We start from the raw sequence: 115,343 nt of genomic DNA, 5'->3' as shown, positions 1-115,343 counted from the left end.
ATCTCAACCTCGGTGGCGGTGGCGGCACCAACGGCGCCGTCCGCCGTAAGCCGAAGTCGCGCACCCGCAAGAAGGGCGGCGGAGCCGCGGCTTCGGGCGATGCCGTGACCGCTCCGATGCAGGGCACCGTCGTGAAGGTCGCCGTCGGTGAGGGCGACGAGGTCGCCGAGGGCGACCTGGTCGTGGTCCTCGAGGCGATGAAGATGGAGAACCCGGTCACCGCGCACAAGGCGGGCACCATCACCGGTCTGTCCGCTGAGGCCGGCGCCGCCGTCACCCAGGGCACCGTCCTGCTCGAGATCAAGTAGCTCGCAGCGCACGTAAGCTTGTGCCGTGTTCCGTGACCCGATGGGTCCCGGAACACGGCACAAGTCGTTTCAGGGGAGGAGTGAGGCGGGGAATGGAAGCCGTCGAAGTAAACGCCGGGGCCTGGTATCTGCGTGCGCTGCGGCACGACGACCGGCTCTCAGACGTGCCAGCTCTGGAGTTGCTCGGCGTCACCGACCCGGTCGGCTACATCCGCGCCGCCGACGCCGGCTGGGCCGACGAGTCCGGCCTCACCTGGGCGGTCTGCGTTCCGACCACCGGAGAGCTGGCGGCGGTCATCGGAGTCGACGCATCGGGGACCCTGTCCGGCGTCAGTCGTGATCAGTTCGACGACGCCCTGGTGGCCGCAGTGGACCCCGCGTCCCGCTGCGCCGCCGCGCTGCTGGACGTCGTTCCCTCACCGCTGCGCACAGCACTCCCCGGCCGCTGACTCCGGATCTACGGGCTCAGTCGGTGGACGCCTCGACCGGATCCTCGCGCATGCGGTTCCGCGCGGCGTAGAAGACCGCGGTCAGCAGTACCAGCCAGACCGCGCCGACGACGAACGCCACGCGGGTGTCCGGGTCGAAGGCCACGACGCCGCCGACGAAGGCCAGGAAGGCGATCGCGATCAACTGACCGTACGGCCAGAACGGCACGCCGAACTCGACCCGGCTCTGCTCTTCCGGCGTCATCCGCCGCCGCGAACGGTACTGCGACAGCAGGATCATCATCCAGACGAACATCGTCGCGAAGGTGGCGATGGACGCGATGATCAGGAAGGCCCGCTCCGGGATCGCCCAGTTCAGCACCACCGCCAGCAGCAGCGCCACCACCATGATCACGACCGTCAACCACGGCACGCCGTTCCGCGAGACCCGCTTCATCGCAGCGGGAGCCTGCCCCCGCTGGGCGAGTCCGTACATCATCCGACCGGCGCCGAAGACGTCGCTGTTGATCGCCGACAAGGCCGCGGTGATGACCACGACGTTCAGCACGGTGGCCGCGGGCGCCACGCCCAGCGCTTCGAAGATCTGCACGAACGGACTGCTCTCGCCGGTGATCTCGCTCCACGGGATGATCGACATGATCACCGCGAGCGTGCAGATGTAGAAGAGCAGGATCCGGATCGGAACGGTGTTGACCGCCTTCGGGATCGTGGTGCGCGGATTCTCGGCCTCGCCCGCCGTGATGCCGATGATCTCGCTGCCGCCGAAGGCGAACATGACCACCGCGAAGCTGGACAGGAACCCGCCGATGCCGTTGGGCATGAAGCCGCCGTCGGTCCACAGGTTCGAGACGCCGAGGCTCGTGTCGTGCACGCCGAACCCGAAGATCAGGATCGCGACGCCACCGCCGATCATGGCGATGATCGCGACGATCTTGACCATCGTGAACCAGAACTCCATCTCGCCGAAGACTCGCACGTGCAGCAGGTTCACCGCGCCGATGAAGAACACCACCGCCAGTACCCACGTCCAGCGCGGCACATCCGGGAACCAGAAGCTCATGTACACGCCGAACGCGGTCACGTCCGCCAGACAGACCACGATCATCTCGAAGATGAAGGTCCACCCGGTCATGAAGCCGGCCAGCGGACCGAGGTGCTCGGACGCGAACTCGCCGAACGAGCCCGCCACGGGATTCCGAACGGACAGTTCGCCGAGGGCGCGGAGAACCATGTAGATGATCGCCCCACCGATGAGATAGGCCAGTAGAACCGACGGCCCCGCCTTGTGAATCGCTTCGGCGGACCCGTAGAACAGGCCCGTGCCGATCGCCGAGCCGAGCGCGATGAACCTGATATGGCGTGCGGTGAGCCCGCGGGTCAGGTGCTGAGCGAATTCGGTCACGGGCAACCACTTTATCGCCTGGCGGCGAGAATCTGGCCTTCGCGGCGGACAGGACGTGTGGAGCGTTACAGGAGCGAATCCGCCGGATTGCCGAGATCCGTGCAGTCCACGAGCACGACGTCGTCGCGGTGCTCGATGAGATAGCGGAACGCGGGCAGGCCCGCGCCCATCTCGGCGATCGCCTCGCGAATGCGATGCGCGCCGAGGTAGAAGGGCTGGGCCGGCCGGCCGGCGTACGACGCGCGGCACAGCGAGTCCGGGCACCCGTCTGCGGCTTCGATCACCCGCGACACCGCGATCGAACCGGCGTCGGGACTGTCGAGCGTCTGGAACACCGCTCCGCCCCAGGACGAGTGCTGATCGGCGAAGTCGAGGGCCGCGGCCGCACAAGCGTCGAGGCTGTCATACCAATCCGGCAGATAGAGCATCGTGGACGTGGTGTCCGGCGCGGGCACCACCCGAGCGCCCAGGGCGATGTAGACCTCGTCGCATCCGCCCGCTCCGAGACTCGCCACGCACGCCAGCAATCGCTCCAGCTTCGGGATGTCGCCTTCACGAGCGGGCAGGCGCTCGTCGCCACGGGCGACGACGACGATTCCGCCGACCGGGCGCACCGGTCCGGAGGAGTTAAAATCACCGCCGGATTCCATGATGCTCGATTCTACGCGTTCATCTACCATCGACTCTTGCAACTGGTTCGCCCGGACGAGATCACTATGGAGCCCCTGCTTCTCGTCTCCGGGCGTCGACGCGCGAACACCACCTCGCGGTGGCGTCCGCCCGCGAAGAGGGAATCCGGTGAGACTCCGGAGCTGACCCGCAGCGGTATGTCGGAACGAACGCCGTATCAAGCACTGGGAAGGCCCTGCCGAGGCAGCGGCGCCTGGGAAGCGACGGCCAGTAGACGCGGCTCCCTCATCGAGTCGCACGCCGACGAGCCCGAAGACCTGCCGGATGTATCGGGCACACCCGTGCCCGATGGCTGTCCGCCTCGAGGAATGGGCGACTGACGAACCCTTGGCTCGCAGCGCCCTGCATGGCGACGGCTCGAACTACTCATGCAGGAGAGAAGAATCAGTCATGTCTGACGACACGGCACACACCACACCGACGACGTTCCGCGCCACCGTTCCGGGTGTCGCACGCATCGGTGTCAACCGAGAACTCAAGCGCGCGGTCGAGGCCTACTGGGCCGGGCGGATCGACGCAACCGCGCTGGAACGAGTCGCCGCCGGGATCCGGCGCGACAACCGACAGCGGCTGATTGCCGCGGGATTCGACTCGATTCCGGTCAACACCTTCTCGTTCTATGACCAGATGCTCGACACATCGGTGCTGCTCGGCGCGCTCCCCCCGCGAGTGGCTTCCGTCGCCGACCCGCTGGATCGCTACTTCGCCGCCGCCCGCGGCACCGCGGACATCGCTCCGCTCGAGATGACCAAGTGGTTCGACACCAACTACCACTATCTGGTGCCCGAGATCGGTCCGGACACCGCGTTCGCACTCGACCCGGCCAAGATCCGGGACGAGGTCGCCGAATCCCTGGCGGAGGGTGTTCCCGCCCGACCGGTAGTGATCGGCCCGATCACCTTCCTCGCACTGTCGAAGGCGGTCGGCGGCGCCGCAGAACCGCTCTCGCGGATCGACGACCTGGTTCCGCTCTATGCCGAGTTGCTCGGAGAACTGCACCGGGCGGGCGTCCACTGGGTGCAGATCGACGAGCCGGTTCTGGTCACCGATGAGGGTTCCGGCTCCCATGATCTGGCAGATCTGGCCGAGCGGGTGTACGCCGCGCTCTCCGCGGTCGCCGATCGACCGCGGATCCTGGTGCAGACCTACTTCGGCGACGCCGCCGACCGGCTCGCCGCTCTCGGACGGACGGACGTCGAAGGCGTCGGCGTCGACCTCGTCGCCGGCACCTCGGACGGCGTAGTCTCGGCCGGCTTGACCGACAAGCTCGTCGTCGCCGGTGTGGTGGATGGCCGAAACGTCTGGCGCACCGATCTCGACGAGGCGTTGGCCGCTCTCGACTCGCTCCACGGCCACGTCGGAGCGCTGGCAGTCTCGACATCGTGCTCCACCCTGCACGTGCCCTACACCCTGCGCGGTGAGTACGATCTCGACGCCGCACTGCACGGCTGGCTCGCCTTCGCCGAGGAGAAGTTCGCGGAGGTCGCGGCGCTCTCGCGGGCACTCACCCACGGCATCACCGACCAGGCGGAGCAGTTCCGCGCATCCAGGGCCGCCCTCGCCACGCGCGAATCCGACCCCCGGCTGCGCGTGTCCGCCATCCGCGAGCGTCTGGCCGGACTGGAGCCCACCGATTGGACACGGACCGCGGCCGGCGTCCGCAGAGAAGCCCAGGACGCCGCTGCGAGCCTGCCCGTCCTGCCGACGACGACGATCGGTTCTTACCCGCAGACCGTCGAGATCCGCAGAGCACGACTCGCGCTGCGCAACGGCGCCATCGACGACACCGCGTATCGGACGCGGATGCAGCGCGAGATCGCCGAAGTGATCGCACTGCAGGAGCGTGTGGGGCTCGACGTCCTCGTGCACGGTGAACCCGAGCGCAATGACATGGTGCAGTACTTCGCCGAGCAACTCGACGGGTTCTTCGCGACCGCGAACGGCTGGGTGCAGTCGTACGGGTCGCGGTGCGTGCGTCCGCCGATCCTGTTCGGCGACGTGACGCGGCCGAACCCGATGACGGTCGGCTGGATCACCTATGCGCAGTCACTGACCGACCGACCGGTCAAAGGCATGCTGACCGGACCGGTGACGATCCTCGCATGGTCGTTCGTTCGGGACGATCAGCCGCTCGCGGACACCGCCGGCCAGGTGGCCCTGGCCATCCGGGACGAGACGATCGGCCTGGAACGCGCCGGCGTACCGATCATCCAGGTCGATGAGCCCGCGCTGCGCGAACTCCTTCCCTTGCGCGCGGCCGATCGCGAGGCGTATCTCGACTGGGCCGTTACCGCATTCCGCATCTCGACCGGAGGGGTTGCCGACGCGACGCAGATCCACACTCACCTGTGCTACTCGGAGTTCGGCGACGTGATCGGCGCTATCGCCGCCCTCGATGCAGACGTCACCTCGATCGAGGCCGCACGCTCGCACATGGAGGTCCTCGACGACTTGAACTCCGCGGGATTCGCCGCACAGGTCGGACCGGGCGTCTACGACATCCATTCACCGCGTGTGCCGACCGTCGACGAGATGACCGCGTCCCTGCGCGAAGCATTGGCAGCGGTCCCGGCTGATCGACTGTGGGTGAATCCGGACTGCGGACTCAAGACGCGGAGCAACGACGAGGTCGTCCAGGCACTCACGAACCTGGTCGCCGCGGCGCACCGGGCGCGTGACGAGGTGGCCGCGCCCATCGGCTGACGCCGTCGAGAACCAAGCCGGGGTCCACCGGTATCCGTCTCGGTACCGGTGGATCCGCGCAGTCGGAGCGCAGGTCCGAACTACAGTGAGCGTCAACCCGATTCCCTTGCGACGGAGGTCGACGCAATGCTCCGATGGCTGGCGGTCCTCGCGACCTGGGCACTCACCGCTCTGTCCCTGCTGCTGGTGCTCCTGGTGTCTTCGTGGTGGTTGTTCCTCACCGGTGCGCTGCTGTTCATCGCGGCGGTCGGCACGCACGACCTCGCGCAGCGCAGGCACAGCATCTTGCGGAACTATCCGGTTCTCGGCCACTTCCGATTCCTGCTCGAGGCGATCCGGCCGGAACTGCAGCAGTACTTCATCGAGCGCAACACCGACGGCACGCCGTTCGACCGCGTCACCCGCACGACGATCTACGAGCGCGCCAAGAACGTGAAGGACGTCGACCCGTTCGGCACCCAACGGGATCCGAACGCGATCGGCTACGAATACGTCCAGCATTCGATCGTCGCCCAGCCCGCCGCTGCCGACACTCCCACGGTCCGGATCGGCGGCCCGGACTGCACCCAACCGTACGACATCGCGATGTACAACGTCTCCGCCATGAGCTTCGGCGCGCTCTCCGCGAACGCGATTCTGGCGCTCAACGGTGGCGCCGCCCGAGGCGGATTCGCCCACGACACCGGTGAGGGCGGACTCAGCAAGTACCACCTGGAGCCGGGCGGCGACCTGATCTGGGAGATCGGCACCGGCTACTTCGGGTGTCGCACGCCCGACGGGCACTTCGACGCCGACGCCTTCCGGGAGAAGGCGGCGACGCCGGCGATCAAGTGCATCTCGATCAAGCTGTCGCAGGGCGCCAAGCCCGGACTCGGCGGTGTGATGCCCGGTGCCAAGGTGACCGCGGAGATCGCCGAGATGCGGAACGTTCCCGTCGGCGAGTCGGTGGTGTCGCCGCCGTCGCACAACGCCTTCCACACCCCGATCGGGCTGTGCCGGTTCATCGGCACACTCCGCGAGCTCTCCGGAGGCAAGCCCGTCGGATTCAAACTGTGCGTCGGCTCGCGCAGCGAACTCCTCGGGATCTGCAAAGCCATCCGGGAGACCGGGATCGCACCCGACTTCATCATCGTCGACGGGGCGGAGGGCGGCACCGGTGCGGCGCCTATCGAGTTCGAGGACAACGTGGGCATGCCCCTCACCCAGGGGCTGATGACCGTGCACAACGCGTTGGTCGGGACTGGACTGCGGGACCAGGTCCGGATCGGCGCGTCGGGCAAGATCACCAACGGCATCGACATCGTCAAACGCGTGATCCAGGGTGCGGACTTCACCCTCGCCGCACGCGCGATGATGATGGCCGTCGGCTGCATCCAGGCCCAGAAATGCCACACCAACACCTGCCCCGTCGGTGTCGCGACTCAGGATCCGCGGCGTGCCCGCGCGCTCGACGTGGTCGACAAGACCGAGCGCGTGTACAACCTGCAGCGGCACGTCGTCGACAACGCCAAGCAGTTCGTGGCGTCGATGGGCCTGCGCAGCTTCGACGATCTGCATCCGTCGATGTTGATGCGCACCATCGGCCCCAGCACGTCGAAGTCCTATGCCGAGATCTACGAGTGGCTCTCGCCGGGCGAACTGCTGACACACCCGCCGGAGTCATGGCGAGAGGACTGGCAGTTTTCGAGTGCCGAGGCCTTCGTGCTCACGAGCGCCCACGTACCCGACCCGTCCCGACGACCGCCGACGCACGGGAGCACCAGCCACCATCTGGCGGTGTGAGTCGCCGGGCCCGGCCGGCGACCTCACCACGCCCGTGCCGTCTCAGCACCCACCGACCACACCTTCAGCGCCCGTGCCCTGGAAGCAGTCCGTGTCGCCTTGTGCTGCGACGCGCTATGAAGTTCTCAAACAACCCGAGACGACCTTCACGGCCAGCTCCGATCTTGCACTGACTATGATATGGATCACCTTTGACAGAAGTGGCTGTGCGGGGCACTGGGGCGGCACGCGCAGCCGTCGATCAGGAGATACAGGCCCGGTCGGCGGTCAGCGCCAGGCGAACACCGGCTGTTCCAAGTCGTGCACACGGGTGTCGCGGCCGGCGAGGACCACCTCGGCGAACTGGTAGATGACGGCCGCCGTCGGCGCGTGCACTCGCGCGCCCGCGATGTTCAGCGAGACCAGGGTGCGCGGCGACTCCGGAATCCGGCTGAACTGCGCGGGCCTGCGCAATTCGTCGAAGGTCACGAAGAACAGCTGGTCCACCTCGTCGGGGCTGGGCGTCACCGGCGGGTCGTCGTCGGTCCAGCAGACCACCGGTGTCATCAGATAGCCCGATCGGGTCTCGTAGTCGTCGAGCAGGCCGAGCACGGCGTCGGCGCCGAGATCGATGCCGATCTCCTCGCGGAGCTCGCGCAGCGCGGCCTGGGTCGCGGTCTCCCCCGGATCCAGGCGGCCGCCAGGCAAGGCGAACTGTCGTGCATGGTTACGCAACGTCGCGGGACGTCGAGCGATCCAGATCCCGTACGAGTCGTGCCGCCGTACCACCGTGATGGCGACCGCCGAGCGCTTGAGGGTCCCGTCAGGATCGTCGACCTCTCTCCGCGCCCAGTTCCGGACTCGCTCCTCAGCCGCCGCGCGCGTGATCTCCATGCATCCATCTGTACCCGGTGGCCGCTGCTCGCGCGGCCACCGCGCCGTTCCGACAACGGTCCGGCAGTGCTTCGGCGTGAAGGAACAGAGGGCCCCTCCCGGCGGCATCGTGTGCCTTCACCCGATCTCGATGAGCAGATCGCCGGGCGCTACTTCTGCAATCCCTGCCACCACCAGGCGTTTGACGACGCCGTCGACCGGTGCGGTGATCGCCGCCTCCATCTTCATCGCCTCGATGGTGCCGACCGCTGTCCCCGCCGACACCTGGTCACCCTCCCGGACAGTGACCGTCACGACACCGGCGAACGGTGCTCCGACCTGGCGAGGGTCGGCCCGATCGGCGCGCTCGGCGACGACCGTCACGGGCTCGACAGCCCGGTCGACGGCGACTATCGGCCGCAGCGTGCCGTTCACGGTGAACAACACCGTACGGTGACCGAGTTCATCGGGCTCTCCTACGGCTTCGAGACCGACCAGCATTTCGATTCCCGGACCGAGCCTGACGCGGTGCTCCTCACCGGGCCGCAATCCGTAGAAGAAGGCCGTCGCCGAGAGCCGAGAGGTGTCTCCGTACGCGGTCCGATGAGCGATGAACTCTTCCGTCGGCCCAGGAAACAGAAGTCTGTCGAGGGTTCGCCGGCGACCAGCCCCGGGCTGCGACAGGATTGCACGGTCTGCGTCGGACAGTTCCGCGCGGGAATACGTGTGCACGCGCCCACGCAGGATCCGCGACCGCAGCGGCTCAGGCCATCCCGCGGCGGGTTCCCCGAGTTCACCGGACAGGAAGCCGATCACCGAGTCCGGGACGTCATGCGCCGACGGGTCGTCGGCGAAGTCGGACGCGGTGATCTGCTGCGCCACCAGTGACAACGCCAAGTCTCCGACCACCTTCGATGACGGCGTCACTTTGATCGGCCGCCCCAGCAATGCATCCGCGTCGGCATAAGCCTGCTCCACCTCCTCGAATCGGTGCCCCACGCCCAGCGAGATCGCCTGCTGACGCAGGTTCGAGAGCTGACCGCCCGGGATCTCGTGTTCGTAGACTCGGCCGGTCGCCGCTCCGACTCCGGACTCGAACGGCGCGTACACCCGTCGCACAGCCTCCCAGTACGGCTCCAAAGCGCACACGTCGCGCAGGTTCAGTCCGGTGTCGCGCTCACCGTTCTCCAACGCCGCAACGACGGCGGACAGCGACGGTTGACTCGTCGTCCCCGACAGCGGGGCGCTCGCCGCGTCCACCGCGTCCGCGCCGGCGGCGATCGCTGACAGGTAGGTCGCCACCTGGCCACCCGCGGTGTCATGCGTGTGAACGTGAATCGGCAGGTCGAACTCGCGGTGGAGCGCGCCGACCAGGGCCGTAGCCGCGCGCGGTCGCAGGAGTCCCGCCATGTCCTTGATCGCCAGCACGTGAGCGCCGGCATCCACGACCCGCTCGGCGAGGCGGAGGTAGTAGTCGAGGGTGTACAGGTCTTCCCGAGGATCCGACAGGTCTCCGCTGTAACTCAACGCCACTTCGGCGACCGCCGTCCCTGTTTCGCGCACGGCATCTATCGCCGGCCGCATGGCATCGACGCTGTTCAGCGCGTCGAAGATCCGGAAGACGTCGACGCCCGTGGCGGCCGCCTCGGCGACGAAACCGCGGCAGACTTCATCTGGATAGGGCGTGTAGCCGACCGTGTTTGCCCCGCGCAGCAGCATCTGGAGGCAGATGTTCGGCAGTGTGTCACGAAGCCTGGAAAGCCTCTCCCACGGGTCCTCTTTGAGGAATCGGAGCGCCACGTCGTAGGTGGCACCGCCCCAGCACTCGACCGACCAGAGTTGCGGGGTCAGTGCTGCCACGTGAGGTGCGACCGCTTCGAGTGCACTCGTGCGCAGGCGCGTGGCGAGCAGTGACTGATGCGCGTCACGGAATGTGGTGTCGGTGATCGCGACGGCGGACTGATCGCGCAACTCCTTCGAGAACGCCGTCGGACCGAGTTCCTGCAGCCGCTGCCGTGATCCCGAGGGCGGCCGCGCCAGGCGATGTGAGGCCACCTCGGGAAGCTTGGACACGGGCCGGACTGTGGGCGGCGATTCACCGTACGGCCGGTTCACGGTCACGTCAGCCAGGTAGGACAGCAGCCTGCCGACGTCGTCGCCCGGAGCAGAACCGGTGAGCAGTTCCGGATGCTCGTCGATGAACGACGTGGTGGTGCCACCGACGAGGAAGTCCGGATCCTCGAGCACTGCCCGTAGAAAGCCGATGTTGGTCGTGACGCCTCTGATCGAGAATTCGGCGAGCGCGCGTCGGGCACGCGCGGCCGCTGTCGGGAAGTCCCGACCGCGGCACGTGAGCTTCACCAGCATGGAGTCGAAGTGGCCCGTCACCTCGCTGCCGAGAGCGGCGGCGCCGTCGAGCCGCACGCCCGCGCCGCCAGGAGCGCGGTAGTCGCGGATTCGGCCGGTCTGAGGTCGGAAGCCGTCGGCTGGGTCCTCGCTGGTGATCCGGCACTGAAGCGCGGCACCGCGCGGCTCGATCGCGTCCTGATGCAGCCCCAGGTCCGCGAGTGTCGCGCCTCCCGCGATGCGCAACTGCGCCGACACCAGATCGACGTCGACCACCTCTTCGGTAACCGTATGCTCCACCTGAATCCGCGGATTCATCTCGATGAAGTAGTGCTCGCCTCGCTGATCGAGCAGGAATTCGACGGTGCCCGCACACGTGTAGCCGATGTGGCGAGCGAACGCCACCGCGTCCCGACAGATCCGATCCCGAACCGAAGAGTCCAGGCCGACGGCGGGCGCGATCTCGACCACCTTCTGATGGCGCCGCTGGAGACTGCAATCACGCTCGTAGAGATGCACGACGTCGCCGCTCGCGTCCGCGAGGATCTGCACTTCGATGTGCCGAGGTTCGACGACCGCCTGTTCGAGGAACACCGTCGGGTCTCCGAAGGCCGAGTCGGCTTCGCGGCTCGCCGCGCTCACCGCGGCAGCGAGTTCGTCGATCCGCTCGACTCGCCGCATGCCGCGGCCGCCGCCGCCCGCGATCGCCTTGACGAAGACGGGGAAGGTCATCTCCTCCGCCGCGCGCACGAGCTCGCTCGGGTCCGCGGACGGAGCCGAACCCGTGAGCACCGGCAACCCGGCCTCCCTCGCAGCCTGGACCGACCGCCTCTTATCTCCGGCCAAGTCCAGGACCGCCGCCGACGGACCGATGAAGACGAGCCCGTTGTCCTCGCATGCCCGCGCCAACTCAGGGTTCTCCGACAGGAATCCGTAGCCGGGGTAGATCGCATCCGCCCCGGAGCGCAGCGCCGCCCCGATGACCTCATCGACCGACAGATAGGCCTTGACCGGGTGACCCCGAAGTCCGATCTGGTACGACTCATCTGCCTTGAATCGGTGAATGCTGCCACGGTCCTCGAAGGGGAATACGGCCACGGTTCCGACGTCGAGATCTCGCGCCGCGCGGAATGCCCGGACCGCGATCTCGCCGCGATTGGCCACCAGAATCTTCGCCATGTTCACGCCGGCACGGACCTCTGCTGCGCGCCCGAGTACGCGGAGAGCGGACGGATCAGGGCATTCGACTCGGTCTGCTCGATGATGTGCGCAGTCCACCCAGTGATCCGGCTCATCACGAACAGTGGCGTGAACATCGGGATGTCGAAACCCATCAGGAAATAGGCGGGTCCGGTCGGGAAGTCGAGGTTCGGGCGGATCCCGGTCCGCAACAGCATCTCCTCCTCGAGTTCTGCGTAGATCGTCAACCACTTGGTCCGCCCGAGGTGCGCAGACATCTCGCGCAGAGCGCGATACATCGTCGGCACCCGCGAATCCCCTCGCTTGTAGACACGACGACCGAAACCCATCACCTTCTGCTCGGCAGCGAGCTTGGCGTCGAGCCAGGCGCGTGCCCGTTCGGGTCGGTCGATCTCGATCATGTCGTGCATGACCGCCTCGTTGGCACCGCCGTGAAGCGGACCCTTGAGTGCGCCTATCGCGGCCGTGACCGCGCTGTACACGTCCGATCCCGTGGACGTCACGACCCGCGCCGCGAACGTCGACGCGTTGAAGCTGTGCTCGGCGTAAAGAATCATCGACTGCTCGAACGCCTTGACCACCACTGGATCCGGGACTTCACCGAAGCACATGTTCAGGAAGTTCTCCGCGTACCCCAAGCCGTGGTGTGGAGGGACCGGCTCGAGTCCTCGGCGCCTCCGCAAGTCCGCCGCCACGATGGTCGGCAGCACCGCGAACATGCGCTGCGCCTTGTCCAGCAGTGACGCGGGCGTGGCGAGATCCTCGTCCGGATCCTCGGTCCCGAGATAGCTGATCATGGTTCTGACGACGTCCATCGGGTGACAGTTCTCCGGTGTGCGGGCCAGGACCGCACGCGCGGAACGGTCGAGGCGCCGCGCCGCGCGCTCCCGCTGCGTGAACTGCTGCAGTTGTGCGTCAGAGGGCAGCTCGCCGTACCAGAGCAGGTAGGCGACCTGCTCCATCGAACACTTCTCGGCGAGTTCCTGGACCGGGTAACCGCGGTACGTCGGGGAATTGGTCTCCGGCACCACCTTGGAGACGGCGGTGGTGTCGACGATGACTCCGGCCAGTCCCTTGTGGACGGCACCCGCGTTGTTCTGCACGGCAGTGCGGCGCGCATTGCCAGTCGTTCCGGTCATTTCGGCTCCCCAGGTCGGATGTACGTGAAGATGGTGTCGTCGAATGCGTTGTAGGCGGCGTAGCGCAGGACCTCGTAGAGCCTGGAGCGGTGCTGCATGCCGTCGAGGAGCCCCCGTTGGGTTCCCGTCTCGGCGATCTCGCTGAGACCGGCCTCAACGGCGCCCATTGCGAGGCGAAGGGTGGTGACCGGATAGATCACCGCGTTGTACCCGAGATCGCTGAGCTGCGCAGCGGTGAGGAGCTCAGACTTGCCGAACTCGGTCATATTCGCCAACAACGGGACGTCCACCGCGGCGCGGAAGCGCTCGAACTCGGATTCCGTCGCGAGGGCCTCGGTGAAGATGAGATCGGCACCCGCATCGGCGTAGGCCTTCGCCCGGTCGATCGCCGCGTCGAGGCCCTCCACAGTTCTCGCATCGGTACGTGCGCAGATCACGAAGTTCTCGTCTCGTCGAGCCCGAACGGCCGCGCCGAGACGACGCAGCATGTCGTCGACAGGCACCACGTCCTTGCCATCGAGATGACCGCAACGCTTCGGGTTCACCTGGTCCTCCAGATGGCAGCCGGCCAGGCCCGCACCCTCCAGCGCCGCAACGGTCCGGGCGGCGCTCATCGGTTCACCGAAGCCGGTGTCCGCGTCGACGAGAGTTGGCAGGTCGGTCGCCCGCGCGATGGCGCCGCCGCGCTGGACGACCTCGGTCTGTGTGGTGAGACCGATGTCCGGCAGTCCGAGATCGGCTGCCAACGCGGCACCCGACACGTAGACACCTTCGAAGCCCGCATCCGAGATCATCTTGGCGACCAATGGGGAGAAGGCGCCCGGCCAACGCTGCAGTTCCCCGGAGTTCAGCGCGTCGCGCAAGCCGCTGCGTTTGTCAGCATCGCTGACGGCTGAGGTGAAGACACTTCCAGTGGTGTCGTCCATGTCAGAGCAGGCCCTTTCCGGTCTCCGGTACCCCAGCGAGCACGTCGGCGAGCACACGGACGTTGAGCGACGTGAGTGTGCCTGACGGCAGTTCGGCGAGCCCGGTCGCTGCCTCGATGAATCGGCTTCGCTCGGCCGGGGCGACCACGCCGTCGGCCATCCGCGTGAACTTCGCCAGATACTGCTCGCGGGCGAAGGGCCGCGCACCCAGCGGATGCGCATCGGCGACGGCGAGCTCGTCCTCGATGACTTCGCCGCTGGTCAGTGTCACGACAGCGCGCGCGCCGAAGGCCTTCTCGTTCGGGTCGATCGCGTGGTACCGGCTAGTCCACTCGGGGTCCTCGACGGTCGAGATCTTGTTCCAGAGCTCAATCGTGTCGGGACGCGAGGCGCGCTCGGGAGCATACGACCGCTCGTGGTCCCATTCGCCGTCTTGCAGAGCCACCGCGAAGATGTACATGACGGAATGGTCCAGGGTCTCGCGACTGGCCTTCGGGTCGAACTTCTGCGGATCGTTCGAGCCGGTGCCGATCACGTAGTGCGTGTGGTGGCTGGTGTGCAACACGATCGACGCGATCTGGCTCAGATCGACGATTCGCCCACGCATGCGCCGAGCCAGGTCAATGGGGGCCTGACTCTGATACTCGGCCGAATGCTCCTTGGTGTAGCTGTCCAGAATGGCCCTTTTCGGTTCTCCGCGCGCGGGCAGCGGCACCGTGTAGCGCGCATCTGGACCACCGAGCATCCAAGCGATGACACCGTCTTCGCCCTCCCAGATCGGCGACGGCGCGCCCTCGCCTCGCATGGCGCGGTCGACGGCCTCCACCGCGATCTTTCCCGCGTGTGCCGGGGCATACGCCTTCCAACTCGAGATCTGTCCCTTGCGCGATTGACGAGTCGCGGTCGTCAGGTGCAAGGCCTGACCGACTGCCTGGTAGATCGTTGAGACATCGAGACCGAGCATGGTGCCGAGTCCGGCCGCGACCGACGGACCGAGGTGCGCCACGTGATCGATCTTGTGCTCGTGCAGACACATTCCTCGGACCAGATCGATCTGGATCTCGTACGCGGTCGCCAGACCACGGAGCAGGTCCGCGCCAGTGGCCCCGACGCGCTGGCCGACCGCGATCAGGGCGGGGATGTTGTCGCCCGGATGCGAATACTCGGCGGCCAGGAACGTGTCGTGAAAGTCCAGTTCCCTCACGGCGACACCATTCGCCCACGTCGCCCATTCCGGAGCGTACGAGCCATCGACGCCGAACACCGTGGATCCACCTGGCAAGGGACGGGACTGCGCCTGGAGGCGGGCGTTGGTGACTGAGCGTCGCGTCACCGACGCGGCGCTCACGGCTGCATTGTCGATGATTCGATTCACGATCATCTCCGCGGTGTCATCCGGCACCGCGACCGGGTCGGCCGCGACCTGCGCGATCTTGTAGGCCAGGTGTTCTTCGATGGGAAATACTTCGGCGCTGCGCCGGGAACCGACTTCGTGGTTGATCATGTTTGCACCGTACGCACGCCAATAGACTCTGTAACAGTCCAGGCAGATGCGTATTTTTGCGAATAGTGTCAGTCGCTACTGCGAATGTTGCGGATGGTGATTCCGATACAGTCGAACGCGTGGCGAAAACGTACATCGGACCTCGTCTACGCCGATTGCGCGAAGAGCTCGGCCTGTCACAGGCTGAGCTCGCGCGACGTCTGGATTTGTCTACGACCTATGTGAACCAGTTGGAGAACGATCGTCGGCCGATCACCGTCCCGGTACTGCTCACCATCACCGCCACATTCGACCTGGCACCCGACTTCTTCTCCGTGTCCGGCGATGCGAGGCTCACTGCGGATCTGGCCGACGTGATCCTCGAGCAAGGCGAGAAGGTCACCCGCGCAGAGGTGTCGGAACTCGTGGCGCGAATGCCCGCCGTCGGTAACGCGCTGGTCGGGCTACATCGCAGACTCGCCGCGGCGACCGACGAGCTCGAAACACTGCGGCACCTATCCGGCGGGGATGCGTCCGACCCACACGTGACGCCGTTCGAGCAGGTGCGCGACTACTTCTACGACCGTCGCAATCACATCGCGGAACTCGATCTGGCAGCCGAACGTCTGTTCGTCGATGCCGGCCTCTCAGTCGGCGGACTCGATCTGCAGTTGGCCGATGTCTTGGCCGAGAACTTCGGGATCCGAGTACGGATCGCGCCTGCGGCGCACCACAGCGGGCCCAAACGCGTCTATGACGAGGGCTCAGCGACGGTGACGCTGGCCCGTCACCTGTCCGCGGGCCAACGCGCGTTCCAACTCGCGACACAGCTCGCGCTAGCGTCGCAACGTCTCGAGATCGATCGGCTCGTCGCGGCCGCAGACGGTCTGAACGCGGCTTCGATCCCAGTGGCCCGCGTCGGCCTCGCGAACTACTTCGCGGGTGCGTTGGTCCTGCCCTACACCCAGTTCGCTTCTGCAGCGCGCGAGATGCGGTACGACATCGACCTGTTGAGCCGACGGTTCGAGGTCGGCTTCGAGACAGTGTGTCACCGGCTGTCGACGTTGCAGCGGCCGGGCGATCGCGGAGTCCCCTTCATCTTCGTGCGCGTCGACAAAGCGGGAAACATCTCGAAGCGACAGTCCGCCACGGCATTTCATTTCTCCCGCGTCGGTGGTAGCTGTCCGCTGTGGGTAGTCCACGATGCGTTCAGTACCCCCGGACGCATCCGCACACAGGTCTCCGAGATGCCTGACGGACGCAGCTACTTCTGGCTGGCGCGCACCATCGACTCCAGAACCAGTGGACACCTCGCACCCCCGTCTGACTTCGCGATCGGTCTCGGATGCGATCTCGCGCACGCCGACGAACTGGTCTACGCCACCGGAATCGATCTCGCGGAGCAGCGCACCGTCGTGCCGATCGGTGCTGGATGCAAAGTCTGCCCTCGTCCGACATGCGCCCAACGCGCGTTCCCAATGCTCGGCAAAGGAATTCACATCGACGAGAGAGTGAGCGACTCCGTCCCGTACCGTCCGTCGTGAACGATACGGGACGGAGTCGACGCCTCACTCGTGAGCGAAGCTCACCTTCGGCAGCGCCTTCCGCAGCCAGGCGGGTGAGGCCCACGCCGCCTGTCCGGTCAGCCGAAGCAGAACCGGGAGCAGGACGAGGCGGATCAGGAAGGCGTCCAGCAGAACCGCGACGCCGAGGATCACACCCATCTCCTTCGGGGGCAGCGGACCCGACAACGCGAAGGTGAAGAACACCGCGACCATGACACCGCCGGCCGCGAAGATGACCCGGCCCGAGTGCGCCACCGCGCCGACCATCGCCGACTTCGGGTCGCCGTCGCGCTCCCAGTGCTCCTTCGCCGAGGCGAGCAGGAAGACCGTGTAGTCCATCGCGATCGCGAAGATCATCGCGAAGAAGAACACCGGAGCCCACGCGTCGAGGAACCCCTGAGGCTCGAAGCCGAACAGACCGGCCCCGATGCCCTCCTGGAAGACGAGACGCGCCACGCCGAAGGCCGCCGCCGTCGACAGCAGACTGACCAATGTCCCGAGGAACGAGATGAGCGGTGCCTGCAGCGCGAACAACAACAGGAGGAACCCGAGTGCCAGGACGACGGCGATCACGATCGGCGTGCTGCGATCGAGTTGCGCCTTCAGGTCGAGGTTCTCGACCGCCGCGCCGCCCACCAGGACGCCGTCGGGCAGATCCGCCCGCAGACGATCGACGGTCGCCCCGAGCGCCGGATCCGATGGATCGACTGTCGGCATCGCCTGGATCATCCGGTAGTCGGCGCCGTCCGTCGGCATCGCGGGAGGCATGGCCGCGGCGATGCCCGGGTCGTGCGCGAGCACCTCCCGCGTGGTGCCCGCCGAAGCCGTCGGCGCCACGATCGTCAACATTCCGGGCGCGCCCGGACCGAAGGCCTCCTGGACACGGTCGTAACCGACCCGTGCACTGGCGTCCTCGGGCAGAACCTTGATCGACGGCATCGCCGTGGTCAATCCGAACAGCGGAATCGAGAGGGCGATCAGGATCGTCAGCGCGGCAGCACCCCAGCGCAGCGGGTGCTTCCAGAGTCTCTGAGCCCACGCCTCGAAGCGCGGCGATCGATGCTCACCGACATTGACCCACGGCAACGGGAGCTTGTCGATCCGATGGTCGAGCTTCGACAGCACCAGCGGCAACAGAGTCAGGGTGGCCGCCAGAATGAACACGACCGAGATCATGATGCCGCCGGCCATCGAACGGAACGACGGCGACGGAACGAGCATGACCGCCGAGAGCGAGACAAGGACCGTGCCGCCCGAGAGCAGGACCGCCTTGCCCGCGGTGTCCATGGTCTGCGCGATCGCCGCGTTCATCGACGACCGCTGCCCCATCCGGGCCGCGCGGAATCGGACGACCAGGAACAGCGCGTAGTCGATACCCAGCGCCAGGGAGAACATCATCGCGAAGTTCATCGCCCAGATCGAGACCGGCACGACCATGTTGACCAGGACCAGAACGCCTGCCGACGCGACCAGCCCGGCGATGGTCAGCAGAAGCGGAAGCCCCGCTGCGACCAGCGCGCCGAACGCGAGCACCAGGATGAACAGCGTGACCGGGAAGGAGATCATCTCCGAGGTCATCATCGCCTCGAGGTTGGCCTTGTTGAAGTCCGACCACATGACCGACGCCCCGGTCGGCGCGACGTCGACACCGTCGACCGACAGGGCCTTCAGCTTCGGTGACAGGTCGGTCGCGACGCGCACCATCTCGTTGGTGTCCGCGCCCGCGCCGCCGATGACGATCGCCGTGGATCCGTCCGGCGACAGGGTGGCACCGGGCGTCGGATCGAGCACCTGACTGATCCGTGGATCGGATGCCAGGACGTCGTGGACCTGCGAGAGCACCTTCGCCCCGGGCTCGCCGGTGAGCCGCTGGTCGCCCTTCACGACCACTTGAATCGCCGACGAGGCGTTGCCGCCGAAGTGTTCGACGGCGAGTTCCCGGGCCGCGACCGAGTCTGAGCCCTGAGCCTGCCATCCGGCGCCGGACAGGCTCTTCTCCACCGAGGGCGCGAAGACGCCCAGGCCGATGATGATCAGGATCCAGGCGCCTGCGACCACACGACCGTGCGCGGTCACCCAGATGCCGAGTCGGCCCAGCGGGCCGGGTCGGGGCGAACTCGCCCCGTCGCGGTGCGTCTTCGCACCGGTTGTCGTCTCAGTTGTCACCAGTCCTCCTGTCGTCATCCCCCCGGGGGGTTACCGCACAGACCGTACATCCCCCCAGGGGGTTGTGCAATACTGGGTGAGACGAAAGGACTTGAGATGCAACTCCCCGAAGACAAGCTGAAGCCGGTCCTCACCCGACTCCGCCGGGCACACGGCCACCTGGCAACCGTGATCCGAATGCTCGACGAGGGCGCGGAGTGCGAAGATGCGCTCACGCAGTTGGCCGCCGTAGAGAAGGCCCTCGCGCGCAGCGGCTACGCCCTGGTCTCGACCGGACTGATCCACTGCATCAGCACCGAGGGTCCCGACAACGTGGATCAGGCGAAGATGGAGAAGCTCTTCCTCTCCCTTGCCTGACCCGGTCCCTCGCCCGGCCCGGACGCGGCCGCGACTCAGCCCACGTGGTCGCGCATCGCCAGCTGAACGGCGGTGAGGAGACGATCGTCGGGGTCGTCGAAGCGCAGACCCGACAGTTGCTGTGCGCGGTCGATCCGATAGCGCAACGTGTTGGCGTGGATGCCGACGCGCGCGGCGGCGTCGCGGACGTTGCCGTGCGCCTCCAGATACGCGGAGACCGTCGCGACGAGTCCGGCGTCGTGCTTATCGTCGTACGCGACCAGCACCGTCACCCGCGGATCGACGAGGTCGTCGCGTCCGGAGATCGCGTCGAGGATCTCGCCGAGCAGCACCGCGGTGCGCGACTCCGCGAGGCTGGTGACGCGCGCGCCGCCGACCGTCGCGGTCGCCGACAGCACCCGGTCGACCTCGGTGCGGCCGGCGGGGACCTGAGCGAGGCCCGCGAGCGGTGTCACGACCGCCGCGCGCAGCACCGCCCCCGCCAGGGCCGGGTCGCCGTCGAACCGCGCGACCAGACCACCGGCCCAGCGCATCACCGCGCCGCTGCCGGCCGCGGGCAGAAGGATGTAGGCCCGACCGTCGAGAACGGTGGTGACGGCGACCGAGGCGAAGGCGCTGGCGTGCAGCCGGATCGCACCGCCGACCGCGATCATCGAGTCGGCGTGTGCGGCCCGGTCCCCGCCGACCGGTGCCACGCCGATCACCGTGACCGCCTCGTCGACCGGCCACCGCAGGTATGCACCGGCCGAGGAGGCGTCGATTCCGCCGTGCGCGCCGAACAGCCGCTGAACCAGTTGCCCCTCGGTCGAGGGCGCCTGCATCTCCCTGGTCAGCACTCGCGCGGCGATCGCCGCCGCGCCCCGCAGCACCTCGGCCGAATCGTCGGCCAGCGGCTTCGTGCCCTCCTGCACCCAGATCGATCCGAGATGCCTGCCCGACCGCGAATGCACGCCGATCACCAGCCTGCGCCGCATCGCCTGCTCAGGATGCTCCGGCACGTCCACCACCTCGCCGCCACGGCGAATCGCGTCGAAGACGCCCCACTTCCGCAGCAAGTCGAGGTATGCGGGTGGTCCCGCTCGACCGAGGATCGTCTGCACCCGTAGGTCGTCCGCCTCGCCCTTCGACGGCGAGTACGCCAGGACGCGGGCACTCGTGGCGTCCTCGATCGACACCAGTCCCCCGGTCCCGCCCGCGATGAGGCCGACGAGTCCGTACAGATCGACGTCGACCGCCGGGGCCAGCACCCCGGCCTCACCGTCATCGCGCACTCGGTCCAGACACGCCTGCACGGTGACCAGAACGCGGTCCCACCGCGCACGTGGGTCCAGCACGACCACCGCCACACCCGTCTCCCGTGCCGCCGAGCCGAGTTCGGGTGCGTCGACCTTCGTCAGCACGGCGACCGGCCGACGGCCGACGGCCCCGGGATCGGCCGACCTCCGCAGCCAGCGCACCAGGTCCGTCGCACTCGCACCCACCACCAGCACGGCATTCGTCGCCGGCTCGGATCCACCCATCAGATCGTCGGATTCGACCATCGAGACCGAGCCGATCCGCATCGCCGGATCAGGCGGAACCGGGACGTTCGAGACGGCCGTGTCGAGCGCCGCGACGACGTCGACCACCGGGACCGACGGTTGCATGGGCATGTCCCGAAGTCTGCCATGCCCGGCTGGAGGAACGCACAAGATCACGCCGTTCACTTCGTACGACCTGACGAGGACCTTCGCGCCCGTCGAGACGTCTACTGACTCCATGACCACCGCACACGCCGCCGACTCCCATCCGGCGCCCGCCACCGTGACCGCCGAGCTGACGGGGATCGCCGCCGACGCCGAAAGCCTGGTGACCCGCTGGCTGAACGCCGCGGCGACCACCGAGACCGAGCCGCACCCGGCCGCCCGCCGGCTCGCCGCCGTCCTCTCCGATCCGCGCGGACTCGACTTCACCGTCGGCTTCGTCGATCGCGTGATCGGCACCGAGGACACCAAGGCCGCGGCCGAGGCCCTCAGTGAGATCGCCGCCGACACCCCGGCGACGCTCGGCGCCCTCGACCGCCTCCAGATCAAGGCGGGCGGAGCCGTCGCCGAGAAGCTGCCCGACGTGGTGATTCCGGTGGCCCGCGCCCGCATGCGGTCGATGGTGGGTCACATGATCGTCGACGCCCGCGACCGCCCGTTCGGCAAAGCGGTGGCGCGTCTGCGGCGAGGCGGTCATCGACTCAATCTCAATCCCCTCGGCGAAGCCGTGCTCGGCGACTCCGAGGCCGACAAGCATCTCGCCGACGCCCGCGCACTCCTGCGTCGCGACGACGTCGACTACGTGTCGATCAAGGTCTCGTCGGTCGCGTCGCAGATCTCGATGTGGGCGTTCGACGAGACGGTCGACTACGTTCTGGATCGGCTGACCCCCATGTATCTCGAGGCTGCGGCTGCGCCGGCCGGTACCAAGTTCATCAATCTGGACATGGAGGAGTACCGCGATCTGGAGCTCACGATCGAGGTCTTCACCCGTCTGCTCAGCCGTCCCGAGTTGAAGGACTTCGAGGCCGGAATCGTCCTGCAGGCCTACCTGCCCGACGCGCTCGGTGCGATGAAGCGGCTCTCGGAGTTCGCGGCGCAGCGGGTGGCCGACGGCGGAGCCGGAATCAAAGTCCGGCTGGTCAAGGGCGCCAACCTCGCGATGGAGACGGTCCACGCCGACGTCGCGGGCTGGCCGAAGGTCACCTGCTCGTCGAAGACCGCCACGGACGCGAACTACAAACTGGTGCTGCACTGGCTGCTGACGGCCGAGCGCATGCGGGGTCTTCGCGTAGGGGTCGCCGGCCACAATCTGTTCGACATCGCCTTCGCTCATCTCCTCGCCGATCGGCGCGGCGTCTCCGACCGGGTCGAGTTCGAGATGCTGCAGGGTATGGCGACCGAGCAGGCCGAGGTGCTCAGCGCCGACGTCGGGCAGCTCCTCCTCTACGTCCCGACCGTGAAGCCGAAGGAGTTCGACGTCGCAATCTCCTACCTGGTACGACGCCTGGAGGAGAACGCGTCACCCGAGAACTTCATGTCCGGGGTCTTCGATCTCGCCCCGGGCAGCGAAACCTTCGTGAGGGAAGCGGGACGGTTCCACGCCGCAGTCGACGCGCTGGGCCGCATCCTCACCGCTGACGGCTATCGAGCGCCGCACCCGAATCACCGGCAGGACCGTGGTGCCGAGCAGACCGAGGGCTCCCGGTTCGACGAATCGCTTCCTCTTCCCGGTTTCGCGAACGAGCCCGACACCAACCCCGCCCTGCCCGCGAACCAGGCCTGGGCGCGCGCCGCTCTGGCCACGGCGACTCCGGAATGGCTTGCCGCTCAGCCTGTTCCGCCGACCGTGGCGGAGGACCAGATCGACGCGCTGGTCGGTCGGGCCCGGGACGCCGCAACCCAGTGGGCCGCGCGCCCGGCCACCGAGCGCGCGACGATCCTCTACCGCACGGCCGAAATCCTGTCGGCCCGCCGCGGTCACCTGGTGTCGCTGGCCGCGGCCGAGGCGGGCAAGGCCGTCGCCCAGTCCGATCCGGAGATCTCCGAAGCGATCGACTTCGCCAGGTACTACGCGCACCGCGCGCTCGAACTGGACCAGGTCAGCGGCGCCGAGTTCACGCCGGACCGCGTGGTGGTCGTGACACCGCCGTGGAACTTCCCGATCGCCATCCCCGCGGGCGGCACGTTCGCCGCGCTCGCCGCCGGCGCGGCGGTCATCCACAAGCCGTCGAAGCCGACTCCGCACTGCTCCATGGCGATCCTCGAAGCACTCTGGGAGGCCGGCGTCCCCCGCGACGTGTGTCAGGGCGTCTTCCCCGACGAGGGACCCGCGGGACGCCGGCTCATCAGCCATCCGGACGTCGACCGAGTGGTGCTCACCGGCGCCTCCGACACCGCCGCCCTGTTCGCATCGTGGCGGCCCGAACTCCGCATCAACGCCGAGACCTCGGGCAAGAACGGCCTGATCGTCACCCCCTCCGCGGATCGGGACCTCGCGATCGCCGACCTCGTCCACAGCGCCTTCGGCCACGCGGGCCAGAAGTGCTCGGCCGCCTCACTCGGCATCCTCGTCGGAAGCGTCTACAGCTCGGAGCGCTTCCGCCGCCAACTGGTCGACGCGGCGTCGTCGCTGGTCGTCGACTGGCCGTCGAACCCGTCCGCGACCGTCGGTCCACTCACCGAGGACCCGTCGGAGAAGCTGAGGCGAGCGCTCACCACGCTGGAGCCGGGCGAGAGCTGGCTCCTGAAGCCCCGGCAGTTGGACTCGTCGGGCAGGCTGTGGTCGCCGGGCATCAAGGACGGTGTCGCCCCCGGCTCGTTCTTCCATCGCACCGAGTGCTTCGGACCGGTGCTCGGCCTGATGCGGGCGGACACCGTCGACGAGGCGATCGAACTGCAGAACGCCACCGACTTCGGCCTGACCGCGGGCCTGCACTCGCTGGAGGTCCGCGAGGTCCGCACCTGGCTCGATCGCGTCCAGGCCGGGAATGTCTACGTCAACCGCGGGATCACCGGCGCGATCGTCCGCAGGCAGCCGTTCGGCGGATGGAAGCGCTCGTCGGTGGGGCTGGGCTCCAAGGCCGGCGGCCCCAACTACCTGATGCTGCTGGGCACCTGGGCCGATCGCAAGCGGCCGTCGGTCCGCACGGCACCGGAGACTCCCGAGGTCGCCGACTTCTACGACACCGTGGCGCACAAGCTCACCTCCGACGACGCCGCGTGGCTGCACGCGGCGCTCGCCGACGACGACGCGGCGTGGGCTGCCGAGTTCGGGACGCCGCGCGACGAGACCGGCCTCGCGAGCGAGGCGAACATCTTCCGGTACCGGCCCGCCGACGTCGCGGTGCGTGTCACCGCGGACGCCGCACCCGTGCGTGTCGCCCGGCTGCTGGCCGCCGCCCGTCGCAGCGGTGCCCGGGTCGTCGTCGTCCCGGCACCGGGCATCGACGGCGGACTCCGCTCCGTCCTCGACACCACGGCGACGAGCCTCGGGCTGACCGTCGACGCCGTCCGCGACGACGAGGACTTCGTCGCGCGGCTCACCGAGCGAGGGATCACCCGGATCCGCACCGCGGCTCCCGCCGGGCCGGAGCTCCGTCGACTCGTGGTGACCCGCCCGGACCTCGCCCTACTCGACGACGCGGTCACCGCGTCGGGTCGAGTCGAACTGCGCTACTGGCTGTCCGAGCAGGCGGTCTCGATGACCCTGCACCGGTTCGGGAATCCCGACCGTGCGTTCATCGAGTTGGCGGCCGACCTCAAGTCTTCGTGAAGAATGACAAGGTGGAGGCATGCATCCTGTACGCCCCCACATGAGCCAGCGGGGTTCGAGCAGGAAGAATCTTCCTGAACCAGAGACTTGTGTCACATTTGACGCGCAGGCTCCGGCCGAACACACCCCCGAGGAGATGAATAGATGACCGTCGCGCCCGACGAGAAGTCCATCCAATTGGTCGCGGTCGCGCTGTACTTCGCCGCCATGCTCGGCATCGGCTGGTACGCGTACCGACGCACACGCAACGACTTGGACGGCTACATGCTCGCCGGGCGCGGACTCAAACCCTGGGTCGCCGCACTGAGCGCGGGTGCCTCGGACATGTCCGGCTGGCTGCTGATGGGCCTGCCCGGAGCGATGTACCTGTCCGGACTGTCGGCGTCGTGGATCATGATCGGTCTGCTGATCGGCGCCTGGACGAACTGGAAGACGGTGGCACCGCGTCTGCGCGCCTACACCGAGGTGGCCGGTGACTCGATCACCATTCCGAGCTTCTTCGAGTCACGCCTGCGCGACACCTCTCGCATCCTGCGGATCACCTGCGGCGTGATCATCCTGGTGTTCTTCACCTTCTACGTCTCCAGCGGCATGGTGGCCTCGGGCAAGTTCTTCGACAGCTCCTTCGGCGTCGACTACACCGCGGGCATGCTGATCGTCGCGGGCATCACCATGCTGTACACCCTGTTCGGCGGCTTCCTCGGCGCCTCCCTGACCGACGTCGCGCAGGGCCTGCTCGTCGTCGTCGCGCTGCTCGCCGTGCCGATCATCGGCATCATCGAGCTCGGCGGCATCGGGGCCACCATCGACGGCGTCACCGCGGCCAAGGACAACGGCTTGAGCTTCTTCGCGGGCAGCACCGTGATCGGCATCATCTCGTCCGCCGCGTGGGGACTCGGATACTTCGGCCAACCGCACATCATCGTGCGGTTCATGGCTCTGCGCACGCCGTCCGAGGCGGGTGTGGCGCGACGGATCGGCATCGGCTGGATGTTCCTGTGCGCGCTCGGCGCCGTCGGCACCGCGCTGGTCGGCATCGCGTACTTCGCCCAGCACAACGAACAGGCGCCGAAGGACGCGGAGACCGTCTTCCTGTCGCTGTCGCAGCTGCTGTTCCACCCGTTCATCGCCGGACTGGTGCTGGCCGCGGTCCTGGCGGCGATCATGTCGACGATCTCGTCGCAGTTGGTCGTCTGCTCGTCCGCACTGGTGGAAGACCTGTACAAGCTGGTCGCCGAGAAGACCGGCCGCGGCCGGGACCTCAGTGACAAGACGTACGTGCAACTGGGCCGGCTCGGCGTGCTCGCGATCGCGGTCATCGCGGCGCTGCTCGCGCTCTCGCCCTCGAACAGCATCCTCGACCTCGTCGCCTTCGCGTGGGCCGGTTTCGGCTCCGCGTTCGGACCCGCGATCATCCTGTGCCTGTACTGGCGCCGCGTGAGCACCGCCGGCGTGCTGTCCGGCATCGTCGCAGGCGCGTTGGTCGCATATGTCTGGGGTCAGACCGGACTCAGCGACGACCTCTACGAGATCATCCCCGGCTTCGCCGCCAGCATGATCGTCACGGTCGTCGTCAGCCTGTTCACCTTCCGGGAGAACCCGGTGATCGACGAGGAGTTCACCCGCGCGGTCGAGCTCAGCCGCTCCAAGGCGCCCTACGTGGAGCCGACGCCGGACGAGTTCGCGAACGCCTGACTCACTGACGCCACCGTAATGCCTCGAGAGCCGCCGCGACCGCGACGGCGTTCGCGTCCAGCGGTCGGGGCAGTAGTTCCTGCGCCCTGGCCACGTGCCGGACGACGGTGTTGCGGTGGGTGTACAGGTGCGCGGCGGCCGCACTCGCGTTGCACTGGGCAGCGAACCAGGCCCGCATCGAGTCGTGCAGTCCCCGATCGGCGAGGGCGAGGTCGCCGAGCGTGTGCGCGATGAAGTCGTCGAGCCGGGTCAGATCACTCGTCATCGCCGCCAGCAGCGCGAGGTCGTCGTAGGCGGCGAACCGGGTCGCTGAACCGAGACGATTCAGCAGCTGTTTTCCCTCGAGCGCTTCGAAATGACTGCGCCGGAAGCCTTCCCGCCCGTGCCCCGCAGACCCCGCGGCGATCCGGACATGGGGATGGTCGGCGAGCGCCGATTCGACTGTCAGCCGCTCCGTCGGCAACCAGACCCACAGCTCCGACGCACCGGCCAGCACAGTGAGACGACGAGTGACACCCGAGGCGACCATGATCGCCTCGCACGCGGCTTCGAGGTCGTCGGGGGCGACGCCGGCGTCGCCCGAGATCACCATGGCCGACTGCGGACCCTCGACCGAGTACCGAAGCTGCAATTCGGCTCGTGCCGGCGCGACCGGGGCACCTTCCAGGATCAGCGCTACCACCGCTCGCCGCTGGGCGTGCGTGTCGCCCGCGAGTTCGGCGCGCGCCACGTCGATCTGCCGGGCGAGTTCGCCCACCGTGTCGTCGATGAACGTCGCGATCGACACCGACGTCACCTCGAGCAGTTCACGCAACGCTTCGGGATCGTGCGTGAGTCCGAAACAGATCTGCATCCACAGCCGCCACGCTGTGTTCTGCGCCGTCCGGAACGAGTCGAGCGCGCCGGCGTCGAACCCTCGTCGAACCAGGTCCCGGATGAAGCCGACGGTCTCCTCGGTGAGGTTGACCGTGACCCGCGCGCCGGGACGCTCCAGGTTGCTCTGCGCCCAGTGATTGAGGTTGCCCTGGTTGATGCGGAGCGCCACTTCGCGGAGATCGAGGTCGACCACCACGCGCTCCATGCCCGCCGGATGCATCGCGGCGTCGTTCATGTCCGCGATCCATGCCTCCGGCGCGTTCAGAACGACCTCGACACCGGCGCGGATCAGAGCGGCGACGGCAGCGCTCGGCTCACGAAGTTGCTCCAGGTCAGACCCCATATGGTCGATTATGCACTCGGTCTCCCCACATTCTGGTGCGATTCAACCTTGCAATTCACGGACTCTTACAACGATCATTGGTATCGAAGTCATCAGCCCTCTGGACGAGTAGGAACACGAATGACCACGGACGTCAACGCCACCGAGCAGATCCTGAGCGATCAACCGCTCGACGTCGTCATCCTCGGTGCGGGCATCTCCGGCATCGGTGCCGCCCACTACCTGACCACCGAGCACCCCGGCAAGCGCTTCGCCATCCTCGAGTCCCGCGAGTCGATCGGCGGCACATGGGACCTCTTCCGCTACCCCGGTATCCGCTCGGACTCCGACCTGAACACCTTCGGATACGAGTTCAAGCCGTGGCGCGACCCGCAGGCCATCGCCGATGCCCCGCGCATCCTCGACTACCTGCGCGAAGCCGTCGACGAGGATCACCTCGAATCGAAGATCGTCCTCAACCGTCGCGCGGTTTCCGCGGACTGGTCGGACGCCGAGCAGCTCTGGACGCTGACCGTCCGGCACAACGACAGCGACCAGACCTCGCTGGTGAAGACCCGCTGGGTGTTCGCCGGAACCGGCTACTACAACTACGCCGAGGGCTTCACCCCGGACTTCGCAGGCAGGGACGACTTCCAGGGCCAGATCGTGCACCCGCAGCACTGGCCCGAGGACCTCGACTACCGGGGCAAGAAGGTCGTCGTCATCGGCTCGGGCGCGACCGCCGTGACCCTGGTTCCGTCGATGGCCGGCGAGGCCGGTCACGTGACCATGCTTCAGCGCACGCCGACGTACGTGATCCCGCTGCCCCGTGAGGACGCGATCTCCAACGCCATGAAGAAGACACTCGGCGCCGACCGCGGCTACAAGCTGAGCCGGCACAAGAACATCTGGCAGCAGAAGTTCTTCTACCAGTTCTGCCAGCGTTTCCCGCGCACGGCCCGCAAGGTGATCCGCGCGACGAACGCCGCACTCCTGCCGCGTGACTTCGACCTCGACACCCACTTCAATCCGCCGTACAACCCCTGGGATCAGCGTCTGTGCGTCGTTCCCGACGGTGACCTGTTCAAGGCCGTCAAGAAGGGCACCGCGTCGATCGAGACCGGCCGGATCAAGCGGTTCGTCGCGGGCGGCATCGAACTGGAGACCGGCCAGGTCATCGAGGCCGACGTCATCGTCACGGCCACCGGTCTGAATCTGCAGCTCTTCGGCGGGATGGAACTGAGCCGCAACGGCGAGTCGGTCGATCTCGCGAACACCGTCGCCTACCGCGGTGCGATGCTCTCGGGCGTGCCCAACTGGATGCTGGCGATCGGTTACACCAACTCGTCGTGGACCCTCAAGATCGGCCTGCTGTGCGAGTACTTCTGCCGCGTCCTGACCCACATGGATCTCGCCGGCTACACCTCGGTGGAGGCCGTCGCCGACCCGACGATGGACACGCGACCCCTGCTCGACTTCGGGGCCGGCTACGTCAAGCGCTCCCTCGACCGCCTGCCCAAGCAGGGCACGCAGGCACCGTGGACGATGACCATGGCCGTCTCCGCCGACGTGAAGCAGCTCCGCAAGGGCGAAGTCGACGACCAGTACCTGACCTACCGCCGCGTGGTCGAGAAGGTCGACGCGTAGTTCTGCTCACGCCACTCGGGTAGCCGCTGACGACGAGCCCCGGACCGATCAACGGTCCGGGGCTCGTTCGGTTCGGGAGACGGCCGGATCAGCTGCCGAACACGTCGGTCAGACCACCGAACAGTCCGCCGAGGCTGCCGCTGCTGCCGTTGTCACCAGGCGTTTCGGGATCGGGATTCCCCGGATTCCCCGGATCGCCCGGCTCTTCACCGCCGGCCTCCTCGGCTACGACGTTCCTGATCGACGATTTGCCGGCGACCACTGCCTTCAGTTCGACAGCCCCCGCGGACGATGGAGTCCACTGGCACGTCGCCTTTCCACCTGCACCGATCGCCAGTCCGGAACAGATGGCGGCCCCGTTCGCCGTGAGCGCGACCGCGCTGCCTTGCTCAGCGTCGGATGTCACCGTGATCGTCGTCGCGACGCCGACCTTGGGAGATCCGGTCACGGTGAGCACCGGAGCACCCGGCTCCGGCAACGGGTCAGCGGCGGCCACAGTGCCGGAGATCGTTCCGGTTGAGCCGTTGGTCGTCGGAGTCCCCGAGTACACCGCCTTCAGCGAGTACGCACCGCCTGCACTGGGCTTCCAGGTCACGGTCGCAACGCCGGTGGCGACCGTGGCAGTGCCGAGTGACGTCCCGTTATTGAAGAACTCGACGGTACCGCCCGTCGCCCCGCTGCCGTCAACGTTGACGACAGCCTTGACGGTCGAAGTCTCGCCAGCCTTCGGCGCCGGTGTCACCGACACCGCAGTCGATGACGTCGCCTTTGGTGCGGGTGCCACCACGGTGATAGACGGACCGACGTTCGCCCTGTTGTTGTTCTTCTCGAACGCATTAGTCGTCGACCACTGCAGACCGCCGGTGTTCAACGCCCCCGGCGCGCACGTGACGGTGTAGTCCTGCCTCCAGATCAGCGGCGTCGCCTGCCACGACCCGCCGCCGCTCGCGGCGATCTTCACCCAGCCGTCGCCGGACGTGACCTCATTGGGCTTCTTAGTCCCCGTGCCATCCGGGTCATTCGTGTACGTGCCACCCGACACAGTCCACACCGAGGTGTTCGGCACTGCTTCGAGGCAGGTCGGATGGTTGTCGCGCACGCTGTACACCAGCCATGCCATTTTCCGATCGATCCGATTGGTCACCGTGATCCGATCGCCGACTGTGACCGTGCCGTTGTTCACAGCGGCACCGCCCACTGTTCGAGAGAAGCTAACGGTGTCGTTACTGCCGGTCACCGGGGTCATCGTGTCGGCTGCCGCTGTGCCGATGCCCGATGCTCCGGCGACGATCGCGGCTCCCGTGGTGAGCAGCGCGAGCGCTGCCGGCCTATTGAATCTGCTCATCTGTCTCCTCCTGAGTCAGCCGAAAAGGTTTGCGAGGCTGCCGGATCCCAAGCTGCCACTGCTGCCGCTGCCGGAATCGTCCTGACCATCGCCGCCGGTACCCGGATCGCCCGAGCCGGAACCGCCACCGGTGCCTGGCGACGGAGCCCGCTCCACGGTGATGATCGGCCCGACGTTCGCCTTGTTGTTGTTCTTCTCGAATGCGTTCGTGGTCGACCACTGCACACCGCCCGTGTTCAGTTCACCCGGCGAGCAGTTCACGACGTAGTCCTGCGTCCATACCAAGGGGGTGGCCTGCCAGGAACCGCCGCCACTCGCGGCGATCTTGACCCAGCCTTCGCCCGACGTCACCTCGTTCGGCTTCTTCGTCCCGCTGCCGTCCGGATTGTTGGTGTAGGTTTTGCCACTCACGGTCCACACCGAGGTGTTCGGCACCGCTTCCAGGCACGACGGATGGTTGTCTCGCACGCTGTACACCAACCAGGCCAGCTTGCGATCGATCCGATTGGTGACGGTGATCGTCTCTCCGACTCGGATCTTCCCGTCGGCGAGGGCCGCGGACTCGACCGAACGCTGGAAGCTGACTGTGTCATTGCCGCCGGTCGCGGGCCCGACGCTGTCGGCGTGGGCGGTGCCGGCACCGACTCCCGCCATAGCGACGGCTGCACAGCCTCCCAGAATGGCCACTGTTCGTTTCGCTGCAAACATACTCAACTGCTTTCTCGAAGTCGTCGTGCGGACCGGTCAGCCGACCAGGTCGCCGAGACTGCCGGTGTAGATGCTTCCGGTGTCCATGCCGACACTTCCGCTGGCTGGGTTCTCCGCGATGTGGACCGTGTCGGTCACCGTGACCGGCTCCTCGCTCGAAATCACTGCTTTGAGCGGGTACTTCCCTGCCTTCTTCGGCACCCACGTGCAGGTGACGCGACGGTTACCGTCGAGTTCGAGGTTTCCGCAGCCGTCGAGAGTCTTACCGTCGGAGGTCAGGACCACCTTGTCGCCCGGTCGCCCATCCGGATTCTTGATCGTGATCTGGACGTCGTTGTTGACGATCGCGTCCTTCGGGTTCACCGAGATTCCGGGAACGCCCGGCGTGACGTCGACAGTAGGTCCGACGTTCGGATGGCTGCCCTGATCGCCGACCCAGGTGGTGGAGTACTGGAGGCCGCCGGTGTTCAGCGCTCCGACGTCACACATCAGGAGATAGTCCTGGGTCCAGGTCACGCTCTCCCACGAGTTCGCGCCCGGAGGCTTGATCTGAGTCCACCCGAGCCCGGACGTCACCTCGCTCGGGCGCTGGGTGCCGGCGTGGTTCGGATCGTTGGTGTACGTCTTACCGCTGACGGTCCACACCGAGGTGTTGGGGACGGCCTGCATGCACGACGGGTGCGTGTCCTTGACGTAATAGATGAGCCAGGCCAGCTTGCGGTTCACCCGGTTCGTGATCGTGATGGTCTCCCCGTTGGGCACCTTGCCGTTGACCAGCTTGAAACCGCTGACCTCTCGCGAGAAGTCGACGGCGCTACTGCTTCCCTTCGCCGGGCCGACGGTGTCGGCGGCCGCCGCGCCGACACCGGCCATCACACCGACCGCACCCAGTGCGGCGATCGCCCCTGCTGCTGCGAGCCTGCGCAGCACGACCTTCGTATTCAAGACATCCTCCTCGTTGTCGCGACGCAGGATGAGGTGGGAGGGCGTCGCGATAGCGTTCGCTCAATGTATGGATCCAACGGATCAGAACGCTTCATCGGCTTGGCGAGACGTCCCGATTTCCGTGTTCACAGCACAAAAGTCGCCACAGATCAGCCGATCAGGCTACAGGTCATGTCAGAAATCCGCGCACGCTGGAGGGAGACGAGAAGGGCCCGCGGGAGCATGTCCCGCGGGCCCTCGAATCGACGGGGGGACTACTCGGCGAGCAGTCCCTTCGCCACATGCGTCACCTGGATCTCATTGGATCCGGCATAGATCATGAGCGACTTCGCATCGCGCGCGAGCTGCTCGACCCGGTACTCGGCCATGTACCCGTTGCCGCCGAACAACTGCACGGCTTCCATCGCGACCTCGGTGGCGGCGCGCGAAGAGTACAGCTTCATCGCCGACGCCTGAGCGAGGGTCGGCGGCTTGCCCGCCTTGGACGCCTCCATCGCGACGAACAACATGTTCTGGACGTTGAGTCGCGCGATCTCCATCTCGGCGAGCTTCAACTGGATGAGCTGGAACTTCGCGATCTCCTGCCCCCAGAGCGTGCGGGTCTTCGCGTAGTCGATCGACAGGCGCTGGCACTCATTGATGATGCCGAGCGACAGGGCCGCGATGCCGATGCGTTCGGCGGTGAACCCGGCCTTCGCGCTGTCGCCGCCCCGCTTGTCGGAGCCGGTGTCCTCGGACTCGCCGAGCAGACGGTCCTTGCTCACCCGGACGTTGTCGAAGAAGAGCTCGCCGGTCGGCGAACTCATCATGCCCATCTTCTTGAACGCCTTGCCCTGGCTCAGGCCCTCCATCCCCTTGTCAAGGACGAAGGTGAGCACCTTGCGGTCACGCATCGGGGTGCCGTCGCCCTCATCGAGCTTGGCGAACACCACCATCGTGTCGGCGTACGGGCCATTGGTGATGAAGGTCTTGTTGCCCTTCAGGATGTAGTCGTCGCCGTCGCGGCGGACGGTGGTCTTCATGCCGCCGAGGGCATCGGAACCACTGTCGGGTTCGGTGATCGCCCACGCGCCCACCTTCTCCATCGTGACGAGCTCCGGCAACCACCGCTTCTTCTGCGCCAGCGTGCCGCGGCTGCGGATCGTGGAAACGGTCAACCCCATCGACACGCCCATCGAAGCGATGAGCCCGAGACTGACGCCCGCCATCTCCATGTTGAGGATGAGGAACATCGAGTTCGCGAGGTTGTTCGAACCGCCGCCCGACGCGCGCTCCTCGCCCGCCTCCTCCGCGGCGAGTTCCTTCTCCAGGTTCTCGGTGTTCATCGCGTCCATGCCGAACGTCGCCAGCATCTTGCGCAGGATGTCGTACGGCGGCAGCGCACCCGACTCCAGACCCTCGAGGTTGGGACGAACCTCCTTGTCGATGAAGCCGCGCACCGCGTCACGGACCATCACATCTTCGTCAGACCACTCGAACATCAAGCCTCCAAAACTGAAACACGTTCCACTTAATGTCTGACGGTAGCGCATGGTGAGACGAAATCGGCGGGCGGTCGCCGGCCTGGGCTCGGATCGAGGCCTAAATCGCGGAGCCGTCGCGGCCGAGCGTCATCGCACCCAACCGTCGGTGCCACTGTCTGTTGAGCCACATCTCCACCAACTCCGGCGCGACAGCCGCCTGCGACGCCCATCGATGGATCAGCGAGTTGTACCTGACGTACCGCCGTACCGAGTACTGGGATACGGACGCCGCGACCATCCACCCGTTCCAGGTGAGGCTGCCCGCCGTCGCACCGTCGAGCAGCTGTGGCCGATCGGGCGCACCGTCGTGAATCGCCCAGCAGTACAACGACATCAGTGCATGGCCGACACCCGGCGCCGTCGGCCATCCGGACCAGTCACGGTAGGCGGCCGCGTCGATGAGCGCCGGCGCGCTGCGGCAGGCGATCAGCGCCCGATCGATCGCCTCGAATCTGCGCCGCGGATCGCCGGTCGACCTGATGTCGACGAATCGACGCATCCCGCCACCGCGGAACGGATGCTCGGCCAGCCACGCCGCGCACATGTACAGCCGGTCGTACTCCGGCTCGTCCCCGAACTCGAGTCCGGCAACGCCCGGTTCGAGATCGCCTCGGCGCAGATGTCCGACGCCCTTCCACACCTGACGGCCGTCCGGGTCTCGCGCCGTCAGCTGAGCGGGTATCGCCGCGTCCGCGAACCGTTCGTTCCACCAGTCGAGATCGACCTCGACTACATCCTCGAGCACCGTCTCGGCATACGGCTGACGGTGGCACCACTCGACGCACTCCGCCGGAATCACCAGCCGGGCATCCGCCCCCTCCGCGCACCACCTGTCGTCCATGCCGTGATGGTGGCACAGGCCTCGGACATTTCCGGTGGAGTCACCGTCACGCAGTCAGATCGTCACGATGTGGGTGCTCGCCGGCCGGACCGCAACGGTGAAGAACGCGGCCGAGCCGTCGCACAGCAGAGCTTGAGCGACGGGGCCTGCGACGACGATCATCGGACTCGCGCAGGCACGTCGGCGCACCGCGGTACGGATTCGCGCGACGAAGGCATCGACGGACTCGCCGCCGTGCCCCGTCCATGCCGGGTCCGTGAACCATCGACCCAGATCGTCCGGATCGATCTGCTCGGGCGACCGACCGCACCACTGACCGACGTCGAGCGACGCGAGCCCGGAATCGACGGTGTAGGAGACGCGCGCCGAGCGCGCGGTCTCGATCACCGACGTCTCCGGCCCCACGACTGCCCTCCGGTGGCCGGCACCGATCGCCGACGCCAGTTCGGCGGCGTCACGTCGTCCCCGATCGTCGAGGCCGTCGTGCTCGCCGCCGAACCGCACCGACCTGTTCGGCGCGGTCCGCGCGGCGACCACGACCGTCAGAGCCGTCAGGCTCCGACCACTTCCAGGGCCGGCTCAGCAGGCTTCGACCGCCGCATCATGACCCCGAGCAGTGCGACGAAGACAACCGTCAGAACAGTCCAGAGCAAGACCTGATCGGCGATCGCGTACACGCGGAAGTCCGCGACCACCTGTCCCGGGAATCCGGCTCCGACGATCGTGTCGCCGTTCATGACCGGACCCGGGATCTCCTTGAACTCCGGCAGCAGAGACGCCGTGATCGTGACCCCGACCAGGTAGGCCGCGGCCGCGACGACGCCGGACCACAGCCCGCCGATTCGACCGGCCAGCCGGAAACCGAGCACCACCGCGGCGATCATGAGTCCGAGCGAGACGAGGGTCAGGGTCAAGTACGCACCTGAGCGCGCACCGATCGTGTCCTCCTCGCCCACTGCGGGTGGGTTGGGCGGGTAGACGAAGAACGGCACTCCGACCACCGCGACGAACGACACGGCCCCGAGCGCGACGGCCACGATCCGCGGGTCGGCCGAGGGCCACCGTCGGCCGATATACGCCCAGAGGACGGTGAAGGCGACGGCGAAGAGCGCACCCATCGCGACCGCGAAGACCACGGTCCCGACACCTGCGCCGATGTTCTCCTGAACGGTTCGGGTGTAGATCTCGTGCTCGTGCGCGTGTTGTCCGGTGACGAGGGATTCGGCGTGCGAGCGCTCGTCCTCATATTCGATGGCCGCGGCGACCTGCGGTTCGATGAAGATCCGGGCGTAGACGAAGGCGACGAGGCCGGCGATCAGGCCCGCGAGGACGCCTGCGCCGGTGAACTTGCGTTCCATTGTGCTGTTGTCTCCTGCGCCGAGCCTCGACTCACGGACCTCACGGCCTCCCACGCTTGCCGTCGGCGCGCACGCAGCGTCGTGGACGAACTCGTGCACGTGGGTGTCGCTGCCGAAGACCGACACGGCGCCCTGGTCGTAGCCGAGGAAGTAGTAGGCCAGAGCGGCGACGAGCACCGTGGCTGTGAGCCACAGGGCGGCACTGGCGGCGGAGACGTCCGGCACGGCGAGGGCGCGGGTGCGCGGTGCGGTGACGGTTGATGCGGTCATGTCGTAGACATCCTGTTCTCCCAGATCTCGCGTCCGGGTAGGGGTTGTTTCACCACCGGTGCGATTGTCTGGCTCACGTCGTCGAGAAAATCGGCTCGAAGACGCTGACAGTGGCGCGACCGCCCCGGACTCTCACCGGGTTAATCGCATCGGTTGTTCCAGCAGCCTAGCCGGTGACACTCGGGGCCCGGTCCGGCACCGTGATCTCCCGCTGAGTGAGACGGGTGTCTCAACCGCCCGAGCGCCTCGCGTACTTGTGAACGTGGTCACTCGGCTCCCCGCCGGTGACCGAACCCTCCCCGTTACTTTCGAAAGGCGTCACGTGCGACTTCTGAAAACCCGCCTCATGGCGACCATCGCAGCGATCGTCGCCGCGATCTCGATGATCGTGGTCGGAGGCGGCACCGCCGTCGCCGCGCCGCAGACCGGCGAGATGTTCCTGACCTTCGTCCGCCACGGCGAGTCGGCGGGCAACGCCTCCGGACTCGTCGACAGCTCGGTCCCCGGACCGCATCTGACCGCGAAGGGCCAAGCTCAGGCCGCCGCCGTCGCGCAGCTTCTCGCCGACCGCAAGTTCGACGGCGTCTACGCCTCGACGATGATCCGCACCCAGGAGACCGCGGCCCCGACCTCGGCGCTGCGCCATCTTCCGGTCGTGGTCGAGCCCGGCGTCCGCGAGATCGAGGCCGGCGACTACGAGGGCACGCCGGAGAAGGACGCGCTGGCGACCTACTTCCAGGCACCGCTGCAGTGGATGCAGCGCAACTTCGCGCCCCGCATCCCCGGCTCCATCGACGGCTACGAGTTCATGAACCGGATGAACGCGGCCATCAAGGACATCCAGAACCGCGGCAGCAAGCGCCCGGTGGTCTTCTCGCACGGCGGCGCCATCATGGTGTGGGTCATGGCTGCGGTGTCGAACCCGAACCTCGGTCTGATGAAGTCGGATCCGCTGAACAACACCGGCCACGTCGTGGTCAAGGGCAGCCCCGAGAAGGGCTGGAAGCTGATCGAGTGGGACGGCAAGTCCGCCGCCTGATCGCTCTCCCGGCGAACCCCCGGACGATCCGCCTCCCCCTCCGCGGATCGTCCGGGGGTTCACGCGTGCCCGGGCACACCGGTCCCAGTCCGGCCGGGATTGTCGGTGGCATGCGCTTGAATGGACCTGTGGCACAGGGGTCGACGATTCTGCGGAGCATGCACCCGGCCACGCAGCGGTGGTTCACGGATGCCTTCGGCGCACCGACTCGAGCCCAGTCCGGTGCGTGGGCGGCCGTCGCCCGCGGCGAGAACACCCTCGTCGTCGCGCCGACGGGCTCGGGGAAGACGCTCGCCGCCTTTCTCTGGGCCATCGACTCACTTCATCGCGAGCGTCTCGAGACACCGGCGGACACACCGGTCGGCGTCCGCATCCTCTACGTCTCGCCCCTCAAAGCGCTGGCGGTCGACGTCCAGCGGAATCTCTCGGCTCCGCTGGTGGGAATTGCGCACGCGGCAGCGACGTTGGGCGTCGACGCGCCGTCGATCACCGTCGGCATCCGCTCCGGTGACACCCCGGCCGCGGATCGCCGACGGCTGCAGACCCATCCGCCCGACATCCTGATCACCACGCCCGAATCCCTGTATCTGATGCTCACCTCATCGGTCCGCGAGACGCTCGCGACCGTGACGACAGTGATCGTCGACGAGGTGCATGCCGTCGCGGGCACCAAACGCGGGACGCACCTGGCGCTGTCGCTCGAACGTCTCGATGCGCTGCTGGAGTCCCCCGCCCAGCGCATCGGGCTGTCGGCGACCGTCCGGCCGGAGACGGTGGTCGGCGAATTCCTCGCCGGATCCGCGCCGTGCACCGTGGTCAAACCACAGGCGATCAAAACGTTCGACCTGTCAGTCGACGTCCCGGTCGAGGACATGGTGAACATCCCGCCGCCCGAGACCGGCATCGAGGATCTCGACGATGCCTTCTCCCCGACCGCCGGTTCACTGTGGCCGCACGTCGAGGCCGCGATCGTCGACCGGATCGAGGTGAATCGGTCCACGATCGTCTTCGCGAACTCCCGGCGACTCGCCGAGCGACTGACCGCCCGCCTCAACGAGATCGCCGCACAGCGCGCGGGCATCGACCTCGACGCCGATCGGCCGAACCCGAACGTTCCCGGCGGCATGCCGTCCTATGTATCGGCCAGCGGCGACACCGGTGGCGCACCACCGGTCCTCGCCCGCGCGCACCACGGTTCGGTGAGCAAGGAGCAACGCGCCGAGATCGAGGACGACCTCAAGTCGGGCAGGCTGCGGTGCGTAGTGGCGACCAGCTCGCTGGAACTGGGCATCGACATGGGCGCGGTGGACCTGGTGATCCAGGTCGAGGCACCGCCGTCGGTCGCGGCCGGTCTCCAGCGGATCGGCCGAGCCGGGCATCAGGTCGGCGAGGTGAGCCAGGGTGTGCTGTTTCCCAAGCACCGCACCGATCTGATCCACTGCACGGTCGTGACCCAGCGGATGCTGGCCGGACAGATCGAGGCACTGTCCGTGCCCGCCAATCCGCTCGACATCCTCGCGCAGCAGACCATCGCGGCCGCCGCCGTCGACGACCTGGACGTCGACGAGTGGTACGCGACCGTCCGCCGCTCGATGCCGTATCGAACGCTCACCAGGGACGTCTACGACGCCGTTCTCGATCTGATCTCCGGTCGATATCCGTCGGACGAGTTCGCCGAACTCCGACCGCGCGTCGACTACGACCGCAGCACCGGCACGATCACCGCTCGGCGCGGCACCCTGCGACTGGCCGTCACCTCCGGCGGCACCATCCCCGACCGGGGACTGTTCGGCGTCTTCCTCGTCGGTTCGGGCGACGACTCGGGGCAGCCCCGCCGCGTCGGCGAGCTCGACGAGGAGATGGTGTACGAGTCGCGGGTCGGCGATGTCTTCGCCCTCGGCGCGTCGAGCTGGCGGATCGAGGAGATCACCCACGACCGCGTGCTCGTCTCCCCGGCGTTCGGCATGCCGGGCCGACTGCCGTTCTGGATCGGCGACGCCGTCGGCCGCCCCGCGGAACTCGGGGCGGCGATCGGCAAGTTCGTCGGGGTGGCGGGCGACGACGAACGCCTCGCCACCTTGGCCGCCGACCTCGGTCTGAGTCCGAACGCGCACCGCAACCTCGGCGCACTGATCGCCGAGCAGCGCGACGCCACCGGCACCCTGCCGACTGATCGCGCCCTCGTCCTGGAACGCTTCCGCGACGAGCTCGGCGACTGGCGGCTGGTGCTGCATTCGCCGTACGGACTTCGGGTCCATGCGCCGTGGGCGAGCGCGATCGCCCTCCAGTTGTCGGCGCGGCTCGGCCTCGACGGTGCGACCACCGCGACCGACGACGGCATCATCGTGCGACTGCCGGACACCGACGACGATCCGCCGGGAGCGGACGTGTTCGTTCTCGACCCGGACCACATCGAAGCCGACGTCACGCGGGCGCTGGCCGACTCCTCGCTGTTCGCATCGCGGTTCCGCGAATGCGCCGGACGCGCGCTGCTGCTCCCCCGGCGAGACCCCGGCAAGCGGGCACCGCTGTGGCAGCAGCGGCAGCGCAGCGCGCAACTGCTGGCGGTCGCTTCGCGGTTCCCGGATTTCCCGATCATCCTCGAAACCGTCCGCGAATGTCTCGCCGACGTCTACGACCTGCCCGCCTTGACCGACGTGCTGACCCGGATCGCGCAGCGCAAGATCCGCGTCGCCGAGGTCGAGACGTCGACGCCGTCGCCGTTCGCGGCGTCGATGCTGCTCGGGTACGTCGGCTCGTTCATCTACGACGACGACGCGCCGCTGGCCGAGCGTCGCGCCACCGCGCTCTCGCTCGACACCGCCCTGCTCGCCCAGCTTCTCGGCCGCGTCGACCTTCGGGAACTGCTCGACCCGGTGGTGATCGCGGACGTGATCGCCCGCCTGCAGCGGACGGCGCCCGACCGCCGTGCACGGGACGAAGAGGACGTCGTGGATCTGCTGCGCTGGCTCGGTCCGTGCACCCCCGCGGAGATCGCCGAGCGCTATCGCGGCGACGAGGACCTGACCGCCATGCTCGACCGACTGGTTCGCGGCGGGCAGGTCATCGACATCAGCATGCGCGGCGCGGCGGCGCTGGCCTCGGTCGACGACGCCGCCCGCCTGCGCGACGGGCTCGGCGTCCCGATGCCGCTCGGGGTCCCGGCCGCGTACTTGACTCCGGTCGCCGACCCGGTCACCGACCTGGTCCACCGATACGCCCGAACGCACGGCCCGTTCACCGCCGACGACGTCGCGACCGCTCTCGGCATGGCTCCCGCGGTGGTTACACGGACCCTCGATGAGCTCGCCGGCCGGCGCATCGTCATCGAGGGCGAGTTCCTGCCGGTCGAATCCGGCGACTCCGACCGACGCCAGTGGTGTCACTCCGACGTCCTCACGCAGTTGCGTCGCGGTTCGCTCGCCGCCGGGCGAGCCGAAGTGGAGCCGGTGGCACCGGACGCCTACACCAGGTTCCTGCTCGACTGGCAGCACGTGACCGGCAAGTCCCGACTCCGCGGCCCCGCCGGAGTCGCGGCGGCCGTCGAGCAACTGGCCGGGCAGCCGATTCCGGCGTCGGCGTGGGAGACGCTGGTCCTGCCGTCTCGCGTCCAGGACTACCGTCCCCCGATGCTCGACGAGCTGATGGCGTCGGGCGAGGTGATCTGGTCCGGGCACGGCGGCATCGGTGGTGCGGACGGCTGGGTGGCACTCCATCTCGCCGACGCGGCGGCGCTGACGCTCCGCGCGCCGGAGTCGTCCGAGCTGAGCGAAGCCCATCTGGCGATCCTCGAGGCACTCGGCGTTTCGGGTGCGCTGCGCTTCCGCGAGGTGTCTGCGGCCCTCGCCGAAACGGGACATCCGATCGCCGACGGCGACCTCCCAGACCTGCTGTGGGATCTGGTGTGGGCGGGCCGGATCACCAATGACTCGTTCTCCGTGGTGCGGGCCGCGCTCGATCCGCCGCGCGCCGCACGCACGTCGACCACCGCGCATCGGACCCGTGGCCGCGCGCCCCGTCTGCGCGCGGCGCGGCTGTCGTCGCACTACCTCGCGGGTGCGGGCGGACCGATCGCCACACCGCCGAACGTCGGCGGCCGATGGTCCGCCGTTCATCGCGTCGAGGTCGATGCGACCACGTCGACGGCCGCGACCTGCGAGGTCCTGCTCGACCGCTACGGCGTCGTCACCAAGGGATCGGTCGCCGCGGAGGCGATCGAGGGCGGATTCGCACGGATCTACAAGGCACTCGGCGTCTTCGAGGACAACGGGCAGGTTCGGCGCGGCTACTACATCGACGGGCTCGGCGGCGCGCAGTTCGCCTCAGGCCACACCGTGGACCTGCTGCGCGAGTTCGCCGTCGCCTCCCGCGAGCAGCGGACCGACGCCGCGGTGCTCGCCGCGACCGACCCCGCCAACCCGTACGGGGCCGCACTCGACTGGCCGGAGCGGACCGTCGAATCCGGTCATCGTCCGGGACGGAAGCCCGGCGCGGTCGTCGTGCTGGTGGGCGGACGTGCCGCGGTGTTCATCGAACGCGGCGGAAAGACGGTGCTGACCTTCACCGACGACCGAGAGGTGCTCGCCTCCGCGGCCGGTGCGGTGTATCGGGCGGTCGTGGACGGATCGGTCCCGCGGATCCACATCGACCAGGTCGACGGGGAGCCGGTCCGCCGGACTCCGTTCGGCGAAGCGCTGGTCTCGGCGGGCTTCGCGACCACCCCGCGCGGACTCCGAATGAACTACGACCCGCGGGGACGGTGATCGAGGGTGCCGGAGGGCGACACCGTCTATCGGACCGCGCATCGGCTGCGGCGCGCGTTGGCCGGAAGAACGTTGGACCGCACCGACTTCCGCGTGCCCCGCTACGCAACCGCCGATCTGTCCGGCTCCCGAGCGGCCGCGGTGCGATCTGTCGGCAAGCACCTGTTCATCGACTTCGAACGACCCGGCGGCGACGAGATCTCGCTCCACACGCATCTGATGATGGAGGGTGTCTGGGAGGTGTACCGGACGGGAAGTCGCTGGCGCCGGCCGGCTCACACCGCGCGCATCGTTTTGCGAAGCGGAGAGGTGGAGGCCGTCGGGTTCGATCTCGCGGTCGTCGAACTGCTCACCGACCCCGCGGCCGCCGTCGCGCACCTCGGGCCGGATCTGCTCGGCGACGATTGGGATCCGGCTCGGGCGGTCGCTCGGCTGTCCGCCGAGCCCGAGGTGCCGATCGGCGTCGCGGTCCTCGACCAGCGCAACCTCGCGGGCATCGGCAACGTGTACCGGAGCGAGCTCTGCTTCCTCCGCCGGATCCATCCGGCCACGCCGGTCGGCGACGTCGACCTGCCGAAGACGGTCGACCTCGCGCACCGACTGCTCGTCGACAACCGCCTGCGCGCCGTCCGCTCGACCACCGGCGTCACCGCCCGCGGCCGGGAACTCTGGGTCTACGGCCGGGATCGTCGTCCGTGCCGCCGATGCGGCACGGCGGTGATGCGCGAGATGCTCGGCGCTCCGCCCACCGCGCGGAGCGTCTATCTGTGCCCGCGGTGTCAGCCGCGCTGACTCGCCATGTAGATCCCGTAGGTCGGCGCCACCTCGGTGAAGCTCGACGGCGCGCCCAGCCACCCGCGGTACGACGCGGGGCTGGTCCCGTCGACGTCGACCACGCCGTACTCCAGACCGAGCTCGGATCCGTAGCAGATCTGCCCGGTCCGTGCGATGACCTCGTCGTCCGCCGCGAGCGCCGCGATCACGCGTCCGGTGAATTCCGGCGTCTCCAGGGACGGGAAGACCTTGCCGACCAGATCCGGGTCGGCCTCGACGTTCGCCAGCACCCGCTCGGTGGCGAGAATGCCCGGCCACAGTGACATCACCGTCACCCCGTGGGGCCGCAACTCCTGCGCCATGTCGTAGGTCATCTTGTCGCCGCCCGCCTTGCCCGCGCCGTACGTCGGCCCGTGCACGCCGGGCAGATAGGTGCGCGCGCCGGGCGACGAGATCTGGACCAGCAGGCCGCGGTTCTTGATCAGCAACGGCGCCGCGAAGTGTGCGGCCACGTAATGCGACCGCAGCCCGACGTCCAGAAGTGCGAGTTCGCTGTCGAGCGATCGCTCCCAGAAGCCCTGCGTCGGGCTGTCCGGCATGGCCGGCAGGGCGATCGCGTTGTTGACGAGGATGTCGAGGCCGCCGTGTTCGCGCTCGACGGTGGCGAACAGGTCCGCGACCTGCCGGTCGTCGCGGTGGTCGACCGGGACCGCGACCGCGCGTCCGCCGCGTTCAGCGATCTCGTCCACGGTCGCGTGGATGCTGCCGGACAGGCCGTCCTCGCTGGAACCTCCGCGCGGGGTCCGGCCGGTCACGTACACCATGGCCCCCGCGTCGGCGAGCGCGAGTGCGATGCCCTTGCCCGCTCCGCGCGACGCGCCGGTGACGACCGCGACCTTCCCGTTGATGTCGCTCATCGGGCAAACCTCCGTGCTTCGGTGTTCCGTGCGTCGAGGGTCGCGCAGTCGTCTCCGATGTCACCAGACTCCGGGGCCGGTCGACCAGCCCTGCTTCCGGTCACCGGAACAGCGAAGGCCCACGACAGCAGTCAGGAATGGAGTGCTGGATCGAGACGTCGTGCGCTGTCCGCGATGTCGGCGGCCGCCTCCTGCACCGCGAGAATCAGTCGCCGGTCGGACAGCACACGACTCGCCGGTCCGCAGACCGACACCGCAGCCGGAGCGGGGACGTCGTAGTCGACGGCGGTCGCGACACAGCCGAGTCCGGAGATCGACTCGGACCGATCGAAGGCCACCCGATCGGCGAACGCCGTCGCCAGCTCGTGGCGCAGCCCGTCGTCGATCCGCATTCCGGGTGCGAGCCCCGGCACCCCGAACGGCGCCGTGTCGAGCACATCCGACGGCAGCACGCTGAGCATGGCCTTCCCGACGGCGGAGCGATGAGCTGGGAACCGACCGCCGACCGTCGTCGGCACGCGAGCGCCCACCGCGCCGGCGATGCGCTCCCAGTAGACGGTGTCGGCGCCGTCGAGGAACCCCAGGTGCACCACCAGGCCGGTGCGCCGGTGCAGTTCGCGAAGGATCGGGAGCGCGGCCCGGTGGAACCAGTGTCCGCGGACGGTCTGCGACCCGAGCTCGAACAGCCGCACGCCGAGTTCGTAGCCCCGATCGTTGCGTGCCAGCCATCGCATGCGGACCAGCCGCTCCAGCAGCCGATGCGCCGTCGAGATGGGCAGTCCGGTGCGCGCCGCGACCTCGGTCAGGTTCATCGGGCCGATGGTCTCGAGGGCCTCGAGAATCAGTTCGGTGCGCTCCAGCGCCCCCGACGGGATCGGCGGGCCGGCATCAGCCATGATCTCTCCTCCGCTCACCGGGCGGCGACGGGCCGCGTCCGAGGAGTCAGTATGGTCGTCGTCCCGCCTTGTCGAAGTGGTCTTTCCCGGCCAGCGGAAGCGATTGTGTCCCAGGTCTCACTCGACGTCATATCGTCGGGCCAACCGGTTCTCCGCAACCGCGACACGAGGAGGCAGCATGGACATCGAGCAGCGGGTGACGGCACTCGAACACATCGAAGCGATCAAGGAGCTCAAGTACCGGTACTGGCGGGCCTGCGACGCCAAGGACCCGCAGGGCTTCCGCGACGCGTTCATCGCCAAGGGCGCCGAGATCGACTACGGACGTCTCGGCGCCTTCGACGACATCGAACCGATGGCGCAGATCTTCACCCAGGTGGCTCTGCACAAGGTCGACGGCGCCCACGTCATCTTCGACATGCACCACGGCATGCACCCCGAGATCCGGCTGACCGGCGAGGGCACCGCCACCGGACGCTGGACGCTGCGGTTCCGGCAGATCAACATGCTCGACCGGACCGAGTTGAACTCGACCGGCGAGTACAACGACGAGTACGTGATCGAGAACGGCGAGTGGAAGACGTCCAAGTGCGTCTTCACCGAGACCTGGTCGGTGACCCGGCCGCTCGACCCCGGCGCCGTGATCTCCGAAGGCGCTTTCGCGGACGTGGAGGCGGCCCGATGAAGTTCGGCGTCTCCCTGTTCACCTGCGACCGCGGCATCACGCCCGCCGACGCGGCGCGCGCGGCCGAGGACAACGGCTTCGACACCATCTACGTCCCCGAGCACACCCACATCCCGGTGGTCCGCAGCTCCAATCACCCGGCGACCGGCGACGAGACCCTCCCGGACGACCGCTATCTGCGGACTCTCGACCCATGGGTGGCGCTCGGAACCGCGGCGTCGGTCACCGAGCGGATCGGCCTCGGCACCTCGGTCGCGCTGCCGCTGGAGCACGATCCGATCACCCTCGCCAAGACCGTCGCGACGTTGGATCACCTCTCCGGAGGTCGGGTCACGTTCGGTGTCGGCCTCGGGTGGAACATGGAGGAGCTCGCCGACCACGGCGTGCCGACCAACAAGCGCCGCACCGTCCTGCGCGACTACCTCACCGCGATGCAGGCGCTCTGGACGCAGGAGGAGGCCGAGCACGACGGCCCGTTCGTGAAGTTCGGACCGAGCTGGGCGTGGCCGAAGCCGATTCAGCAGCCCCGCCCCGACATCCTGCTGGGCGCCGGCGGGACCGAGACCAACTTCAAGTGGATCGCCGCCTCAGGTGACGGCTGGATCACCACACCCATCGAGGAGGCGATCGACGAGGGCATCGTCCGACTCACGGAACTGTGGAACGAGGCCGGACGCTCCGGTGCTCCGCGCGTGATCGTGCTGGCCGACACCCCGGATCCCGATCGCCTCGCACATTGGAAGTCGATCGGCGTCTCCGAGGTCGTGTTCGGCCTCCCCGACGCCCCCACCGACGAGGTCCGGGTCTTTCTCAAGGAGCTCGCGGCGGCGGTGGCGTCCTCGCGATAGGGCCGCTCAGCGGATCTCGTGATCGGGCTCGGGCCCGAAGACGAACCGCCGGCCGGTGATCTCATCGACCGCGATCTCGACGTACGTGGTGCGTACGGCGGGGATCCACGGGTTGAGCGGGGTCCGGTCGGCGGCTTCGATCTCCGCCGAGTCGACCAGCGTCCGCGCTCGGCCCTTGGCGACCACGCTCCAGCCGATACGGCTGGTGAACGCGTCCACCTCGATCACTGCGCGGTCGTTGACCGCCAGTTCGGCGAGCTTGGTCCCCTCCGCGGTGCGGAACAGGATCTTCTCGTTCGCGACGTAGATGTTGATCGGGAAGACGTCGGGCTGCCCGTCGACGCAGACCGCCAGTCGTCCGAGAACGCTGCCTCCCAGCAACTCCCACGACTGCTCTTCACTGAGGTTCTCCACCGGCTGTGCACTCATGGCCCCAGTGTCGCCGACATCGGCCCACCCGCACAGAGGAATTGGTCTGTGAGCCGGACGACGGCCTAGTCCGGGATCGGCACCGGCTCCAGGATCTCGCGGCGAGCCTCCGGTGCGGCGGCGCGCAGGGCATCCGCCGACTCGTCGTCTGGTTGGCGCTGCGAAGCGATCTCGGCCTCCACGCGGGCGGTGTAGTTGTCGACCTCCCAGGCCGACTTCTCCGCGTCCCACCCGAGGATCGGTGCGATCAGGTCGGCGACCTCCTGCGCGCATTCGACGCCGCGGTGGCTGTACTCGATCGCGATCCGGGTGCGCCGCGCCAGCACGTCCTCGAGGTGCAGGGCGCCCTCGACCAGCACGGCGTAAACGATCTCCGCGCGCAGGTACTGTGGCGCCGCGGCGAGCGGTTCCAGCAGCGACTCGTCGTCGTCCGCGTAGTACAGCACGTCGTCGATCAGCGATCCGTAGCGGTTGAGCAGGCGTCGGATTCGGTACGGGTGCAAGCCGAATCGCTCGCCCAGGTGCTCACACTGGTTGATCAGCGCGAAGTAGCCGTCCGCGCCGACCAGCGGAACCCGCTCGGTGATCGACGGCGCGACCCGGGTCGGGATGTAGTCGTTGCAGGCCTCGACTGCGTCGGCGCCCATCACCCGGTACGTGGTGTACTTGCCGCCGGCGATCGACACCAGCCCCGGCGCGACCACCGCGACCGCGTGTTCCCGTGACAGCGACGACGTCTGGTCGTCCTCGCCGGCCAGCAGCGGTCGCAGACCGGCGTACACGCCTTCGATGTCGTCGTGGGTCAGCTTGGTGACGAGCTCCTGGTTGACGCGGTCGAGGATGTAGTCGATGTCCTTGCGCGTCGCCGCCGGATGGGCGAGGTCGAGATTCCAGTCGGTGTCGGTGGTGCCGATGATCCAGTGCGTCTCCCACGGGATCACGAACAGCACCGAATTGGCCGTGCGCAGGATGATCGCGGTCTCCGAGACGATCCGGTCGCGCGGGACGACGATGTGCACGCCCTTGGAGGCGCGCACCTTGAAGTGCCCGCGCTGCTTGGAGAGCGCCTGGACCTCGTCGGTCCACACACCGGCCGCATTGATGACGCAGTGCCCGCGAATCTGAGTGGTCTCGCCGGTCTCCGAGTCGCGGACCTTGACGCCCATCACCCGGTCGGCCTCGGTGAGGAAGCCGATCGCCTGGGTCGACGTGCGGATCACCGCGCCGTACTGCGAGGCGGTCCGTGCCAGAGTGAGGCTGTGGCGTGCGTCGTCGACGACGGTGTCGTAGTACCGGATTCCGCCGATCAGCGACTCCCGCTTGAGGCTGGGAGCCACCCGCAGCGCGCCGGCCCGGGAGACGTGTCGCTGCCCCGGCACCGATTTGGCGCCGCCCATCCGGTCGTAGAGGAACAGCCCGGCGGCCATGTACGGACGCTCCCAGACGCGCTTCGTCAGCGGCGCGAGGAAGGGCAGCGGCTTCACCAGGTGCGGCGCGAGCAGTCGCAGCGAGAGTTCGCGTTCACGCAGCGCCTCACGCACCAGCCCGAATTCGAACTGCTCAAGGTAGCGGAGTCCGCCGTGGAACATCTTCGACGACCGGCTCGACGTTCCGGACGCGATGTCGCGCGCCTCGACGAGAGCCACTCGAAGGCCGCGCGTCGCGGCGTCGAGCGCCGCGCCTACGCCGACCACACCGCCGCCGACGACGACGATGTCGAACTGTTCGCTGCCGAGTCGGCGCCACGCCTCGTTGCGGTAGGCGGGACTGAGATCAGCGGGTCGATCCGGATTGAACACGCTCTCCATATTTCGCAAGACTACCCGAGAGTAACCGGCCATCATGCCAGACTTGACGGCGTGAATCCGGATGCTCAGTACGTCGCCGCCATCGATCAGGGAACCACGTCCACCAGGGCGATGATCTTCGACCGCGACGGCTCGGTCGTCAACAGCGAACAGCTTGAGCACCAGCAGATCTTCCCTCGCGCCGGTTGGGTGGAGCACGACCCGATGGAGATCTGGCGCAACACCCGCAGGGTGGCGGCCGCCGCGCTGGCCGGGGCCCAGGTCGGCCCCGACGGCATCGCCGCATGCGGCATCACCAATCAGCGCGAGACCACGGTCGTGTGGGACCGGCACACCGGCGAACCGGTGTACAACGCGATCGTCTGGCAGGACACCAGGACTGACGAGCTGTGCCGGGAGTTGGCGGGCGACGCCGGCGTCGACCGATACCGCGAGCGCACCGGGCTCCCCCTCTCGACGTATTTCGCCGGTCCCAAGATCCGCTGGATCCTCGACAACGTCCAGGGCGTGCGGGCCCGCGCCGAGGCGGGCGATCTGCTGTTCGGCACCATGGACAGCTGGCTGGCCTGGCACATGACCGGCGGGGTCGACGGCGGTCTGCACGTCACCGACGTGACCAACGCGTCGCGCACCATGCTGATGAACCTCCATACGCTGCAATGGGATTCGGAGATCTGCGCGGAGTTCGGCATCCCCGAGTCGATGCTGCCGACGATTCACTCCAGTTCCGAGGTGATCGGTCAGCTGCGGACGGTCGGATCGCTGCCGGACGTGCCGCTCGGCGGCATTCTCGGCGATCAGCAGGCCGCGATGTTCGGGCAGGCGTGCCTCGAACCCGGCGAAGCGAAGAACACCTACGGGACCGGCAACTTCCTGCTCCTCAACACCGGAACCGAGCCGGTTCTGAGCAAGCACGGACTGCTCACGACCGTCTGTTACCGCCTGGGCGACGAACCCGCCCGATACGCCCTCGAGGGCTCGATCGCGGTCACCGGGTCGCTGGTGCAATGGCTGCGCGACAACCTCGGGATCATCGACTCCGCACCGCAGGTCGAGGAACTGGCACGCCAGGCAGACGACAACGGCGGCGTGTACTTCGTGCCCGCCTTCTCCGGGCTGTTCGCGCCGCGGTGGCGTCCGGACGCTCGGGGCGTGATCGTCGGACTGACCCGCTTCGCCGACCGGACGCACATCTCGCGGGCCGTCCTGGAGGCGAGCGCCTATCAGACCCGCGAGGTCATCGAGGCGATGCAGGCCGATTCCGGGGTCTCGCTGCAGACCTTGAAGGTCGACGGCGGAATGGTCGTCAACGACCTGCTCATGCAGTTCCAATCCGACATCCTCGACGTCCCGGTGGTCCGACCCGTCGTCAACGAGACGACCGCGCTCGGCGCGGCGTACGCGGCCGGCCTGGCGGTCGGATACTGGTCCGGCACCGACGAGATCCGCGCGAACTGGGCGCATGGCGGCCAGTGGGAACCGCAGATGCCGGAGGCCGAACGCTCCCGACTGTTCGACGGCTGGAATCGCGCCGTCACCCACAGTTTCGACCTCGCCTGACGCCCGTACCCCAGATCCGACTGGCCGCTCCCGACACGGGAGCGGCCAGATTTCTCTCCGAGACCATTGACATACAACCAAGTGGTTGTATGTTTGAAATGTGACCGACATCGACGAGGACCGGGCAGACGCACTGTTCCACGCCCTCTCCGATCGCACCCGTCGCGACATCCTGCGTCGAGTGCTCGCCGGCGAGCACTCGGTCACCGCGCTGGCAGAGAACTACGACATGAGCTTCGCCGCTGTGCAGAAGCATGTGGCAGTGCTCGAGCGCGCCGGCCTGCTCGTCAAACGACGGTCGGGCCGACAACAACTGGCGTCCGGCGACGTGACGGCAGTCCGATCGGTGACCGCAATGCTCGCGGACATCGAGCAGATCTGGCGCGGGCGGATCGCCCGGGTCGACGACCTGCTCGCCGATCCCGATACCGAATGACCGACCACCACCCCGACCCTGTGCCGCGCCGCGGCTCAGCCCCCGAAAGGAACCGACATGCCTGTCATCGACGTCACCACTGACACCGACGCCCTCACCCTGACCATCACCGCCGAGTTCAGCGCCCCGGTGGAGCGCGTCTGGGAGGTCTACGCGAACCCGCGCCAGCTCGAGAAGGTGTGGGGCCCGCCGCAGTTCCCGGCGACCTTCGTCCAGCACGACTTCGTCGTCGGCGGCCATTCGAAGTACTACATGACCAGCCCCGAAGGGGAGAAGTTCGGCGGCTGGTGGCGCTTCGAGGCGATCGATCCGACCACGTCGTTCACCTTCCAGGACGGCTTCGCCGATGCCGATCTCAACCCGGTCGACGACATGCCGGTGTCGAAGAACAACTACCGCTTCGAGCCGATCGACGGCGGCACCCGCGCGGTCTACACCGGCGTCTTCGAGAGCGCCGAGGGCCTGCAGAAGGTGCTCGAGATGGGTGTGGTCGAGGGCTCGACCGCCGCAATCAACCAGATCGACGAGCTGCTCGCCGCGTGATCCGCGGATAGGGTTCCCCGCTCAGCACAGGCACCGCTCCACCGGAGCAGGCCGCCGCTGAGCGGGGACTCTCATCCGTGCTCTGCCGCCGCGGCACGCCACCGTCGTGCGACGGTGAACTCCCGCAGCGCCACGGCGATGCCGCAGAAGGCGAGCGCCGCGAATCCGAAGCTGAGCGTGCGTGCGGATCCGACGATGTCCGGGCCGCCGAGCGAGACCAACAGACCCGCGAGCGCCGACCCGCTCGCGTTCGCGATCAGCTGGCTGGTGTTCAGTCCGGCCGACGCCTGCGCGGCCTGGACCTCGTCATCGGTGACTCGCAGTCCTGCGGTGAACCAGTGCGCCATCGCCATACCGATGCCGCAACCGCCGAAGAACAGCACGCCATACCAGGCGACGATCACACCGACGGACGGATCGCGCATCTGCAGGACGCCGTAGAGGATCAGTCCGATCCCGAGCACCAGCGGTCCGGCGAGCCTGACCGCGCGACGTCCGCGCTCGCCGTCGATGCCGCTCGCGGAGATGGATGCGACCGTCCACCCCCACGAGATGGCCGCGCCCAGGAACCCTGCGGCGAGCGGTCCGAGTCCGCCGATCCGCTGACCGAACAGCGGCAGGAAGGTCTCGATCGTCGAGACCGCCGCGAGCACCACGATGGCGAGATAGATCCACCGCAGCGGCGACCGGCCGCGGTACGTCATCTCCGGGAGCACCCGGGACGACGCGCGGCGCTCCCAGACGATGAACGCCGCACCGCCGATGGCCGCGACCGACATCAGGATCCACGTGACGCCACCGTGCACCAGCGATGCGACGCTGACCGCCCCGACGGCGACCGTCAACAGAGTCAACGACACCCACGGCACCGGGCCTGCCGGCTCCGTCGAGGTGCCGCGCGCGGGGAGGGCGCGGAGCGTCAGTGCGATGAGACCGGCGGCGAACAGCGCGAGCAGCCCGAACGCACCGCGCCAGAAGTGGATCTGGGCGAAGAATCCACCGACCACCGGACCGACGAAGTTCCCGACGCCCCACATCGCCGACATCAACGCGATCGACCGCTGCCACAGACTCGGCGGCAGCACCAGGCGGATCACCGAGAACCCGAGGCCGCCGAGAAGTCCCGCACCGAACCCTTGAAGCGCCCTGCCGACCAGCATCACGGTCATCGTCGGCGACGCGCCCGCGACTACCGTTCCCGCGGCGAACAGGGCGAACGCGAACACATACGACCGCCGTGCCCCGAAACGCGACAGCCACCGGCTGACCAGCATCGACGAGATCACCGACACCACGAGGAAGACCGTCATCGTCCACGCGTACAGGTCTTCGCCGCCGATGTCGGCGACGGCGCTCGGCAGCAGCGACGTGGTGAGGTAGACGTTGATGGCGAACAACGCGACACCGCCGGCCATCACGATCATCGGTGCCCGGTGCTCGCGGCCCAGAAGCTCGCGCCAGGTGCTCATCGGTCGAACCTCACGTCGTCGTAGCTGCCGCTCGCCTCAGGCCGGCGGCCCGCCGAACGCTCAATCCAGATCGTCGTGCCGGACCAGCTGCCGTGCGGCCTCGGTGATCGAGCCCGACAGCGACGGGTACACCGAGAAGGTGTGCGCGATCTCGGAGACCTGAAGCTTGTTCTCCACCGCGATCGCAATCGGCAGGATCAGCTCCGACGCGTTCGGTGCGACCACCACGCCACCGATCACGACGCCGGTCGCCGGACGGCAGAAGATCTTCACGAAACCGCGGCGGAGCCCGCTCATCTTGGCGCGCGGGTTGGTCGACAGCGGCAGCATCACGGTGCGCGCCGGATACTCGCCCGCGTCGATCGCTTTCTGGGATACGCCGACGTTCGCGATCTCCGGCCGCGTGAAGATGGCCGACGCGACCGTCTTGAGCCGGATGGGACTCACTCCCTCACCGAGCGCGTGATACATCGCGATCCGACCCTGCATCGCGGCGACGGAGGCCAGCGGCAGCACACCTGTGCAGTCTCCGGCCGCGTAGACGCCGGGAACCGAGGTCCGGGAGACGCGATCGACGGTGATGTACCCGCCGCGATCGGTCGCGACGCCCGCGGCGTCGAGGCCGAGCGAGTCCGTGTTCGGGACCGAGCCGACGGTCATCAGCACGTGAGACCCGGTCACCTCCTTGCCGTCGGCCAGATGGACCGTCGCGGACGTCTCGTCGCGGGTCACGCGGTCGGCGCGCGCGTACTTGATCAGCGTGACGCCTCGCTCGGAGAACGCCTCCTCCAGCACGCGGGCGGCGTCCTCGTCCTCATGCGGCAGCACGCGGTCGCGACTCGACACCAGCGTCACCTTCACCCCGAGCTCGGTGTAGGCGTGAGCGAACTCGGCGCCGGTGACGCCCGAACCCACGATCACCAGGTGCTCGGGGAGCTCCGTGAGGTCGTACAGCTGGCGCCAGTTGAGGATGCGCTCACCGTCGGGCTGTGCCGTCGGCAGGATGCGCGGCGAAGCGCCGGTCGCGATCAGCACGACGTCGCTCTCAAACATCTCGGTGCTGCCGTCGGCGAGCGTCGCGATCACCTCATGCGCCCCGATGCCCGGCTGCGTCTCCCCCAACTGCGCAGTTCCACTGATGATTCGGACGCCCTCGCTGATCAGTCGCGACCGGATGTCCGCCGACTGCGCGAAGGCGAGGTCCTTCACCCGCTGGTGAATCTGCGGCAGCGTCACCATCGCCTGGTCGGTGGAGATGTTCACACCGAGGTCGACGGCACGCCGGACCTCGGTGCGAATCCCGGTGGATGCGATGAAGGTCTTCGACGGAACGCAGTCCCAGAGCACACAGGCACCGCCGATTCCGTCGGAATCGATCACCGTGATGTCCGCGCCGTAGGCCGCGCCGGTCAGCGCCGCCTCGTAGCCCGCCGGGCCACCACCGATGATCACGATCTTCGCCACTGTGCACACTCCTTCACCCGCATGAATCCACTCCCTGAACAAACCTATCCCGTGTCCGGCGCTCATGCCCTGCCGACGGACCGGTGTTCCTCATCGGGTGCCGAGCGAATAGGCTGGCGACGTGCCGATCTATGCCGCCTACGCGTCGAACATGGACCCCGCCCAGATGCTGGAGCGGGCGCCGCACTCCCCGATGTCGTCGACCGGCTGGCTGACAGGCTGGCGCCTCACCTTCGCCGGGGACGACATCGGCTGGGAGGGATCCCTGGCCACCGTCACCGAGGATCGACGCGACCCGGACGCCCGGGTGTTCGTCGTGCTGTACGATGTCACGCCCGAGGACGAGAAGAATCTGGACCGCTGGGAGGGCACCGAACTCGGCGTCCACCGCAAGGTCCGTGCACGCGTCGACACCGCTGACGGGCCGGTGCTGGCCTGGCTGTACGTGATCGACGGGTTCGAGGGCGGACTGCCGTCGGCGCGCTACCTCGGCGTGATGGCCGACGCGGCGGAGGTCGCGGGCGCGCCGTCGGAGTACGTTGAGCGGCTGCGTCTCCACGAGGCGCGCAATGTGGGTCCCGGCCCCGAGGAACCGATGGACAACGAGGGCTGAGCTCCCCCGCGCCCGGGCTCAGTCCAACTCGCCGCCGAGCACCACGCCCGCGAGCGTCGCGATGCCGATCCCGAGCGCACGTTCGTCGATGTCGAAGTTCGGCTGGTGGAGGTCGCACTGCTGCCCCGCGCCGGTCCAGACGCCGAGTCGCGCCATCGCGCCGGGAACGGACTCGAGGTACCACGCGAAATCCTCGCCGCCGGGCGACTGCGGAGTGTCGACGGCCGCGGCCGGACCGATCGCCTCCACCGATCGACGCAGCATCGAGACGCTGTCGGCGTCGTTGACGACCGGCGGGACACCGCGGACATACGTGAGGTCGTAGGTCACGCCGAGCGGCGCCACCAGTTCCCCGATGATGCTCCGGACCAGCGGCTCCAGGTCCTGCCAGACGTCGCGATCACCGGTTCGGACCGTCCCGCGCAGACGCCCCTCCTGCGGAATCGCATTCGGCGCGTCACCCGAATGCGCCGCGCCCCATGCCATCACGGTGCCCGACCGCGGGTCGACCCGACGGGACAGAAACCCCGGAAGCCCGGTGATCACGGTGCCCATCGCATACACGAGGTCCGCGGTCAGATGCGGCCGCGAGGTGTGACCGCCGGGGCCGCGCAGATGGACCTCGACCCGGTCTGCGGCCGAAGTCAGGGCTCCCGCCCGCAGACCGACGGTGCCCGCGGCGAGATGCGGATCGCAGTGCAGCGCGAACATCCGGGTCAGACCGTCGGTGACACCGGCGTCGATCGCATCCAGCGCGCCGCCGGGCATCACCTCCTCGGCCGCCTGGAACAGCAGTCGCACCCCGAACGGGAGGTCGTGGCCCGCGTTCTCGTACTCCGACAGCAGCAGACCGGTGCCGAGCAGGATCGCCGCGTGGGCGTCGTGGCCGCACGAGTGCGACACGCCCTCGACTCGCGAGGTGAACGGCAGCCCGGTCTGCTCCGGGATCGGCAGACCGTCGAGGTCGGCACGCAGCCCGATCCGCGGTTTGTCGGCGGGGCCGAGGTCGCAGACCACGCCGGTCCCCTTCGGCAGCACCTTCGGAGCGAGTCCCGCGTCACTCAGGATCTGCACCACCTTGGCGGTGGTGGCGAACTCGGCCATCGAGAGCTCCGGCTCCGCGTGGATCTCGCGCCGCCAGGCGACCACGCGTCCCAGATTGGCGGCCAGCCAGGCGTCGATCACGGGCGAACTCACAGCAACGTCGCGGGCGTCGGTGCGTTCAGATCCTCGAGCAGCGGCAACCGCAGGGCCCGCTTGATGGCCCCGAGGTTGTCACCGGCGAAGCCGGCACGTTCGCGGGCGACTTCGCGCGCGCGGTCGAGCAGACGATCGGCCTCGACCGCTTCCTCGATGATTCCGCCGGAGACGGCGTCGGCGGCACCGTAGCGGCGTGAGGTCAGCATCGCCTCGGTGAGGGTGGCGTCGGGAATCCGGGTGCGGAGCAGCCCGGCCATGCCACGTGGGAACGGCATGTTCAGGGCCGCTTCGGGAAGCGACCAGAACCCACGATCCGAGCGCATGATCCGATGGTCCGCACACAGGGCGAGCATCGCGCCCGCGCCGAACGCGTGTCCGTTGATCGCCGCGATGGTCGGCGTCGCCGCGGACACCACCGTGGCGTACAGCGCGTGCACGGCGTCGAGGTAACTGGGGAGCGGCTCCGCCCCCGAGAACAGGTAGTCGGTGTCCAGACCGTTGCTGAAGAACTTGCCGGTGGCACTGATGATCAGCGGCTTCTTCGCCGCCACCGCCTCCTCGGTCAGCTCGGCGACCCGGGCGATCCACTCGCGCCCGAAACGATTCTCCGGGTTCGCTTCGTCGAGCTCCATGCCCTCGGTGCCCAGGTAGAGCTCGGCGGCGTCTTCGGTAACAGTCAAGTACGGCATGGCAGAAACCTTATCGCCGCGCACCACCCGAGGAGCAGGCAAGGGTGATCCGATTTAGGGTTGGTTCATGGATCCCACTGTCGATCACCACGCCGCGGCCGCTGCCGCCGCTGCCACCATCGCCGCCGAGACCGACTGTGCCCGGCACGATGTCGCGGTGATCCTGGGTTCGGGTTGGGCACCGGCCGCTGCCGCACTCGGCGACCCGCTGGCCGAGCTGTCGATGGCCGACGTCCCGGGATTCGGCACGCCGTCCGCGCAGGGGCACGCCGGGACCGTGCAGTCGATCCGGCTCGGAGACACCCGGGTCCTCGTGCTGCTCGGTCGGATCCACGCGTACGAGGGCCACCCGCTCGCCCGCGTGGTGCACCCCGTCCGGACCGCCGCGGCGGCCGGCGCCCGCACGATCGTGCTGACCAACGCCGCGGGCGGGATCCGGCCCGGTTTCGAGGTGGGGCAGCCCGTCCTGATCGCCGATCAGCTCAATCTCACGGGCCGCTCCCCTCTCGACGGCGCGCACTTCGTCAACATGGTCGACGCGTACAGTCCCGCACTCCGTGCGGCCGCTCGCCGGGTGGATCCCGATCTCGCCGAAGGGGTGTACGCGGGTCTACCGGGTCCGCAGTACGAGACACCGGCCGAGATCCGCATGCTCGCGACGATGGGTGCCGATCTCGTCGGCATGTCGACGGTGCACGAGACCATCGCCGCCCGAGCTGCCGGCGTCGACGTGCTCGGGCTCTCGCTCGTCACGAATCTGGCCGCGGGCATCACCGGGGCGCCACTCGATCACGCCGAGGTCCTGGCGGTCGGACGCGAATCCGCCGCACGGATGGGTGGGCTGCTCGCCTCGCTCATCGCGGCCGTCCCCACCCGGTGATCCGGTGCTGACGTTCGGGACGGCCGGTCTCCGCGGACCCGTCCAGCCCGGTCCGGACGGGATGAACGTGGAGACGGTCACCCGCGCAACAGCGGGTCTCGCCGACTGGCTGATCACCGAGGGCGCCACGGGGGCGCCGATCGTCGTCGGGCGGGACGCCCGGCACGGATCCGAGGACTTCGCCGCCGCGACGCGAGAAGTGTTGGCGGCGAAGGGATTCGATGTGATCGCACTCCCGGATCCGGGTCCGACCCCGCTCGTCGCCTTCGCGACGCGGCATCTGCGGGCCGCGGCCGGCGTGATGATCACCGCATCGCACAACCCGGCGCGCGACAACGGATACAAGGTGTACCTGGGCGGCGCCCGAGACGGTCGGGACGCCGCGGCGGGTGCACAGCTCGTGAGCCCCGCCGACCGCGAGATCGAGGCCGCCATCACTGCAGTTGGTCCGGCCGCGACCGTCCCACGGCTGGAGGTGGAGCCCGATCCGCGCGCCGCCGCAGTCGCCGACGGATACCTGTCGCGGTTGACCGAGCGGTTCGCGGGCGACGCGGCCCACCCGTTGCGGATCGCCCTCACCCCGATGCACGGTGTCGGCGGCGACCTCGCGCTCCGGGCGTTCTCCCGGTGCGGATTCGACGACGTCCGGGTGGTCGACGAGCAGTTCCGTCCAGATCCCGACTTCCCCACGGTCGCGTTCCCGAACCCGGAGGAGCCGGGCGCGACGGACCGGCTGCTCGCACTCGCCGACCGGACCGACGCCGATCTAGCCGTGGCACTCGACCCCGACGCCGACCGGTGCGCCGTCGGCGTCCGCGACGTCGACGGCTGGCGGATGCTGACCGGCGATGAGACCGGCGCACTGCTGGGTGTCGGGGTGCTCGACCGAGTCGGCCCGGGAGGCCCGCCCACGGTGATCGCGAGCTCCATCGTGTCCGGGACATTGCTGCACGCGGCCGCACTGCGCCGCGGTGCGGACGCCCGCCGCACCCTGACCGGATTCAAGTGGCTCGTCCGCGCGGGCGAACCACTCGTCTACGCCTACGAGGAGGCGCTCGGACACTGCGTCGACCCGCACGCCGTCCGCGACAAGGACGGGGTCAGTGCGGCGATCGCGTGCGCATTCCTCGCCTCGCGGTGGTCGGACCGGGGCGGTCTCGTCGCAGCTCTCGACGCCCTGCATCGAGAATGCGGGGTGCACCTCACCGCACCCCGATCGCTCCGCCTCGACGATCCCGCGGACATCGCGGCGATCATGGCGGATCTGCGGTCATCGCCGCCGCGCACGCTCGGCGGGATTCCGGTGACCGCGGTCGACTACGCCGCCCGGACCGACGGGCTGCGGACCGACGGCGTCGAGTTGACCGGGTCCGGCGCCGACGGTGTCGCCGTCCGGGTGTTCGTGCGGCCGAGCGGCACCGAGCCCAAGCTGAAGTTCTACGGACAGGTGAGCGCACCACCGGCGGCGGGTAGCGTCAGCACCGTGCGGCATCGGTTGTCGCAGTTGCTGGCCGAGGTCCTGGCGGAATTGCCGTCAGGACCGCGCGGGGAGGAGTGCGGTCGATGAGCTACCAGCAGTACCCCGATCCGGGGTATCAGCCGTCGGGGCCGCAGCCGCCCAAGCGTCCGTCGCCGTGGTCGTCGCCCGCCGTGCTCATCGCCCTCATCGCCGGTGTGATCGTGCTGATCGCCGGGGTCACGGTGGCGATCGTGTACTCGCAGAACCGGAAGAACGACACCGCGTCCACGACCGCCGCGCCCAGCCCGCCTCCGGCGACCGTCACCCAGACGCAGACGGGCGCGCCGCCGGCGACCGTCACGGTGCAGCCCACCACTGCGGCCCCGACGACGACCACCGGCTCCGGATCGGGTCCGGTCACCGTGCCGGGGGCCGATCGTCAGGGCTTCCTGAACGGGCCGCGCTGCAACGCCGCCGAGGACGATGCGGTGTTCGTCGGTTACACGGATCGCTCACAGGTGGTGATCTGCCAGGTCGGTTCGCAGACCGGCCGCTACTACTACAAGGGCGAGGCGGACGGGAACACCGTCGAGGTCGGCTACCCGACGCGCAGCGGCGACACCTTCGTCGCGACCAACGCCGACGTCGACTACGTCGTCACACCGAGTTCGCTGACCATCCGGCAGGGCGGCGCCACGGTGACCGTCGAGCCGATGATCGCGAGCTGGGTGGGCTGACCCGCGTCATGCGACGACGTCCGGCGCCCCTGCGGGCGCAGGTCCGGCGAACTGAGTCCGGTAGAGCTCGGCGTATCGACCGCCCGACGCCAAGAGAGTCTGATGGTCGCCTCGCTCCACCACTCGTCCGGCTTCCAGCACGACGATCTCGTCGGCGGCCCGCACCGTGGACAGGCGATGTGCGATGACCAGCGACGTCCGCCCGGCGAGCGCCTCGGCCAGGGCCTCGGACACCGCGGCCTCCGACGTCGAGTCGAGGTGAGCGGTCGCCTCGTCGAGAATCACCACGGACGGGCGCGCCAGCAGCAGCCGGGCGATCGTCAGCCGCTGACGCTCGCCGCCCGACAGCCGGTATCCCCGCTCGCCCACGACGGTGTCGAGACCGTTGGGCAGTGAGCGGATCAGGTCCTCCAGACGCGCCCGTCGCAACGCCGCCCACAGATCCTCGTCGGCGGCGTCCGGTCGCGCGAGGCGCAGATTGGCGGCGACGGTGTCGTGGAAGAGGTGCCCGTCCTGCGTCACGAGTCCGACCGTCCGATGCATCGATTCGGCCGTCAGGTCACGGACATCGACGCCGTTGAGCGAGACGCTGCCCTCGTCGACGTCGTACAGGCGGGTCGCCAAGGACGCGATCGTCGACTTGCCCGCGCCGGAACTGCCGACGAGCGCGACCATCGACCCGGCCGGGACGTCGAGGTCCACGCCGTGCAGGACGGCGCCGCTCTCGCGCGAGTCGAGCTGCGCCACCTCCTCCAGCGAGGCCAACGACACCTTGTCGGCCGCCGGATACGCGAAGGACACGTCGTCGAAGCGGACGGCGACGCCCGTGCCGATATTCGGGACCTCCCGTGCGTCGGGCCGGTCGACGATCAGCGGCGGCAGATCGAGCACCTCGAAGACTCGCTCGAAGCTGACCAGCGCGCTCATCACCTCGACCCGGGCGTTGGCGAGGGCGGTCAGCGGGGCGTACATCCGAGTCAGCAGCAACGCCAGCGAGACCACGGCACCGGCCGACAGGTGCTGGTGCACCGCCAGCCAGCCGCCGAGCCCGTACACCAGCGCCAGCGCGAGCGCGGAGACGAGCATGAGCGCGGTGTAGAAGTAGCTCTGCAGCATCGCCTGACGAACGCCGATGTCCCGAACCGCATCCGCGCGGTCGCCGAACTCCTTCGATTCGATGGCGGGACGACCGAAGAGCTTCACCAAGGTGGCGCCCGGGGCGGAGAACCGCTCCGTCATCTGGGTCGACATCCGGGCGTTGTGGTCGGCGCTCTCCCGTGCCAGCCCGGCCATCCGCCGGCCCATGCGCCGTGCGGGAATCACGAACACGGGCAGCAGGATCAGCGCCAGGATCGTGATCTGCCAACTGATGGCGAACATGACGCCGAGGGTCAGCACCAGCGTCACGACATTGGAGACCACGCCCGACAGCGTGTCGCTGAACGCGCGTTGCGCGCCGATCACATCGTTGTTCAGTCGACTCACCAGAGCGCCCGTCCGGGTCCTGGTGAAGAACGCGACCGGCATCCGCTGCACGTGATCGAAGACCGCGCGGCGCAGGTCGAAGATCAGCCCCTCACCGATGTTCGACGACAGCCAGCGCGTGCCGATCGACGCGGCCGCCTCGGCGACCGCGATCAACGCGATCAGCAGCGCGAGGACCACGATCTCCCGTCCGGCCGACGGGCTCTCCGAGTTGATCAGGTTCACCACCCGCCCCGCGAGCAGCGGGGTGACGACGGTCAGGACCGCGGTGATGATGGACAGGACCAGGAAGATGATGATTCGCCGACGGTGCGGGCGCGCGAATCCTCCGATGCGGCGGAGGGTCGCGCGACGATCGGCGCGCATCGCCTGCGCATCCGATGCGTGCATCGACTTGTACATGACATCCCACGCCACCGATTCCATGCTCACTGGCGATCACCCCCGTCGGTGGCTTCGGCTGCAACAGTTCTCATGTCGTCGAGTTGACTTCATCAAGTGCACTTCATGTCAAGCCGATCGCCCCGACGACGGGCGGTCAGCGCGGCCCGAACTGCCGATCGCCCGCGTCGCCGAGTCCGGGGACGATGAACTTCGCGTCGTTCAGGTGGTCGTCGACGGCGCCGATCACCAGGCGCAGCGGGCGCCCCCACGCACGGAGTGCCTCGAGACCCTCCGGCGCGCCGACCACGCAGATCGCAGTGATGTCGGTGGCGCCGCGAGCGGTCAGCAGGTCCAGGGTGTGCACCAGTGACCCGCCGGTCGCCAGCATCGGATCGAGGACGCAGACGGGCCGACCGGTCAGATCGTCCGGCAACGACGCGAGGTACTCGCTCGGCCGCGCGGTCCGCTCGTCTCGCGCCACTCCGACGAATCCGATGGCGGCGTCGGGCACGCTCGCGATGGCGGCGTCGAGCATCCCCAGTCCGGCGCGGAGCACCGGCACGAACAACGGGGGCTGAGCCAGGGTCGCGCACGGTGCCAGACCGACGGGTGTTCGCACCTCGATCGCCCGCTCGGGGGCCGCAGCGAACGCCTCGTAGACCAGCATCTGGGCCAGCCGCGCGAGCGCATCGCGGAACGCCGAATTCGGCGTGGACTCGTCCCGGAGCACCGCGAGCCAGGCACGCGTGAGCGGATGGTCGACGACGCGGATCTGCAGGCCGGACGTGGCGGTGTCGGTCATGGAATCATCGTACGGTCGACCTCGGACAGTGCTCGCCCGATTCGCTGCTCATCGCCGGACGACCGCCCCGACACGCCGGGCCGACGTCGACGGAACCGATCAGCGATCCCCTGCGTCCAAACTGGTATGAACGCGCAATCCGGCAGACCGGTCACCATCGATTCCGGTGCGACGCACGCCGTCGCCGCAACTCAGGCCGCCGCGGCCCGATCGGTCGCCGCCCGGTCGACCGCCGAACGGATCGACACGTCGGCGCTGGCGCCGACGTTCGGCCTCATCGGCGCCGAGTTCCTCGGCGCGCTGAATCGGTTGGAGTCGGCCCGAGCGAATCGACTGGACACCTTGGCCGAACAGCACGCGGGCACCGCCGACCGCACCCGCAGCGCGAGCAACTCGTACGACTGCTGCGACGCGACCGGTGCATGCGAGCTCACCGGAGTGCCCGCATGAGCGCGGCCATGCTGGTCGCTCCGCTCAAGGCGCTGGTGGCCACCCTCGGGACCGGCGTGCTCCCGCCGGGCACGACCACCGTCTACACCGACACCCAGGCGTCACTCGATCACGCGTCAACTCTGTCCCGACAGAGCGTGCAGGCAGCGACGGCGGGGTGGCACGGCGCCGGCGGCGATCAAGCGTCGGAGACCGCGCGGCAGCTGTCGGCGGCCGACGACTCGGTCGCCACGTCGGGGACCGAGATCGCGGCGATCGTGGAGACCGCGGCCGGCCGGGTCAAAGCCGCCAACGGCGAACTCAACGGACTCATCGAGTCCTTCGCCGCCGCCGCGGCCACGATCCCGGCGGTGGCCTCCCCGGCGGGCCTGGCGGTCCTGGTCCCCCTCGCGCTGGACCACCTGGCTCGCGGAGTGCAGGTGGTCCAGCGTGCGCAGACCGCACTGTCCGGCGACGCCGAGGAGCTCGGCCGACACGAGGCCGACGCCGAGGCCGCGTTGCCCGCGGGCGGCCCGTCGTCGGGTCCGACGGGCCCGACGGGCGGGCGCATCCCGGTGACTCTGCCGGACGGATCGGTGAGCTATGCACCCAACGAGCGTGCGGCGAAGGCTGTCCGTGCCGCACTCAGCGTGCAGGGCACGCCGTATGTGTGGGGCGGCACCACCACCGACGGCTTCGATTGCAGCGGGTTCACTCAATGGGCCTACCGCCAGGCCGGGTTGGAGCTGCCCCGTCTGGCGCAGGAGCAGGACACGGCCGGATTCGAGGTGGCGCAGGCCGACCTTCAGCCCGGAGACCTCGCGGTCTGGTCCGGTCACGTCGCGATGTACATCGGAAACGGCCAACTGGTGGAGACCGGAGGAGATCCGGTCGGCGTCACCCCGCTGCGCACGACCAACGCCGACCAGACGTTCGAAGGTTTCTACCGGCCGCGCTGACGGTGCGATCACGGCCGTCGAGGCGCGCGGATCACCCGAATGTGAAGGTGTACGCGTCGACGCCCGCGCTGAGCTCGAGCGTCACCACGCGATGCCGGTAGTCGCCCGCGGCGAGGTTGTGAAGCCGCGGCGGTCCGGACACGTCGACGACTCGGTCGGGCAGGCCGTCGACGTGCACCACCGCGCGTCCGTTCCCGCCGAGCACGGCATTCACCGACGACGCCGTGCTGTCGAGCCGAATCCGCGCACCGTCCTCGGCCCGTACCGACTCGTCGGTGACGTCGAACCGGCCGGCGAGGGCATACGTGTCGGCCTGTTGATCGGGGGCGAACGAGTAGTCATGCGTACCCGCTGTCAACGTGCCGCCGCTGTACGCGCCTGCCGAGCGCGATGCCGACAGGTACATCTCCGGCGAGATGGGTCCGGCGGCGGTCGGGGCGTCTGCGGCGCCGCTGGTCGGTGCGGGCAATGCCGCGTCGGGCGCGGATTCGTGCAGGAGCGTCCGGATCCGCTGCTCCATCTCGGCGTATCCGCCTTCCCCGTACGACACGGCCCGGATCACACCGTGCGCGTCGATCAGATACTTCGCCGGCCAATAGCGATTTCCGAAGGCGTTCCAGACGGCGTAGTCGTTGTCCTGGACCACGGGGTACGAGATGCGTTCGTCACCGATGGCGGCGGCGACGTTGCCCGCGTCCTTCTCGAACGCGAACTCCGGGGTGTGGACGCCGACCACCTCCAGCCCGGAACCCCGATAGGTGTTCCACCACGCGCGGACGTGCGGCCCGTCGCGCAGGCAGTTGATGCACGAGTACGTCCAGAAGTCGACCAGGACGACATGGCCGCGGAGGCCCGTGACGGTGAGCGGGGCGTCACCGGGCGTGTTGAACCAGCGCCCGCCCCCGGTGAGGTCCGGCGCGGGCCCGCAGTCGGCGAGACCCCCGCCTCCCGTGCACGCCGCTGCCCCTCCGACGGACCGGCCGAGCGCGCGATTGACCGTGTCCGATTGCGCGAGAGCCCGGTCCACCGACGCCGTGTACGACGGAATGGCGGCCTGCAGTCGCGCCGGCGCGTCGAACACGAGGGCCACCGCGAGACCGATCAGGATCACCCCGCCGACCGCGCGAATGGTGCGCTGCCGGTCGCGGTAGGCGGCCAGCCTCCTGGTGAGCGAGGCTCCGGCAACGGCGAATACCAGCAGCGGAATCGCCGCGCCGATCGCGAACGACACGGTGAGGACCACGGTGCGCCAGCCGATGTCACCGGTCGCACCCGCCACCGAGATCGCCGCGAGCACCGGACCGGCACACGGAACATAGAGCGTGCCGAGGCCCAGCCCCAGCAGAAACGGTCCGAATCGCCCGCCCTTGCCGTTCGGCGTCCATCCCGGCAGCCGCGCGAACGGCCGTTCCAGCGCATGAGCCACCGACGGGATCAGCATCCCGAGTCCGATGAGGACCAGCAGCACGATGCCGGTCCACCGCAACAGGCCGCTGGGCAGGCCCAGCGCCGCGAGCACCAGCGTGCCGAGCAGAGTGATGAGGCTGAAGCTGACCACGATGCCGACGATGATCGCGAGCGCCCGGCCATAGCCCGGCCGCACCCGTCCCTCGTCGGCCGACGAGCCGCCGGTGATGAAGATGACCGGGATCATCGGCAGCACGCACGGGGACACCCCGGTCACCAGACCACCGGCCAGTCCCACCAGAATCATCGTCAGCATCGCCGGGCTCCCTGTCGTCCGTGGACCGTCTTCCCGGCCCTCATCCGTGATTCGGCGCCGGCTGCGCTCCGGATTGCCGGGGCCGTCGACGAATCGCAGATCCTGACCGGACCGTGCTCCGACCTACGGCATGGGCACCTGAACGACCATCGGCGACGTCGGTTCCGGCGATCCACTCATCGGCTCCACCGAGAGCGACACGCCCGCGGGCCGACCCATGTCGGTCATCACCACGCTCGACCGATCATCGGCGGGGACCACCCCCGCGGACTTCATCCGGCCGTCGACGGAGATCCACACCTGATATCCCATCGCCTGCTCCGTCGGCGGCAGATCCTCGACGGTGACGACGGTCGCCCGCTGCGAGGGCGAATACATCGCGGCGACATTCCCCGCGCCCAACGTGCCCGTCGACTTCTGCATGTCCGGTGCCGCCAGGACGTCGCGCATCGCCCCGTCGGCGCTCTGTTCGACGGTCTGTGCGTGACCGGTCACCACATGCCACGCCACGGCTCCCCCCGCCCCCGCCGCCATCACGATGCACGCCGCAGCCGCCCATCGCGTCCACCGCCGCGGGCCTCGCTGATCCCCGGACTCCCGGTCGACGGCGTCCATCAGCCGCGCGCGAACGCTGTCGGGTACCGGCTCGGCGGATGTGTTCAGATCAGCGGCGCGCTCCGCCCAGACCGCATATTCCCCGGCGCAGCCGATGCAGACGAGCAGGTGCTCGCGGACCCGCCGTGATTGGATCTCGTCCAAGGCATCGAGGGCATAGAGCGGCAGCAGATCGTCGACGTGCTCGTCGGAACGGTGACGTGTCTCTGTCATCTCACTTGCCTCCCATGCACGCGCGGAGCCGCTGCAGTCCGTCGCGGATCCGGGTCTTCACCGTCGCCGGATTCACGGCGAGCACCGACGCGACCTCCGCATAGGTCAGCCCCCCGAAATAGGCGCGGTCGATCGCCTCTCGCTGTTTGTCGGTCAGCGTGTTCAGACAGCCGCGCACCCGCAAGTGCTCGTCGCGGGCGACGACGTCATCGCTGACCGAGTCGAAATCCGGCTCCCGGGCAGACTCGAATCGCTGGTCGCGGCGGTGTTCGGCGACATCGTGACGGACTGTGTCGACCGCCCGGCGGTGCACGAGCGTGGTGATCCAGGCGCGCGCGCTGCCGCGATCACGGTCATAGGCGGCCGCGGTGCGCCACACCTGCAGCCACGCCTCCTGCAGGACCTCCTCGCCGCGGGCCCTGCTGCCGACCACCCGATGCGCCAGTGCCAGGGTCCGCGGGCCGAGTTCGTCGAAGAGCGCGCCGAACGCGTCACGATCACCGCCGCCGACCGCCACGAGCAGATCGTCGAGCGACACCGCCGAGTCGACCGCCACCCGCTGATTCGTCATGTCCACACCAACCATTCGACACCGCGCGCGTCACGGATTGGTCTCCGCCGAGCGTGCCAGTGAGGTTCGGCCGGGAACGGATCGAACCCATCCACACGGGCCGCTGCTCCGAACCGTTCAGTGAGGGCCACCGAAGGCGTGGTCACATCTGACGAAGGGGATCCCATGATTTCGCTGACCACCCGGCGCACCGCTGCCGCCGCCATCGTCGCAGCCGGAGCGCTGACCGTGCTCCTGTCCGCATGCGGCGACCCGAAGCCGGAAGCGCCGCACTCGTCTGTCATGCAGAGCTCGGACATGATGGCGCCTCACTCATCCGACATGAAGAACCCGGACATGATGACGCCTCACTCATCCGACATGAAGAACCCGGACATGACTCCGCCGAACAGCGGAATGACGGGCTCTCCGACCAGTGACGCGATGACCGGGCCGACCGATGCGATGACCGGCCGCTGACGGTTCGTCGGGCCGGCTGCGCGGACCGGGCGACACTCGATCCCCGGCCCCGTGCAGCAGGCTCGGACGAACTTGATTAGGCTCTGTGACCATGGCCGGTGACATCGTTCCCATCGAACTCGGACTGACCGAAGGCAACCTCTTCACACTGTGGGCTCCGCGGTGGCGCGAGGGCGATGACGAGTGGGAAGCGTTCCTCGGTCTCGACGACGACCTCTACGCCCTTCCCGGCGTCGCCGAACTGACGGCGTTCGTCCGCACCGACGACGACAACGACCTCGTCGACCACCCCGCGTGGGAGACGATCAAGAAGCTGCAGGCGTCCGAGCTGGTGCCCGACGACAAGCACAGCTACGACCTCATCGGTGTGCCCGAACTGGCCGCGGAGGATCCTCGTCCCGAGGTCCTCGCCGAGCTGGAGGACGCCCTCGAGATCGTCCGCATCATCGGTGAGGTGTGCGAGCTCGCCGCCGTCACCAAGTTCTTCAACGGCAATCCGATCCTCGGCGCCGTCACCGTCGGAACCAACAACTTCACCGGTCGCGACGGCGTCGACCTGTGGGTGCGCATCGGTCGCCTGATCGCCAAGCACTGGGACGACGTCATCGACGCCCTGGACGACGTCATCACGGTGCCGAAGGTCGACGCCGACGCGGTCACCGTCGCCGAGGACGAGTTGGCAGCCGCCGCCTCGGCCGAGGACGAGGACGAGCCGGAGTTCGATTCGGTCGATCCTCTGGAGGACGAGGACGACGATGCGGAGGAGGACGACGACGTCGAGGACGAGATCGACGAGGACGACTTCTGGGCCGGCGTCGGCATCGACCCGATCCGCATCTACACCGACGGCGGCGAGTTCCTGACGCTGCGGTGCTACCTCGGGGACGATCCAGTGTTCCTCGGTAAGAAGGGCACCGTGTACGGCTTCGGTTCCGAGCGTGCGCTGACCCGATTCCTCGCGGACAACGACGACCACGATCTGGCGAAGCTGTCGACGTTCAGCGAGGTCCAGTCCGCCGCCGACACGAACGAGATCGAGTTCGACGTCCTCTCGGAGAACGTCTACGCCCTCCAGGGCATCGGCGAGGACATCCTCGACGGACCCCGCCGTGTCGACAGCCACCAGCTCGATCTCGCCGTGGAGCTCCTGACCGACGCCGCCGACTATGCGGGCATCGACACCGTCAACGAGGCGTTGGCGACCACCACCCCGCTCGGCTGGTTCGTCGACTACGCCGTCAACCCCGACCCCAAGCGCCTCGCACCCTCCGGCCCCTTCGACAACGAAGCCGAGGTCTGGCGCGCGCTGGTCCACGACTTCGAGGACCGCCTGGTCAAGCGCGGGTAGCCACCCGTCGGGCCCCGGGTGGTCGAGTAGCCTCGGCGGCGTAACGAGATCCACACACTGACGGACTAAAGCTGTCGTTTGGTGCCACCAGGAGACACCAAACGACAGCCTTGATCTCGTCAGTCGCTTCGTTCTCGCCTGACCTGCGGAAATACGGGACCTGCTTGACAGACCGCCGATCACCCCATGAGCACGGCGAAGCCCGGTTTGATCACCTCGTCGATCAGCCGGAGGCGCTCATCGAACGGGAGGAACGCCGATTTCATCGCGTTGACGGTGAATCGCTCGAAGTCGGCCCAGCCGTATCCGAACTGCTGGTGCAGAACCATGAACTCGCGGCTCATGGTCGTGTTGCTCATCAGCCGGTTGTCGGTGTTCACGGTGACGCGGAACCGCAGTTTCGCGAGGATGTTGAACGGGTGGTCGGCCAGTGAGGCGACCGCTCCGGTCTGCACGTTGCTGCTCGGGCACAGTTCCAGCGGAATCCGCTTGTCACGCACGTAGTCGGCCACCCGGCCCAGCTTCGCGCCGCCGAACGACGGATCGGTCGGCGCGGCGCCCGCCGGAAGCACGATGTCGTCGATCACGCGCACGCCATGCCCGAGGCGATCGGTGCCGCAGAAGGCGACGGCTTCATGGATCGACGGCAGGCCGAACGCCTCACCCGCGTGAATGGTGAAATGCGAGCACTCGCCACGGAGGTATTCGAACGCATCGAGGTGCCTGCTCGGCGGGTTTCCGGCCTCTGCGCCCGCGATGTCGAAGCCGACGACACCGCGGCCGCGGAATCGGACGGCCAGTTCCGCGATCTCCCGCGATCGTGCCGCATGCCGCATCGCCGTCACGAGGCAGCGGACGATGATCGGCCGGCCGGACGCCGCCGCGGCTTCCTCACCGGAGGCGAATCCCCGGAGCACCGCGACGACCACCTCGTCCAGCGAGAGGCCCGCCTCCAGATGCAGCTCGGGCGCGAAGCGGACCTCGGCGTAGACCACGCCGTCGGCGTGCAGGTCCTCGACGCATTCCCGGGCGACACGCTCCAGCGCGCCCGCGCTCTGCATCACGGCGACGGTGTGCGCGAAGGTCTCGAGATAGCGTTCCAGCGACCCGCTGTCCGCCGCGGTCGCAAACCACTCGGCCAGGTCGTCGGCCGTGTCGGCGGGCAGGGCGTCGTACCCCTGCCGCCGGGCCAGGTCGAGGACGGTGGACGGTCGCAGGCCACCGTCGAGATGGTCGTGCAACAGCACTTTCGGTGCCAATCGGCACTCGTCGGCGGTGATCGTGACGGGGCTGGCCATGCCCCGACGGTAGCGCCGATCCGACGCGAACGCGCGACAAGCGGGTCCACGTCGTCGGCGTCGCCGCGTCAGTTCAGCAGCGCCCTCAGCATGGTCCCGGCCTCCGTGACCTGGCCGGGCACATGACCGTTCGCGACCATGTTGACGACGATGCCGTCGATTCCGGGATCCAGCACTCGCCGCTGCAGTTGCTCCGCGACATCGTCGGGGGTGCCGATGAACATCCGGTCGGTGGCCCTGGCGTACGTCTCGTCGTCGAGCGTGTCGGGATCAACTCCCGATTTGCGCAGGTAGTCATGTGCGAGCGACCGCGCCCGGTCGCCGTCGGTGTCCATCATCACGAACGACAGGAAGCTCGTCTCCAGCGTGTCGCGGTCGCGACCGGTCTCTTCGCACCGCGCGGCGAGCGCATCGAGTTTGCGCGGCAGCTCCGACGCATTGCAGATCACGTTGAGATGGTCGGCGTACCGCGCGGCCAGACCGAACGTCTTCTTCTCTCCACCGCCGCCGAGCATGATCGGCAGATCGTCGCGCAGTCGTGGCCGATTCAGGGTGCCGTGCGCCCGATACCATTTGCCGTCGAGTTCGGGCCGCCCGCCGCGCAGCATCGGTGAGATGATCTCGAGCGCCTCCGACAGCCGCTCGAAGCGGTCGGTGAAAGTGCCGAACTCGAATCCCATCTGATCATGCTCGAGTTGGAACCACCCGGCACCGATCGCAAGCACCGCCCGGCCGCCGCTGACGACGTCGAGGGTGGTCACCGTCTTCGCGAGCATCGCGGGGTTGCGGTAGGTGTTGCCGGTGACCAGAGCAGCCGCTGGTCCTCCCGGCACGAACTCGCACGAGCTCGGTAGGCGTCGCGTGGCGGCGAGGAGCGTCGTGTACGACTCCAGCATCGGCTCACTCGGTGCACCGATCCCGGGCAGTTGATAGAAGTGGTCCATCACGAACACGGTGTCGAAACCGGCCGCCTCAGCCTCCCGCACCTGCGCCGCGACTGTCGGAAAGATGTTCGAGTCCGGCCCGGTGATCGCCGGGTCCAGTGGATCGGGGTAGCTGAAGTTGGGAATCTGGTATCCGATGCGAATCCGCTTGTCGACCATGCGATCCAAGGTAGCGGTCGGCGCCCGACACCACCGGGCGTTCGCACTCCCCGGGCACTAGGCTCAAGGGCGGAGCGGCCCAGCGCCCCGGATCCCGAGGAGACCCGATGACTTCGCCACATGTACCGACACCGTCCCTCTCGGCTGTCTTCGGGACATCCCTGAAACAGCTGACCGGCAACCTCGGAGCGACCGTCGGGGCGACATTCGTCTGGGGAGTCGTCTCGATGATCGTCGGGTTCGTCATCGGCGGCGTGACCAACGGGTCCGGCTCCTGGAGGGACGATCCCTCTCCCACCGGCGCCGCGATCTCCGCGATCCTCGACGGACTGTTCCTGGCCCTGGTGCTGTCGTGCGTGCTGACCGGCTTCTTCCGGATCGCACGCACCGGCCATGCCGAGTTCGCCGACTTCTTCCGGCCCACCGCTTTGGTGCCGGTCCTGATAGCGAACCTCGTCATCAGCCTCGTCACGGCCGTGGTGACGTTGCTGATCGGCACCGGGTCGTTCGTTCAGTGGGTGCTGAGCCTCGTGGTCTCGCTTCTCCTCAGTCTGATGTTCGTGTGGACGCAGGTGTTCGCGGTCGGCGGCGGCCGCGGCCCCCTCGACGCCATCGGAGACTCGGTCCGCCTCACGCTCGCGCGGCCGGGTACGACGATCATGGTGGTCGTGCTGATGCTGATCCTGATGATCCTGGGGTTGATCGCATTCCTGATCGGCCTGATCTTCACCCTGCCGCTCGCCGCGCTGATCCTGGTCAACTACTACCGCGGATTCACCGGCGAGATGGACCTGTCGTTGACCTGACCCGCTCGAGGATCCGCGACCGTCCGGCCGACCCCGGGTCCGCGCCGAGTTCGACGGCGCCGACGGCCGCGGCCGCCGCCCGCTCGATCGTCGACTCGTCGTCGGTGTGCAGGGTCAACAATGGCCGGCCGCGTCGGACCCGATCGCCGACGACCGCGTGCCACACGACACCGGCGGTCGCCGATACCCGGTCGCCCGGGCGCGACCGTCCGGCGCCGAGCAGCCATGCCGCCTGTCCGACCGCCAGCGCGTCCAGCCCGGTGAGGTACCCGTCCGCGTCCGCACGGATCTCGTGCGTGTGAAGAGGAGTCGGCAGTGGCGCATCCGGGTCACCGCCCTGCGCCGCGATCATCGCCCGCCACGAGTCCATCGCACGTCCGTTACGGAGGTTGTCCGCCGGATCGACGTCGGGCCTGCCCGCCGCGTCGAGCATCTCCCGCGCCAGCGCGAGAGTCAGTTCGACGACGTCGCCCGGTCCACCGCCGCCGAGGACCTCGAGCGACTCTGCCACCTCCACGGCGTTGCCGGCGCTCCGCCCGAGCGGAGTCGACATGTCGGTCAGGAGCGCGGTGGTGTCGACTCCGGCGTCCCCGCCCAGTGCGACCATGGTCTCGGCGAGTTCCCTCGCCTCGCTGATCTCCTTCATGAACGCGCCCGATCCGACCTTCACGTCGAGGACGAGCGACGCGGTTCCCTCGGCGATCTTCTTGCTCATGATGCTGCTCGCGATCAGCGGTATCGAGGCGACCGTCCCGGTCACGTCACGCAGGGCGTAAAGCTTGCGGTCTGCCGGTGCCAGATCGGCGGTGGCTGCGCAGACCACGGCACCGACCTCCGTCAACGACCGCCGCATTTCGGCGGCCGTCAGATCGGCACGCCAACCCGGGATGGACTCCAATTTGTCGAGGGTTCCGCCGGTGTGGCCGAGTCCGCGTCCCGACAGTTGCGGAACCGCCACACCGTACGACGCCACCAGCGGGGTGAGCGGCAGGGTGATCTTGTCGCCGACGCCGCCCGTCGAATGCTTGTCCGCCGTCCGCAACGGGCGGCCGTCCCGGACGAGGTCGGAGAAGTCCATCCGCACGCCGGAGTCGATCATCGCCGTCGTCCAGTCTGCGGTCTCCCGCCGCGACATGCCGCGGAACACGATCGCCATCAGCAATGCCGACATCTGCTCGGGTGCCACCCGGCCGTCGGTGAAGCCTGCGACGACCTCGCGGATCTGCTCGCGCGAGAGGTCGCGACCTTCTTTCTTCGCGAGAATCACCCCGACGGGGTCGAACCCCGCGCTCACCGAACCGACTCGAGATGGCCGGGCCCGAAGGCGTCGGGCAGCAACGAGCCGAGGGTGCGCGGGCCCGCCGCCGAGTCGACGAGAAGGTCCGGCCCACCGACCTCGAGCAGGATCTGCCTGCACCGCCCGCACGGAGTCAGGACCGTGCCTTCGGCGTCACAGACGCTGACGGCCACCAACCGCTCTCCGGAAGCCCGTTCTCCGTCGCCGAATAGACCCTGAGAGAACCCTGTCGCCACCATCGAAACCTCGGCACAGATACCGAGACCGTATGAGACATTTTCCACATTGCATCCGACGACGACCGCGCCGGACTGTGTGATTCCCGCCGCACCGACCGGGAAGTTCGAGTAGGGTGCATATGCCCTGGTCATCACCAGTTTTGCAGCGTCACGGATGGCATCGAAGTCGATTTCGTCGGCCAATTCGTCCTCTATTCCCAGATATCCGAGTAGGTAAGGCACACCTAATTTAATCGGTGGAGCTTGATCACATTGCTCCGGCAATTTACGACAAGACTCAGCTTAGGTTTAAAGTCAGGTGCATTGGGTCTGCGGCGACCTTCGCGTCGCTTGCGGCCCCTGTACCAAGTCGACGACAACGGAGGCGTAGTTTCGCGATGAGCACCCCCACAGAGGTTGCACCGGCACCGGTGCGCAAGCGCTCTCTCTATAGAGGTGACCCAGGAATGTGGTCGTGGGTGTTGCACCGCATCACCGGCGTCTCCATCTTCTTCTTCCTCTTCGTGCACGTGCTCGACACCGCGGTGATCCGGGTGAACGAGAACTCGTACACCGAGATCATCGAGACCTACAAGACGCCGCTGATCGGCCTGATGGAGATCGGCCTCGTCTTCTGCGTGCTCTACCACGCACTGAACGGCCTCCGCGTCATCCTCGTCGACTTCTGGGGCAAGGGTGCCAAGTACCAGCGCCAGATGCTGTGGACCATCCTCACCGTCTTCGCGATCGTGTTCATCGCAGCCGCCGTGCGCATGCTGCAGATCCTGATCACGCACGCGTTCTAAGGGAGCTGAGAGACAATGACTGAAGCAAAGACCCTCGGCACCGCCTACGACCGCCCGGCCAGCCTGGACGCGCCGAACGCGCCGCGCATCCGCAGCCGCGGCAACTTCGAGAAGAACGCATGGATGTTCATGCGCTTCTCCGGCCTGGCCCTCATCGTCCTGACGTTCGGCCACATGTTCATCATGCTCATGTGGGACAGCGGCGTGCACCGCATCGACGCCTCGTTCGTCGCCGACCGCTGGAAGTCGCCCTTCTGGCAGGTCTGGGACCTCACCATGCTCTGGCTCGCGCAGCTGCACGGCGGCAACGGCGTCCGCACGGTCATCGCCGACTACTCGCGCAAGGACTCCACCCGCTTCTGGCTGAACACCTTGCTCGCCCTGTCGATGATCCTCATCCTCGTGCTGGGCACCTACGCGATCCTCACCTTCGGCAGCGCCAGCTAAGGAGTACTAGAAACCCATGCAGGAACACCGCTATGACGTGGTCATCATCGGCGCCGGCGGCGCCGGTATGCGCGCTGCCATCGAAGCCGCGCCCAAGGCCCGCACCGCAGTCCTGACCAAGCTCTACCCCACCCGCTCCCACACCGGCGCAGCCCAGGGCGGCATGTGCGCCGCCCTCGCGAACGTCGAAGAGGACAACTGGGAGTGGCACACCTTCGACACGGTCAAGGGCGGCGACTACATCGTCGACCAGGACGCCGCGGAGATCATGGCCAAGGAGGCCATCGACGCGGTGCTGGACCTGGAGAAGATGGGTCTGCCGTTCAACCGCACCCCGGAAGGCCGCATCGACCAGCGTCGCTTCGGCGGTCACACCCGTGACCACGGCAAGGCCCCGGTCCGCCGCGCCTGCTACGCCGCCGACCGCACCGGTCACATGATCCTTCAGACGCTCTACCAGAACTGTGTCAAGCACAACGTCGAGTTCTTCAACGAGTTCTACGCACTCGACGTCAACATGACGACCGACGAGAACGGCGAGCCCGTCGCCAACGGTGTCGTCGCCTACGAGCTGGCCACCGGCGAGATCCACGTCTTCCACGCGAAGTCGATCGTGTTCGCCACCGGCGGGTCGGGCCGCATGTACAAGACGACGTCCAACGCGCACACCCTCACCGGTGACGGCATGGGCATCATCTTCCGCAAGGGTCTGCCGCTGGAGGACATGGAGTTCCACCAGTTCCATCCGACAGGCCTCGCGGGCCTGGGCATCCTGATCTCCGAGGCGGTCCGAGGCGAGGGCGGCATCCTCCGCAACGCCGACGGCGAGCGCTTCATGGAGCGCTACGCCCCCACCATCAAGGACCTCGCTCCGCGTGACATCGTCGCCCGGTCGATGGTGCTCGAGGTGCTCGAGGGCCGCGGCGCCGGACCGAACAAGGACTACGTCTACATCGACGTGCGCCACCTCGGCGAGGACGTCCTCAACGAGAAGCTCCCGGACATCACCGAGTTCGCGCGCACCTACCTGGGCGTCGACCCGGTCACCGAGCTGGTCCCGGTGTACCCGACCTGCCACTACGTGATGGGCGGCATCCCGACCAACGTCCGCGGCCAGGTGCTCGCCAACAACGAGCAGATCGTCCACGGCCTGTTCGCGGCCGGCGAGTGCGCCTGCGTGTCGGTCCACGGCGCCAACCGCCTCGGCACCAACTCGCTGCTCGACATCAACGTCTTCGGACGTCGTGCGGGCATCGCGGCGGCCGAGTACGCCAACGAGACGCAGTTCACCGAGCCTGTCGAGAACCCGACCGAGATGGTCGACGGCTGGCTGGCCGGCCTGCTGTCGGAGCACGGCAACGAGCGCGTGGCCGACATCCGCACCGAACTGCAGCAGACCATGGACAACAACGCCTCGGTGTTCCGTACCGACGAGACCCTGAACCGGGCACTCTCCGACGTCCGTGCGCTGAAGGAGCGGTACAACCACATCCGCGTGCACGACAAGGGCAAGCGCTTCAACAGCGACCTGCTCGAGGCCGTCGAGCTGGGCTTCCTGCTCGAGCTGGCCGAGGTCACCGTCGCCGGTGCGCTCAACCGCAAGGAGTCGCGCGGCGGCCACGCGCGCGAGGACTTCCCGAAGCGGAACGACGCCGACTACCTGGTGCACACCATGGCGTACAAGAAGGGCGAAGGCCTGCTCGCCGACATCGAGCTCGACTACAAGCCCGTCGTCCAGACCCGCTACGAGCCGATGGAGCGTAAGTACTGATGACTGCCACACTCGAATCCACCCCGGCGACCAACGAGCCCCCGCTGCCTCCGGTTCCGGCCGAGGCGACGATGGTCACGCTCAAGATCTACCGGTTCAACCCGGAGGATCCCGACGCACAGGGCTTCGAGAGCTTCCGCGTGCCGGCGCTGCCGACCGACCGTCTGCTCAACCTGCTCCTGTACGTGAAGGGCTACCTGGACGGCTCGCTGACCTTCCGTCGCAGCTGCGCCCACGGTGTGTGCGGCTCGGACGCGATGCGGATCAACGGCACCAACCGGCTGGCGTGCAAGCTCCTGATGAAGGACCTGCTGCCGAAGGACTCGTCCAAGGAGATCACCATCACCATCGAGCCCATCAAGGGTCTCCCGGTGGAGAAGGATCTCGTGGTCGACATGGAGCCGTTCTTCGACGCGTACCGCGCGATCAAGCCGTTCCTGATCACCTCTGGCAACGAGCCGACGTACGAGCGCATCCAGAGCCAGGCCGACCGCGCTCGCTTCGACGACACCACCAAGTGCATCCTGTGCGCATGCTGCACCACCAGCTGCCCGGTGTTCTGGAACGAGGGCTCGTACTTCGGCCCGGCCGCGATCGTGAACGCGCACCGCTTCATCTTCGACAGCCGTGACGAGGGTGCCGCCGAGCGTCTCGACATCCTCAACGACGTCGACGGCGTGTGGCGCTGCCGCACCACGTTCAACTGCACCGACGCATGCCCCCGCGGCATCCAGGTGACCCAGGCGATTCAGGAAGTCAAGCGCGCCCTGATGTTCGCCCGCTAGATCAGCAGACCTTTCTCTGCAGCCCCGACGAGGCCCCCGGATTCTTCCGGGGGCCTCGTCGTCTGTCCCGCCTCGCTGCCCGGTCGCCTCGGTTTCGACTCGCTCCGCTCGCTCAACCAGCGGGTAAGGGTGCGATCTCCGCTGGTAGAGCGAGCGCTCTCCGCGGGTTGAGCGAGCGGAGCGAGTCGAAACCACCAGCCACCCGGACGGGCACGCAACCCCCGACGGTGGCACCGGTAGGGTGACCCTCGTCATGAGCATGTCCGTCTTCAAGCGCACCGCGGCGGTGTTCGCCGCACTCGGCGTGATCGTCGCGTTGTCCGCAGCACCCGCATCCGCCGACCCGGCGGTCGCCGTCACTCCGCCCGTCGCACCGCTGACGACGCCGAACACCGATGCCTGTCCGCACCGGACGGGTACACCGCCTGCGGTCGACGAGTCCGAGGCCGTCGCGCCGGGCGCCACCGCCCCCGCTCCCCTGCCCGTGCCCGACCGCCCCGTGGGCGGTGACCGGCTCGGCGGATGCGGCGTCGTCGCCGATCCGGGGGCCGGCCCGCTCCCCGAGCGTCTCAACTCTGCGGGCTGGCTGATCGCCGACCTCGACTCGGGCCGCGTGATCGCCGCGAAGGACCCGCACGGCCGCTACCGGCCGGCGTCCACCATCAAAGTGCTCCTCGCACTCGTCGCCCTCGACGAACTCCCCCTCGACAAGCAGGTGGAGGCGACACCCGAGGACTGGTCGATGGAGGGCGACTCGTGCGGCATGGGGCCGGGCGGGCACTACACCGTCCGCGATCTGCTGTCCGGTCTCGTGGTGGTCTCCGGCAACGACTGCGCCAATGCTCTCGCCGGACAGCTCGGCGGGCACGACGCGGCGCTGGCCAAGATGAACGCGAAAGCCGCCGAGCTCGGCGCCCGGGACACACGTGCGACCAGTCCGTCCGGCCTCGACGCACCGGGCATGTCGACCTCGCCCTACGACCTCGCCCTTCTGTTCCGGGAGGCGATGGGCAACGCGACGTTCCGGCAGTTGATCTCGATGAAGAACTACACCTTCCCCGGCTACCCGAAGCGACCGGACGTGCCCGACGACGTCGACCACCCCGCCTGGACCATGGGCACGTCGAATCCGCTGCTCCGCGACGACTGGCCCGGCATGCTCGGCGGCAAGACCGGGTACACCGACGACGCGCTGAAGACGTTCGTCGGCGCGGCCGAACGGAACGGCCGGCGGATCGTGATCACCCAAATGTACGGCCTGAACGAGGCGGACAACATGTACGCGCAGCAGGCCGAGCGCATGTTCGACTACGGATTCGCCGCCCCCGAGTCGGTCGATGCGGGCACGCTGGCGGTGTCAGCGCATGAGGAACACGACTCCGATGTCGAGGCGGTCCTGGAGCACGACGACGCCTCGCCGCTGTCCGTGTGGGCGATCGGCCTGATCGCCTTCGCCGCCGTCTGTCTGACATCCGCCGCGGTGCTCTGGCGAAGGCGGTCGCCGCGCTGAGTCAGCGATCCCCGCGGCGCCGTCGACCGAGGATGCCGGCGACCGCGGCTCCGATGCCCGCTGCGGCCATCAAGCGGCGCGCCTGCTTCGCCGGCTCGGCTTCATAGACCGGCGCCAGCACGACCGTCTGCGGTTCTGGCTCGGCGGGCGGCTCCACCTCGTCGACGATCAGATACTGCTCGTTGCGCGGATCCGCGGCGCTCCACGCGGCCGCGTAGAGAACGATCCGCGAGGCTAGGTAGGCGAACACCATCACGCCGATGATCGGACCGAACGCGGTGCCCGCCGGGCTTCCCAGGACACTCTGCAGATACAGGCTGCTCACCGATTTGAGGATCTCGAAGATCACCGCTGTGCCGAGCGCTGGCCACACGATCGCCCGGACCGACACCGCGCACCTCGGCATCCACGCGAGGACCACGATGAACAGCACCCAGGTCGCCGAGACCGCGATGATCACCGACGACGCCTTCAACAGGAACGACGTGACGCCGCTATCCGGGATCCCGACGAACTCCAGGATCTGCCGGCCGAGCGGTCCGGTGGAGACGATGTTCATCGCGATCGTCGTGAGGAAGAGCAGTCCGAGCACCGCGAACGTGCCGAGGTCGTACACCTTCGCCAGGACCGCGTTACGCTTCACCCGCCCGCCCCACATCTCGGTGAGACCGTTTCGCATCAACGTCATCCATCCGATTCCGGCCAGGGCCGCGGAAATCAAACCGATGACTCCGACCGTCCTACGCGAAGCAATCGCGGAATCGATCACCGAATTCAGCTGCTCCCCGAGTGCCCCCGGGACGTGCTCGACGATCGCGTCGGTGATGTCGGTCAGGAGCGTCGGATTCCACACCAGAACGAACGCGGCGATCGCGAACGACACCATCATCACCGGCACCAGCGAGAGGATTCCGATGAAACTGATCGCCGCGGCGTAGGCGTTCCCGCGGCGATGGTTGTATCTGTCGAGCGTCGCGATCACGTGCGCCAGCAGCCCCCAGCGGGCGACCAGATCCTCGTACCATGCCTTCAGTCGGGCGACGATCGCCTTGATGCGGTCCATGCTCCCCTTCGTCCCAGCTGCCCTGTCCCCCGGACAGCGCCGATGGCTCGGACCCTACCCCGTCATCGCCGCCGGTTCACCGCTGTGGGAGCAGGAAGCCGACTTTCTCGTAGACGTCGGCGACGGTCGTCGCCGCGATCTCCCGGGCCCGTGCGGCGCCGTCGGCGAGGATCGCGTCGAGGTGGGCGGTGTCCGCGAGCAGCTCGTCGACGCGTCCGCGCAGCGGCGTGACGAACTCGGTCAGGATGTCGGCGGTCTCGACCTTCAGGTCGCCGTAGCCCTTGCCCTGGTAGGACGCGACGATCTCGTCCATCGCACGCCCGGTCAGCGCTGCCTGAATGGTCAGCAGGTTCGAGACGCCCGGCTTGGCCGTGCGGTCGAAGACGATCTCCCGGTCGTTGTCGGTGACGGCGGACCTGATCTTCTTCGCCGAGCGCTTCGGCTCGTCGAGCAGGTTGATGAGACCGGCATCCGAGTCCGCCGACTTGCTCATCTTGGCGGTCGGATTCTGCAGGTCGTAGATCTTGGCGAACTCCTCGACGATGTACGGCTTCGGCACGGTCAGCGCCTTGCCGTAGCGCTTGTTGAAGCGCTGCGCGAGGTCGCGGGTGAGCTCGAGATGCTGGCGCTGGTCCTCGCCCACCGGCACGCTGTCGACCTGGAAGGCGAGGATGTCGGCGGCCATCAGAATCGGGTAGGTGAACAGGCCGACGCCGGCCGCATCGGTTCCCGACTTGGCGGACTTGTCCTTGAACTGCGTCATGCGGCTCGCTTCACCGAATCCCGTCAGGCAGGTCAGGACCCACGTCAGCTGCGCGATCTCCGGAACGTGCGACTGCACGTAGATCGTCGCCCGCTCCGGGTCCACGCCGACCGCGAGCAGCTGCGCCACACTGCGACGAGTGCGCTCACGCAGCACCTTGGGATCCTGCGGCACCGTGATCGCATGCATGTCCGGGATGAAGTAGAAGGCGTCGAACTCGTCCTGGAGCTGCACCCACTGACGGACCGCGCCGAGGTAGTTCCCGAGGTGGAACGAGTCGCTGGTCGGCTGGATTCCGGACAGGACGCGGCGGCGCGGTTCAGGCGATGTCATGCGTGCAATTGTTTCAGACCGAGCCAACCGGGTTTTCGACAGCCGTCGCGCACCGCCGCGGGCGGTGACGATGACCGTCGATCGGACGACGATTCGGCGTTTTCGTGCCGGTATTTGTGACATGAACGATTATCAGATGGCCGATCGCCCGCGTTGGTTGTTAGTTTCAGGCTTCGTCCGGCTCCGGCCGGCTCCCTCCTTCCCTCCCGAACGGAGCCTCGACACCATGCGCCTCAATCTCCTTCGACGCAGCATCGTCGCTGCCGCGGCCGTCGCCGTCGCCGGCGCCGGCCTGGTCGCCATCCCGTCGGCACTCGCCGGCGATGCCGCTGCGGCCACCTGCACGTCGTCATCGACTGTCAAGAAGACCCTGATCGTCGACTACGGCTTCCAGAAGGCGGTCGCACCTCAGACCGCTCAGAGCGGAACAGCCACCTACTCGCTCTCCGTGAGCACCAGCAGCATCGGCAATCCGTACGTCCAAGGAATTTGGGACATTCCGCCGACCGAACTCAAGGACGTGAAGCCGACCGTCAAGGTCAAGGCCTTCACTCTGATCGGCGGAATCCTCGGCGGCGGCGGAGCGTTCGACAAGCTCATCAACGAGCAGGTCATCGACCCGGCGAACGTTAAGCAGGACGGCCGCAGCTGGAAGATCAACCACACCGGCTGGGCGGTCTACTCGGGCCAGGCCCTCACGGCGGAGTTCTCCTACAAGCTCCCGGCCAGCATTATGGCCGGGAAGCAGCTTCAGAGCGGAGGCGCCGCCTTCCAGGCGACCCCTAAGCCGCCTCTGGGCTACTTGGAGTTCCCGAATCTGACCGCGTGCACCACGGTCCGCGCGCCGAACGCAGGCGAGGCCATCACCGGCAGCCTCGACTCGGCCGGCCTGGGCTCGTCCGAAGGACAGCTGTCCAGCACCGGATCGCTCGCTGACCTGGTGCCCGCCATCATCGGCGGCGCCATCGGCGGCTGATACCCCGACCAGCTCACTCCACGACCCGCTGTCCCGATTCCGGGGCGGCGGGTCGTCGTGCGCGACCAGAAACCCACACCGCGAACAGAAACAGAGATCCCATGTCCCGTTCCGCCGCCACCCGCCTCGTCCTCGCCGCGACCGTATCCGCGCTCATCGCGTCCGGCGCGGCCGCCGTCGCTCCGCAGACGATCGGCGCAGCGAACGCCGCGAGCTGCGACCCCGCCTCCCGTGCCACCAAGAGCGCGCCCGCAGGCGTCACCCACAGCTACTCGAAGGCGGTCAAGGAGACAGCAGGCGCGCTCGCCAAAGTGACGTACCAGATCGATATCGGGACTTCGGGGATCGGGAATCCGTATGTTCACTCGATCACCGACACGCCGCCGAGTGGCTTCGGCAAGCCGACGGCGAAGGTGACCGCGTTCCACCTCGCCGGCGGACTCAAAGAGGAGACCGTTCCCGTGGTGGCCGACGGCACCGGATGGAAAGTCGCGAACTCCGGGTGGTTCGTGAACTCGAGCAACCCGGTGAAGGCCTCGTTCACCTACGACATGCCGCTCTCCAGCATTCCCGGACTCCCCGTGACCAGCGGCGGAATCACCGTCACCGGAACAGTCGGCGTCGGCGCAAGTCTTCCCGACCTGAAAGCGTGCTTCCTCACGCGAGTGATGACGCCGGGTGAGGCGATCGGCAGCATCGGCGACGACCTGTCGAGCTCCGGTTCCACCCATAGCATCATCAGCGACGTGGTCAGCGGCGTCGTGAGCGGGATCCTGTCCGGCGCCGGAAGCTAGGGATCGGCCCGTGGCGCCGGTGCGGCCTCAGCCGAACACCGCCGTCACGGGCGCATGGTCCGACCACCGCAGGTGGTAGGCGTCGGCGCGGTCGACCCATGTCCGCTGCGCACGCTCGGCGAGCGCCGGCGTCGCCAGGTGGTAGTCGATGCGCCAGCCCGCGTCGTTGTCGAACGCCTTCCCGCGCCACGACCACCACGCGTACGGACCGGCGACGTCGCCGTGGTGCGCCCGGGCCAGGTCGACCCAGCCGGCCTCGAGAAGCCCGGCGACCCACTCCCGCTCATGTGGGAGGAAGCCGGCGTTCTTGACGTTGCCCTTCCAGTTCTTGATGTCCCGCTCGTCGGGCGCGATGTTCCAGTCGCCTGCGACCACCGCCAGCCCACCCGACCCGAGCAGTTTGTCGAGATGGGGTCCGAAAGCGGTCAGGAAACGCAGCTTCTCCTCATACTTCTCGACGTCCTTCTCGTTCTCGGTCAGGGCGGCCCCGGTCGGTAGATACAGGCTGGCCGCCGTCACGGTGTCGCCGTCGATATCGAAATCCGCCTCGATGTATCGGCCGGCGACGTCGAACTCCTCACTGCCGAACCCGATGCGGACCGCTGACGGCTGCTGCCGCGACAGAATGCCGACGCCTGCGCGGCCCTTCGCCTCCGACTCGGTGTGCACGAAGTGCCACCCCGCGTCGAGCGCGGGCTGCAATGCCTTGCGCGCCAGTGCGTCGCTCGCCCTGACCTCCTGCATCAGCACGACGTCCGGTGCGGCGGTCTCGAGCCACGGCAGCATGCCGAGGTTCTCTTCCGAACGGTGCTTCACTGCGGCACGGATGCCGTTGACGTTGATCGTGGTGACGGAGAAGGCGGAGGTACTCACAGACCACACCCTATCGGCCGCCTCCGACAGCCCGGCCGCTCGACGACCACGGCGGTCGTCGGCTCGATCAGCACGGGAGGTCGACCAGGTCCTCGCGCTGCGGTGGAGTCGCACCCGACCTGCGCGCGGCCAGCACCGCGATGCCCAGCACCACGACGCCGCACAGCGCGAGGCCCGCTCCAACCAACGACGGAGCGCGGTACCCGAGCCCCTGCGCGATCACCAGGCCGCCCAGCCACGCACCGAGGGCGTTCGCCACGTTCAGCGCGGAGTGATTGAGCGCCGCGGCGATCGTCTGAGCATCGTGCGCGACGTCCATCAAGCGGGTCTGCAGGCCGGGGATCGCGGTCGACCCCGCACAGCCGACGAAGAAGGTCACGATCACCGCGGGCCATCCCGTGGAGACGAGCAGCGCGAAGAGCACCAGCGTCACCGCGGCGCCCGCCATGCCGATGCCGATGGCGCGGTCGCCCATCCGATCGGCGAGCCGCCCGCCGAGGAAGTTGCCCGCGACCATGCCGGCGCCGAACAGCATGAGCGCGATCGGGACCGCGCTCTCCGACAATCCGCCGAGCGAGGTCAGCGCCGTGTTCAAGTAGGTGTAGAAAGCGAAGAACCCGCCGAAGCCGATCGTGCCGACCAGCAACGTCAGCCAGATCTGGCTGTGCCGGAGCCCGCCGAGCTCGGTCCGCGGATCCGTGGTGCGCATCGACCGGAGGTCGGGCACCACGCGCCACAGCGCTACCACGGTGACCGCCCCGATCACCACCACCAGACCGAGCGCGACCCGCCAGCCGAGCGACTGGCCGAGCCACGTGGCGACGGGGACGCCGAGGACGTTCGCCACCGAGAGGCCCATCATCACCTGTCCGACGGCCTGCGCGCGCTTGCCGGGACCGGCCAGATGAGCAGCGACCAGCGAGGCGACGCCGAAGTACGCGCCGTGCGGCAGACCGGCGATGAACCGAGTCGCCATGAGCATCGGGTACGACTGCGCCACCAGGCTGAGCGCATTGCCCACGGTGAACGCGATCATCAATCCGATCAGTAGCGTGCGGCGTGACACGCGCGCGGCCAGCACCGCGATGAGGGGTGCGCCGACCACCACACCGAGCGCATACGCGGAGATCAGGTGTCCTGCGGTCGGCTCGGTGATGCCCAGGTCGGAGGCGATGTTCGGCAACAGGCCCATCGCGACGAACTCGGTGGTCCCGATTCCGAAGCCACCGAGCGCGAGGGCGAGGATCACCCACCCGACGCGCCGCGAACGGGTCTCGGCGGCGGGCTGGTCGACGGCGTCGTTCAGATCAGAGCTCACCCGTGGCGCAACACCGACGGGCCGTCGACCATTCCGCCCGGTGCCGGTGACATCCACCACGCCGCCCCGGCGGGCGATCCCACGGCGGATTCGGCGAATTGGCTTCATCGCCGACAAATGAGGTAGAACACGTTGTCATCTGATTTCCCGGAAAAGGAGTCCCGCGTTGAATTCCGCCAGTCGGTCTGGCCTGCCTCTGATCACCGCCGTCGAAGCACTCTTCGCCCCGGCCGTTCTGGAGCCACCCGACAAGTAGGAGATCGTCTCGCTACCTCGAAAATCGGATGCCGGCAACGGTATTCGGCGACTGAGAAAGTGAATTCGCCTCCAAATGGATATTCAACAATTGTCCGGGCCGATCGTCGTCGGCCTGTTCATCGCGTTCTTCGGAACCAGCCTGGTCATCGCCATGCGAATCAGCAAGAAGAGCGAGAACGCCGACAGCTACATGACCGCGGGCGGCAACATCGGCTTCGGCATCTCGTCGGCGTCGATGACCGCGACCTGGATCTGGGCCGCGTCGATGTACGCGTCCGCGACCTCCGGTTTCACCTACGGGATCTCCGGCCCGATCCACTACGGATTGTGGGGTGCCCTCATGATCCTCCTCATCTACCCGTTCGGCCGCCGGATCCGGCAGGTCGCACCCCGCGCGCACACCATCGCCGAGGTGATGTTCGCCCGGCACGGACGGTCGAGCCAGTTGCTGCTCGCCGGCTCGAACATCCTCGGCAGCATCATCAGCCTCACCGCGAATCTGATCGCGGGCGGCGCGCTGATCGACATGCTGTCCCCGTTCAGCTTCACCCAGGGCATCGTCGCCATCGCAGGCGGAATCTTGCTGTACACCCTGTGGTCGGGGTTCCGAGCGTCGGTCCTGACCGATTTCGTGCAGGTCGTCTTCATGCTCGGCGCGGTCGTCATCATCATTCCCGTCGTATTCTTCAGTGCGGGCGGCCCGGAGATGTTCACCACCGGGGCGGCGAATCTGACGAACGAGCAGTCGAATTTCTTCTCGTCGGAGGCCTTCTTCAATCAGGGCGCCCCGTACATCGCCGCAGTTCTCGCGTATGCGATCGGTAATCAGACGATTGCGCAGCGCCTTTTCGCGGTCCGCGAGGACCTGATCAAGAAGACCTTCGTCACCGCGACATTCGGCTACGGGTCCACCATCATCGGCATCGGAATGCTCGGAGTCATCGCGCTGTACGCGGGCGTGACCCCGCTGGACGACGACGTCAACAATCTGATTCCGCAGATGGCCGCGACGTACCTGAGTCCGGCTCTGCTGTGTCTGTTCTTCATCATGATCATCGGCTCGCTGTCCTCGACGGCCGACGCCGATCTGACCGCACTCGCATCGATCGTGATGGCCGACGTCTACGGCCAGCAGGTCGGCCGGACCAAGGCGGACCCGGCCAAGATGGTCCTCATCGGCCGCATCACCATGATCGTCGCGATCAGCGCGGCGCTGTACTTCGCGGGGTCGGACCTCAACATCCTCGATCTACTGGTGTTCGTCGGCGCACTGTGGGGCGCCCTGGTGTTCCCCGTGATCGCCAGTTTCTACTGGGACCGGGTCACGAACGTCGCCTTCAGCGTCGCGGTGGTCGCCGCGCTCGCCCTGTTCCTACCGGTCCGCTTCTCGTGGATCGACATGAGCGGCGCGGTCGGCGTCACCTTCGACGTGCTCGCGACCGTCGGCATCGGCGTCGTCTTCGCGCTGATGGCCTTCGGCTTCTTCGGCCTGCGAGTCGCCGTCGTCGTGGGTGTGGTCTCGACCCTGGCCGCCGCCCCGTGGAGCATCGGGCTGCTGCACGACTACGCGGTCCTGTCCGGATCGCTGGTCTCCTACTCGGTGAGCACCATCGTCTGCGTCGCCCTGACGATGCTGAACCGCAGGCGACGGTTCGATTTCGCCGAGATCGCCCACACCACCGGCGATTTCGACGACAGGGGCGACGCAGCGCTGCCCGAGGCCGCCGAACCGTCGCCGGCCGACTCCCGCGGCGACGAACCGCTTTCCGCCGCCGCAGTCTCTGGAAAGGACGACTGATGACCACGTTCTGGATGACCGTCTACGTACTGATCTGGCCGGTGCTGACCGCGGGCACCCTCGGGGTGATCATCCGCGCCTTCTACAAGGAGTGGCGCGCCGCGCGGAAGGACGGGCGCGACATGATCTGACGGGAGACGCGCCGCTACCGCAGCGCCGCCTGCAGGTTCTCGTCGAGCGCGCCGAGGAACTCCTCGGTGGTCAGATACGCCTGATCGCCGCCGACCAGGAGCGCGAGATCCTTCGTCATCTTCCCCGCCTCCACGGTCTTGATGACCACGTCCTCGAGCCGCTCGGCGAACTCCCGGACCTCCGGGGTGTTGTCGAGTTTCCCCCGGTGGTCGAGGCCGCGCGTCCAGGCGAAGATCGAGGCGATCGGATTCGTCGACGTGGGCTTGCCCTGCTGATGCTGTCGGTAGTGGCGCGTCACCGTGCCGTGCGCGGCCTCGGCCTCGCATGTGCGGCCGTCCGGGGTCATCAGGACCGACGTCATCAGCCCGAGCGAACCGTAGCCCTGGGCGACGGTGTCGGACTGAACGTCGCCGTCGTAGTTCTTGCAGGCCCAGACGTAACCGCCTTCCCACTTCAGGGAGGAGGCGACCATGTCGTCGATCAGACGATGCTCGTAGTGCAGGCCGGCCGCGTCGAACTCGGTCTTGAACTCGCGCTCGAAGACGTCGGCGAAGATGTCCTTGAACGCGCCGTCGTACGCCTTGAGGATCGTGTTCTTGGTCGACAGGTACACCGGATAGTTCCGCTGGAGTCCGTAGTTGAACGACGCCCGCGCGAAGTCCTCGATGGACTTGTTGAAGTTGTACATGCCCATCACGACGCCGCCGGCGTCGTCCATCTGCACCACTTCGTGCTCGATCGGCGCACTGCCGTCGGCGGGGGTGTACGTGATGGTCACCGTTCCCGCACCGGGGACCTTGAAGTCCGTGGCGCGGTACTGGTCACCGAAGGCATGACGACCGACGACCACCGGTTTCGTCCAGCCCGGGACCAGTCGCGGCACGTTGGAGATCAGGATCGGTGCCCGGAAAATGGTCCCGCCGAGGATGTTCCGAATCGTGCCGTTGGGCGATCGCCACATCTTCTTCAGGCCGAACTCTTCGACGCGGGCCTCGTCCGGGGTGATCGTCGCGCACTTGACGCCCACGCCGTGGCGCTGGATCGCGTGCGCCGCGTCGACGGTCACCTGGTCGTCGGTGGCGTCTCGGTGCTCGATGCCGAGGTCGTAGTACTCGAGGTCGATGTCGAGATAGGGATGGATCAGCTTCTCTTTGATGAACTGCCAGATGATGCGGGTCATCTCGTCGCCGTCCAGTTCCACGACGGTGCCTTCGACTTTGATCTTCCCCATGCGGTTCAGCGCCCTCCTCGGCTGTCCGATCGCAGCGAACGGCGTGCTCAGCACCCGTTCGAGTCAAACGTAGTACGGTCGCCCACCCGACACCGACAGGCCTCAAACAGAACGCCCGTACTGTTTAACCGAGCATATCCCATCGCCGCGGCCGAACCGGGCGAGCGCGCCGCGCGAGGGCCCGTTTCGGCCGCGGCGCCTACACCGTCCGCACCGGGCCGCCTGCCTCCGCGGCCCGGCGGACCTCGACGGTCGGCTGCTCGGTCGGTGTCTGCTGACGCAGCACCGCATTGTCCGGCGCGCCCCGGCCCATCAGGTTCGACGGATTCAGCACCACGTCTCCCGCGCGCCGGGCGTCGATCGTCGGGCCACCGACCGACACTCCCACCGGGCCCGCACCGAGGCCGGCCTCGATGCGGTTCTCCGATCCCACCCGCTGGGACAGCTCCGCGTGCAGCAGATCGGGACGGCCCACGCGGACCTCTACCCCCAGATCCCCGCTCGACGAATCCGGGCCGGCGCCCACCAGCGGCCGCAACGTCGACAGCCGCACATGCTCCGGCAGATCCGCGACCACCCGTCGGTCCACCACCCGAGTCACCACCGGCCCGACCGCCGCACCCACCTGGGGAATCCGGCCCGTCAAAGTTCCCAGCGACGAGCGCTGCTCGACGACGCAGTCACGCGTCGTCCCCTGCTGCACGCAACGCGTCTGACCCCACGTCGACGGCGCGCGACCCATCCGCGCCGGGTAGTAACCGTGCTTGACCCAGTATCCAGCCAGTCCGTCGACCGCGCCGATCGGATCGGCGAGGGGATCGGGAACGTCGCAGACGCCGTCGCCGCGGACGCACACCTGGGTCACCGGCACCGAACCGAATCCGCCGTCCCGCGGTCCCGACATCAGGATCCCGGGGATCAACCCGATCAGCGTGTTCTCCACACCCGCCGAACGACCACGACCGTCCCGCCGCGGATCCGAGTACAACTCCCCCGACAGTCCCGCCGTCCGCACCGTCCGCATCCGGCCGTTCACCCGCATCGGCTTCGACCGCCCGTTGGCCGCGTCCGACAGCACATCGCCGGCCACCCGCGCGCCCTGCGAGTACCCGGCCACCACCACGGGACGGCCCGGGCACCGCGACTGATAGTCGATGATCGCCCGCTCGGTCGCGGCCTTCCCGACCGCGACATCGTCGTTGTAACTGATCGGCCCCAACGGCCACAGGTTCGTCGGATACTCCACATAGGTCACCCGATACCCCTGCGCGGCGTAGCGGTTGCCCACACCCGCCACGCCACCGCTGCGAGCTCCGTCAGAATCGCGTGGCGCCTGGGTACCCGCGACGACCACCGCGCCACCCCGACCGCAGCCGTCTGCGGACGCACCGCCGGCCGACGCGGCCATGCCGGTCAAAGCGGCACCGAGAACCACAGCTGAGGCGAGAACTGTTGGAAGCAAGGAGAGTTGGGCAGCACCACCGACCGCCGACGCCCTGAGGGCCGAATACTTGATCACGGAAGGAAATTGTTGGGACGCCCGTTCGCCGGACCAGCGACCCAGATCACATATCCCTCAGTGTTCGCCGAATGTGAACCGGCAGTTGGTAACGGAGGTCTTTCCGATGGAAACGCTTAATCGAACGGCCATCACCGATAGTCTTGGCGGATCGATATCGGCGGTGTAGTCCGTCGATGACGCGTGCCGCGACCCCGGCGAAACGGCGGTTACCACACCGTCCAACGACGCAACAGAGTTAAATGCACCGGCGGTCGAGCCGTTTCAGCCGCCGACGCGGGTTGATATATCCTCAGCAACAGGTCATGAGCATCAGCGCACAGCCCCGGCTTGCTGATCGGCAACCCTCCATCCGCGGTGGGGTGCTCCGGGTGATGACCTGGCTGCGACGGAAGTCGCCGCAGCAAGCGCGGGTCCGATGGTCGGACCCAACAACAGGGCCCGTTACGGGTCACCGACCGAAGAAAGTGATTGACGTCCATGTCTGACGCCGCGAATTGGAGCTTCGAGACCACCCAGGTGCACGCCGGGCAGGTGGTCGACGAGACGACGAAAGCACGCGCACTGCCGATCTACCAGACCACGTCGTACGTTTTCGACAACACCGATCACGCCGCGAACCTGTTCGCTCTGGCCGAACCGGGCAACATCTACACGCGCATCATGAACCCGACTCAGGACACCGTCGAGCAGCGCCTGGCAGCGCTCGGCGGCGGCGTCGCCGCCCTGCTCGTCGCGTCCGGACAGGCCGCGACCACGTACGCGATCCAGAACATCGTCGAGGCCGGCGGTCACGTCGTCTCGAGCCCGCGCATCTACGGCGGCACGTACAACCTGTTCCGTTACACGCTCCCGAAGTTCGGCATCGAGGTGTCCTTCGTCGAGGACCCCGACGACCTCGAGTCGTGGAAGTCCGCGATCAAGCCGAACACCCGCGCGGTGTTCGCCGAGACCATCTCGAATCCGCACAACCAGATCCTCGACATCGCGGGTCTGGCGGAGATCGCCCACGGCAACGGTCTTCCGCTGATCGTCGACAACACCGTCGCGACACCGTATCTGCTGAATCCGATCGAGCACGGCGCCGATGTCGTCGTCCATTCCGCGACCAAGTACATCGGCGGTCACGGCACGGCGATCGGCGGCGTGATCATCGACGGCGGCACCTTCGACTGGCGCGTCCAGCGTGACGGCCAGGACCTGTTCCCCGGCTTCACCACGCCCGACCCGAGCTACAACGGCGTCGTGTTCGCCGACCTCGGCGCGCCGGCGTACGCGCTCAAGGCCCGAACCCAGCTGCTCCGCGACACCGGCTCGGCCATCTCGCCGTTCAACGCCTTCCTGCTGGCCCAGGGCATCGAGACCTTGAGCCTCCGCGTGGAGCGCCACGTGGCGAACGCGCAGAAGGTCGCCGAGTTCCTCGAAGCGAACGACCAGGTCACCTCGGTCTCGTACGCCGGCCTGAAGTCGTCGCCGTACTACGAGCGGGCCCAGCAGCTGTTGCCGAAGGGCGCGGGCGCCATCATCGGCTTCGAGATCGAGGGCGGCGTCGAGGCGGGCAAGGCGTTCGTGAACGCGCTGACTCTGCACAGTCACGTCGCGAACATCGGCGACGTCCGCTCGCTGGTCATCCACCCGGCTTCGACGACGCACAGCCAGCTGTCGCCGGAAGAGCAGCTCGCCGCGGGTGTCACTCCCGGACTGGTGCGCCTCGCCGTCGGCATCGAGGGCATCGACGACATCCTCGCCGACCTGACCTCGGGCTTCGCCGCAGCCGCGGGAGTCAAGTAGACAGTGCTTCGTCCACGGAAGGGAGAGGTCGGGTGTCGGTGAGCATCGACCCGGCCACGACGGTGAGCGATCCGGAATGGGCCCAGCGCCCCGACGGTTCGCAGATCAGCGTCTCGATCGGCGACTTGGCACTCGATTCGGGTGCCGAGCTCGCCGACGTCACCGTCACCTTCCAGAAGTGGGGAACGCCGAACGCCGCGAAGGACAACATCGTCCTCGCGCTGCATGCGCTGACCGGCAATTCACACGTCACCGGCCCGGCCGACGACCGGTTCTCGATGACAGGATGGTGGGACGGGCTGATCGGCCCCGGCTGCGCCGTCGACACCGATGAATGGTGCGTGCTCGCTCCCAATTCGATCGGCGGATGCTACGGCTCCACCGGCCCAGGGTCGGTCGCGCCGGACGGTGAACCGTGGGGGTCGCGATTCCCCCGGCTGACCGTGCGGGACCTGACGCGGTCGGAGGAGATCGCGTTCCGATCGCTGGGCATCACACGATTCGCCGCGGTGGCCGGCGGCTCGATGGGCGGTGCCCGCGCACTCGAATGGGCCGTCACCTACCCCGACAGTGTCGGCGCCGCGCTGGTGCTGGCCGTCGGTGCACGGGCGAGCGCCGATCAGATCGGCACCCAGACCACGCAGATCGAAGCCATCAAGGCCGATCCGGCGTGGCGGGGCGGCGACTACTACGGCAGCGGATCGTCGCCGAGCACCGGGATGGGGATCGCTCGCCGGATCGCCCATCTGAGCTATCGCAACGACCGAGAACTCGACGAGCGATTCGAGAACTCGGCCCAGGGCGAGGAGGATCCGCTCGTCGACGGGCGCTATTCGGTGGCCAGTTACCTGGAGCATCAGGCCGAGAAGCTCAAACGGCGCTTCGATCCGGGCAGCTACGTCGTGCTGTCGGACGTGTTGAACAACCACGACGTCGGCCGCGGTCGCGGCGGCGTGACTGCGGCATTGAACGCGTGCCCCGTCCCGACGATCGTCGGCGGCATCGACTCAGACCGCCTCTATCCGCTCTACCAGCAGGAAGAGCTCGCTCGCGAGTTGGGCAACTGTGTCGGCGGCCTGCACGTGATCCATTCGGACGCCGGGCACGACGGCTTCCTCACGGAGTTCGAGCCGATCCGACGGCTGCTCGTCGAAACCATGGAGCTGGCGCGGAAGCAGCGCTGACGCCGACCTCTCACATCTCCGACGACGCCACCCAGTACTCGGTGAAGACGCCGTCGCGGACGGTCAGGATGTCGTTGCCGGACAGATACGCGATCTGACCGTCGGGCATCGTCCCCTGGCCCGCCCACCGGCCGGCGACGTAGCCGTCCGCGGCGAACGGTCCGACCTCCACCTCGAAGACGAGGTCGCGGTACGTCGACTTGGTCGCATCGATCAGTGCGGCGAGCTTGCCCGGCCCGGACACTTCCGCACTCGGCCAGTGACCGAGGAAGTCGTCGCTGACCAGTTCCTGAGCGACGGCTTTCAGCGTCTCCCGATCCGCCGGACCGTTCCACAGCTCGTCGATCCAGCGGCGATAGAGCTCGCGGGCATCGTCGGTCGAATCACTCATGCTCCCACCGTGGCACATCGGCTCGGCGAGGTCGTGGAGGTTCGCGTCCTACGCGGTGCCGAGGGAGTCGATCGAGGTGGCCAGCCAGAGCACACTGCCGCCGAGCACCGCCATCGCCGAGATGTCGAATGCCCGGCTGCGCACCTGGAGCAGTCCGGTCCGATTCGCCGGCAGGAACGCCCGGAACACCGCACCGAGCAGCATCGCGGCACCGAACACGAACGCACCGCGCCGCCACCGGTCGATCAGCACGAGCAGCGCGGCGACGGCGATCACGGCCAGGACGATGTAGTACGGAAGGTCGACGATGAACCCGTAGACCTTTCGAGCACGACGGATCGACTCGACTCGGTCCGCGTCGGCGTGCGCCGCGCCCCCCGAAGTGTCCTCGACGCCGTCCGCCATCATTCGCCCTCGGCGGCCGCCAGCTGCGCCTCGGCCCGCTCGACGACATTCGCCAGCAGGAAGGCGCGCGTCAGCGGACCGACGCCGCCGGGGTTCGGCGACACCGCGCCCGCGACCTCCCAGACGTCCGGATGCACGTCACCGGTGAGGCCCGCCTCGGTGCGACTGACGCCGACGTCGATGACGGCCGCGCCCGGCTTCACCATGTCGGGCGTGATCAGATGCGGCACGCCCGCGGCCGCGACGACGATGTCAGCACGACTGACCTCGGCGGCGAGATCCCGAGTTCCGGTGTGGCACAGGGTGACCGTCGCGTTCTCGCTGCGACGAGTCAGCAGTAGGCCGATCGGGCGGCCGATGGTCACGCCGCGGCCGACCACGGTGACCCGGGCTCCGTCGAGCGGGATGTCGTAGCGGCGGAGCAGGTGGATCACGCCGCGCGGGGTGCACGGCAGCGTCGACTCCTTGCCGAGCACCAGCCGTCCGAGGTTGATCGGGTGCAGGCCGTCGGCGTCCTTCTCCGGCGCGATGCGCTCGAGCGCCGCGTTCTCGTCGAGGTGCTTCGGCAGCGGCAGCTGCACGATGTAGCCGGTGCAGGCGGGGTCCGCGTTGAGCTCGTCGATCGCCGCATTCAGCTGCTCGGTCGTCGCATCCGCCGGAAGGTCCTTGCGGATCGAGGCGATCCCGACCTTGGCGCAGTCGGAGTGCTTGCCCTTGACGTACGAGTGCGAGCCCGGGTCGTCGCCGACCAGCACGGTTCCGAGGCCGGGAGTGATCCCGGCCGCGTTGAGCCGCGCCACGCGGGCGCTCAGATCGGTGAAGATCTCGTCGCGGGTGAGTTTGCCGTCCAGTCGAATCGCCGTCACGGCTCCCTATTGTTCCACTTCCGGTGCCGGTCGCGTGTATCCGCCGATGGAGATCACGTCGATCTCCCGGCAGCGGTCAGCGCCAGACACGCCGCGACCGCCGACTCCTCGAGGGTTCGCAGCGGACGACCGTCCTCCAGGGTCGACGCGGCGAGCTCCCGAATGCCGCCCCAGATGATCACCGCCGTCTCGCGCGCGATCGGCTCGATGCGCGCCGCGCGGAACTGCTCGGTGCTCGTCAATCGCGCCATCAATTCGGTGAACGACTCAAGCGACGCGAGCTGGACCGCTCGCGCCACGTCGCCGAGCGCGGGCAGTTCCCGGATCCAGCTGCGGGTGATCGACGGGTGCGACTCGCACACCGCGATGTACGCATGGACCGCCTGACGGACCTGCTCTCGCCACGGCGCACCCTGATCGACGGCCGCCTCGATCGCAGCCAGGAGTTCGTGGTTCACCGAACCCAGCAGTTCCAGGTAGCACTCCTGCTTGTCGGTGAACTGTTCATAGAACGACCGCTTCGACGTCCTCGCGGCCCGCACGATGTCGGCGATGGTCGTCGCTCGGTAGCCGCGCTCGTCCAGGCAGACGAGCATCGCCTCGAGAAGCCGTCCGCGCACCGTGGTGCCGTCCAGCGCGGTCGTCGACGCCATTGCATGCACCTCACAGTTCTGGGGGCTTTTCGTCGCCGGCCCTTGGCAAGTCTGGTACTTCATCGTACCGTTGGTACCAAGCGGTACCAGAGTGGCTGAGCGAACGGCATGGGCCGTCACCCGGCCGAGAAAGGACCTACTCATGAACGTCGATCTCTCAAGCCCGGCCCTCGCGGACCATCTGCCTCCCGGCCCTCACCGACCGCGTGCCGTCCAGGGCGCGGAGTTCTTGGTAGGCCGACGCCGTGCGCTGCAACGACTGGCGCGTCGCTACGGCGACGCCGTCACGCTCGCCCTGCCCGCATTCGGCGACGCCGTCCTGATCAGCGATCCCGCGATGGCCAAGCAACTGTGCATGGCGAAGTCCGACGTGGTCGCGAACGTCCGGCCCAATCTCGGTCGGATCTTGGGTGGGGGTTCGATGTTCGCGCTCGACGCCGACGACCATCGTCGACGCCGCAAGCTGCTGACCCCTCCGCTGCACGGCAAGCGGATCAAAGCCTACGAGGAGATCGTCGCCGAGGAGTTCGCCGCCGAGTCCGCGACCTGGCCGATCGGCCGGCCGTTCCCGACGCTGGAACCGATGATGCGCATCACGCTCAACGTGATTCTGCGCGCCGTGTTCGGCGCCGACGGCATGCGGTTGGACGCGCTCCGCGAGCTGATGCCGCCGCTGGTGACGCACGGATCGAGATTGACGACGCTGCCCGATCTCCCCGGCATCGGTGGATCGTTCAACCCCCGCAATCGATTCGCCGCCGAGCGCGCCGCATACGACGCGGTGGTCGTGCCGCTGATCCGGGAGGCCCGCGCCGACCCACAGCTCGCGGATCGGGCGGACATCCTCGCCCTCATGGTGCAGAGCTCATACGACGACGGCAGCTCGATGACGGACGCCGAGATCAGCGACGAGCTGCTGACACTGCTGGCCGCAGGTCATGAGACCACCGCCACCACCCTCGCGTGGGCGATGGAGCGGCTCAGCAGGCACCCGGCGATCCTCGCCGACCTCGCGGCCGAGGCCGATTCCGACGAGAACACCCTTCGGATCGCGACGATCCACGAGGTGCAGCGGAGCCGTCCGGTGATCGACCTGTTCGGCCGCCACGTGATCGCCGACTCGCTCGAGCTCGGACCGTACCGAATCCCCAAGGGCTACAACGTGATCGTCGGCATCTCCCTGCTGCACGACGACAGCCGCGAGTTCGCCGACCCCGAACGGTTCGACCCGGAGCGGTTCGTCGGCGCCAGACCCGGACAGGCCTGGCTGCCGTTCGGCGGCGGCACCCGCCGCTGCATCGGCTCCGCCTTCGCCCACATGGAGATGGATGTCGTTCTGCGCGAACTGTTCCGGTCGTTCACCGTGCAGCCCACGACGGCGAAAGACGAACGCTGGCACTCGCGCGGCGTCGCCTACGCGCCCGCTCGCGGCGGCCGCGTGACGCTGTCGCGCACAAGACCGTCGTTCGGTGCCACCAGGTGACACCGAACGACGGTCTTGTCGCAGCGTGACGTTGACCGGACAATCAGATCAAGCGGCCACCATCTGCGAGCGGGCGACGGCGAGGAACTCCTCGACCGTCACATAGAAGCCGGTGGCGTCGTCGATCTGGAACCAGACCGTCTGCTTCGGGTCGAGTCGGTCGGTGTGGGTATCGATATGGGTGTTCATGGTTATGCCTCCTAGGCATGCGTAGGTGGCAGCGGCTCGCGCCGCTGCGGAGTATGTGCGGGTCTCGGGCTCCGATGTCGGCCCAGTGACGGACTGCGTGAGGTTCTCGTGGCTCGCCTGCGCCGTTCGGCGCGCGATCCCAGACCCAGAGGTCCTCAGGAGATTCGCAAGAGGTTCGCGGCGGACCGTGAGATGATCGACGCCAATGTCTTGCGGGCACAACATAGTCGCACGATTGGTCGACTGGCGTCAAGTACGTTCGCGGGAGGTGCCGGATGAGCCCGCCTCACCACAAGCATACAATCGCCGTGTGTTCCGGATCGTCTACTTTCAGCCCTGCATCCCACCCAACACCGGCAACGCGATCCGGATCGCGGCCAACACCGGCTGCGAACTGCACCTGATCGAGCCGCTGGGCTTCACCATGACCGATGCACAGGTGCGCCGCGCGGGCCTCGACTACCACGAGATGGCCAACGTCACGGTTCATCCCGATCTGGCGACGGCGTGGGAGAAGCTCGCGCCGACCAGGGTGTTCGCATTCACCGCTCACGCGACGCGGTTCTACACCGACGTCTCGTACGAACCCGGCGACGTCCTGCTCTTCGGCCCCGAGCCGACCGGCCTGCCCGACGAGGTGCTCGCCGATCCGCACGTCACCGACCAGTTGCGGATTCCGATGCTCGAGGGCCGACGGTCGATGAATCTCGCGAACGCGACCAGCGTCGCCCTGTACGAGGCCTGGCGGCAGAACGGATTCGACGGCGCCGTGTGACGACTGCCCGGAAAAGTGTCGAGTTGTCGTTCGTGGCGAGCAACGACTCGACACTTCTCGGCACACCTGGCGTCACCGGTGCCAGTCGACCTGCGCGGCCATCGTGCGTAGTTTCTCTCCGCGTCGTGCCGATCCGGTGGACACCCAACCGATCCGGCCGTACACGTAAGAACGGAAGTCCGGTCGGTCATCCCGGTTCTGCGATTCTGCGCCGTCGCGGATCGCATTGTGCAGCAACGCTTTCAGTGCGTCATAGTCAGAGCGACAGGACCGTGGCCCGCGGTTGACGACGAGGCCGCCGAGCTGCTGCCGCTGGTGGTCGCGCATCACGCGCACCTTGTCGCGATGGACGGCGAATCCCTCGGCTTTCACGACCCGCTCGATGAACCAGAGCAGCCCGCCGACGTCGACGTCGTCGCCGGAGAAGGCGAGGTCGTCGCCGTATCGGGTGTAGGTGACACCGTGCCGGGCGGCGTAACCCGCGACCCGGTAGTCGAGGCGCCGCAGTACCAAGTTCAGCAACGCGGGCGAGGTCGGCGCTCCCTGCGGGAGATGCCGCTCGCGAAGCAGCACGGCATGGTCGAAGTCCACGCGGTGCCGGTCTTCGATCGCCCGACTCGTGGTGCACAGGCAGGCGAGGTACGAGGCGACGGCGGGCGCGTACCCGATCGCGGAGAACACCGCCTTCACACGCGGATAGGTCACATGCTCGAAGCAACGCCGCAGGTCGACCCGCACCACGACGTCGTGGAGCGCATGCCGGGAACCGAACGACTCGACCGACCGCCCACGCATGAAACCGTGCGCCGACGGGTGTGGCGGAACATGGACCAGAATCTCGTCCAGGACCTTGCGCTGCACCGTCGCGAGGCGTTCCTTGGGCGCCTCGATGATCCGGAACCCACCGTCGCGCTTCACGATTCGTTTCACCCGATAGTGACGGAGCGGCTCCGCGGTCCGGCGCGACCATCGGCCGCGCGCGGCGAACCACTCCAGTTCTCCCAGGTCCAAGTTCAGCCAGTGCGCCAGCGCTTCGACATCGGCGACTTGCCGGACGTCGAATCTCGGCGCGGACGTTCTCGGCTCCGGCCAACGGACACGCGGCGCCGCCGGAATCGCGGCGATGAATGCGGTGAGGCGTTCTGACGACGGCGGAGAGGCGAACTCCCTGATCAGCGCTTGTGCGAGGTCATCGGCGTCCACCGGGTCGATGACCGCGACGAGCGCGCCGTCGAGCTCTGGTGCAGTCCGCAGGCTCCCGGCATCGTCACCGGCATCGTCACCGGCGGCCGCGCCGAGCAATCCCACGACGGCGCCGACCGCCCGATGCACTCGGTGCTGGTCGAAGCGGAACGGCGACCGCATCCCCGGCTCGATCACATCCTCCCGTTCTGCCGCGGGGAGGACGGTGCGACCAGACTTGTCGTCATCGGCGCGCACCCAGCACACGGAGTGTGCCGCCTGCGCGCGGCTGCGAGGCCCAACAGTGAATGCACCCGACGCGCCACCAATCAAGTGTCGAGTTGTCGTTCGTGGCGATCGACGACTCGACAGAGTTCGGACCGCTGCCGCCGAACAGCTCAGCCCGTCCGACTGCCGCGCCAGCGCAGCGGGGCCTCGCCGTACTCCTCCGCCGCAGAGAGAGGACGCTGCCGGCGGGGGCTCCCGGAACGCTCGACGAGAGCCCACGAAGAGCACCTCTCCGGACCTGGCCGGTAGGCCCAGTTCGTGGGTCACGACCGCGCCTGCGAAGTCGATGTTCATCGGCCGCCCCACGCGCTGCTCGACGGCCTCGGCGGCAGCGAGGGCAGACGACCTCGGTCGCTCTGCGCGAACCCGGTCGAGGACGATCTGCGCTCGCGGGTCCGGCCCCGAGTAGATGACGTGGCCGAAACCCGGAACCAGCCCGCCGACCACCGCGTCCGCGAGCGCGCGGTCGACCGCGGCACCACCGACCACCGCGTCGAGCAGCGCTCGCGCCGTCGCCGGCGCGCCGCCGTGCAGCGGTCCCGCCAGCGCCGCGTAGCCGGCGAGCAGGGCGTCGAAGATCCCGGCCCGCGCGGACGCCGCGACCCGAGCCGCGGTCGTCGATGCGGCGAGGCCGTTGTCGATGAGGACGGTCGCGAGCAGGTCGACCCACCGGTGGGCGAAATCGATCTCGGGGACTGCGGCGGCGAGATGCGGGAGCAGGCCGAGAACGCGTGCGCCGACGTCGGACAGGTCCGCGCGCAGCGGGTCGGCGGCCGCGACCAGCGCCACCGTCAACGGGATGCGTCGCTCGATCGACACGCCGTGGACGACCGTTGTGTCAACGTCCGGCACCGGCCTGGCCTCGGAGGAGTCGAGCACCAGCTGCGCCACGTCGGCGAAATCCATGTCGGCGCAAAGCTCTTCGATGTCCCTGCCGCGCAGATAGAGGCGGTCGTCCCGAATCGCCGACACGCCGCTGGCGACGGCACGGAACCGGAGCAGCCGATCGCCGGACCGCCGGCCGTCGTGCTTCGCCGCGGCGAGCGAGTCGATCTGCGTGCGGTCGAACAGCGACTCGTTCTGGCCGGGCATCCGCCGCGAGGTCAGCACTCCTCGGCTGACGTACGAATAGAGCGTCCCCCGTTTGACGCCGAGCCGCGCGGCCGCCTCCGACGTGGTGATCCACTGCTCCACTCATTGATTCAATCAACATTGCAGATGTTGATCAACGGGCGCAGACTCGGCCGTATGAGTCCAGCAAGCGAACCCATCACCGTTCCTCGTGGATTGAAGAACGTCGTCGTCACCGACACCACGATCGGCGACGTCCGCGGCGAGGAGGGCTTCTACCACTACCGCCAGTACGACGCGACGGAGCTCGCGCGAACCTCGCGCTTCGAAGACGTGTGGCACCTGATGATTCACGGCACCCTGCCCGACGACGCCGAGTCGGCGGCGTTCGCACGGCGCATCGGCGAGCTGCGCCTGCTCTCCCCGGCCACCGTCGACCTGCTTCGCAAAGTCGTCACCCCGGAGGTCGAGCCCCTGGCAGCGCTTCGTCTGGCCCTGGCGTCCGAGGGGATTCTGGAGCGACCGCTGTTCGATCTCACGGAGGGCGAGCGGACCGACGCCGCTCTCCGGTACGCGGCGATCGCGCCGACTGTGGTGGCGGCCGCGCATCGCCTGTCGCAGGGTCTGGACGTCATCGACGCCGACCCGACGGCCGGGCACGTGTCCGACTACCTGCGGATGTCCACCGTGAGCGCGGACGACGACGCGGTCAGCGCGCTACAGACGTACCTGATCACCACGATCGATCACGGCTTCAACGCCTCCACCTTCGCCGGCCGGGTGGTGGCGTCGTCCGGGTCGGACATGACCTCGTCGATCCTCGGTGCGCTCGGCGCCTTCCTGGGTCCGCTGCACGGCGGCGCACCGGGTCGGGCGCTGGCCGCCCTCGACGAGATCGGCGATCCCGCGAACACTCGTGACTGGGTGCGCGGACGGATCGCCGCGGGCGAGATCATCATGGGCTTCGGCCACGCCGTCTACCGCACCCACGACCCGCGGGCCGAGTTGCTGAAGGAGGTCGTCACCGCCCGGTACGACTCGTCGCTGGTCCGACGGGCCACCGCGGTAGAGGCGGAGATCGAGGCCGCGATCAACGAACTCAAGCCGGGCCGTCGGTTGTACGCGAACGTCGAGTTCTATGCGGGGGTGCTGATGAGCGAGGTCGGCTTGCCGCCGTCGATGTTCACGCCGACCTTCGGCGTCGCCAGGATCGTCGGCTGGACCGCGAACGTCCTGGAGCAGGCGGCCGAGCGGAAGATCATCCGGCCGGTCGCGCGGTATGTGGGGCCGGAGCCGCGGCGAGGAGCATTCGACCGCTGAATCTCATCCGCGGAGAATGACGCGGCCGACCCGCGGGTGAACGAGAATGGCCCCACGCCTCCCTGAGGCACCGGCATACACAATCAAGGAGACCGTCACGTGTGGGACTCATTCTGGGACTTCATCTGGTACACGATCGTCATCTTCGCCTTCGTCGCGTATCTGATCGCCCTCTGGTACATCATCGGCGATCTCTTCCGCAATAAGGCCGCGTCCGGCTGGTCGAAGGCCGTCTGGATGATCCTGCTGATCCTGCTGCCCTATCTGACCGCGATCGTCTACCTCATCGCGCACGGCAAGGGCATGGCCGAACGGGAGAAGCAGGCCGTCAGCGAAGCGAAGACACAGACGGACGAGTACATCCGGTCCGTCGCCGGCGGAGCGCACCCGACCCCGACGCAGCAGATCAACGAAGCCAAACAGCTCCTCGACTCCGGAGCCATCACGGCTGAGGAGTTCGATCGAATCAAGGCCAAGGCGCTGAGCTGATCCCAACGCCGAATACAGAAGCAGCCCGGTCGATTCGACCGGGCTGCTTCCATACGACCGCTAAGGCTTGTGCGCGTACACGTACTTGTAGTACTCGGCGTCGGCCAGCTTGCTCGCCGCGGCGGGGTCGATCACGACGGTCGCGTGGCGGTGCCACTGCAGGATCGACGCCGGGCACGACGCCGCCAGCGGTCCCTCGACCGCGGCGGCGATCGCGTCCGCCTTGCCCTCCCCCGTCGCGACGAGCGCGAGCCGTTTGGCGTCGCAGATGGTGCCGAGGCCCTGGGTGATGACGTGCATGGGCACCTCGTCGAACGAGTCGAAGAAGCGGGCGTTGTCCTGCCTGGTCTTCTCGGTCAGGGTCTTGATCCGGGTGCGCGAGGTCAGCGACGACGACGGCTCGTTGAACCCGATGTGGCCGTTGCTGCCGATGCCGAGGATCTGCACGTCGACCGGACCCACCTGTGCGATGAGAGCGTCGTAGGCCTCGGCGGCGACCTTGCTGTCAGGCGCCATCCCGTCCGGTGAGTGGACCTCGCCGATGTCGATGTGGTCGGTGAAGTTGTCGCGGATGAACCGCGCGTACGACTCCGGGTGTGTCGGCGGCAGGCCGACGTACTCGTCGAGCAGCACCGCGTTCACCCCGGCGAAGGAGAGTCCCTCCTCGCGGTGCCTGCGGATCAGTTCGGTGTAGGTGGCCAGCGGCGACGACCCCGTCGCCAGGCCCAGCGTCGACGCGCCGCCGGACACGGCCTCGGCGATGATGTCGGCCATCACCTGCTCGGGGCGATCAACGATCACGACCTCCATGCGTTCCCTGCCTTCTCGTCCGCGATGAGGAGTGCTGCCGACGACACCCGTCCGAGGCGGTCGTCACCGCGAGATTATCCCGGATACCGCGCGTCGGCAGGCGACTCGTCAGCACCAGTCACGTGACCGCGTCCCGACCTTCAGATCCAGCTTCTGCAATCGGTCGGCGACGACGGTCACCGCGCCCTCCGCGTTCTGCACGCGGCCACGGATGAGCAGCGCCGACGCCGTCTGCGCGAGCGTCCGGTAGCGCGCCCACAGCCCCACCGAGCACACGACGTTCACCATCCCGGTCTCGTCCTCGAGATTGACGAAGGTGACGCCGGACGCGGTGGCCGGTCGTTGCCGGTGCGTGACCGCTCCCCCGACCAGCACGCGGCTGCCGTCGGCCACCGACAGCAGCCGGTCGGCCGGGACCACGCCCATCGCGTCGAGCCGGGGGCGCAGGTACTCGGTCGGGTACGCGCGCGGCGAGACGCCGGTCGACAGCGCGTCGACGGTGGTGAGCTCCACCTCGGACATGCCGGGCAGTGTCGGCGCTCCGCGCGGTGAGGTCACGTCCAGCTGATCGTTGCGGAGTCCGGCCGCCGCCCCCGCCTCCCAGAGGGCCGCACGACGATCCCGGCCGAGGCTCTCGAACGCGCCGGCGGTCGCGATCGCCTCGAGCTGGGCGGTGGTCGCCTCCACCCGCCGGGACAGATCCGCTACCGAGACGAAAGGGCCTCCGGCGCTGCGTTCTTCGACGATTCGGGTGGCGACCTCGTCGGACAGCCCGCGGATCGCGCCCAGACCGATCCGCACGTCGAGTCCACCGTTCTCCAGACCGGCATACGAGAGCGACAGGTTCACGTCCGGGCGATGCACCTGCACACCGTGCCTGCGGGCGTCCGCGACCAGCGACTGCGGCGAGTAGAAGCCCATCGGCTGCGCCCGCAGCAGCGCGGCGCAGAACGCCGCCGGATGATGCAGCTTGAACCACGCGGAGTAGAAGACCAGCGACGCGAAGCTCTGCGAATGGCTCTCCGGGAAACCGAAATTGGCGAAGGCCGCCATCTTCTCGTAGATGCGGTCGGCGAGGTCGCCGGTGATGCCGTTGGTCTCGCGCATGCCGTCGTAGAACCGCTGTCGGAGTCGCTGCATCTTCTCCGGCGACCGCTTGGACCCCATCGCACGGCGCAGCTGGTCCGCCTCCGCCGCACCGAATCCCGCGACGTCACGCGCCACCTGCATCAGCTGTTCCTGGAACAGCGGAATGCCGAGAGTGCGGCCGAGCGCGTCCTCCATCGACGGATGGTCGCAGTTCGGAGCCTCCAGACCGTTGCGCCGCCGGATGTACGGGTGCACCGAGCCGCCCTGGATGGGACCCGGGCGGATCAGCGCCACCTCGACGACGAGGTCGTAGAAGGTGCGCGGTTTGAGGCGCGGGAGCGTCGCCATCTGCGCCCGCGACTCCACCTGGAAGACGCCGACCGAGTCGGCGCGGCACAGCATGTCGTAGACGGCCTCCTCGGTCAGATCGAGCCGAGCCAGATCGACCGTCACGCCCTTGTGCTCGTCGACGAGATCGATCATGTAGTGCAGCGCCGACAGCATGCCGAGTCCGAGAAGATCGAACTTCACCAGACCGATCGCCGCGCAATCGTCCTTGTCCCACTGCAGGACGCTGCGGCCGGCCATCCGGGCCCACTCCGTCGGGCAGACGTCGGCGATCGGCCTGTCGCAGATCACCATGCCACCCGAATGGATCCCGAGATGCCTTGGCAACGACGAGATCTGCGCGGCCATCTCGCGCACGTCGTCGGGCGCCGAGTCGGGGATCTTGCTCCACGCGTCCTGCTGCCCCGGTGCGTAGCCGAGCGCCCGCGCCGTGTCGCGGACCGCCGAGCGCCCCCGATAGGTGATCACGTTCGCCACCTGAGCGCTGTGGCTCCGGCCGTGCTTGGCGTAGACGTGCTGGATCGCCTCCTCGCGGCGGTCGGACTCGATGTCGACGTCGATGTCCGGCGGACCGTCCCGCTCGGGCGAGAGGAAGCGTTCGAAGAGCAGGTGATTGGCGACCGGATCGACGTTCGTGATCCCGAGGGCGTAACAGACCGCCGAGTTCGCGGCGCTGCCCCGTCCCTGGCACAGGATGTCGTTCTCCTTGCAGAACGAGACGATGTCGTGGACCACCAGGAAGTAGCCGGGAAAGGTGAGCGCCTCGATGATCGCGAGTTCGTGGTCGATCTGCCGGTAGGCGTCCGGCCGCTGTTCCCGGGTGCCGTAACGACCGCGCGCGCCCCGTTCGGTGAGCTCGCGCAGCCAGGTGCTCTCACTGTGACCGTCGGGCACGTCGAACGGCGGCAGACTCGGCGCGATCAGCTTCAGGGAGAACGCACACTCGTCCGCGAACGCGACGGCGTTGTCGATGGCTTCCCGATGCGCGGGCATCAGCCGGAGCATCTCGTCGCCGTTACGCAGATGAGCGCCGCCGACCCCGGGCATCCACCCGTCGATGGTCGTGATGTCGGTCCGCGCCCGGATCGCCGCCATCGCCGTCGCGAGGCGCCCGTTCTCGGGCGCCGCGAAGTGCGCTCCGGTGGTCGCGACGGTCGGCACCCGGTGCTGTGCGGCCAGCGACGCCAGGATCGCGTTGCGCTCGTCGTCGTCCGAGCCCGGGCCGGGACTCAGCTCGACGGCGACGTTCCCGATCCCGAAGCGGTCGATCATCTCACCGAGTGCCGCCCCCGCGGCCCGCTTGCCGCCGCGGTCGAGCGCGCGGCGCACCGCGCCCTTGCGGCATCCGGTGAGGATCAGCCAGTCGCCCGCGGCGGCGTGCTCGGTGATCGCGGCGGCGTCGTACCGCAGCAGCCCCTTCTCGCCGCCGGTCATGTGAGCGTCGGCGATCACCCGCGAGAGCCGCCGGTATCCCTCGGCTCGACGCGCCAAGACCTGTAGATGCTCACCCGGCGGGTCCACCGCACCGGCCCGGGCGCTGTCGCGTTCCAGTGACAGTTCGGCCCCGAAAACCGTCGGCATGCCGAACTCGCGGGCCGCCTCGGCGAACCGGACCACGCCGTAGAAGCCGTCATGGTCGGTCAGCGCCAGACCGCGCAGCCCCAGCCGTTGCGCTTCCTCGACCATCGCCTCCGGCATCGACGCGCCGTCGAGAAAGCTGTAGGCGCTGTGCGCGTGCAACTCCGCGTACGGCACGGTCGAGGTGCCGAACTCGATGTCGGCGGCCTCGTACGGCCCGCGCTTGCGCGACCATGCCGGCGAATCCCCGCCGTCGCCCGGCGGTCCGGCGCCGTTGAAGGTCGGCGGAAAGGTCTCTCCGGGCCGATCGCCGCGAGACCGCGCGCGCCCCGACAGCACCCGCTCCATCTCCGACCAGGTCGGAGGCCCGTTGTTCCAGCCCACCGTCTGATTATAGAACGTATGTTCGAGTTGTGGTGGCGGGCGGAAGTACGGCGCCCGACGCTGCGCGGTGAATACCCGCCAACGCCGGCCCTCCAGTGACACCCGCTCCCCCGCACGCAATTGCGCCAGACCTCGCCCGCGACACCCGCAAACTTCCGGCAAACATTCACATGTGTACTGATCTGTGAGACTCTAGGCCCCGTGACGAGCTATTTCGTGACGGGCGGAAGCGGTTTCATCGGCCGTCGGGTACTGCAACGACTGTTGATCAGCAACCCACAGGCACAGATTTACGCATTGGTCCGGTCCGGATCCCTGCACCGCTTCGCCGCCGCAATGGAGAAGGTCGACGGCGCCGACCGCGTGACCACCGTCGTCGGCGACCTGACCGCCGACGACCTCGGCCTGCACGGACCCGAGATCGGCCGGATCGACCACGTCGTCCACCTGGCGGCGGTGCACGACATCACCGCCGACGCGGCACTGCAGCAGGCCGTGAACGTCGAAGGCACCCGGCGGATCGCCGAGTTCGCACTCGCCCACGACGCCATGCTGCATCACGTCTCGTCGATCGCCGTCGCAGGCGATCACGACGGCGACTTCACCGAATCCGACTTCGATCTGGGCCAGAGCTTCCCCACCAGCTGTCACCGCACCAAGTTCGACGCCGAACGGATCGTCCGCGACACCGAGGGCCTCTCCTGGCGCGTGTACCGGCCGGCGGCGGTGGTCGGAGACTCGGCGACCGGCGAGACCGACAAGGCCGACGGCCCCTACTACTTCTTCTCGCACCTCGCCGCCCTCGGCAGCCTGCCGTCGTTCCTGCGACTGCCCCTGCCGGACCTCGGACAGCTCAACCTGGTCCCGGTCGACTTCGTCGCCGACGCGATCGTCGCACTGCTCGATACGCAGGACCGCCGCAGCGGACAGGTGTTCCACCTCGGCGACCCCGGTCAGCGATCGATCACCGACCTGTTCAACGCCGTCGCCCGGGCCTTCGACGGGCCGCGCGGCTTCACCGCCCTCCCGGCAGGCGTGGTGCGGCCGATGCTCGCGGTGAGCGGACTCGGGCCGCTCCGCCCCGGCCGCGACCTCGTCGCCGAGCAGGCAGGCATCCCGCCCGCGGTGCTCGACGCCGCCTCGCTTCCCGTCGTCTTCCGCAGCGAGACCACCGCCGCCGAACTGGCCCGGCTCGGGCTGCATCCGCCCGATCTGGACGAGTACGCACCCCGACTCTGGCAGTACTGGTACGACCATCTCGACCCGGCGCGGCACCGCCGCCACGACCCCCGTGGCCCGCTGGTCGGCAAGAACATCCTGATCACCGGGGCGTCGTCCGGCATCGGCCGAGCGACCGCGCGCATGTGCGTCCGGCGCGGCGCCAACGTCGTACTCGTCGCCCGCGACGCCGATCGTCTCACCGAGACCGCCGCCGAACTGGACGCCGAGGTCCCGAAGCCGGGACTGCCCGTCGGCCGCGCCTACGCCTACCCCGCCGACATCAGCGACGAGGCGGCGGTGCAGACGCTGGTGAAGTCGGTGATCTGCGAGCACGGCCACGTGGACGTGCTGGTCAACAACGCCGGTCGTTCCATCCGCCGCGCCACCGCCAACGCCGTCACCCGCTCGCACGACTACCACCGGATGATGGCCGTCAACTACTTCGGCGCCGTCTACCTGACCCTGGCCCTGTTGCCGCACATGACCGAGCGACAGTCGGGGCATATCGTCAACGTGTCGTCGATCGAAGTGCAGAGCCGAGCGCCGCGATTCGGCGCATACGCGGCGTCGAAGGCCGCACTGGAAGCGTTCAGCGACGCCACCGGCGCCGAGACCCTGTCCGACCACGTCACGTTCAGCAATGTCCGGATTCCGCTGACCAGGACCCGGATGATCGTGCCGACCAACGCCTACGACAGCGTGCGCGGCATCTGGAGCGTCGACAAGGCCGCCCATCGGGTGCTGCACGCGATCGTCGAGCGACCCAAGCGCGTCAACACCCTGCTCGGGGACCTGATCGACTTCGGCCATCACGCGGCGCCACGCCTCACCAACCGGCTGCTGCATCAGGACTTCCTGATGAACGACGAGTCCGACGCCTCGCTCGGACGCACCGGCTGACGCGCGGCGCGGGCTGTCGTGCCACGATCAGGTATGCCCGACACTCCGTTCCTGTTCGTCGACGTCGACCGCCTGGACCGCAATCTGACCGCGATGGCCGACTGGGCCGAGCGGCACGGCATTCGCCTCCGTCCCCACGCCAAGACTCACAAATGCGCGGAGATCGCGCGGCGGCAGCTCGAGGCCGGCGCGGTCGGCCTGTCCGTGGCGACCATCGGCGAGGCGGAGATCTTCGCCGAGCTCGGGGTCGACGATCTGTTCATCGCCTATCCGCTGTGGCTGTCGGAGAACAAGGCCCGGCGGCTCCGCGCGCTGGCCGGCCGAGTGCAGCTGGCGGTCGGAGCCGATTCGGTGGCGGGCGTGCGCCGTCTCGCCGACGCGATCGGGGACACCACCGCCACGGTGCTCATCGAGGTCGATTCCGGCATGCATCGCAGCGGGCTCCCGGCTGGGAACGTCGTGGAGGTTGCGACCGCCGCCCGCGACAGTGGGCTCACCGTCGCCGGGGTCTTCACCTTCCCCGGGCACGGTTACGGGCCCGGCAGCGCGCGGTCGGACGCGGCCGCCCAGGAGGCTCAGGCTCTCGGCTCGGCGGCGGAGGCATTGCGCGCCAACGGTTTCGATATCACCGTGGTGAGCGGCGGCTCGACTCCGACAGTGCAGTTCGCCGATCCCGGAGTGGTGACCGAACTGCGGCCCGGGGTGTACCCGTTCTACGACGCTCAGCAGTTGGAGCTCGGGAGCTGCGGCATCGACGACGTCGCCCTCGCCGCGATCTCCACGGTCGTCAGCGCGGCCGGCCCGCGGATCGTGCTCGACGCGGGCAGCAAGGTCCTCGGCGCCGACCGACCCGCCTGGACCACGGGGTTCGGCCGTCTCGCCGACCATCTCGACGCGCGCATCGTCTCACTGTCCGAGCACCACGCCGTCGTCGAATTCCCTCCTGGCACAGCGATTCCCACACTCGGCGACGTGGTCCGCGTGATCCCCAACCACGTCTGCAACGCCGTCAACCTGGTCGACGATCTGTACGCGGGCACCGCACCCGACGGCGATTTGGAGACCTGGCAAGTCATCGCGCGAGGCGCGAACAGCTGATCTCGTATTTGAATCCCGTATAGGCCGAAGTCTTCGCTGAAATCGCCGATCGAGGCCGAATCGGGGATTCAAATACGAGATTCTTACTCATAGATCCCTTCGACCGCCCACTCCGCTTCACGACAGCAGAGCAGCACCGCACGACCGTCCGCCAGCAGCATCTGCGCCCGCGCCGTCCCCGGACCGAACGGCCACGGCCCCGCCCACCAGCGCAGGCGGTACGACCGCGCCCCCAACCGCACCGTCACCGGCTCCGCACTGAACGCGCCGCGCGGATTCACCGTCACCGGACGGTCGGCGGCGTCGCGTACCTCTGCCCCGGCCTGCACCAGCAACGACGGCGCGGGCCGGGCCAGTCGGTCCGGCCACGTCGCAGTCGGGTCGCGCGGAGGTCGGAGCTCGTCACCGAACGCCACCAAGGTCACCTGCTCGTCCGGCCCACGACCGCCGCTGCGCACCGGGACTCGAACCGCCTCGCCTCCGAGGAGCCCTTGCACCCGCACCAGCGCACGACGCGCCTGGTCACCGAGCCCGCCCCCGACCTCGCCCGGCAGTCCCGCGCCCGACAGCGCATACTGCAGCCCGCTGGGATTCACCACTTCCACCGGCTCCAGCACCAGCCGCACGACGGGTGAGTCCGGCGCGTCGACGCTGCCCGCCCGACCCGTCAGCCATCCCTCCAGTTGCCAGCGGACCCGGTCGGCCGTGGCCTCCGGGGTCAGCGGCTCCACGCATCGCCAAGTGCGCGAATGCCGTTGCCCGCGTTCGGTGAAGGCGTGAATGGTCAGTCGCATGCAGGCCAGCGCGGCCGACGACAATCGCTCATGCAACTCCTGCGCCATCCGCCTTCCCAGGAATGCGGCCGCGTCGATCCGGTCGATCGGCGGATCGCAGACGTGCTCCACCTCCAGCCCCGGAGGGATCGGCGCCCGGCTGGGACGCCTCCCCGGCAGACCGCGAGCCAGCCGGTGCGCCGTGACCGCGTCACTGGAGAACCGCGAAGCGACGTCCGCGGCGTCCATCTCGGCGAACGCGCCGAGCCGTCGTATCCCCAAGCGCCACAACAGGTTCACCAGATCCTCCCGCCCCGGTCCGCTCAGCGCCGGTTCCACCACCAGGTCGGCGACCGGCCTCGTCGACAGATAGGCGGCGTCCGACCCGGGAGACACCGTCTGCCCCGACCGCGCGGCGAGAACTGCGGTGAACAGTTCGTCGGCCACTCCGACACGAGCGGTGACGCCACCGATCACCGCCCGACCGCGTCCGTCGGCCTCCTCTCCTCGACCCACACCTGCGACGACGTCCGCCAGCCGCTCGGCCAGCAGTTCCTCGCCTCCGAAGAACCGCGCCGCCCGATCCGCCGCCATCACCAGCAACCCCGGCCTCAGCACTTCCGTCATCGGAACCACCTCGGTCACCGCCGCGACCACCGGCTCGAACAACCTCCCGTCCCGCGCCGAATCCGCCTCGTACACCGTCAGTTCCGGGCACAACGACTGCGACTGCCGCTTGCGCATCCCCCGGCGAACGCCGCCGGCACGGGCGGCATGTGAGCACGCCTCCACTCGACCCGCGCGCAACACCGCCACCGGATCGTGCGGAGACCGCCCGGCCTCGGCGGCCGCCGCGGTCGTCGGCCAGTCCGGGCACCAGAGCGCCAGCACACGCTTGCCCGACGGCACCGCTTCGTCGCGGTCCCGTCCGGGCACGACCGCGGTCAATTCGCCACCGCCAGCGATGGACGCGTTCCCGCCGCCTCCGCCACGACCTCGGGTTTCACCAGCCGCATCACCCCCGACTCGCCCAACCCCGGCGCCACCAGGTCGAACACATCGCTCACCGGCCGAGCACCGGGTGCCGTCACCTGAACCTCCACCCGGAATCCGCCGATCCGGCCGTACCCACTCCGCCGTATCGGCAGATGCCGGTACTCCCGTACTTCGCCGTTGACCCGAGTAGCCGTCCCCGGCCAGTCGCCGAGCACCATCAACGTCGACGACTGCTTCCGCGCCCGACCGCCGAGCACCCTCGCTCGCGCCGGCGTCACCGACGCGCCCGTCGGCCCGAGCCGGTCCTCGAAACCCAGCACCACCAGGTCGATCCCGTCGAGCAACACGCCGGCCACCTCCAGGCGATCGACGCCGGGCTCGGAGACCACCGCGATCCGACTCAGATCCGCCCCCATCTCCACCGCCGCGGCCAGATTGAGACGCGGCAGCCCCACCAGAGCCACCGTCGATCCGGACCGGCTCGCCTCGGCGATGATCGACATCGGCAACACCGAAGCCCCGGACATCGCGGCCACCGCACCTCGCGGCAGACCTCGCTTCGGCAACAATGCAGCCATCGGCTCCGGCACCGCCACCACACCCGACGACAGCACACCCGACGCCGTCCCCGCCAGCGCTCCGGTCTCCCCCGACAACCGACTCAGCCGGCGTCGCAGGCCCTCTCGCCCGGCCAATCTGTACCCACGCCCAGGTCTTCGAGGGCACACACTCGGAACCAATGCTCTTCCCATCGTTCTGCCGGACTCACATCCAGCGCCTTCCACCTCGTCCGAAGCGGCAGGGAAGATGCCTTCGTTCGAACTTGAGTTCGATGCTAGGACCACCCTCTGACAATCGTCAACGGAGTAGGAATCACCCGCCCCACGGGCATTCTCTCGACTCTCCAGTCGCAACCGGAGGCCGTGGCGAACCATGCTCTACCATTCGGTTCATGCAGTCCCGCACACTCCCGTTCGCCGTCGTCATCACCGCCGTCACCGGGATCGCGGTCACCGCGCTGCCCTGGTTCAACCTGCACTCGGTCGGCCTCGACGCCTCATGGAACGGCCTCGGCATGGGCACCGTCGACGCGAACGATCTCGGCATCGCCCCGTCCGGCCGAGGGTGGCTGATCGTGGCCGCCTGCGCCCTCGCCGGCCTCGCCGGACTCGCCGCCCTGATGCCGTCGCCCAAGGCACGCCCCGTCGCCCGAGTGATGGCCGCTGTCGCCGCAGTCGGCGCCACGGCTGCCGCGTTCGTCCCCATCGCCATCTGGATCTGGCCGTCCTGGTACTTCGGCGACTTCCTCGACGGCCTCGGCCTGAGCTCCGCGGACATCGGGGTCAGCACCGCCATTCTCATCGCGCTGATCGTGATCATGCTGATCCTGGCCGCGCTGTGCACCGCCCTCTTCATCGATCGCAGCGAGCAGGAGTTGCTCGACGACGCCTAGCCGGCCTTACGACACCGGCACCGGCTTGGTCCGCACCGGCGACATGACATGCGCGATCACCACCGACGTCACCGCACCGGCGGCCAGGATCGACGCCAGCACGATGATCTGAAAGCGTCCGGCCTCAATCGGCGAGAGACCGCCGAAGATCGCACCGACGAAAGCGCCCGGCAAGGTCACCAAGCCGGTGGTCTTCGCCTGGTCCGTCGCGGGAATCATGGCGTTGTGAACCGCCTGCCGCGCCATCGACACGGTCGCCTGGCGCGGCGTCGCACCCAGCGCCAACCAGCCCTCCACCTCGGTCCACCGGTCGACGATCGCCTCAGTCAACCGGCGTCCGGTCAGGGTCGCCGAGGTCATCGCGTTCCCGATCACGATGCCCGCGAGGGCGAGTGCGTAGCGAGCCGTCAACTCCAGTGCCCCGGAGGCGAAGACGATCACCAGCACGGCACCCACGCCAGCCCCCATACCGAGTGCGACGGTTCCGAGTACCGGCCACAGCGACCTGCCGTCGGCGGCGAGCCTGCGCGTGGCGGTGAACACCGCGACCCCGAACATGACCGTCACGAAGAGCGCGACGAGGGCGCCGTGCCGAATCACCCCGCTCAAGATCACGCTGAGCACCGTCAGCTGCACCAACCCGCGCGCCACCGCTCCGATCGGCGCCCACCGCTGGGGCACCCCGTACGCCCACAGCACGCCGGTCGCCAGCACCGCCAGCAGCAGCACGCCGACGAGCGTGTTCACCGGCGCGTGCACGTGGGGCATGCACCAATGGAAGCACTCGGCCTCGGGTCAGAACAGCGTCAGCGCAGGCGGCGAGACATTTCCGCAGGACGCAGGCGGCAGCACGGATTGGTCGGCATGCGAATCGTCGTCCGCGGCCGACTCGCTGCCCAGTCCGTACTTCGCCACCAATGGAGCCATCCTCGAGCGCAACCCGAGCGAGTACTCCGCGGACACGAAACTGCGGCGCCCGTAGAGCGACCGGTACCGACGGACCAATGCCGGATGCTCGCTGCCCAGCCAGCCGAGGAAGTCGGCGCCGTCGTCGCCCCCGAGTTGCAACGGCGACACCGATACCCGCGCAGCACCCGCCGCCGACAGCGCCGAGAGCAGTTCGTCGAGCTGCGAGGTGCCGTCTGCCAGCAGCGGCGGCAACGGCGCGATCCGGATGTGCGGCGCGAGGCCTGCGTCGGCCAGCCGCTCGACCATTTCCAACCTGGCCCGCGGCGACGACGCCGCCGGGTCGACGCGCGCCGACAGCCCCGGATCGAGGGTCGCCAGTGAGACCGAGACGGTCACCGGCACACTGCGTCCGATGAGGCGCAACAGCGACAGATCCCGAAGCAGCAGCGTGGACGAGGTGTACAGCGCGATCGGTGTCTGCGACTCCGACAGGACCGACAGCACCTGTGGCATCAGCCGATAGTGCTCCTCCGCCGGGTGATACGGGTCCTCCGACGTCCCGAGTGCCACCGTCTCACGGCGCCACGACCGTCTGCGCACTTCACGACGCAGCACCGCAGCAGCGTTCATCTTCACTTCGAGCACCTCGCCCGACCGCCGAAAGGTGGAGGCGGCGAACGCATGCCGATGGCTCCGATCACTGGTGACCGACTCCAGCACGGTGCGCGCCAATACCTCGTGCACTCGAACTCCCGGCGCCTCCGGGATCATGATCGACCTCATGAGGTCACCGCACACCAGTTCGGTCAGCGCTGCCATGCCACCCATCCGAACATACGTGCGATACGCTCGTCAAGGGGTGCGCCGGTCCGGAACGGGGACAGTTATCATCGGGCCATGACATCTCCCGCCGACGCACCAGGCCCCTCGTATCTGGTCGCCGGCCGCTACCGCCTGATCCGCCGGATCGGACACGGCGGAATGGGCGCGGTGTGGCTCGCCCACGACCAGCTCCTGGACCGTGAGGTCGCGGTCAAGCAGGTGCTCACGACCAGCGGAATGGACGACTCCGTCGCCGAGACCTCGCGCGCCCGCGCCCTGCGGGAAGGCCGATTGGCCGCCCGACTCTCGCACCGCAACGCCATCGCGATGCACGACGTCGCCCTCGACCGTGACGAGCCATGGCTGGTGATGGAGTTCCTGCCGAGTCACAGCGTCGCCGACGTGCTCCAGCAGAACGGCACCATCGAACCGGTGGAGGCCGCCCAGATCTGCGCCCAGGTGGCCGACGCGATCACCGAGGCGCACGCCTCCGGCATCATTCATCGGGACATCAAGCCGGCCAACATCCTGATCGCGAACACCGGCCGCAATGTCGGCCTGGTGAAGATCACCGACTTCGGGATCTCCCGCGCGAAGGACGACGTCACCATCACCCAGACCGGCGTGGTGACCGGCACGCCCGCCTACTTCGCGCCCGAGGTCGCGCGCGGCGAGGAACCCGGCGAGGCGTCGGACGTGTACTCCCTGGGCTCGACGCTGTACACGATGATCGAGGGCCGCCCGCCGTTCGGCAACGAGGACAACTACATCGCGACCCTGCACCGCGTGGCACTCGGGCAGATCAACCCGATCACCCGAGCGGGCGGGCTGTCGTCGATCCTCTTGAAGCTGCTGGAGCCGAACCCGGCCAATCGGCCGACCATGGCGCAGGCGCGTGATCAGCTCACCCAGTTCGCCGCCGACACGCTGGGGACCACGGACAACGTGCTCACCGGGCTGGTCAGCACCAGACCTCTCGCCGAACAGAACCGCGCAACCACTCTGCCGCCCGCCGGGCAGCCGGGTGCCTCGGGTCCCGGAACGAGCCCGGCCCCGAGAACCTCCGCTTTGAACGAACCGTCGCACCCGCACCAGCCGACGCAGGTCGCGTCCGGCCACTACGCCCCGCGGACCACGCCCACACCGATCCCCTACAACCCGACCGACTACTCTTCGGCGCCCGGACAGTACACCCCGCCGCCGACCTACTACCAGCAGCAGCAACAGCAGCGCGGGTCCGACAGTCACGCCGGACTCGCCGCGGCGATCTTCGCCGTCTTCGCCCTGCTGACCGCGATCATCGCCGGCGTCATCATCCTGGTGATGTGACGCCGATCAGCCGATCTGGCGATTCACCGCCCACCGCGTGAGCGCGTTGCGGTT

The 115,343-nt window shown here is 68.2% G+C and carries 98 protein-coding genes and 2 riboswitches (2 of these 100 cut by a window edge); of the genes, 45 read left to right on the top strand and 53 right to left on the bottom strand.

What is annotated here, in order from left to right; genetic code table 11:
- On the top strand, positions 1-308 hold the 3' end of the coding sequence (locus SCNU_RS03615) for an acetyl/propionyl/methylcrotonyl-CoA carboxylase subunit alpha (RefSeq protein WP_420795012.1). Its footprint begins 1,510 nt before the window's first position; only the last 308 of its 1,818 coding nucleotides appear in the window; the start codon falls outside the window, past its left edge; the stop codon is at positions 306-308.
- Between the two features lie 92 nt (positions 309-400).
- The gene (locus SCNU_RS03610) at positions 401-757 is read left to right on the top strand and encodes a hypothetical protein (protein ID WP_009677998.1); all 357 of its coding nucleotides are present in this window, start codon (positions 401-403) and stop codon (positions 755-757) included.
- Positions 758-773: 16 nt separating this feature from the next.
- Here the strand turns inward: SCNU_RS03610 and SCNU_RS03605 are convergent, their stop codons facing one another.
- Positions 774-2,159, bottom strand: coding sequence for an amino acid permease (locus tag SCNU_RS03605; RefSeq protein ID WP_009677997.1), 1,386 nt, complete (start codon positions 2,157-2,159; stop codon positions 774-776).
- A 65-nt stretch (positions 2,160-2,224) separates the two neighbouring features.
- Positions 2,225-2,809 carry a hypothetical protein gene (locus SCNU_RS03600; RefSeq protein WP_009677996.1) on the bottom strand — a complete coding sequence of 195 codons (585 nt, stop codon included), beginning with the start codon at positions 2,807-2,809 and terminating at the stop codon, positions 2,225-2,227.
- Between the two features lie 104 nt (positions 2,810-2,913).
- Positions 2,914-3,128, top strand: a riboswitch (cobalamin riboswitch).
- A 111-nt stretch (positions 3,129-3,239) separates the two neighbouring features.
- On the opposite strand from SCNU_RS03600, the gene metE reads away from it, so the two are divergent.
- Both metE and SCNU_RS03590 read left to right on the top strand, forming a co-directional pair.
- Complete coding sequence (metE, locus tag SCNU_RS03595; protein ID WP_009677995.1) at positions 3,240-5,552, top strand: 5-methyltetrahydropteroyltriglutamate--homocysteine S-methyltransferase; 2,313 nt, start codon at positions 3,240-3,242, stop codon at positions 5,550-5,552.
- Between the two features lie 126 nt (positions 5,553-5,678).
- Positions 5,679-7,334 (top strand): FMN-binding glutamate synthase family protein, encoded by a 1,656-nt coding sequence (locus tag SCNU_RS03590; protein ID WP_009677994.1) that lies wholly within the window; start codon positions 5,679-5,681, stop codon positions 7,332-7,334.
- 267 nt (positions 7,335-7,601) lie between these two features.
- On the opposite strand, the gene SCNU_RS03585 is transcribed toward SCNU_RS03590, so the two are convergent.
- The 5 genes from SCNU_RS03585 to SCNU_RS03565 all read right to left on the bottom strand — a co-directional run bounded on the left by SCNU_RS03585 (position 7,602) and on the right by SCNU_RS03565 (position 15,301).
- Entirely contained in the window at positions 7,602-8,207 is a 606-nt protein-coding gene (locus tag SCNU_RS03585) for an NUDIX hydrolase (RefSeq protein WP_009677993.1), read from the bottom strand.
- Positions 8,208-8,324: 117 nt separating this feature from the next.
- Complete coding sequence (locus tag SCNU_RS03580) at positions 8,325-11,711, bottom strand: pyruvate carboxylase (protein ID WP_040517513.1); 3,387 nt, start codon at positions 11,709-11,711, stop codon at positions 8,325-8,327.
- Between the two features lie 2 nt (positions 11,712-11,713).
- A complete protein-coding gene (locus SCNU_RS03575; protein WP_009677991.1) occupies positions 11,714-12,871 on the bottom strand; it encodes a bifunctional 2-methylcitrate synthase/citrate synthase in 1,158 nt (385 codons plus the stop codon).
- Complete coding sequence (gene prpB / locus SCNU_RS03570) at positions 12,868-13,797, bottom strand: methylisocitrate lyase (RefSeq protein WP_009677990.1); 930 nt, start codon at positions 13,795-13,797, stop codon at positions 12,868-12,870. The genes SCNU_RS03575 and prpB overlap by 4 nt, the downstream gene beginning before the upstream one ends.
- A 1-nt stretch (position 13,798) precedes the next feature.
- The gene (locus tag SCNU_RS03565) at positions 13,799-15,301 is read right to left on the bottom strand and encodes an MmgE/PrpD family protein (RefSeq protein ID WP_009677989.1); all 1,503 of its coding nucleotides are present in this window, start codon (positions 15,299-15,301) and stop codon (positions 13,799-13,801) included.
- A 119-nt stretch (positions 15,302-15,420) separates the two neighbouring features.
- Between SCNU_RS03565 and SCNU_RS03560 the strand changes: the two genes are divergently transcribed.
- Complete coding sequence (locus tag SCNU_RS03560; RefSeq protein WP_040517512.1) at positions 15,421-16,824, top strand: short-chain fatty acyl-CoA regulator family protein; 1,404 nt, start codon at positions 15,421-15,423, stop codon at positions 16,822-16,824.
- 24 nt (positions 16,825-16,848) lie between these two features.
- On the opposite strand, the gene SCNU_RS03555 is transcribed toward SCNU_RS03560, so the two are convergent.
- Complete coding sequence (locus SCNU_RS03555; protein WP_083812543.1) at positions 16,849-19,029, bottom strand: MMPL family transporter; 2,181 nt, start codon at positions 19,027-19,029, stop codon at positions 16,849-16,851.
- A gap of 78 nt (positions 19,030-19,107) precedes the next feature.
- Between SCNU_RS03555 and SCNU_RS03550 the strand changes: the two genes are divergently transcribed.
- The gene (locus SCNU_RS03550; protein ID WP_009677986.1) at positions 19,108-19,368 is read left to right on the top strand and encodes a metal-sensitive transcriptional regulator; all 261 of its coding nucleotides are present in this window, start codon (positions 19,108-19,110) and stop codon (positions 19,366-19,368) included.
- Between the two features lie 35 nt (positions 19,369-19,403).
- Here SCNU_RS03550 and SCNU_RS03545 read toward each other — a convergent pair whose 3' ends face one another.
- Positions 19,404-21,020 (bottom strand): PucR family transcriptional regulator, encoded by a 1,617-nt coding sequence (locus tag SCNU_RS03545; protein WP_040517572.1) that lies wholly within the window; start codon positions 21,018-21,020, stop codon positions 19,404-19,406.
- A 106-nt stretch (positions 21,021-21,126) separates the two neighbouring features.
- On the opposite strand from SCNU_RS03545, the gene SCNU_RS03540 reads away from it, so the two are divergent.
- Entirely contained in the window at positions 21,127-24,666 is a 3,540-nt protein-coding gene (locus tag SCNU_RS03540) for a bifunctional proline dehydrogenase/L-glutamate gamma-semialdehyde dehydrogenase (protein ID WP_009677984.1), read from the top strand.
- 144 nt (positions 24,667-24,810) lie between these two features.
- Positions 24,811-26,361 carry a sodium/proline symporter PutP gene (gene putP, locus SCNU_RS03535; RefSeq protein ID WP_009677983.1) on the top strand — a complete coding sequence of 517 codons (1,551 nt, stop codon included), beginning with the start codon at positions 24,811-24,813 and terminating at the stop codon, positions 26,359-26,361.
- Between the two features lies 1 nt (position 26,362).
- On the opposite strand, the gene SCNU_RS03530 is transcribed toward putP, so the two are convergent.
- Positions 26,363-27,580, bottom strand: coding sequence for a helix-turn-helix domain-containing protein (locus SCNU_RS03530; RefSeq protein WP_009677982.1), 1,218 nt, complete (start codon positions 27,578-27,580; stop codon positions 26,363-26,365).
- Between the two features lie 120 nt (positions 27,581-27,700).
- Between SCNU_RS03530 and SCNU_RS03525 the strand changes: the two genes are divergently transcribed.
- The gene (locus tag SCNU_RS03525; RefSeq protein WP_009677981.1) at positions 27,701-29,206 is read left to right on the top strand and encodes a flavin-containing monooxygenase; all 1,506 of its coding nucleotides are present in this window, start codon (positions 27,701-27,703) and stop codon (positions 29,204-29,206) included.
- Between the two features lie 88 nt (positions 29,207-29,294).
- Here SCNU_RS03525 and SCNU_RS03520 read toward each other — a convergent pair whose 3' ends face one another.
- From SCNU_RS03520 to SCNU_RS03490, 7 genes are all read right to left on the bottom strand, one after another.
- The gene (locus SCNU_RS03520) at positions 29,295-30,551 is read right to left on the bottom strand and encodes an Ig-like domain-containing protein (protein ID WP_009677980.1); all 1,257 of its coding nucleotides are present in this window, start codon (positions 30,549-30,551) and stop codon (positions 29,295-29,297) included.
- Positions 30,552-30,566: 15 nt separating this feature from the next.
- Complete coding sequence (locus SCNU_RS03515; protein WP_238526287.1) at positions 30,567-31,019, bottom strand: hypothetical protein; 453 nt, start codon at positions 31,017-31,019, stop codon at positions 30,567-30,569.
- Positions 31,020-31,295: 276 nt separating this feature from the next.
- Entirely contained in the window at positions 31,296-32,204 is a 909-nt protein-coding gene (locus tag SCNU_RS03510; RefSeq protein ID WP_009677978.1) for a hypothetical protein, read from the bottom strand.
- Positions 32,205-32,458: 254 nt separating this feature from the next.
- Positions 32,459-33,685, bottom strand: a complete 1,227-nt coding sequence (locus tag SCNU_RS03505; protein ID WP_009677977.1) for an acyl-CoA dehydrogenase family protein — start codon at positions 33,683-33,685, stop codon at positions 32,459-32,461.
- Between the two features lie 100 nt (positions 33,686-33,785).
- A complete protein-coding gene (locus tag SCNU_RS03500) occupies positions 33,786-34,568 on the bottom strand; it encodes an 8-oxoguanine DNA glycosylase OGG fold protein (RefSeq protein ID WP_009677976.1) in 783 nt (260 codons plus the stop codon).
- A 54-nt stretch (positions 34,569-34,622) separates the two neighbouring features.
- A complete protein-coding gene (locus SCNU_RS03495; protein WP_009677975.1) occupies positions 34,623-35,105 on the bottom strand; it encodes a histidine phosphatase family protein in 483 nt (160 codons plus the stop codon).
- 14 nt (positions 35,106-35,119) lie between these two features.
- Positions 35,120-35,926, bottom strand: coding sequence for a CbtA family protein (locus SCNU_RS03490; RefSeq protein WP_040517567.1), 807 nt, complete (start codon positions 35,924-35,926; stop codon positions 35,120-35,122).
- A 616-nt stretch (positions 35,927-36,542) separates the two neighbouring features.
- On the opposite strand from SCNU_RS03490, the gene SCNU_RS03485 reads away from it, so the two are divergent.
- From SCNU_RS03485 to SCNU_RS03475, 3 genes are all read left to right on the top strand, one after another.
- Positions 36,543-37,235 carry a histidine phosphatase family protein gene (locus SCNU_RS03485; protein ID WP_009677973.1) on the top strand — a complete coding sequence of 231 codons (693 nt, stop codon included), beginning with the start codon at positions 36,543-36,545 and terminating at the stop codon, positions 37,233-37,235.
- Between the two features lie 158 nt (positions 37,236-37,393).
- Positions 37,394-41,998 (top strand): ATP-dependent helicase, encoded by a 4,605-nt coding sequence (locus tag SCNU_RS03480; RefSeq protein ID WP_009677972.1) that lies wholly within the window; start codon positions 37,394-37,396, stop codon positions 41,996-41,998.
- 6 nt (positions 41,999-42,004) lie between these two features.
- Positions 42,005-42,790: a DNA-formamidopyrimidine glycosylase family protein gene (locus SCNU_RS03475; protein ID WP_009677971.1), complete on the top strand. Its 786-nt coding sequence runs from the start codon at positions 42,005-42,007 to the stop codon at positions 42,788-42,790.
- Here SCNU_RS03475 and SCNU_RS03470 read toward each other — a convergent pair.
- Together SCNU_RS03470 and SCNU_RS03465 are read right to left on the bottom strand one after the other, a co-directional pair.
- Positions 42,778-43,689, bottom strand: a complete 912-nt coding sequence (locus tag SCNU_RS03470; protein WP_009677970.1) for an SDR family NAD(P)-dependent oxidoreductase — start codon at positions 43,687-43,689, stop codon at positions 42,778-42,780. The two genes, SCNU_RS03475 and SCNU_RS03470, sit on opposite strands and share 13 nt — an antisense overlap.
- Positions 43,690-43,820: 131 nt before the next feature.
- Entirely contained in the window at positions 43,821-44,585 is a 765-nt protein-coding gene (locus SCNU_RS03465; protein WP_009677969.1) for an IclR family transcriptional regulator, read from the bottom strand.
- Positions 44,586-44,763: 178 nt separating this feature from the next.
- On the opposite strand from SCNU_RS03465, the gene SCNU_RS03460 reads away from it, so the two are divergent.
- Together SCNU_RS03460 and SCNU_RS03455 are read left to right on the top strand one after the other, a co-directional pair.
- On the top strand, positions 44,764-45,270 hold the full coding sequence (locus tag SCNU_RS03460) for a nuclear transport factor 2 family protein (protein ID WP_009677968.1): 507 nt from the start codon (positions 44,764-44,766) through the stop codon (positions 45,268-45,270).
- Positions 45,267-46,118, top strand: coding sequence for an LLM class F420-dependent oxidoreductase (locus SCNU_RS03455; RefSeq protein WP_009677967.1), 852 nt, complete (start codon positions 45,267-45,269; stop codon positions 46,116-46,118). The genes SCNU_RS03460 and SCNU_RS03455 overlap by 4 nt, the downstream gene beginning before the upstream one ends.
- 6 nt (positions 46,119-46,124) lie before the next feature.
- Here the strand turns inward: SCNU_RS03455 and SCNU_RS03450 are convergent, their stop codons facing one another.
- The gene (locus SCNU_RS03450; protein WP_040517504.1) at positions 46,125-46,547 is read right to left on the bottom strand and encodes a pyridoxamine 5'-phosphate oxidase family protein; all 423 of its coding nucleotides are present in this window, start codon (positions 46,545-46,547) and stop codon (positions 46,125-46,127) included.
- Positions 46,548-46,612: 65 nt separating this feature from the next.
- Positions 46,613-48,355 carry a glycerol-3-phosphate dehydrogenase gene (gene glpD / locus SCNU_RS03445; protein ID WP_040517503.1) on the bottom strand — a complete coding sequence of 581 codons (1,743 nt, stop codon included), beginning with the start codon at positions 48,353-48,355 and terminating at the stop codon, positions 46,613-46,615.
- A 51-nt stretch (positions 48,356-48,406) separates the two neighbouring features.
- Between glpD and glpK the strand changes: the two genes are divergently transcribed.
- The 3 genes from glpK to SCNU_RS03430 all read left to right on the top strand — a co-directional run bounded on the left by glpK (position 48,407) and on the right by SCNU_RS03430 (position 50,894).
- On the top strand, positions 48,407-49,915 hold the full coding sequence (gene glpK, locus SCNU_RS03440) for a glycerol kinase GlpK (protein ID WP_009677964.1): 1,509 nt from the start codon (positions 48,407-48,409) through the stop codon (positions 49,913-49,915).
- A 100-nt stretch (positions 49,916-50,015) separates the two neighbouring features.
- Entirely contained in the window at positions 50,016-50,351 is a 336-nt protein-coding gene (locus SCNU_RS03435) for an ArsR/SmtB family transcription factor (RefSeq protein WP_009677963.1), read from the top strand.
- A 57-nt stretch (positions 50,352-50,408) separates the two neighbouring features.
- Complete coding sequence (locus tag SCNU_RS03430; RefSeq protein WP_009677962.1) at positions 50,409-50,894, top strand: SRPBCC family protein; 486 nt, start codon at positions 50,409-50,411, stop codon at positions 50,892-50,894.
- 71 nt (positions 50,895-50,965) lie between these two features.
- Here SCNU_RS03430 and SCNU_RS03425 read toward each other — a convergent pair whose 3' ends face one another.
- Entirely contained in the window at positions 50,966-52,363 is a 1,398-nt protein-coding gene (locus SCNU_RS03425; RefSeq protein WP_009677961.1) for an MFS transporter, read from the bottom strand.
- Positions 52,364-52,423: 60 nt separating this feature from the next.
- Positions 52,424-53,827: an NAD(P)H-quinone dehydrogenase gene (locus SCNU_RS03420; protein WP_009677960.1), complete on the bottom strand. Its 1,404-nt coding sequence runs from the start codon at positions 53,825-53,827 to the stop codon at positions 52,424-52,426.
- A gap of 121 nt (positions 53,828-53,948) precedes the next feature.
- On the opposite strand from SCNU_RS03420, the gene SCNU_RS03415 reads away from it, so the two are divergent.
- Positions 53,949-54,440 (top strand): gamma-glutamylcyclotransferase family protein, encoded by a 492-nt coding sequence (locus tag SCNU_RS03415; RefSeq protein ID WP_009677959.1) that lies wholly within the window; start codon positions 53,949-53,951, stop codon positions 54,438-54,440.
- 18 nt (positions 54,441-54,458) lie between these two features.
- On the opposite strand, the gene SCNU_RS03410 is transcribed toward SCNU_RS03415, so the two are convergent.
- Positions 54,459-55,637 carry an amidohydrolase gene (locus SCNU_RS03410; protein WP_009677958.1) on the bottom strand — a complete coding sequence of 393 codons (1,179 nt, stop codon included), beginning with the start codon at positions 55,635-55,637 and terminating at the stop codon, positions 54,459-54,461.
- Complete coding sequence (locus tag SCNU_RS03405) at positions 55,634-56,329, bottom strand: enoyl-CoA hydratase/isomerase family protein (protein WP_009677957.1); 696 nt, start codon at positions 56,327-56,329, stop codon at positions 55,634-55,636. Before SCNU_RS03405 ends, SCNU_RS03410 begins: the two co-directional genes overlap by 4 nt.
- Positions 56,330-56,396: 67 nt before the next feature.
- On the opposite strand from SCNU_RS03405, the gene SCNU_RS03400 reads away from it, so the two are divergent.
- From SCNU_RS03400 to SCNU_RS03390, 3 genes are read left to right on the top strand one after another with little or no spacing between them, the layout of a single operon-like run.
- Entirely contained in the window at positions 56,397-57,209 is an 813-nt protein-coding gene (locus SCNU_RS03400; protein ID WP_009677956.1) for a purine-nucleoside phosphorylase, read from the top strand.
- Positions 57,118-58,776 carry a phospho-sugar mutase gene (locus tag SCNU_RS03395; protein WP_420795016.1) on the top strand — a complete coding sequence of 553 codons (1,659 nt, stop codon included), beginning with the start codon at positions 57,118-57,120 and terminating at the stop codon, positions 58,774-58,776. The genes SCNU_RS03400 and SCNU_RS03395 overlap by 92 nt, the downstream gene beginning before the upstream one ends.
- Positions 58,773-59,405, top strand: coding sequence for a hypothetical protein (locus tag SCNU_RS03390; protein ID WP_009677954.1), 633 nt, complete (start codon positions 58,773-58,775; stop codon positions 59,403-59,405). The genes SCNU_RS03395 and SCNU_RS03390 overlap by 4 nt, the downstream gene beginning before the upstream one ends.
- Before the next feature lie 6 nt (positions 59,406-59,411).
- Here the strand turns inward: SCNU_RS03390 and SCNU_RS03385 are convergent, their stop codons facing one another.
- Positions 59,412-61,316, bottom strand: a complete 1,905-nt coding sequence (locus tag SCNU_RS03385) for an ABC transporter ATP-binding protein (RefSeq protein ID WP_009677953.1) — start codon at positions 61,314-61,316, stop codon at positions 59,412-59,414.
- A 112-nt stretch (positions 61,317-61,428) separates the two neighbouring features.
- Positions 61,429-62,076 carry a uracil phosphoribosyltransferase gene (gene upp / locus SCNU_RS03380; protein ID WP_009677952.1) on the bottom strand — a complete coding sequence of 216 codons (648 nt, stop codon included), beginning with the start codon at positions 62,074-62,076 and terminating at the stop codon, positions 61,429-61,431.
- 126 nt (positions 62,077-62,202) lie between these two features.
- On the opposite strand from upp, the gene SCNU_RS03375 reads away from it, so the two are divergent.
- Positions 62,203-62,526, top strand: coding sequence for a type VII secretion target (locus tag SCNU_RS03375; RefSeq protein WP_009677951.1), 324 nt, complete (start codon positions 62,203-62,205; stop codon positions 62,524-62,526).
- A complete protein-coding gene (locus SCNU_RS03370) occupies positions 62,523-63,464 on the top strand; it encodes a C40 family peptidase (protein ID WP_040517500.1) in 942 nt (313 codons plus the stop codon). Before SCNU_RS03375 ends, SCNU_RS03370 begins: the two co-directional genes overlap by 4 nt.
- A gap of 31 nt (positions 63,465-63,495) precedes the next feature.
- Here SCNU_RS03370 and SCNU_RS03365 read toward each other — a convergent pair whose 3' ends face one another.
- The 3 genes from SCNU_RS03365 to SCNU_RS03355 all read right to left on the bottom strand — a co-directional run bounded on the left by SCNU_RS03365 (position 63,496) and on the right by SCNU_RS03355 (position 66,586).
- A complete protein-coding gene (locus SCNU_RS03365) occupies positions 63,496-65,187 on the bottom strand; it encodes a cytochrome c biogenesis protein DipZ (RefSeq protein ID WP_009677949.1) in 1,692 nt (563 codons plus the stop codon).
- 123 nt (positions 65,188-65,310) lie between these two features.
- Positions 65,311-66,015: an anti-sigma factor gene (locus SCNU_RS03360; RefSeq protein ID WP_009677948.1), complete on the bottom strand. Its 705-nt coding sequence runs from the start codon at positions 66,013-66,015 to the stop codon at positions 65,311-65,313.
- A 1-nt stretch (position 66,016) separates the two neighbouring features.
- A complete protein-coding gene (locus SCNU_RS03355) occupies positions 66,017-66,586 on the bottom strand; it encodes a sigma-70 family RNA polymerase sigma factor (RefSeq protein WP_040517562.1) in 570 nt (189 codons plus the stop codon).
- Positions 66,587-66,751: 165 nt separating this feature from the next.
- Here SCNU_RS03355 and SCNU_RS03350 point away from each other — a divergent pair, with 165 nt between their 5' ends.
- Both SCNU_RS03350 and SCNU_RS03345 read left to right on the top strand, forming a co-directional pair.
- On the top strand, positions 66,752-67,045 hold the full coding sequence (locus SCNU_RS03350; protein ID WP_009677946.1) for a hypothetical protein: 294 nt from the start codon (positions 66,752-66,754) through the stop codon (positions 67,043-67,045).
- Positions 67,046-67,136: 91 nt separating this feature from the next.
- Positions 67,137-68,393 carry a hypothetical protein gene (locus SCNU_RS03345; RefSeq protein WP_009677945.1) on the top strand — a complete coding sequence of 419 codons (1,257 nt, stop codon included), beginning with the start codon at positions 67,137-67,139 and terminating at the stop codon, positions 68,391-68,393.
- Between the two features lie 179 nt (positions 68,394-68,572).
- On the opposite strand, the gene SCNU_RS03340 is transcribed toward SCNU_RS03345, so the two are convergent.
- On the bottom strand, positions 68,573-69,691 hold the full coding sequence (locus tag SCNU_RS03340) for an adenosine deaminase (protein WP_009677944.1): 1,119 nt from the start codon (positions 69,689-69,691) through the stop codon (positions 68,573-68,575).
- Positions 69,692-69,759: 68 nt separating this feature from the next.
- Complete coding sequence (locus tag SCNU_RS03335) at positions 69,760-70,794, bottom strand: TIGR03560 family F420-dependent LLM class oxidoreductase (protein WP_009677943.1); 1,035 nt, start codon at positions 70,792-70,794, stop codon at positions 69,760-69,762.
- Between the two features lie 107 nt (positions 70,795-70,901).
- On the opposite strand from SCNU_RS03335, the gene SCNU_RS03330 reads away from it, so the two are divergent.
- Positions 70,902-71,600: a hypothetical protein gene (locus SCNU_RS03330; protein ID WP_009677942.1), complete on the top strand. Its 699-nt coding sequence runs from the start codon at positions 70,902-70,904 to the stop codon at positions 71,598-71,600.
- Here SCNU_RS03330 and SCNU_RS03325 read toward each other — a convergent pair.
- The gene (locus SCNU_RS03325; protein WP_009677941.1) at positions 71,569-72,894 is read right to left on the bottom strand and encodes a thymidine phosphorylase; all 1,326 of its coding nucleotides are present in this window, start codon (positions 72,892-72,894) and stop codon (positions 71,569-71,571) included. The genes SCNU_RS03330 and SCNU_RS03325 overlap by 32 nt on opposite strands.
- Positions 72,891-73,319, bottom strand: a complete 429-nt coding sequence (locus tag SCNU_RS03320) for a cytidine deaminase (RefSeq protein WP_009677940.1) — start codon at positions 73,317-73,319, stop codon at positions 72,891-72,893. Before SCNU_RS03320 ends, SCNU_RS03325 begins: the two co-directional genes overlap by 4 nt.
- Positions 73,320-73,513: 194 nt before the next feature.
- Between SCNU_RS03320 and sdhC the strand changes: the two genes are divergently transcribed.
- The 5 genes from sdhC (at position 73,514) to SCNU_RS03295 (ending at position 78,434) form a co-directional block, all read left to right on the top strand.
- Entirely contained in the window at positions 73,514-73,921 is a 408-nt protein-coding gene (sdhC, locus tag SCNU_RS03315) for a succinate dehydrogenase, cytochrome b556 subunit (protein ID WP_083812541.1), read from the top strand.
- A 15-nt stretch (positions 73,922-73,936) separates the two neighbouring features.
- Positions 73,937-74,368, top strand: coding sequence for a succinate dehydrogenase hydrophobic membrane anchor subunit (locus tag SCNU_RS03310; RefSeq protein ID WP_009677938.1), 432 nt, complete (start codon positions 73,937-73,939; stop codon positions 74,366-74,368).
- A gap of 16 nt (positions 74,369-74,384) precedes the next feature.
- Entirely contained in the window at positions 74,385-76,139 is a 1,755-nt protein-coding gene (gene sdhA / locus SCNU_RS03305; protein ID WP_009677937.1) for a succinate dehydrogenase flavoprotein subunit, read from the top strand.
- Positions 76,139-76,924 carry a succinate dehydrogenase iron-sulfur subunit gene (locus tag SCNU_RS03300; protein ID WP_009677936.1) on the top strand — a complete coding sequence of 262 codons (786 nt, stop codon included), beginning with the start codon at positions 76,139-76,141 and terminating at the stop codon, positions 76,922-76,924. The genes sdhA and SCNU_RS03300 overlap by 1 nt, the downstream gene beginning before the upstream one ends.
- A gap of 253 nt (positions 76,925-77,177) precedes the next feature.
- Positions 77,178-78,434, top strand: coding sequence for a D-alanyl-D-alanine carboxypeptidase family protein (locus tag SCNU_RS03295; RefSeq protein ID WP_040517560.1), 1,257 nt, complete (start codon positions 77,178-77,180; stop codon positions 78,432-78,434).
- A gap of 1 nt (position 78,435) precedes the next feature.
- Here the strand turns inward: SCNU_RS03295 and SCNU_RS03290 are convergent, their stop codons facing one another.
- A complete protein-coding gene (locus SCNU_RS03290; RefSeq protein ID WP_009677934.1) occupies positions 78,436-79,497 on the bottom strand; it encodes a YhjD/YihY/BrkB family envelope integrity protein in 1,062 nt (353 codons plus the stop codon).
- Between the two features lie 76 nt (positions 79,498-79,573).
- The gene (gene trpS, locus SCNU_RS03285; protein WP_009677933.1) at positions 79,574-80,593 is read right to left on the bottom strand and encodes a tryptophan--tRNA ligase; all 1,020 of its coding nucleotides are present in this window, start codon (positions 80,591-80,593) and stop codon (positions 79,574-79,576) included.
- Positions 80,594-80,819: 226 nt separating this feature from the next.
- Here trpS and SCNU_RS03280 point away from each other — a divergent pair, with 226 nt between their 5' ends.
- Both SCNU_RS03280 and SCNU_RS03275 read left to right on the top strand, forming a co-directional pair.
- Complete coding sequence (locus SCNU_RS03280) at positions 80,820-81,569, top strand: hypothetical protein (protein WP_009677932.1); 750 nt, start codon at positions 80,820-80,822, stop codon at positions 81,567-81,569.
- Positions 81,570-81,670: 101 nt separating this feature from the next.
- Positions 81,671-82,363 (top strand): hypothetical protein, encoded by a 693-nt coding sequence (locus SCNU_RS03275; protein ID WP_009677931.1) that lies wholly within the window; start codon positions 81,671-81,673, stop codon positions 82,361-82,363.
- Between the two features lie 27 nt (positions 82,364-82,390).
- Here the strand turns inward: SCNU_RS03275 and SCNU_RS03270 are convergent, their stop codons facing one another.
- Both SCNU_RS03270 and SCNU_RS03265 read right to left on the bottom strand, forming a co-directional pair.
- Positions 82,391-83,236, bottom strand: coding sequence for an exodeoxyribonuclease III (locus SCNU_RS03270; RefSeq protein WP_009677930.1), 846 nt, complete (start codon positions 83,234-83,236; stop codon positions 82,391-82,393).
- Between the two features lie 67 nt (positions 83,237-83,303).
- Positions 83,304-84,554, bottom strand: coding sequence for an MFS transporter (locus SCNU_RS03265; protein WP_009677929.1), 1,251 nt, complete (start codon positions 84,552-84,554; stop codon positions 83,304-83,306).
- A gap of 331 nt (positions 84,555-84,885) precedes the next feature.
- On the opposite strand from SCNU_RS03265, the gene SCNU_RS03260 reads away from it, so the two are divergent.
- On the top strand, positions 84,886-86,610 hold the full coding sequence (locus SCNU_RS03260; RefSeq protein ID WP_040517498.1) for a sodium:solute symporter family transporter: 1,725 nt from the start codon (positions 84,886-84,888) through the stop codon (positions 86,608-86,610).
- Entirely contained in the window at positions 86,610-86,741 is a 132-nt protein-coding gene (locus SCNU_RS20740) for a putative transporter small subunit (protein ID WP_009677927.1), read from the top strand. The genes SCNU_RS03260 and SCNU_RS20740 overlap by 1 nt, the downstream gene beginning before the upstream one ends.
- 14 nt (positions 86,742-86,755) lie before the next feature.
- Here the strand turns inward: SCNU_RS20740 and SCNU_RS03250 are convergent, their stop codons facing one another.
- On the bottom strand, positions 86,756-87,973 hold the full coding sequence (locus tag SCNU_RS03250; protein WP_009677926.1) for an NADP-dependent isocitrate dehydrogenase: 1,218 nt from the start codon (positions 87,971-87,973) through the stop codon (positions 86,756-86,758).
- Between the two features lie 199 nt (positions 87,974-88,172).
- On the bottom strand, positions 88,173-89,381 hold the full coding sequence (locus tag SCNU_RS03245) for a cutinase family protein (RefSeq protein WP_009677925.1): 1,209 nt from the start codon (positions 89,379-89,381) through the stop codon (positions 88,173-88,175).
- Positions 89,382-89,793: 412 nt separating this feature from the next.
- A riboswitch (SAM riboswitch) is annotated at positions 89,794-89,908 on the top strand.
- 64 nt (positions 89,909-89,972) lie between these two features.
- Between SCNU_RS03245 and SCNU_RS03240 the strand changes: the two genes are divergently transcribed.
- Positions 89,973-91,283 carry a bifunctional o-acetylhomoserine/o-acetylserine sulfhydrylase gene (locus SCNU_RS03240; RefSeq protein ID WP_009677924.1) on the top strand — a complete coding sequence of 437 codons (1,311 nt, stop codon included), beginning with the start codon at positions 89,973-89,975 and terminating at the stop codon, positions 91,281-91,283.
- Positions 91,284-91,315: 32 nt separating this feature from the next.
- Positions 91,316-92,467: a homoserine O-acetyltransferase MetX gene (metX, locus tag SCNU_RS03235; RefSeq protein WP_009677923.1), complete on the top strand. Its 1,152-nt coding sequence runs from the start codon at positions 91,316-91,318 to the stop codon at positions 92,465-92,467.
- 10 nt (positions 92,468-92,477) lie between these two features.
- Here metX and SCNU_RS03230 read toward each other — a convergent pair whose 3' ends face one another.
- From SCNU_RS03230 to SCNU_RS03215, 4 genes are read right to left on the bottom strand one after another with little or no spacing between them, the layout of a single operon-like run.
- A complete protein-coding gene (locus SCNU_RS03230; protein WP_009677922.1) occupies positions 92,478-92,858 on the bottom strand; it encodes a nuclear transport factor 2 family protein in 381 nt (126 codons plus the stop codon).
- A 48-nt stretch (positions 92,859-92,906) separates the two neighbouring features.
- Positions 92,907-93,263, bottom strand: coding sequence for a DUF3017 domain-containing protein (locus tag SCNU_RS03225; RefSeq protein ID WP_009677921.1), 357 nt, complete (start codon positions 93,261-93,263; stop codon positions 92,907-92,909).
- Positions 93,263-94,129 (bottom strand): bifunctional methylenetetrahydrofolate dehydrogenase/methenyltetrahydrofolate cyclohydrolase, encoded by an 867-nt coding sequence (locus tag SCNU_RS03220; RefSeq protein ID WP_009677920.1) that lies wholly within the window; start codon positions 94,127-94,129, stop codon positions 93,263-93,265. The genes SCNU_RS03225 and SCNU_RS03220 overlap by 1 nt, the downstream gene beginning before the upstream one ends.
- A gap of 53 nt (positions 94,130-94,182) precedes the next feature.
- Positions 94,183-94,782, bottom strand: coding sequence for a TetR/AcrR family transcriptional regulator (locus SCNU_RS03215; protein WP_009677919.1), 600 nt, complete (start codon positions 94,780-94,782; stop codon positions 94,183-94,185).
- A 142-nt stretch (positions 94,783-94,924) separates the two neighbouring features.
- Between SCNU_RS03215 and SCNU_RS03210 the strand changes: the two genes are divergently transcribed.
- Positions 94,925-96,265: a cytochrome P450 gene (locus SCNU_RS03210; RefSeq protein ID WP_009677918.1), complete on the top strand. Its 1,341-nt coding sequence runs from the start codon at positions 94,925-94,927 to the stop codon at positions 96,263-96,265.
- A gap of 48 nt (positions 96,266-96,313) precedes the next feature.
- Here SCNU_RS03210 and SCNU_RS20550 read toward each other — a convergent pair whose 3' ends face one another.
- A complete protein-coding gene (locus tag SCNU_RS20550; protein WP_009677917.1) occupies positions 96,314-96,454 on the bottom strand; it encodes a hypothetical protein in 141 nt (46 codons plus the stop codon).
- Positions 96,455-96,764: 310 nt separating this feature from the next.
- On the opposite strand from SCNU_RS20550, the gene SCNU_RS03205 reads away from it, so the two are divergent.
- Positions 96,765-97,229, top strand: coding sequence for a tRNA (cytidine(34)-2'-O)-methyltransferase (locus SCNU_RS03205; RefSeq protein ID WP_009677916.1), 465 nt, complete (start codon positions 96,765-96,767; stop codon positions 97,227-97,229).
- A 72-nt stretch (positions 97,230-97,301) separates the two neighbouring features.
- Here SCNU_RS03205 and SCNU_RS20735 read toward each other — a convergent pair whose 3' ends face one another.
- The gene (locus SCNU_RS20735) at positions 97,302-99,893 is read right to left on the bottom strand and encodes a citrate/2-methylcitrate synthase (RefSeq protein ID WP_009677915.1); all 2,592 of its coding nucleotides are present in this window, start codon (positions 99,891-99,893) and stop codon (positions 97,302-97,304) included.
- 54 nt (positions 99,894-99,947) lie between these two features.
- On the opposite strand from SCNU_RS20735, the gene SCNU_RS03190 reads away from it, so the two are divergent.
- Together SCNU_RS03190 and SCNU_RS03185 are read left to right on the top strand one after the other, a co-directional pair.
- Positions 99,948-101,090, top strand: a complete 1,143-nt coding sequence (locus tag SCNU_RS03190) for a citrate/2-methylcitrate synthase (protein ID WP_040517556.1) — start codon at positions 99,948-99,950, stop codon at positions 101,088-101,090.
- Positions 101,091-101,189: 99 nt separating this feature from the next.
- Positions 101,190-101,579: an SHOCT domain-containing protein gene (locus SCNU_RS03185; protein ID WP_009677913.1), complete on the top strand. Its 390-nt coding sequence runs from the start codon at positions 101,190-101,192 to the stop codon at positions 101,577-101,579.
- Positions 101,580-101,639: 60 nt separating this feature from the next.
- Here the strand turns inward: SCNU_RS03185 and nagB are convergent, their stop codons facing one another.
- Both nagB and SCNU_RS03175 read right to left on the bottom strand, forming a co-directional pair.
- A complete protein-coding gene (nagB, locus tag SCNU_RS03180; protein WP_009677912.1) occupies positions 101,640-102,389 on the bottom strand; it encodes a glucosamine-6-phosphate deaminase in 750 nt (249 codons plus the stop codon).
- A gap of 108 nt (positions 102,390-102,497) precedes the next feature.
- Positions 102,498-105,788, bottom strand: a complete 3,291-nt coding sequence (locus SCNU_RS03175; RefSeq protein WP_009677911.1) for an error-prone DNA polymerase — start codon at positions 105,786-105,788, stop codon at positions 102,498-102,500.
- A 201-nt stretch (positions 105,789-105,989) separates the two neighbouring features.
- Here SCNU_RS03175 and SCNU_RS03170 point away from each other — a divergent pair, with 201 nt between their 5' ends.
- Both SCNU_RS03170 and SCNU_RS03165 read left to right on the top strand, forming a co-directional pair.
- Positions 105,990-107,909: an SDR family oxidoreductase gene (locus SCNU_RS03170; RefSeq protein WP_040517496.1), complete on the top strand. Its 1,920-nt coding sequence runs from the start codon at positions 105,990-105,992 to the stop codon at positions 107,907-107,909.
- A 33-nt stretch (positions 107,910-107,942) separates the two neighbouring features.
- Positions 107,943-109,007 carry an alanine racemase gene (locus tag SCNU_RS03165; RefSeq protein ID WP_009677909.1) on the top strand — a complete coding sequence of 355 codons (1,065 nt, stop codon included), beginning with the start codon at positions 107,943-107,945 and terminating at the stop codon, positions 109,005-109,007.
- Between the two features lie 83 nt (positions 109,008-109,090).
- Here the strand turns inward: SCNU_RS03165 and SCNU_RS03160 are convergent, their stop codons facing one another.
- Both SCNU_RS03160 and SCNU_RS03155 read right to left on the bottom strand, forming a co-directional pair.
- On the bottom strand, positions 109,091-110,728 hold the full coding sequence (locus SCNU_RS03160) for a DNA polymerase Y family protein (RefSeq protein ID WP_238526286.1): 1,638 nt from the start codon (positions 110,726-110,728) through the stop codon (positions 109,091-109,093).
- Positions 110,725-111,471: a hypothetical protein gene (locus SCNU_RS03155; protein WP_040517495.1), complete on the bottom strand. Its 747-nt coding sequence runs from the start codon at positions 111,469-111,471 to the stop codon at positions 110,725-110,727. The genes SCNU_RS03160 and SCNU_RS03155 overlap by 4 nt, the downstream gene beginning before the upstream one ends.
- Before the next feature lie 257 nt (positions 111,472-111,728).
- On the opposite strand from SCNU_RS03155, the gene SCNU_RS03150 reads away from it, so the two are divergent.
- Positions 111,729-112,229, top strand: a complete 501-nt coding sequence (locus tag SCNU_RS03150; RefSeq protein ID WP_009677906.1) for a hypothetical protein — start codon at positions 111,729-111,731, stop codon at positions 112,227-112,229.
- A gap of 6 nt (positions 112,230-112,235) precedes the next feature.
- On the opposite strand, the gene SCNU_RS03145 is transcribed toward SCNU_RS03150, so the two are convergent.
- A complete protein-coding gene (locus SCNU_RS03145; RefSeq protein WP_009677905.1) occupies positions 112,236-112,997 on the bottom strand; it encodes an ABC transporter permease in 762 nt (253 codons plus the stop codon).
- Between the two features lie 27 nt (positions 112,998-113,024).
- Positions 113,025-113,957 (bottom strand): radical SAM family protein, encoded by a 933-nt coding sequence (locus SCNU_RS03140; protein WP_040517493.1) that lies wholly within the window; start codon positions 113,955-113,957, stop codon positions 113,025-113,027.
- 78 nt (positions 113,958-114,035) lie between these two features.
- On the opposite strand from SCNU_RS03140, the gene SCNU_RS03135 reads away from it, so the two are divergent.
- Positions 114,036-115,289, top strand: a complete 1,254-nt coding sequence (locus tag SCNU_RS03135) for a serine/threonine-protein kinase (protein WP_009677903.1) — start codon at positions 114,036-114,038, stop codon at positions 115,287-115,289.
- Between the two features lie 6 nt (positions 115,290-115,295).
- Here the strand turns inward: SCNU_RS03135 and SCNU_RS03130 are convergent, their stop codons facing one another.
- Positions 115,296-115,343, bottom strand: the 3' portion of a protein-coding gene (locus SCNU_RS03130) for a LuxR C-terminal-related transcriptional regulator (RefSeq protein ID WP_009677902.1). 618 nt of this gene lie beyond the right edge of the window; only the last 48 of its 666 coding nucleotides appear in the window; its start codon lies off the right edge, out of view; its stop codon occupies positions 115,296-115,298.

It is taken from the genome of Gordonia neofelifaecis NRRL B-59395 (assembly GCF_000192435.1).
In the GTDB taxonomy this organism is placed as follows: Bacteria; Actinomycetota; Actinomycetes; order Mycobacteriales; family Mycobacteriaceae; genus Gordonia; species Gordonia neofelifaecis.
Note: the sequence above shows the minus strand (reverse complement) of the source record. Positions and strands in the feature narration are given on the sequence as shown.

What these genes read in the sequence shown, in the direction of transcription:
- SCNU_RS03610 (WP_009677998.1), top strand. Translation starts at nt 401, where the DNA reads ATGGAAGCCGTCGAAGTAAACGCCGGGGCCTGGTATCTGCGTGCGCTG.
- SCNU_RS03600 (WP_009677996.1), bottom strand. Translation starts at nt 2,809, where the DNA reads ATGGAATCCGGCGGTGATTTTAACTCCTCCGGACCGGTGCGCCCGGTC.
- metE (WP_009677995.1), top strand. Translation starts at nt 3,240, where the DNA reads ATGTCTGACGACACGGCACACACCACACCGACGACGTTCCGCGCCACC.
- SCNU_RS03590 (WP_009677994.1), top strand. Translation starts at nt 5,679, where the DNA reads ATGCTCCGATGGCTGGCGGTCCTCGCGACCTGGGCACTCACCGCTCTG.
- SCNU_RS03585 (WP_009677993.1), bottom strand. Translation starts at nt 8,207, where the DNA reads ATGGAGATCACGCGCGCGGCGGCTGAGGAGCGAGTCCGGAACTGGGCG.
- SCNU_RS03580 (WP_040517513.1), bottom strand. Translation starts at nt 11,711, where the DNA reads ATGGCGAAGATTCTGGTGGCCAATCGCGGCGAGATCGCGGTCCGGGCA.
- SCNU_RS03575 (WP_009677991.1), bottom strand. Translation starts at nt 12,871, where the DNA reads ATGACCGGAACGACTGGCAATGCGCGCCGCACTGCCGTGCAGAACAAC.
- prpB (WP_009677990.1), bottom strand. Translation starts at nt 13,797, where the DNA reads ATGGACGACACCACTGGAAGTGTCTTCACCTCAGCCGTCAGCGATGCT.
- SCNU_RS03565 (WP_009677989.1), bottom strand. Translation starts at nt 15,301, where the DNA reads ATGATCAACCACGAAGTCGGTTCCCGGCGCAGCGCCGAAGTATTTCCC.
- SCNU_RS03555 (WP_083812543.1), bottom strand. Translation starts at nt 19,029, where the DNA reads ATGACGACAGGAGGACTGGTGACAACTGAGACGACAACCGGTGCGAAG.
- SCNU_RS03550 (WP_009677986.1), top strand. Translation starts at nt 19,108, where the DNA reads ATGCAACTCCCCGAAGACAAGCTGAAGCCGGTCCTCACCCGACTCCGC.
- SCNU_RS03545 (WP_040517572.1), bottom strand. Translation starts at nt 21,020, where the DNA reads ATGCCCATGCAACCGTCGGTCCCGGTGGTCGACGTCGTCGCGGCGCTC.
- SCNU_RS03540 (WP_009677984.1), top strand. Translation starts at nt 21,127, where the DNA reads ATGACCACCGCACACGCCGCCGACTCCCATCCGGCGCCCGCCACCGTG.
- putP (WP_009677983.1), top strand. Translation starts at nt 24,811, where the DNA reads ATGACCGTCGCGCCCGACGAGAAGTCCATCCAATTGGTCGCGGTCGCG.
- SCNU_RS03530 (WP_009677982.1), bottom strand. Translation starts at nt 27,580, where the DNA reads ATGGGGTCTGACCTGGAGCAACTTCGTGAGCCGAGCGCTGCCGTCGCC.
- SCNU_RS03525 (WP_009677981.1), top strand. Translation starts at nt 27,701, where the DNA reads ATGACCACGGACGTCAACGCCACCGAGCAGATCCTGAGCGATCAACCG.
- SCNU_RS03520 (WP_009677980.1), bottom strand. Translation starts at nt 30,551, where the DNA reads ATGAGCAGATTCAATAGGCCGGCAGCGCTCGCGCTGCTCACCACGGGA.
- SCNU_RS03505 (WP_009677977.1), bottom strand. Translation starts at nt 33,685, where the DNA reads ATGTTCGAGTGGTCTGACGAAGATGTGATGGTCCGTGACGCGGTGCGC.
- SCNU_RS03500 (WP_009677976.1), bottom strand. Translation starts at nt 34,568, where the DNA reads ATGGACGACAGGTGGTGCGCGGAGGGGGCGGATGCCCGGCTGGTGATT.
- SCNU_RS03490 (WP_040517567.1), bottom strand. Translation starts at nt 35,926, where the DNA reads ATGGAACGCAAGTTCACCGGCGCAGGCGTCCTCGCGGGCCTGATCGCC.
- SCNU_RS03485 (WP_009677973.1), top strand. Translation starts at nt 36,543, where the DNA reads ATGGCGACCATCGCAGCGATCGTCGCCGCGATCTCGATGATCGTGGTC.
- SCNU_RS03480 (WP_009677972.1), top strand. Translation starts at nt 37,394, where the DNA reads ATGCACCCGGCCACGCAGCGGTGGTTCACGGATGCCTTCGGCGCACCG.
- SCNU_RS03470 (WP_009677970.1), bottom strand. Translation starts at nt 43,689, where the DNA reads ATGAGCGACATCAACGGGAAGGTCGCGGTCGTCACCGGCGCGTCGCGC.
- SCNU_RS03465 (WP_009677969.1), bottom strand. Translation starts at nt 44,585, where the DNA reads ATGGCTGATGCCGGCCCGCCGATCCCGTCGGGGGCGCTGGAGCGCACC.
- SCNU_RS03460 (WP_009677968.1), top strand. Translation starts at nt 44,764, where the DNA reads ATGGACATCGAGCAGCGGGTGACGGCACTCGAACACATCGAAGCGATC.
- SCNU_RS03455 (WP_009677967.1), top strand. Translation starts at nt 45,267, where the DNA reads ATGAAGTTCGGCGTCTCCCTGTTCACCTGCGACCGCGGCATCACGCCC.
- SCNU_RS03450 (WP_040517504.1), bottom strand. Translation starts at nt 46,547, where the DNA reads ATGAGTGCACAGCCGGTGGAGAACCTCAGTGAAGAGCAGTCGTGGGAG.
- glpD (WP_040517503.1), bottom strand. Translation starts at nt 48,355, where the DNA reads ATGGAGAGCGTGTTCAATCCGGATCGACCCGCTGATCTCAGTCCCGCC.
- SCNU_RS03430 (WP_009677962.1), top strand. Translation starts at nt 50,409, where the DNA reads ATGCCTGTCATCGACGTCACCACTGACACCGACGCCCTCACCCTGACC.
- SCNU_RS03425 (WP_009677961.1), bottom strand. Translation starts at nt 52,363, where the DNA reads ATGAGCACCTGGCGCGAGCTTCTGGGCCGCGAGCACCGGGCACCGATG.
- SCNU_RS03405 (WP_009677957.1), bottom strand. Translation starts at nt 56,329, where the DNA reads ATGCCGTACTTGACTGTTACCGAAGACGCCGCCGAGCTCTACCTGGGC.
- SCNU_RS03400 (WP_009677956.1), top strand. Translation starts at nt 56,397, where the DNA reads ATGGATCCCACTGTCGATCACCACGCCGCGGCCGCTGCCGCCGCTGCC.
- SCNU_RS03390 (WP_009677954.1), top strand. Translation starts at nt 58,773, where the DNA reads ATGAGCTACCAGCAGTACCCCGATCCGGGGTATCAGCCGTCGGGGCCG.
- SCNU_RS03385 (WP_009677953.1), bottom strand. Translation starts at nt 61,316, where the DNA reads ATGGAATCGGTGGCGTGGGATGTCATGTACAAGTCGATGCACGCATCG.
- upp (WP_009677952.1), bottom strand. Translation starts at nt 62,076, where the DNA reads ATGACCGACACCGCCACGTCCGGCCTGCAGATCCGCGTCGTCGACCAT.
- SCNU_RS03375 (WP_009677951.1), top strand. Translation starts at nt 62,203, where the DNA reads ATGAACGCGCAATCCGGCAGACCGGTCACCATCGATTCCGGTGCGACG.
- SCNU_RS03370 (WP_040517500.1), top strand. Translation starts at nt 62,523, where the DNA reads ATGAGCGCGGCCATGCTGGTCGCTCCGCTCAAGGCGCTGGTGGCCACC.
- SCNU_RS03365 (WP_009677949.1), bottom strand. Translation starts at nt 65,187, where the DNA reads ATGCTGACGATGATTCTGGTGGGACTGGCCGGTGGTCTGGTGACCGGG.
- SCNU_RS03360 (WP_009677948.1), bottom strand. Translation starts at nt 66,015, where the DNA reads ATGACAGAGACACGTCACCGTTCCGACGAGCACGTCGACGATCTGCTG.
- SCNU_RS03355 (WP_040517562.1), bottom strand. Translation starts at nt 66,586, where the DNA reads ATGACGAATCAGCGGGTGGCGGTCGACTCGGCGGTGTCGCTCGACGAT.
- SCNU_RS03350 (WP_009677946.1), top strand. Translation starts at nt 66,752, where the DNA reads ATGATTTCGCTGACCACCCGGCGCACCGCTGCCGCCGCCATCGTCGCA.
- SCNU_RS03345 (WP_009677945.1), top strand. Translation starts at nt 67,137, where the DNA reads ATGGCCGGTGACATCGTTCCCATCGAACTCGGACTGACCGAAGGCAAC.
- SCNU_RS03340 (WP_009677944.1), bottom strand. Translation starts at nt 69,691, where the DNA reads ATGGCCAGCCCCGTCACGATCACCGCCGACGAGTGCCGATTGGCACCG.
- SCNU_RS03335 (WP_009677943.1), bottom strand. Translation starts at nt 70,794, where the DNA reads ATGGTCGACAAGCGGATTCGCATCGGATACCAGATTCCCAACTTCAGC.
- SCNU_RS03330 (WP_009677942.1), top strand. Translation starts at nt 70,902, where the DNA reads ATGACTTCGCCACATGTACCGACACCGTCCCTCTCGGCTGTCTTCGGG.
- sdhC (WP_083812541.1), top strand. Translation starts at nt 73,514, where the DNA reads ATGAGCACCCCCACAGAGGTTGCACCGGCACCGGTGCGCAAGCGCTCT.
- SCNU_RS03310 (WP_009677938.1), top strand. Translation starts at nt 73,937, where the DNA reads ATGACTGAAGCAAAGACCCTCGGCACCGCCTACGACCGCCCGGCCAGC.
- sdhA (WP_009677937.1), top strand. Translation starts at nt 74,385, where the DNA reads ATGCAGGAACACCGCTATGACGTGGTCATCATCGGCGCCGGCGGCGCC.
- SCNU_RS03300 (WP_009677936.1), top strand. Translation starts at nt 76,139, where the DNA reads ATGACTGCCACACTCGAATCCACCCCGGCGACCAACGAGCCCCCGCTG.
- SCNU_RS03295 (WP_040517560.1), top strand. Translation starts at nt 77,178, where the DNA reads ATGAGCATGTCCGTCTTCAAGCGCACCGCGGCGGTGTTCGCCGCACTC.
- SCNU_RS03290 (WP_009677934.1), bottom strand. Translation starts at nt 79,497, where the DNA reads ATGGACCGCATCAAGGCGATCGTCGCCCGACTGAAGGCATGGTACGAG.
- trpS (WP_009677933.1), bottom strand. Translation starts at nt 80,593, where the DNA reads ATGACATCGCCTGAACCGCGCCGCCGCGTCCTGTCCGGAATCCAGCCG.
- SCNU_RS03280 (WP_009677932.1), top strand. Translation starts at nt 80,820, where the DNA reads ATGCGCCTCAATCTCCTTCGACGCAGCATCGTCGCTGCCGCGGCCGTC.
- SCNU_RS03275 (WP_009677931.1), top strand. Translation starts at nt 81,671, where the DNA reads ATGTCCCGTTCCGCCGCCACCCGCCTCGTCCTCGCCGCGACCGTATCC.
- SCNU_RS03260 (WP_040517498.1), top strand. Translation starts at nt 84,886, where the DNA reads ATGGATATTCAACAATTGTCCGGGCCGATCGTCGTCGGCCTGTTCATC.
- SCNU_RS20740 (WP_009677927.1), top strand. Translation starts at nt 86,610, where the DNA reads ATGACCACGTTCTGGATGACCGTCTACGTACTGATCTGGCCGGTGCTG.
- SCNU_RS03250 (WP_009677926.1), bottom strand. Translation starts at nt 87,973, where the DNA reads ATGGGGAAGATCAAAGTCGAAGGCACCGTCGTGGAACTGGACGGCGAC.
- SCNU_RS03245 (WP_009677925.1), bottom strand. Translation starts at nt 89,381, where the DNA reads ATGGCCGCGTCGGCCGGCGGTGCGTCCGCAGACGGCTGCGGTCGGGGT.
- SCNU_RS03240 (WP_009677924.1), top strand. Translation starts at nt 89,973, where the DNA reads ATGTCTGACGCCGCGAATTGGAGCTTCGAGACCACCCAGGTGCACGCC.
- SCNU_RS03230 (WP_009677922.1), bottom strand. Translation starts at nt 92,858, where the DNA reads ATGAGTGATTCGACCGACGATGCCCGCGAGCTCTATCGCCGCTGGATC.
- SCNU_RS03225 (WP_009677921.1), bottom strand. Translation starts at nt 93,263, where the DNA reads ATGGCGGACGGCGTCGAGGACACTTCGGGGGGCGCGGCGCACGCCGAC.
- SCNU_RS03215 (WP_009677919.1), bottom strand. Translation starts at nt 94,782, where the DNA reads ATGGCGTCGACGACCGCGCTGGACGGCACCACGGTGCGCGGACGGCTT.
- SCNU_RS03210 (WP_009677918.1), top strand. Translation starts at nt 94,925, where the DNA reads ATGAACGTCGATCTCTCAAGCCCGGCCCTCGCGGACCATCTGCCTCCC.
- SCNU_RS20550 (WP_009677917.1), bottom strand. Translation starts at nt 96,454, where the DNA reads ATGAACACCCATATCGATACCCACACCGACCGACTCGACCCGAAGCAG.
- SCNU_RS03190 (WP_040517556.1), top strand. Translation starts at nt 99,948, where the DNA reads ATGAGTCCAGCAAGCGAACCCATCACCGTTCCTCGTGGATTGAAGAAC.
- nagB (WP_009677912.1), bottom strand. Translation starts at nt 102,389, where the DNA reads ATGGAGGTCGTGATCGTTGATCGCCCCGAGCAGGTGATGGCCGACATC.
- SCNU_RS03165 (WP_009677909.1), top strand. Translation starts at nt 107,943, where the DNA reads ATGCCCGACACTCCGTTCCTGTTCGTCGACGTCGACCGCCTGGACCGC.
- SCNU_RS03150 (WP_009677906.1), top strand. Translation starts at nt 111,729, where the DNA reads ATGCAGTCCCGCACACTCCCGTTCGCCGTCGTCATCACCGCCGTCACC.
- SCNU_RS03145 (WP_009677905.1), bottom strand. Translation starts at nt 112,997, where the DNA reads ATGCCCCACGTGCACGCGCCGGTGAACACGCTCGTCGGCGTGCTGCTG.
- SCNU_RS03140 (WP_040517493.1), bottom strand. Translation starts at nt 113,957, where the DNA reads ATGGCAGCGCTGACCGAACTGGTGTGCGGTGACCTCATGAGGTCGATC.
- SCNU_RS03135 (WP_009677903.1), top strand. Translation starts at nt 114,036, where the DNA reads ATGACATCTCCCGCCGACGCACCAGGCCCCTCGTATCTGGTCGCCGGC.